Source organism: Geodermatophilus sp. SYSU D00815 (assembly GCF_054050035.1).
Map to the genome: position 1 here is coordinate 1 of NZ_JBJGYO010000007.1, position 113,028 is coordinate 113,028.

Below are 113,028 nucleotides of genomic sequence, written 5' to 3' on the forward strand. Positions count from 1 at the left end.
GCGTACACCCCCGCGCCCTGCGAGCCCTTCACGAACGTCCCGGCCGCCAACGACCCGTCCTCGGGCAACGCCGCCAGCACCGCCGCCGGCACCTCCGGCACCGACCCCGGCAGCATCGAGGCATCGGCCACCAGCACCCGGCCGCGCTGGCTGACGAGGTAGGCGGCCGATCCGCCGCGCTCCCGGAGCAGGGCGCCGGTCGCCGGCGTCGTCGGCAGCTGCCGCATGCCGGCGTCGTCCAGGGACCGCACCGGCCAGGACGACAGGGGCGTGGCGGCCCAGACCGCGTGCGAGAGGGCCGTGAAGGTGCCCTCGGCCGCGACCGTCACCGCCCCGGTCGACCGGTTGCGCAACACCACCCCGTCCCGGGTGATCGGCACCCCGTAGGGCAGGTGGCCCAGCCCCGACTCCAGCAGCCGCACCCCCGCCGTCGGCCACCCCGCCGCGGCCAACGCCGCGTCGTCGACCACCTCCCGCTTGACCCCACCGGAGACCACGAACGCCTTGCCCGACGTCGTCCGGTACACCGAGGTCATCACCGGCCCGGTCACGAACGCGTCGATCAACGGCTGCTCGAGCCGCACGATCGAGCCGCAGGCGGCCCCGTAGTCGGCGACCTGGGCGCACGAGGCGAACGGCAGCTTGATGCCGGCGTCGACGAACCAGACGCCGCCGCCGGGGTCGGTGACGACGCGCCCCAGGCGCGGTCCCTCCGGTATGCCGTCGAGGTAGCCCTGCGCGACGAACGTGACCGGACCGAGCGCCGAGTAGGCCGCCAGCGTCGTCAGGTCCGGGACGAGGTGGCGGGTGCCGCCGGAGACCAGGTAGACGGCGCCGTTCTCCGGGGTGCGCGCGAGCCTGGGCGGGTCGGCGGTCGCGATCCGCACCACGGCCCCGGTCGCCGTCGCGCTCTGCACGGTGACGGTGAAGTCGCCGCCGGCCACGCGCACGGCGGTGCCGACGGGCAGGGCGGTCCGCATGTCGCCGTCCCAGCCCGAGGAGGCCGACGGCGTCCCGTCGAGCAGCCACGAGGTGTCCGAGCCGCCCACGGCGCGGCGGAGGAGGACGCCGGTCTGCAGCCGCGGCCAGTTGGCCGAGGTGCCCAGCCACGCGTCCTGGCCGCCGGCCGTGCGGTGCTCCAGCCAGTAGACGGCGCCGTCGGCGGCCAGCAGGCGCACGGCCCGGGTGCCCGACGAGCCCGACAGCGGGGCGAGCGTGTAGGTGCCCCCGGCCGAGGAGGCGGTCACCGTCGTGGCCGCGTCGGCCGGGAGGAGCCCGAGCCGGGCCGAGTGCGCGGCGCTGAGCGAGCCGACCTGGTCCCAGGACATGCCCATGACGTCGTAGAAGTCGTAGTAGGCGCGGGTGCGGCAGGTCCCCGTCTCCAGCGCGGAGGAGCACTGCCGCGCCGAGGAGTGCCCGAGGCCGAAGTTGTGCCCCAGCTCGTGGGCGATCACCGACGTCGCGACGTCGGTGACGTACAGCCGCCCCCCGCCGGTGAGGCTGGTGCCGACCTCCGCCAGCCCGTAGGCGCAGCCCGGGGTCCCATACGGCAGGTAGACCAGCAGGTGCCGGCCGGGTCCCCGGCTCCAGCCGGCACGGGCCGCGGCCGCGTTCCACAGCGCGGCGGGGTTGGAGCAGTCGACCCCGGTGGGCTGCCACCAGTCGACGTTCGCGGCCGCCGCGCCGATCCGCACGGCGCCACCGCTCTGCGCCGACCAGAACGCCGCCACCGGCCCGTTCACCGCCTGGACCACCTCGGCCAGGGTGGCGTCCGGCGTGGCGCCCGGCAGCGCCGTCATGACGACGGTGACCTCGTCGGTCAGCGCCGTCGCCGGTGCGGTGGGCGCGGGCTCCTCGGCGGCGGCGAGCACCTCGGCGGCGAGCACCTCGCGGGCCGGTTCGAGCTCGTGGTCCCCGGCGGGGGCGTCGTCGACCTCGTCGCCGACCGTGACCTCGACGGTGGCGCCCGGGGCCACGTCGGGCAGCTCGTCGGCCAGGTCCTCGGTCGGCACCCGCACGGCGTCGCCGTCGTCGGTCTCGATCCAGGTCAGCAGCCCGTCGTCGGCGCGGGGCTCCTCCTCGGCGTGCGCCCCGTCCGGCTCCGCCCACGCCTGCACCAGCTCACCGACGACCGTGTCGGCCGGCGGCTCCGCGCGCGCAGGGCTCGGCACCGCGAGCACCGGTACGAGGACCGCGGCGGCCACCAGGGGCGCGGCGGACCAGGACCTGCGGCGGGCAGCGGGCACGGGGCGGACTCCAGGCAGACGACGACGTTCTCTCCATCGGCGGGTCCGGGCCGGACCGGGAAGGCCGGCCGGGACCGGGTCGCCTAGCTGCGGGTGCGGGCGCCGCGCCGGAGCCGGACGGCGACCGCCGCCAGCAGCAGCGCACCGGCGACCGCGCCGACCGCCGGCCCGGCGAGCGACCGGGCGCGCTCCGCGGAGCGCGCCACCGCGGCCTCCTCGACCGTCGCGGCCTCCGCCGCGCCCCCGGCGACCGCGTCCCCGGTGGCCGCGTCCCCGGTGGCGGCGGCCTCCGCGGCGGGGGCCGCCGGGTCCGCCGTCGTCGTCCCGGCCGTGGCCGGCTGCGGGCTCGCCGCCGCGGCGGCCGGGGCGCCGGGGGCGTCCCGTCCGGGGAGCACCGAGGGCGCCGGCGCGGCCGGCGGCGCGGTGGCCGAGGACGCGGGCCCCGGGACCACGCTCACGACCGCGCCGCTCGCGGTGAGCGCCTGCACGGTCACGGTGAACCCGCCGGCGTGCACGGGCACGCCCACGGGCAGCGCGGCCTGCAGGTCGACGTCCCACCCGCCGGCCCGCGCCGGCGTGCCGTCGAGCAGGAGCGAGGTGTCGGGGAACGTGCCCGCCCGGTGCAGCAGCACGCCGGCGTCGAGCCGGTACCGGTTGGCCGCGCCGGCCAGCCACGCGTCCCGGCCGGCGGCCGCCCGGTACTCGAGCCAGTAGTCGGTACCACCGGCCGACAGCCGCAGCGCGCGGGTGCCCGCCGGGCCGGCCAGCGGCGCGAGCGTCCAGGTGCCGGGGGCGTCACCGGCGCGGACCGCGGCCTGCGCCGTCGTCGGCAGCACGCCGAGCAGGTCGGCCTGCGCGGCGGTGAGCGCGCCCACCTGCGACCAGGAGGCGCCCATGACGTCGTAGTAGTCGCGGTAGCCGGCGGTGCGGCAGGAGCCGTCCTCCACGGCGCCGTCGCACTGCAGGCCCGAGGAGTGCCCCAGGCCGAAGTTGTGCCCGAGCTCGTGGGCGACGACCGACGGCAGCAGGTCGCGGACGTACAGCGAGCCCCCCGAGCCGAGACCGGAACCCACCTGGCCGAGGGCGTACGAGCAGCCGGGCAGGTCGCCCGGCCGGCTGCTGACGTAGAGCACGAGGTGGCGGCCCGGGCCGGGGACGAACCCCACCGAGCGGGCCACGTCGGCCCACAGCGCGTTGGGGTCCCGGCAGCCGACGCGCGCGGGCAGCCAGTCGTGGGCCGCCGTGACCCCGAGGCGGACGGCGCCACCGGTCTGCTCCGACCAGAAGCCGGCCACGGGACCGTCGACGGTGGCCACCACCTGGTCCAGCGTCACCCCGTCGGCGACCCCGCCCGGGGGGACGACGAGGGCGACGGTGACCTCGTTGGTCAGGGGGCCCGAGGCGGGCGCGACGGCGGCGGGCGCCGCCAGGACCTCGGCCTCCAGCACCTCCTGCGCCGGCTCGTACCCGTCGTCGGCGGCCTCGTCGTCGACCTGCTCCCCCACCTCGACCGCGACGGTGGCGCCCACGGGCACGGACGTGACGTCGTCCGTGGGGACGCGCACGGTCTCGCCCGCCGCGGTGCGGACCCAGCTGAGCGGCTCCTCGGAGGCGTGCCCGGCGGTGGGCCGGGCCTCCTCCGGCCAGGCCTGCACGAGCTCGCCGACGAGCGCGGTGGCGCCGGGCTCGTCCGCCGCGGCGGTCGCCGCCGGCAGCAGCACGCCGGCACCGACCGCGAGGGCGGCCAGCAGGCGGACGGCGGAGCGGCGCGGGGAAGCAGGCATCCCCTGGCTCATCGGCGGTCTCGGCCGCGGCCGGCACCGGCTCAAGCCGAATGCGCGACCCGTTCGTCACAGCCGCCCCGGCGTCCCCAGGGCTCCCGCAAGCGTGCTGGAACGGCCGCCTGCAGGGCCCCGCCGCGAGCTCGCGAGCGGTGGGGGCAGGCGGTCCTTGGTCAGATGAGGTCGTCGTCCAGACCCATGAGCCGCCGGCCGGCCTCGGTGATCGAGCCGGACAGCGACGGGTAGATGGCGAAGGTGTTCGCCAGGTCGGCGACGGTGAGGCCCTTCGTCACGGCCAGCGCGATCGGCAGGATCAGCTCCGAGGCCCCGGGGGCCACCACGACGCCGCCGACGACCACGCCGGTCGAGCGGCGGGCGTGGAGCTTGACGAACCCGTCGCGCAGGTCGCTCATCTTGGCCCGCGCGTTGGTGGCCAGCGGCAGCCGGACGGCCTCGACGTCGGGGTGGTCGGGCAGCGCCTTCTCCTGCAGGCCGACCGTGGCGATCTCGGGGTGGGTGAACACGTTGGCGGCGACCGTGCGCAGCCGGATCGGGGCGACGGCCTCGCCGAGGGCGTGCCACATGGCGATCCGGCCCTGCATCGCGGCGACGGAGGCCAGCTGGAAGACGCCGGTCACGTCGCCGGCGGCGTAGATCCCCGGCACCGTCGTGCGGGAGACCCGGTCGACGACCACGTGGCCCGACCCGGTGACCTGCACGCCGTGGGACTCCAGGTTCAGGCCCGCGGTGTTGGGCACGGTGCCGACCGTCATGAGCACGTGCGAGCCCTCGACGGTGCGCCCGTCGGTGAGCGCGACGGAGACGCCCTTCTCGGTGCGCTGCGCCCCGGCGGCCCGGCCGCGCTCGAGCCGCCCGCCGCGGGACTGGAAGACCTGCTCGAGCACCTCGGCGGCGTCGGAGTCCTCACCGGGCAGCACACGGTCGCGGGAGGAGACCAGCGTGACCGGGACGCCGGCCTCGAGGTAGCCGGAGGCGAACTCGGCGCCGGTGACGCCGGAGCCGACGACGACGAGGTGCTCGGGCAGCTCGTCGAGCTCGTAGACCTGCCGCCAGTCGAGGATCCGCTCGCCGTCGGGCTCGGCGCCCGGCAGCACGCGCGGGTCCGCGCCGGTGGCGATGAGGACCACGTCGCCCTCGATCTCGTCGACGACCGCGCCGCTCGCGTCGAGGATCTCCACCTCGTGCGCGGCCAGTCCCGGGACGTCGTCGGCGAGCCGGCCGCGGCCCGCGACGATGGTCACGCCCTCGGCGCTGAGGCGGGCGTGGATGTCGGCGGACTGCGCCATGGCCAGGTTCTTGACCCGCTTGTTGGCCGTGGCGAGGTCGAGCCCGATGGCGTCGGGCTCGGTGCCCATGAGCCCGAGGACGGCGGAGTCGCGCACCGACGTCATCGCACCGGCCGCGGCGATCAGCGTCTTGGAGGGGACGCAGTCGGTGAGCACGCTGGCCCCGCCCATGCCGTCCTTCTCGATGACGGTGACCTGCGCACCGAGCTGGGCGGCCACCAGCGCGGCCTCGTACCCGGCCGGGCCGCCGCCGATGATGACGATGCGGGTCATGGGTGGTTCTCCCCCGGAGCAGTGCGGACGTCGCCGCCATTGTCCCCGTCGGGGTGGTCCGGCGTCGGCACCGACCCGGTTACCCTCTCCGGCGATGGGCCTCTACGCCGCCTACGGGTCGAACATGGATCCGGAGCAGATGCTGCGGCGCTGCCCGTCCTCGCCGCACACCGGCACCGGCTGGATCCGCGGCTGGCGGCTGACCTTCGGCGCGGAGGAGTACGGCTGGGAGGGCGCCCTGGCCACCCTCGTGCCCGACGACGCCTCCCCCGGCGTCTACGTCGCCCTCTACGACCTCACCGAGGCCGACGAGCGCGCCCTCGACGCGTGGGAGGGCGCCGACCACGGCCTCTACCGCAAGCTGCACCTGCGCGTGCACACGCTCGCCGGCGACGTCGTCGCCTACGTCTACGCGCTCGACGCCTTCGAGGGCGGCCTGCCCTCGGCCCGGCACCTGGGCGCCATCGCCGACGCGGCCGAGGCCGCCGGCGCCCCCCACGACTACGTGACCGAGCTGCGCTCCCGCGACTGCCGCACCGCCTTCTGACCCGGCCGGTCCCCGATCCCCGCGATCATGGAGTCCGGGAAGCGACACGCCGCCGCGGGCCGGTGTGCCGCTTCCCGAACTCCATGATCACCACGAGCGGGGCGGGAGCCGCAGGGCACGGGCGGTGACGGCGAGCATCTGCCGGTGAGCGCGGTAGACGTCGTGCTTGGTGAAGTGCAGCAGGGGCCAGCTGTTCTCCGTCAGCCAGTTGTGCCTCCGCCGGTCGTCGCGGAGCTGCTCGGGCGTCATGTGCGCCTCCTGACCGTCGAACTCCGCTCCGACCCGCTCCTCGCGCCAGCCGAGGTCGAGCCACCGGGCGCGCCCCTCGGCCGGCACCTTCACCTGCAGGTCCGGGGCGGGAAGCCGGCATCGAGGAAGCGCCACCGCATCCGCGACTCCATCGGCGAGTCCACCCGGCGATCGGCCCAGGGCACCAGCCGGCGCAGCCGCACCACCTGCCGCAGGCCCGCCTGCGCCGCGGCCGCGACCACGAGGTCCTCCCTGCGGCAGAAGCCGGAGCAGGGCGGCGTCCAGCGTGGCCAGACCGTCGATGGGTGGGGTCAGCCGGACGACGTCGCAGGCGGTCCGGGCGGCGGGCGTGCACCAGATGCCGTCGACCAGGACGGCGTCCTCCGTGCCGAGGCTCGACGGGTGCACCCGGATGCCGGGGCGGGACCGGTTCACCAAGGACGGCGGTCCGAGGAAGTGCAGGGTGTCGTCGCCCAGGACGTCGAACTCCCAGAGGCGCGCCGCCGTCGCGTGGCAGGCGACCAGGTCGGAGCCGACCAGCAACGACGCCGCGCGCAGCTGGACCGCGAAGGAATCGGGGACGTCGCCGTCCACGAGCACGCCCCGCCACCGGGATCGGCGCCAGCGGCCGGACCTCACCGGCCGCCGCACCTCCGCGTCGCTGCAGCTGTCGAGGGCCTGGTCGACGGTGAACACGCCGCCTTGCCGGGCGATCGTGCGGTACAGGGCGAAGTCCACCCGGCGAGGCTGCGGCTCGTCCGCGCCCGTCGAGCGGCGGCTGCGAGGTCTGTGGACGGGGACCCCGGCTGGGGATCCGGCGGCGATCACGGCGGGTCAGGCTCGAGGAAGGTCTCCAGGAGCTGCCGGGCGGCGAGGGCGGGCGTGAGCTCGCCGCTGAGCACGGCCTTCTCCAGGTCCGGCGCCAGCGCCCTGACACCGGGGTGCGCGCGCAGCCGGTGCTCGAGCCCGTCGCGCACCAGCTGCCAGGTCCAGCGCACCTGCTGAGTGCGGCGCTTCTCCTCGAAGGCCCCGGAGGCGCGCCCCCGGTCCTGGTGCTCGACCAGCTTCGCCCACACCTCGTCCAGGCCGGCGCCGGTCAGCCCCGAGCAGGTGAGCACCGGCACGTCCCAGTCGTTCCCGCGTCCCCGCAGCAGCCGGATCGCCTGCAACAGCTCGCGCGCGGCCGAGCGGGCGTCCACCTCGCCCGGCCCGTCGGCCTTGTTCACCGCGATGACGTCGGCGATCTCCAGGATGCCGCGCTTGATGCCCTGCAGCTGGTCACCGGTGCGGGCCAGCGTGAGGAACAGGAACGAGTCGACCATCTCGGCGACGGCGATCTCCGACTGCCCGACCCCGACCGTCTCGACCAGGACGACGTCGTAGCCGGCCGCCTCCACCACGACCACCGACTCGCGGGTGGCCTGCGCGACGCCGCCGAGGGTGCCCGACGTCGGCGAGGGCCGGATGAACGCCTGCGGGTCCACCGAGAGCCGCGACATCCGGGTCTTGTCGCCCAGGATCGACCCACCGGAGCGGGCGGACGACGGGTCGACGGCGAGCACCGCCACCTTCGACCCGGCGCCGGTGAGGGTCACCCCGAGCTGGTCGATGAACGTCGACTTGCCCACCCCGGGCACCCCGCTGATGCCCACCCGGCGCGCTCCCCCGGCGTGCGGCAGCAGCTCCACCAGCAGCTCCTGCGCCCGCTCGCGGTGGTCGGCGCGGCGCGACTCGACCAGCGTGATCGCGCGCGACACCGACCGCCGGTCGCCGGCCCGCACCCCCTCGGCGAGGGCGGCGACGTCAGTGGCCATCCCGCTCAGTGACCGAGGCGGGACGACAGCGTGCGCAGCAGGTCCTGCGCCGCCTCGGCGATGACCGTGCCCGGCTGGTAGACCGCCGCCGCGCCCATCTCCTTCAGGGCCGGCACGTCGTCGGGCGGGATGACGCCGCCGACCACGATGAGCACGTCGTCGGCGCCGAGCTCGGCCAGCGCGTCGCGCAGCGCCGGCACCAGCGTGAGGTGGCCGGCCGCCAGCGAGTTGACGCCGACGACGTGCACGTCGGCCTCCACCGCCTGCCGGGCGACCTCCTCCGGCGTCTGGAACAGCGGGCCGACGTCGACGTCGAAGCCGAGGTCGGCGAAGGCGGTCGCGATCACCTTCTGGCCGCGGTCGTGGCCGTCCTGGCCCATCTTGGCGACCAGGATCCGCGGCCGGCGGCCCTCCGCCTCCTCGAACTCCGACGCCAGCCGCCGGGCGGCCTCGACCGGCTCGTTCGCGCCTGCCTCGTCCCGGTACACACCCGAGATGGTGCGCACCTGCGCGGCGTGCCGGCCGTACACCCGCTCCAGCGCGTCGGAGATCTCCCCCACCGTGGCGTGGGCGCGGGCCGCGTCGACGGCCAGCTTCAGCAGGTTGGCGTCGAGATCGCCGCCCCGCCGTCCCTCGGCGGCGGCCCGCGCCGCGTCGGTGAGCCGCCCCAGCGCCTCCTGGACGGCGTGGTCGTCGCGCTCGGCCCGCAAGCGCTCGAGCTTGGCCTTCTGCTCGGCGAGCACCTGCGCGTTGTCGACCCGCAGCACCTCGACCGGCTCGTCGGCGGCCACCCGGTACCTGTTGACGCCGATCACCGGCTGGATGCCGGCGTCGATGCGGGCCTGGGTGCGGGCGGCGGCCTCCTCGATGCGCAGCTTCGGGATGCCGTCGTCGATGGCCTGCGCCATGCCGCCGTGCTCGGCGACCTCCTCGATGTGCGCCCACGCGGCGCGGGCCAGGTCGTAGGTCAGCTTCTCCACGTACGCCGAGCCGCCCCACGGGTCGATGACCCGCGTCGTGCCCGACTCCTGCTGCAGCAGCAGCTGGGTGTTGCGGGCGATCCGGGCGGAGAAGTCGGTGGGCAGGGCCAGCGCCTCGTCGAGAGCGTTGGTGTGCAGCGACTGGGTGTGCCCCTGGGTGGCGGCCATCGCCTCCAGGCAGGTGCGGACGACGTTGTTGTAGACGTCCTGCGCGGTCAGCGACCAGCCCGAGGTCTGCGAGTGGGTGCGCAGCGACAGCGACTTCGGGTTCTGCGCGCCGGCGGACCTCATGAGCCTCGCCCACAGCAGCCGCGCGGCCCGCAGCTTGGCGACCTCCATGAAGAAGTTCATGCCGATGGCCCAGAAGAACGACAGCCGTGGGGCGAACGCGTCGACGTCCAGCCCGGCGTCCTTGCCCGCCTTCACGTACTCCACGCCGTCGGCCAGCGTGTACGCCAGCTCCAGGTCGGCCGTCGCCCCGGCCTCCTGGATGTGGTAGCCGGAGATGGAGATCGAGTTGAACCGCGGCATCCGCTGCGAGGTGAACGCGAAGATGTCGCTGACGATCTGCATCGACGGCTTCGGCGGGTAGATGTAGGTGTTGCGGACCATGAACTCCTTGAGGATGTCGTTCTGGATGGTCCCGGCCAGCTGCTCGGGTGCCACGCCCTGCTCCTCCGCGGCGAGCACGTAGAGCGCCATCACCGGCAGCACGGCGCCGTTCATCGTCATCGACACGGTCATCCGGTCCAGCGGGATGCCGTCGAAGAGCTGCCGCATGTCGAGGATCGAGTCGATCGCCACGCCCGCCATGCCGACGTCGCCCACCACCCGCGGGTGATCGGAGTCGTAGCCGCGGTGGGTGGGCAGGTCGAAGGCGATCGACAGGCCCTTCTGCCCGGCGGCGAGGTTGCGCCGGTAGAACGCGTTGGACTCCGCCGCGGTGGAGAAGCCCGCGTACTGGCGGACCGTCCACGGCTGGGTCGTGTACATGGTCGGGTACGGCCCGCGCAGGAACGGGGCGACGCCGGGGTAGGTGCCGAGGAAGTCCAGCCCCTCGAGGTCGGCCGGGGTGTACAGGGGCGGGACGGCGATGCCCTCCGGCGTCTCCCAGGTCGCCTCGGCCGCGCTCCGGCCGGTCGCCGCCTCGAACGCCTTGGCCCAGTCGTCGGCGGAGGTCCCGGAAGCCGGCCGGCCCAGCTCCAGGTCGCCGAAGTCGGGGATCGCGCTCATCGCGGCGCCTCCTTCCCACCGGAATGGCCATCTCGGTGGAGGTCGTGGACGGTGCGGAGGACCTCCAGGGCGTCGCACCCGGCGTACACGTACCCGTCGACGCCGTCCACCCCGAGCGACGGCTTCCCGGCGAGCCACACCGACGTCGCGCCGGCGGCCCTGAGCTCGCGGGCGAGGTCGGCGGCGGACGACGCGTAGTCGTCGTCGGTGCCGCAGACGCAGGCGACCGTGGTGCCCGCCTCGGCGAAGCCGGCGACGCCGTCGCCGGCGGGGGTGGCGATCCCGCCGGCCTGGAAGAGGTTGCCCGCGAAGGTGGCGCGGGCGGTGTGCCGGGCCACCGGGCCGATCGTGGCCAGGTAGACGGCCGGGCGGGTGGGCGCGGCGTCGGCGGCGTCGCGCAGGGCCTCGAACTCCTCCGCCGCGCGCACCCGGGGCAGCCCGCCGGTGGGGCGCAGGTCGGGGGCCGGCGGCCGCTCCGGCAGCTTCTCGGCGAGGTTCGGGAACTCGCTGACGCCGGTGATCGCGTCCGTGCGCCTCGCCAGCCGCCGCTGCCGCTGCGACCACGCCGCGGCGACCCGGTCGCGCACCAGCCCCGACGCCAGCGCCGCCGACAGCCCGCCGGCCCGCTCGATCTCGGTGAACCACGCCCAGGCGGCCTGCGCCAGGTCCTCTGTGAGCGACTCGACGTAGAAGGAGCCGCCGGCCGGGTCGAGCACGCGGGCCAGCGACCCCTCCTCGACGAGCAGGTTCTGGGTGTTGCGGGCGATCCGCCGGGAGAAGGCGTCGGGCAGCCCGAGCGCGGCGTCGAACGGCTGCACCGTGACGACGTCGGCGCCACCCACGCCGGCGGCGAAGCAGGCGACCGTCGTCCGCAGCATGTTCACCCACGGGTCGCGCCTGGTCGTCATCACCGACGAGGTGACGGCGTGCTGGCGCTGGGCGCGCACGTCGGGCGAGGCGCCGCTGGCCTCTCCCACCCGGTCCCACAGCCGCCGGGCGGCGCGCAGCGCGGCGATCGTCGTGAACTGGTCGGCGGTGGCCGCGTAGCGGAACTCGACGGCGGCGAACGCCTCGTCGACCGACCGGCCCCCCTCGGTGAGCGCCCGCAGGTAGGCGACCCCGGCCGCCAGCGAGCAGCCGAGCTCCTCCACCGCCGAGGCGCCGGCGTCGTGGAACACGGTCGCGTCGACGGTCACCGTGCGCAGGCCCAGCGGCGCCGCCCGGCGGGCGAGGTCGGCCAGCCCGGCGACGTCCTGCCGCTCCCCCGACGCCGCCTCGGCGCCGAGCGGGTCGAGCCCCAGCGAGCCGCCGGGCGCGAGGTCGGTGCGCCCCTCCACCAGGGACAGCAAGGCCTCGGCGGCCGGGAGGCCCCCCGAGACGCCCACCGGCGCGACGTCGAGCAGGACGTCGGAGAGCACCTCGGGCAGCGCGTCGACCGGGATCGCGCCCTCACCGAGCGCCAGCCACAGCGAGGTGCCGCCGTTCTCCAGGTCGGCGAGCACCGCCTCCCGGGTGACGGCGACGTCGGGGTGCGCGTGCCGCTGCCGCACGTCCCAGCCGGCGGGCACCTCGCTCGACCCGGCGCCGGCCCGGGCGCCGCGCACGAACGGCGCCATCCCCGGCACGCCCACCGCCGAGGGCAGGTCGCCGGCGTCGTCGGGGGTGTACAGCGGCGCGACGGTGACACCGGTGGCGACGGGACGGCGCAGCGCATCCTCGACCGGGTCGGGCAGCTCGGTGCGGCCGGCCCTGCGCAGCACGCCGGCCACCAGCTCGCGCCACTCGTCGCGGGTGGCCGCCGGGAACTCCCCGGCCAGCACGAGCTCGTCGGGGACCTCGTGCTCGGCGAGTCGCCCTTTATCGATCGACCCGGCGCCGGCCGAGTGCTGCAGGTCGGAACTCATCGTCGAATTCCCGCCTCTCGTCGACGGCACTCCCGGGAGCAGTGTGTCCGGGAATGGCAGTGTCGCCCGGAGATCTGCGTCACGTGCGCGCGGGGCGTCAGCCCGCCGCCCGGTCGGCGGAGCCGTCGTCGGCCCGCCGGGGCGGCGTGTCCCCGGGTGCGCGCTTGCCGGTGCGGGCCGGGCCCGAGTCGGCGACGAGCGCGTGCAGCGCGGTGCGCGCCAGCAGCCGGACGCCGACGCCGATCGCCCGCTCGTCGACGTCGAAGGTGCCCCGGTGGAGGTCCAGCGGCGGCCCGCCGCCGTGCGTGCCCAGCCGGGCGAGCGCGATCGGCAGCACGTCGGCGAACCAGCCGAAGTCCTCCCCGCCCATGCTCTGCGGGGAGGGCAGCACGCCGTCCTGGCCCACGGTCTCCAGCGCGGCGGCGCGCAGCAGGGCCACCGACCGCGGGTCGTTGACCACCGGGGGCACGCCGCGCACGTAGTCGACGTCGACCTGCGCACCGGTGGTCGCCGCGACCCGCTCGACGAGGGAGCGCAGCAGGTCCTCCGCGCCGGTCCAGGCGTCGCGGTCGAGGACGCGGACGGTGCCGCGCAGGTGCCCGCGCTGCGGGATGGCGTTGGCCGCGATGCCGGCGTTGACCGCGCCCCACACCAGCGACATGCCCGCTCGGGGGTCGACCTGGCGGGAGAGCAGCGACGGGACCTCGGTGATCAGCCGGCCGAGGGCGTCGACGAGGTCGACGGTGAGCTGGGGGCGCGCGGTGTGCCCGCCGGGCCCCATGAGCGAGACGTCCATGCGGTCGCACGCGGCGGTGATCGCGCCGGTGCGCAGCCCGATCCTGCCCGCGGGCACGGACGGGTCGCAGTGCAGGGCGAAGGCGCGGGACGCCCCGTCGAGCACGCCGGCCGCGACCACCTCGGTGGCGCCGCCGGGCACGGTCTCCTCGGCCGGCTGGAAGACGCAGCGGACCGCGCCGGGCAGCCCGTCGGCCTCGGCCAGCGCGAGGACCACGCCGAGGACGACGGTGGTGTGCACGTCGTGCCCGCAGGCGTGGCAGAGGCCCTCCTTGGTGGAGGCGTACGGCACGTCCTTGAGGTCGTGCAGCGGCAGCGCGTCGATGTCGGCGCGCAGCACCACCGTCGGCCCCCCGCCCGGGCCGACCTCCACCACCAGGCCCGTGCCGGTGGGCAGGCGCCGCGGGCTCAGCCCCGCCTGGCGCAGCCGCTGCTCCAGGAACGACGTCGTCTCGAACTCGGCGAACGCCAGCTCGGGGTGGGCGTGCAGGTGCCGCCGCGTGGCGACCAGCTGCGCGTGGCGGTCGCGCACCCAGTCGTCGACGCCCGCGCCCAGCTTCTCGACGACACCCTCCATCAGGCCATCCCGCTCGGTTGCCGAGCCGGCAGCCCGTCCCGCAGCTCGGCCACCAGGCTGTCGACGACGGCGGTGAGGTCACCGCCCGCGGCCGCCGCGACCGCCCGCTGGCGCTGGTAGGAGGCGCCCACCGCGAGCACCCGCTCGACGTCGGCGAGCTCGGCCGAGCAGCCCAGCCGCCGCGCCGTCGGGGCGAGGTCCTCCACCAGGTCGAGGATCGCCTGGCGGACCGGGCGGACGGTGCCCTTCTCGTCGACGACGATGTCGGCGTCGAGGCCGTAGCGGGCCGCCCGCCACTTGTTCTCCCGCAGCACCCACCCGGCCGGGGTGGGCAGCGTGTAGCCGCGGTCGAGCTGGGTGTCGAACTGCTCGACCAGGCACTGCGACAGCGCCGCCACGGCGCCGATCTCGTCGAGGGTGGGCAGGCCGTCGCAGATGCGCAGCTCCACGGTGCCGAAGTTGGGGTGCGGCCGGATGTCCCACCACACCTCGCGCACGCTCTCGATGGCGTGGGTGGAGATCAGCGTCTCCATGTAGGTCTCGAACTCGTCCCAGCCCGACAGCTGGTAGGGCAGCCCGGCGGTCGGCATGCTCTCGAACACCTTGCTGCGCGCCGAGGCCAGCCCGGTGTCGGCGCCCTTCCAGAACGGGGAGGACGCCGAGAGCGCCAGGAAGTGCGGCACGTACTGGGTGAGCGCGTTGACCATGGGGATGGCCTTCTCCGGCGCCCGGACGCCGACGTGCACGTGCACGCCGAAGATCTGCAGCCGGCGGGCCAGCCACTGCATGCGCTCGACCAGCTCGAGGTAGCGCTCCTTGGGCGAGATGCGCTGGGTCTGCCAGTCGGTGAACGGGTGGGTGCCCGCGCACATCAGGCCCAGCCCCCGGCGGTCGGCGGCGGCCACCACCTCGGTGAGGGTGCCGGCGAGGTCGGCCTTGGCCTCGGCCGCGGTGCCGCAGATGCCGGTGATGATCTCGATCGTCGACTGCAGCAGCTCGTGCTTGGCCTTGGGGTGCTCGCTCGCGCCCTCGGGCCGGATCTCCTCGAGGATCTCCACGGCGCCCGAGGTCAGCTCCCGCGTCCCGCGGTCGACGAGCTGCAGCTCCCACTCGACGCCCAGGCTGGCGCGCTCGGAGGACTCGAAGGGGATCTGCATCCCGGAAGTCTAAGGACGATCCCGGTCCCCCGGCCCGGTCAACGGACGGGCTCCGCCGTCCGGGCGACGTCGGCGGCGGCCACCGGCCGCACCCAGAGGTGCTCCGGCAGCCGCTCGCGGACCGCCGTCACGGCCCCGCGCCCCTGCACGGCCGGGTCCACGGGGATCACGCACATCTCGCGGGTGATCACCGAGAAGCCCTCGCCCCGGTCGGCGGGGACGACGGCCTCGATCCCGTCCCACGGCGTGAAGTGCACGTCGCCGTCGGCGTCGACGTCGGCCAGGCCGGCGTCGGACACGACCAGCCGGACCCGGGCCGCGCGGTCGCGCACCCGCCTGAACGCCGACGGCCGGAACTGCCGACCCTTCGGCGCCACGGGGACCACCCCGCAGAACGGGCGCTGCTCGATCCCGCCGACCGCGGTGCGCAGCACGGTGCCCTGCGGGACGACGAGCAGCGCGGTGGCGGCCGCGGCGCTCAGGGCCGCGGCGACCTGCGCCGGCGTGACCGCCCGCCAGGCGGCGAGGGCCTGCTCGGCGGGCAGGAAGGGCACCGGCCCGAGCTCGCCGAGCGCGGCCCCGCCCAGCTCACCGCAGACGAAGGCGTCCTCGTCGGCGTCGAACTCCTCGGCCAGACCGGTCACCACGTGCGCCAGCTCCTCGGCGGTGGGGCCGGTGCGGCACAGGGAGTCGAACTGCTCCCACAGGATGCGGCCGACCTCGGCGGCCCGTCCCTCGCGCGCGTCGACGTAGAGGGCGCTCTCCCGCCGGTCGGCGGTGACGTCGAGGACCTCGGTGCCCGTGGAGTAGCTCAGCCCCCGCTCGGTCCGGGCGACGTCGGTCAGCCGCCCCGAGAGCACGTGCAGCCCCACGTTGAGCGCGTGGTCCCGCGGCGCACCGGCCAGCAGCAGCCCGGCGCCCTCGCCCATCGGGGCCGGCGACCAGACCGGCCCGGCCTGGCGGCGGGGCTCGGGCACCGGCCGCTGCGGCCGGGGGCCGGGGGGCAGCGTCAGGGACAGCCCCGCGGGCAGGTCGCCGTGGCACCACAGCGTGGCGTTCTCGCGGACGAACCAGCGGCGGGCGTGCGCGCGCACGGTCGCCTCGGTGAGGAAGTCCGGCCCCGGGCCGGGGGCGACGGTGAGCCCGGGGCCCCGCAGGCCGTACCGGGCGCCGAGCAGCGCGGCCACGGTGGGGTGCGAGCCCGGGCAGTTCTCCGCCTGCAGCACGCCCACCTCCAGCGCCATCCGGTCGGTCGGCAGGTCGGAGATCGCCCGGCAGACCGACTCGAGGAAGGCGCGGACGGCGTCCGGGCGGCCGGTGGCGTAGAACGCGGTGAGGTCGGTGTCGACCAGCGCGTTGCACTGCAGGTGCGACTTGGGCAGCGTGCCCATCACCAGGTGCTCGACGAGGTGGGTGACCTCCACCGTCGCGAACGTCTCGTCCCGCAGGCCCACCCCGAACGTGAGGACGGCGGTGATGCGGTCCGGCCCCGGTGCGGTGAAGACCGGGACGCCGTCGATCTCGATGCGCTGCACGGGCGGAATGGTGCGGCGCACCGGGGCGGCACCGGCCGCGCACACGCCGGGAGGGGCAGCTGTGGCCCCTGTGCCGGGGCCGCCGCGTCGCCGCTGCGTTAGCGTCGCCCACCGTGGAACCCGCGCCCAGCACCGATCCCGCCGCGCTCGCCTCGACCGCGGCCGCCGACCTCACCACCGCCCTCGGGGAGGGCCACGACGTCGCCGTCGTCATGGGCTCGGGCTGGGCGCCCGCCGCCGACGCGTTCGGGCCCGCGCTGGCCTCCGTCGGCATCGCGGAGCTGCCGGGGTTCGCGGCGCCGACCGCCGTCGGTCACGGCGGCGAGATCCGCTCGGTCGCCGTGGGCGACCGGCGGGTGCTGCTCTTCCTCGGCCGCACCCACCTCTACGAGGGCCGGGGCGTGCAGGCGGTGGCCCACGGGGTGCGCACCGCCGCGGCGGCCGGGGTGCGGACCGTCGTCCTCACCAACGCCGCGGGCGGGCTGGCGCCCGAGCACCGGGTGGGCCAGGCGGTGCTCATCGCCGACCACCTCAACCTGACGGCGACCTCGCCGCTGGTGGGCGCGACCTTCGTCGACCTCACCGACCTCTACTCCTCCCGGCTGCGCGCGCTGGCCCGGGAGCTCGACCCGTCGCTGACCGAGGGCGTCTACGCGGCGCTGCCCGGCCCGCACTACGAGACGCCGGCCGAGATCCGCATGCTGCGCACCCTCGGCGCCGACCTGGTCGGCATGTCCACCGCGCTGGAGGCGATCGCGGCGCGGGCGGCCGGGCTGGAGGTGCTGGGGCTGTCGATGGTCACGAACGCGGCGGCCGGCATCACGGGCGAGAAGCTCGACCACGAGGAGGTGCTCGCCGCGGGCAAGGCCGCCGCGGGCCGGCTGGGCGAGTTCCTCGTGGAGTTCACCGGGCGGCTGGCGTGAGCGGACGGGGGCGTGAGCATCGCAGCGAGGAACGAGCGAGGAGCGGACCGCCCCGCGGGACCGAACGGGTGACGCCGTGAGCGGACCGGTGCTGGTGACCGGGGCGGCCGGGCGCATCGGCACGGTGCTGCGCGGCGGCCTGCCCGAGCGCGGCTGGGCGCTGCGCTGCCTCGACGTCGTCCCGATCGTCGAGACCCGGCCCGGGGAGGAGCACGTCGTCGCCGACGTCGCCGACCTCGCCGCGATGGTCGACGCCACCGGGGGCGCCTCGGCGGTGGTGCACCTGGCCGGCGTCGTCGGCGAGTCGACCTGGCCGGCGATCAGCCGGGCCAACATCGACGGCACGTGGGCCACGCTGGAGGCCGCGCGCCGGGCGGGCGTGACCCGCGTCGTGCTGGCCAGCAGCAACCACGCGACCGGCTTCACCCCGCGCCCGGCCGACGGCCTGCTGCGCGAGGAGGACGCCCCGCCCCGGCCCGACACCTACTACGGCGTGGCCAAGGTGACGATGGAGGCGCTGGGCTCGCTGTACCACGACCGGTACGGCATGGACGTCGTCTGCCTGCGCATCGGCAGCGCGTTCCCGGAGCCGACGAACACCCGCCACCTGGCCACCTGGCTCTCGCCCGACGACTGCGTCTCGCTGTTCGACGCGGCGCTGCGCGCCCCCTCCCCCGGCTTCGCCGTCGTGTGGGGCGTCTCGGCCAACACCCGCAACTGGTGGGACCTCTCGGCCGCCCGGGCGCTGGGCTACGAGCCGCAGGACGACGCCGAGGTCTACGCCGAGGCGCTGATCGAGACCCACGGCGAGCCCGACCCCGCCGACCCGGTGCACGCCCGCGTCGGCGGCGACTACACGCTGCCCGCCCTCAACGCCCCCCTCACCGACGACGTCGTGGTCGAGGCGCCGGGCACGGGGCGGGAGGAGCCGTGAGCGAGCTGCTCGCGGTCGCCCGGCAGTGGGCCGACGACGACCCGCACCCCGGCGACCGCGCCGAGATCGAGGCGCTGATCGAGGCCCAGGACCTGGCGGAGCTCGAGCGCCGGTTCGCCGGCCCGCTCACCTTCGGCACCGCCGGTCTGCGCGGGCCGCTGCGCGCCGGGCCGGCGGGCATGAACGCCGCCGTCGTCACCCGGGCGGCCGCCGGGCTGGCCGCGCACCTGACCGAGGAGGGGCACACCGGCGGGGGCGTGGTGGTCGGCTTCGACGCCCGCCGCCGCTCCGACGAGTTCGCCCGGATCACCGCCGAGGTGCTCGCCGCGGCCGGGTTCGCCGTCCAGGTGCTGCCCCGGGCGCTGCCCACGCCGGTGCTGTCGTTCGCCGTCCGGCACCTCGGCTGCGTGGCCGGCGTGATGGTGACCGCGAGCCACAACCCGCCCGACGACAACGGCTACAAGGTCTACCTCGGCGACGGCCGCCAGCTCGTGCCGCCGGCCGACGCGCGGATCGAGGCGGCGATCGCCGCGGCCGGCCCGGCCCGGGACGTGCCGCGCCGGGACGACTGGGTCACGCTGGGGGACGAGGTCGTCGACGACTACGTGGCCGCGGTGGTGGCCGCGCTGGAGCCCGAGCGGGTGCCGGGCCGCGGCTCCCTGGTGGTCGCCTGCACGGCGATGCACGGGGTGGGCGCCGACACGACCCGGGCGGTCTTCGCGGCGGCGGGGCTGGCCGAGCCGGTGAGCGTGCCCGAGCAGGACCGGCCCGACCCGGCGTTCCCGACGGTCGCCTTCCCCAACCCCGAGGAGCCCGGCGCGACGGACCTGCTGAAGGCGCTGGCCGAGCGGATCGGGGCCGACGTGGCGATCGCCGAGGACCCCGACGCCGACCGCTGCGCCGTCGTCTGCGGCGGCCGGCAGCTGACCGGCGACGAGACCGGGGCGCTGCTGGCCGACTGGCTGCTCCGCCGCGGGGTCCGCGGCACGTACGCGTCGTCGCTGGTGAGCGGATCGCTGCTGCACGCGCTGGCCGAGGCGCACGGCGTGCCGTCGGCCGAGACGCCGACCGGATTCAAGTGGATCATGCGGGCCGGCTCGGAGGCGGAGCCGCTGGTGTTCGGCTACGAGGAGGCGCTGGGCTACTCGGTGGCGCCGTCGGTGGCGCGGGACAAGGACGGCATCTCCGCGTCGCTCGCCGTGGCGCTGCTGGCCGCCGAGCTGAAGGCCGACGGCCGCACGCTGCTCGACCGGCTCGACGAGCTGGCGCGGGAGCACGGGTTGTTCGCCACCGGCCAGCTGTCGGTGCGCGTCGAGGACCTGTCGCTGATCGGGCAGGCGATGCAGCGGCTGCGGGCCGCGCCGCCCGCGACGCTGCTCGGCCGGCCGGTGGAGTTCGCCGACCTGCTCACCGAGCAGCCGCCGGTCGACGCCGTCCGGCTGCTCGGCGACGGCGTGCGGGTGGTCGTGCGGCCCAGCGGCACCGAGCCCAAGCTCAAGTGCTACCTGGAGACCGTCGTCCCGGTGCACGACGACGCCGGGATCATCGCCGCCCGCGGGCGCGGGGAGGACGAGCTCGACGAGCTGCGCGCGGAGATGTCGGCGGCGCTGGGCCTCTAGGCGCCGACGACGAACGCGAGCGCCAGCAGGCCGACGGTGAGGCAGCTGCCGGCGAGCGTCGCCATGGGCCAGCCGCCCTGCCGGAGGGCCGCGAGGTCGGCCCGGGAGGTCAGCGACCGGTGGGTGGCGCGGTACCGGCGCCGGGCGGCGAGGCTGACCGACACCGCCTGCAGGAGCCCCACGCCGGCCAGCGCCACGGCCAGCGCACCGATCACCGGCGCGGCCAGCCGCCCGGCGCCGACCGCCGCCACCGCCATCGCGAGGCCGGTCCGCCGCCAGGCCAGGGCCGTGCGCTCGGCCTGCAGCCCGGCGTCGAAGACGCGGTCCGCCGCACCGCTCACCGCAGGACGAACCCGAGGACCAGCAGCACACCCGCCACCAGCGTCCCGGCGGCGATCAGCGGGCTGAGGCGGGGGGACGGCAACGGCCGGCCCTCGCGCATCGCCCGCTCGGTCGCCGTCCAGCCGGTCCACGCCTGGACCGGCGCGAGGATCCCCAGGCCGACCAGCACCAGCGCGCACGCCAGGCGCAGCCCCGGGGCGATGGGCAGCTCGAGCCCCTCGAGCGCCACGCCGGCCGCCGCCAGCGCCAGCGACGTGCGGATCCACGCGAGGAAGGTCCGCTCGTTGGCCAGGCTGAACCGGGGGTCGGGCTCCTCCCCCACGCCGTAGACCGACCGCGGGAACCGCCTCGGTGCCGCCGTGTCGTCCGCGCTCATCGCCGCACAGTCTGCGGGACGCCGCCCCTTCCGGCGCGCGGTCAGTCGAGCTCGCGCCAGCGGCGGCGCAGCGCGAACGCGGCGGCCTTGGGCTGCCGGTCCCTGGTGAAGACACCCTTCCTGTTGCCGGCGACCCGACCGACGCTGGTCGCCGTCGCGAAGTCGGCGAAGTTCCAGACGTGCTCGCCGACGACGGCGTCCACGCGGTCGAAGACCCGGTGGTAGGTCTCGAGGAACTCGGCCTGGTACTCCTCGCTCCACGGCTCCGCGGTGAGCGAGTGCAGGCCGGCGAGGGTGTCGGCGCCGTACTCGGTCACCAGGACCGGCTTGCCCTCGCCAGCCCACGCCTCGAGCTCGGCCTGCAGGACCTTCTCGGCCGCTGCGAGGTCGCCGGTGTGGAGATACCAGCCGTAGTAGCGGTTGAGCATGATCGCGTCGCCCAGCGCCTGCAGCCGGTCCCGGCCGTGCGGCGCGAAGGCCATGTTGACCGTGCCCACCGGGCGGCTCGGGTCGAGCTCCCGGGTCAGCGCGACCAGCGGCTCGAAGTACGCGACCGACGCCTCGGTGTCCGACTCCGGCTCGTTGGCGATGCTCCACAGGACGACGCTCGGGTGGTTCTTGTCCCGGGCCACGAGCTCGCGGATCGCCTGGGCGTGCACCTCACGGCTCGCGTCGTCCAGCGCGTCCGGCGAGAACGTCGGCGGGAACTCCCGGCGCAGGATCCCGGCCATCATGCCGAGGTTCTGCCCCACCGCGGCGGTCTCGTCGATGACGACGATGCCGTGCCGGTCGGCGTGGTCGAGGACCTCCTCGGCGTAGGGGTAGTGCGACGTCCGGAACGAGTTGGCGCCGATCCAGTCCATCAGCGCGAAGTCGTGGACCATCAGCACGTCGTCGTGCGCCTTGCCGCGCACCGCGGCGTCCTCGTGCTTGCCGAAGCCGGTGAAGCGGAACGGCTCCCCGTTGATCAGGAACCGCGTCCCCCGCACCTCGACCGTGCGGATGCCCACGGGCAGCGTGTAGCTGTCCACCACGCCCGGGCCGTCGACGAGCTCGACCCGCAGCTCGTACAGGTAGCCCTCGCCCGGCCGCCACGGGTGGACGTCGTCGACGGCCAGCCGTCCGGCGGCACCGGTCGCGCGGGTCACCTCGGTGCCGGCGGCGTCGAGCAGGACCACCTGCACCCCGGCGTCCTCCCCCGCCGTCTCCACCCGGTAGTCGACGGTCCCGCGGGTGCCCTCCAGGCCGGGGACGACGGTGACGTCGGTGACGTGCGTGCGGGGAGTGCTGTGCAGCCACACCGAGCGGTGCAGGCCGGCGTAGTTGAAGAAGTCGTGGAAGTAGGTCTGCCTGCCGTTCTCCACGATGCCCGGCGGCACCGACCGCCAGGACAGGCGGTTGTCGACGACGGCGGTGATCCGCACCTCCTCGCCGGGGCGGACGTGCTCGGTGACGTCGGCCTCGAACGGCGTGTACCCGCCCTCGTGCCGGGCGACCTCGACGTCGCCGACCCACACGACCGCGCGGTGGGTGGCGGCGTCGAAGCGGAGCACCACCCGCTCGCCGGCCCAGCCGCGGGGCACGCGGGCCGTGGTCTGGTACCAGACGTCGCCGACGTGGTCGCGCACCGCGGTGTCGGCGAGGACGTCGTTGTAGCTGGCCGGAACGGGCATCTCGCGGGCGTCGCGCAGCGGTGCGCGCCACCAGCCATCGTCCCGGCCGACCCCGTCGCCGTCGAGGCGGAAGCGCCAGAGCCCGTTCAGGCTCTTGCGCTCGCGGGTGGGGCCGTCCTGGGGGCGCAGCACCCTCGCAGTACCGCACGGGACGTCCCTCGGGGGCAATCGGTTGCCACAGGTTGCCGCACACTGGGCGGTGTGGCCCGTTCCGTGACCATCTACGACGTGGCCCGGGCGGCGGGCGTCGCGCCGTCCACGGTGTCCCGCGCGTTCTCCCGACCCGGCCGGGTCAACGCCGCGACCGCCGAGCGCATCCGCCGGGTCGCGGAGGAGCTGGGCTACCGGGCCAACCCGCTCGCGCGGGCCCTGTCGACGGCGCGCACCCACATGATCGCGCTGGTGGTCTCCGACGTCGCCAACCCCTTCTACTCGGAGATCATCCGCGGCGCGCAGGGGGAGGCGGCCGAGGCCGGGTACACGGTCGTGCTGGCCGACGCCCAGGAGTCCGACCGGGTGGAGCGGGCGGCCCTCGAGCGCGCGCTGCCCTCGGTCGACGGCGTCGTCCTGGGCGGGTCCCGGATGTCCGACTCCGCCATCCGGATGATCGCCAAGCAGAAGCCGGTCGTCGTCCTCAACCGGGTCGTCGTCGACGTGCCGTGCGTCGTCCCGGACAACCCCGCCGGCATGCGCCGCGCGGTGGAGCACCTGCTCCGCCTCGGGCACGACTCGCTCACCTACGTGGCCGGCCCGGAGGCCTCCTGGGCCGACGGGATGCGCTGGCGGTCGCTCCGCGACGCCGCGTCCGACCTGCAGCTGCGCGTCCGCCGGATCGGCCCCTTCTCCCCCGACGTGCCCGGAGGGGTGCGCGCGGCCGAGGACCTGGCGGCCGCGTCGACCACGGCCGCGATCGCCTACAACGACCAGGTCGCCATCGGGCTCGTCCGCGGCCTGGCCGCCCGCGGGGTCCAGGTGCCGCGGGACGTCAGCGTGGTCGGCTTCGACAACATCGCGCCCGCCGAGCTGGTCACCCCGGGGCTGACCACCGTCGCCTCGCCGCTGCGGCTGCAGGGCGCGACGGCGACCAAGCACCTCCTGGCGATGATCGAGGGCGCGCAGAGCCGCACCGGTCAGCCGATGGTGCTGCCGGTGCGGCTGGTCGAGCGCGGCTCGACCGGTCAGCGCAGGCGGAAGAGGACCTCCCCCGCCTCGGGCACGACGAACGTCTCGCCGTCGGCCCGGAACGCCTCGACGTCGACGGCGGCCGGGTCGAGGTAGCCGAGGTTCGCCCGGCGGACGACGTCCTCCGGGATGCCGGTCGCGAGCGTGACGTCGACCCGGCACCGCTCGCCGTGCTCGTGGTCGAAGGTCCCCGCCCCGCGCAGGTGGGTGGAGTGCGCGAGCACGCCCCAGTGCAGGTGCCGGTAGCGGTCCCACTGCCGCACGAACCAGTCCCGGCAGTGGTAGCCGATCTCCTCGATCTCGGGGTGCATCTCGGAGATCCGGGTGATGTGCGGGGCGTGGAGGATGACCTCGCCGCCGTCGGCGACGACCGGTTCGAGCTTGTAGAAGCCCTTCGCGGCGGTCCAGATGTCGTCGTACTTCTCGGGGATGACCGACAGGACCCGCCGGACCGGGGCATCGAGGTAGCGCACGTGGGTCTCGGCCGAGACGTCGGCCGCCGCGGCCCAGGCCGCCCGCGGCTCCCCGAACGCGGCCGCGTGCAGCGCGCCGCTGCCCGACTGGGCGACGACGCACAGCGCGAGCTTCTCCGCGGGGATGAGCGCCGCGGCCTCGTCGATCAGGGCGCGCACGGGCGTGGTCCCCCGCGTGCCGATGATGTCGGCGCTGGTGATGAGCGCGCCGAGCCAGTGCGAGAGGTCGATGATCTCCTGGCCCGCCACCCCCGGGAAGAAGTACTTGTTGCCGCCGGAGAAGCCGACCACCTCGTGCGGGAAGACGGGCCCGACCACGAGCGCCACGTCGTGCTCGACGACCGCGCGGTTGAGCCGGACGTCGACGCCCTCGACCAGCCGCCCCTCCGAGAGCTCGGTGACCCGCTCCGCCGGGATCACGCCGAGGGAGACGAACGTGCCCGGGTCGGCCCACTCGTGGTTGCGCACCTCCAGGCCGGGATAGCGCGCGGCGACGTCCCCGGCCGGGTGGCCGAGGTGGCGGGCGAGCTGGGCCTCGGTCATCGGCGCGTGCGTGCCGAGCGCGATCAGCGCGGTCATGCGGGTGACCCGGCCGGCCAGCGCCCCGTGGACGGCGGAGAGCAGCAGCGGCAGCGGGCAGCTGCGGGTGGCGTCGGGGACGATCACGCACACGCTGCGGCCGTCGAGGTCGCGCCGCGCGAGCTGCTCGGCGACGAAGGCGGTCACCTCGTCCTCGGCCAGCACCTGGTCCGGTCCGCCGATCAGGGCCGCCGTCGCGGCGGGCGGGTGGAGCATCCGGGTCACCCCTGAACCATCCGGGGTGGCCGGCGTGCCGGGCAAGTGCCGCAGGCAACAGCTGGCAACCGATTGCCGCAACGGCGTGCGCGCCGTCACGATCCCGCCCATGGACGCCCCTGTTCCGCTGCACCGGCACCCCGACCGGTTGCTCCCCGCCGAGCCCGGCGTCCGCGCGACCGCCCGCCTCATCTACGAGGCCGTGCGGGAGCTGCCGATCCTGTCGCCGCACGGTCACGTCGACGCGCGGGTCCTCGCCGACGACGTCCCCTTCGCCGACCCGGCGACGCTGTTCGTGACCCCGGACCACTACCTGACCCGGCTGCTGCACGCCGGCGGCATCGCGCTGGACGACCTGGGCGTGGGCCGCACCGAGCTCGCCGAGGCCGAGTCCCGCCGCATCTGGCGGCTGCTGTGCGCCAACTGGCACCTGTTCCGCGGGACGCCGTCGCGGTACTGGCTGGAGTCGGAGCTGGGCGAGATCTTCGACGTGACCGTCGCCCCCTCGGCCGCCACCGCCGACGCGATCTACGACCAGGTGGCCGAGCGGCTGACCAAGGACGCCTACCGCCCGCGCGCGCTGTTCGAGCGGTTCGGCATCGAGGTGCTCGCCACCACCGACGACCCGTGCGACGACCTCGCCGCGCACGCCGCGCTGGCCGCCGACGCCACCTTCTCCGGCCGGGTGGTGCCGACCTTCCGGCCCGACCGCTACCTCGAGGTGGCGGCACCCGGCTGGGCCGGGGCGGTGCGCCGGCTGGGCGAGGTCAGCGGCGCCGACACCGGCAGCTGGGCCGGCTGGGTGGTCGCGATGCAGGAGCGCCGCGCCTGCTTCCGCGCGCACGGCGCGGTCTCGGCCGACCACAGCCACGAGGACGTCGGCACCGAGCCGCTGGACGACCCGGACCGGGTCTACCGGGCGGCCCTGGCCGGGACGGCGACCCGCGCCGAGGCGGTGGCGCTGCGCCGGCACATGCTGCTGGAGATGGCCCGCATGTCGTGCGACGACGGGCTGGTGATGACGCTGCACCCGGGCGTGCGGCGCAACCACCACGGGCCGACGCTGGCCGCGCACGGCCCCGACACCGGCCACGACATCCCGCTGCGCGGCGACTTCACCGACCCGCTGCGGCCCCTGCTGGAGCGCTTCGGCACCCACCCGAACCTGCACCTGGTGCTGTTCACGCTCGACGAGACCGCCTTCTCCCGCGAGCTCGCCCCGCTGGCCGGCTTCTACCCGGCCGTCTACGTGGGCGCGCCGTGGTGGTTCCTCGACGCCCCCGACGCCGTCCGCCGGTTCCGTGCCGCGGTGACCGAGACCGCCGGCTTCTCCCGCACGTCGGGCTTCATCGACGACACGCGGGCCTTCTGCTCCATCCCCGCGCGGCACGACATGGCTCGGCGCCTGGACGCCGGATACCTGGCGCGCCTGGTCGCCGAGCACCTGCTCGACGACGACGAGGCGCTGGAGACGGCGGTCGACCTGGTGGCCACCCGGCCGCGGGAGGTCTTCAAGCTGTGAGGCGCACGTCGGCCGCCCCGCCGGTGCGGGCCGTCCACCTCGGGCTGGGCAGCTTCTTCAGGGCGCACCAGGCCTGGTACACCGACCGCGCCGGCGACGGCTGGGGCATCGCGGCGTTCACCGGCCGCCGGCCCGACCTCGCCCGGGCCCTCGCCGCCCAGGACGGGCTGTACACGCTGGTCACCCGCGGCGCCGGCGGTGATGCGTTCGACGTCGTCCGGTCGGTGGCGCGGGCGCACGCGGCGGACGAGCACGACGCGTGGCTCGCCCACCTCGCCAGCCCGGACGTCCGGGTCGTCACCCTGACGGTCACCGAGGCGGGGTACCGCCGCGATGCCGCTCCGGCCCGGCTGCTGGCGGGACTGCAGGCCCGCCGCGCGGCCGACGCCGGGCCGATCACCCTGGTGCCCTGCGACAACCTGCCGGGCAACGGCGCGGTCCTGCGCACCGCGCTGCACGACCTGGCCGACCCGGCGACGAGGTCCTGGCTGGACGAGCAGGTGTCGGTCGCGACGACGATGGTCGACCGGATCACCCCCGAGCCGACCGACGCCGACCGGCGGGCGGTCCGCGCCGGCACGGGCGTCGACGACCGCTGCCCGGTGGCCACCGAGCCGTTCAGCGAGTGGGTCGTCGCCGGCGCGTTCCCCGGCGGCCGGCCGGCCTGGGAGACGGCCGGCGCCGTCCTCACCACGGACGTCACTCCGTTCGAGGACCGCAAGCTCTGGCTGCTCAACGGCGCGCACTCGCTGCTGGCCTACGCCGGGCCGCTGCGCGGGCGGGCCACGGTCGCCGAGGCGATCGCCGACCCGGCCTGCCGCGGCTGGGTGGAGGCGTGGTGGGACACCTGCGCGCCGCACCTCCAGCTGCCCGCGCACGACGTCGCCCGCTACCGCGCCGCGCTGCTCGACCGCTTCGCCAACCCCCGCATCCGGCACGCGCTGGCGCAGATCGCGGCCGACGGCTCGCAGAAGCTGCCGGTGCGGCTGTTCCCGGTGCTGCGCCGGGAGCGGGCGGCGGGCCGGCTGCCGCTCCCCGCCGTCCGGCTGCTGGCCGCCTGGCTGGTGCACCTGTCGGGGGCGGGCACCCCGGTGCGCGACGTGCGGGCCGACGAGCTGCGGCCGCTCGCCGGGTCGGTCCCGCGGGTGCTGGCGGCGCTGGACCCGGAGCTCGGCGAGGACCGCGACCTGGTCGCCGCCGTGGTCGAGCACGCCGCCGAGCTCCGCCCCCGGTGACCGCGGTCGTCATCGGCCTCGACGTCGGCACCACCGGCGTCAAGGCGGTCGCCTTCGGGGTGGACGGCGGCCGGCGGGCCCTCGTCGTCCGCGAGCACCCGCTGCTGCGGCCTGCCCCGGGCCACGCCGTCCAGGATCCCGACGCGGTGGTGACCGCGGCGGTGTCCGCGCTGGCCGAGTGCGTCGCCGCGGCCGGACGGCCGGTGCCGGGGATCGCGCTGGGCACCGCGATGCACGGCCTGCTCGCGCTCGACGCGGAGCGGCGCCCTATCACCCCCCTGCTCACCTGGGCCGACGCCCGGGCCGAGGAGGAGGCGCGGGAGCTGCACGCCACCGGCGAGGCGGCGGAGCTGCACCGGGTCAGCGGCACCCCGGTGCACCCGATGTCGCCGCTGGTGAAGCTGCTGTGGTTCCGCCGGCACGAGCCGGGGACGTGGTCCCGGGCGCGGTGGTGGATCGGCCTCAAGGACCACCTGCTGCTGCGGCTGACCGGGAGCCTGGCCACCGAGCTCTCCTCCGCCTCCGCCACCGGGCTGCTCGACCTGGCCACCGGCGGGTAGCCGGCCGGGTGGGGCTCGCCCGGGGCACCCCGGTGGTCACCGGCGCCGCCGACGGGCCGCTCGGCAACCTGGGCACGCGGGCGACCGCGCCGGGCGTGGTGAGCCTGTCGATCGGGACGAGCGCCGCGGCCCGGGTGGTGCTCCCCCGGCCGGCGCCCGATCCGGCGGGCGGGTTGTTCAGCTACGCGCTGACCGAGGACCGGTGGGTCGTCGGCGGCGCGGTCAGCAACGGCGCCGACGTGCTGCGCTGGGCGGGTGCCGCCCTCGACGCCGGGGCGTCGGACCAGGCGCTGCTCGCCCGGGCCGCCCGGGTGCCCGCCGGCAGCGGCGGGGTGGTCCTGCTGCCGTACCTGCTGCCCGAACGCGCGCCGCTGTGGAGCGCCGGCGCGGCCGGGGCCTACCTCGGGCTGCGGCGGGAGCACACCCGGGGCCACCTGCTGCGGGCCGCCGTCGAGGGCGTCTGCCTCGAGCTGGCCCGGGTGGTCGGCCGGCTGGCGGCGCTCTCCCCCGTGACCGACGTGCGCGCGACGGGCGGGGCCCTGCGGGCGCCGCTCTGGCGCGGCTCGCTGGCCGCCGCGCTGGCCCGCCCGCTGCGGGTCGGCGCCGACGCCGACGGGTGCGCCCTCGGCGCCGCGGCGCTGGGGCTGCACGCCCTCGGCGGCGCCGCGACGCCGGAGGAGGCGGTCGAGACCCTCGCCGGACCGCCCGGGACCGAGGAGGTCGTGGTCCCGCCGCCGGCCGACGTCGCGGCGCTCGCGGGAGTGCGCGCCCGCGCCGCGGACCTGCTCGCGGCGCTGGTCAGCGCAGGGTCGGCTGCTGCGCCGGCCGCGGCGCCGCGCTGAACCCGGAGACCGCCGGCGGGCCGTACCGGTTCGGGCCCGAGTCCCCGCGCAGGAAGCCGAGCTGCACCAGCAGCACGACCGCCCCGACGAGCGGCACCAGGCCCCACAGCAGGAACCAGCCGGACTTCCCCCTGTCGTGGCAGCGGGCCACGGCGGCGCTGATCGACGGCACGAGCAGCACCAGCGACGTGATGAGCGTGAGGGGGCCGCCGTAGAAGGTGGCCTCGACGCCGGCCGAGTAGCCGTAGTAGGGGTCGTAGGTGCTGTAGCTGCCGGCCGTGTACCAGGCCAGGTCGAGGCTGATGTCGGCCCACGCCGCGGCGACGTAGGCGAGCCAGACCGGCAGCGCGTAGTGGAGCCAGTAGACCTTGCGGCCGATCCGCCCGCGCCGCACGTACCAGGTGCCGTTCATGTGCTTCTCCCGTGTCCGCCCCTGCCGGGGCTCGTTCGCGTCGGGAGAGAGGTTCGCCGCGGCTGCTTGTGCCGCGCTTGGAGCCGAGTGGTGGCTCAGCTGGTGACGGGCTCGCGGCAGCCCGACTCCAGCGCCCGCTGGGCGGCGGCGAGGACGACGACGACCTCGCGGCCGAAGGCGACGTCGCACGGGTGCGCCCCGCCGGTGACCGCGGCCTGGGTGAGCTCCTCGACGGCGACCGAGTGCGCGGCGCGGGCGGCGCGCTCCTCGGGCAGCAGCGTGATCCGGCCGGCGTCGCCGTGCACGAAGAACTCGATGCCGCTGGACATGGGCGCGACGGTGTGCGAGAGCGTGACGGTGCTGGCGGCCCCGGACGCGTGGTGCAGCACCAGGTGGACGGTGTCCCCCAGCCCGGCGCCGGCCTGCACCGCGGTCACCGGCCCGAGCGCGGGCAGGAACAGCGACAGCGCGTGCGGGCCGATGTCCCACAGCGCGCCCTTCTCCTTGCGCCAGGCCGAGTCCTTGAAGGGGCTGTCCGGCTGGTAGTTGTTGCCCAGCCAGCTGCCGGCGCCGCCCATGAGCCTGGTCCGAGCGGCCTGGGCGAGCCAGGTCGCCGTCCCCTGCTGGAACCGGAAGGTGAAGAAGACGACCGAGGCCACCCCGTTGGCCCGCACGGCGGCGACGAGCCGGTCGGCGTCCTCGACGGTGAGCGCGACGGGCTTCTCGAGCAGCAGGTGCTTGCCGGCCTCGGCGGCGCGGACCGCGAGCGGCACCTGCACCTCGGGGGGCAGGGAGAAGGTGACGGCGTCGACGTCGGCCAGCAGGGCGTCGAGGTCGCCGTAGCCGGGCACCTCGAACTGCGCGCCGACCGCCTTCGCCTTGGCCAGGTCACGGCCCCACACGCCGACCAGCTCGGCGTCGGGGTGCTCGGCGAGGCTGGCCGCGTGGATCTCCCGGGCCCAGAAGCCGGTGCCGAGGACGCCGAACCGCATGTCAGACCGCGCCGAACTGGCGGTCGCCGGCGTCGCCGAGGCCGGGGACGATGTACGCCTTCTCGTTCAGGCCCTCGTCGACGCTGGCGGTGAAGACCCGCAGCGGCAGCCCGCTCTCCTCCAGCCGGCGCAGCCCCTGCGGTGCGGCGAGGGCGCACAGCACGGTGATGACCGGGGCGCCGCGCTCGGTGAGCAAGCCGCAGCAGTGCACCAGCGAGCCGCCGGTGGCCAGCATCGGGTCGAGGACGAAGACGTGCCGGCCGACGAGGGTCTCCGGCAGGGAGGCCATGTAGGCCTCGGGCTGGAAGGTGACCTCGTTGCGGGCGAGGCCGACGAAGCCCATCTGCGACTCGGGCAGCATGCGGTGCGCGGTGTCGGCCATGCCGAGACCGGCGCGCAGGACGGGGACGATCAGCGGCGGCGCGGCCAGCCGGTAGCCGACGGTCTCGGTGACCGGGGTGGTGATCGGCTCCCGGCGCAGCTCGAGGTCGCGGGTGGCCTCGTAGACCAGCATCTGGGTGAGGTCGCGCAGCGCCGCCCGGAAGTTGGCGTTGTCGGTGCGCTCGTCCCGCATGCGGGAGAGCCGGGCACGGGCGAGCGGGTGGTCCACGACGGTCAACTGCACGGGCGACACCGTAGCGGCCTGCGGTGTCACGGGTTGACCGCCAGGAAGGCGAAGGCCGCCAGCAGGACGAGGTGGACGACGCGCTGCAGGCGCGTGGCCCGACCGGGGACGACGGTGAGCATCCCGACCACGACGGTGACCGCCAGCAGCACCACCTGCGTCGGCCCCAGCCCGAGCAGCAGCGGTCCGTCGAGCCAGATGGAGGCGACCGCGATCGCCGGGATGGTGAGGCCGATGCCCGCCATCGCGGAGCCGAAGGCGAGGTTGCGGCTGATCTGCAGGCGGTCGCGGCGGGCGGCGCGGGCCGCGGCGAGGGTCTCGGGCAGCAGCACCAGCAGGGCGATCACCACGCCGACGACCGACTGGGGGTAGCCGACCGCGGCGACGGCCTCCTCGATGGCCGGCGACTCCACCTTGGCCAGGCCCACCACCGCGACCAGCAGACCCAGGCTGGTGAGCGCGGCCCGCGGGGTGGGCGGTGCGGCGTGCTCCTCCGCCGCGACGGCGAGGACCAGCAACCCGAACGGCTCCCCCACCCGGCGCGCGATGACCTCGGCGTGGTGGACGGCCGACAGCACCGCACCCACCAGCACCAGGGCGACGACCAGCTCGACCACGACGGGCAGCGAGCGACCCCAGGTGCCCACGAGCACGACCAGCGCGAGGACCGGGACGGCCGTGGTCCAGGTCAGCAGGGGGTGCCGGGTCGCGGTCGCCATGCGCCCACGCCGGCACAGCCGTGGTCCCCGCCTAGTGGATCAGCCGGCGCGGGCGAGTTCGGGGTCGTCGGCCGGTGGTCGGATCACGTGGATCCCGGTGCCGTCGGGGCGGTAGGTGTGCCAGCGGCCGGCGGTGTCGCGTTCGACGCGGAAGCCGTGGCGGACCTGGGTGTGGTGCCGCTCGCGGAGCAGCCCGCTGTTCGCCAGTGACGTCTCCCCGCCGAGCGCCCAGTGGAGGAGGTGGTGCACCTCCTCCACCAGTGCGGGGCGTCGTAGCCTGCGAATGGAAGGACCCCGCTGCCCCCCACGCCTCGCCCGCTCGGCGCGGGCCCCTGCAGCGGGGCCGCGGCCGAGGTCGAGGGGTTCGCCGTCGGGGCCGAGGACGATGCGGGTGAGGTCGGCGTCGCAGGCGGCCCAGCGGGCGCGGGCGGCGGAGAGCACGCCGCCGCAGCCGAGCTGCGCCGAGGCCGGGCCGGTGGCCGGGTCGACCAGGTCGGCGGCGTCGACCGTGACCACGGCGTGCGGCTTCACCCCGCGCAGCAGCGGCGGGGTGCCGCAGCCGAGGTGGATGTCGGCCAGCTGCACCAGAGCGTCGGCCGACTGCTGGGCGCGGGTGCGGGTGTCGCCGGCGGGGCGGTCGGCCTGTCGGAGCGACTCCAGCGCCGCGGTGACCTTCTCCGCGCCGAGCGGGTCGAGGTGGAACCGGCCGGTGGCCGACCCGTCGGCGTGCCGGGCGATCGACAGGAACCGTTGCTCGGTGGGGTCCGGTTCCGGGCCGTCGGCGTCGAGCCGGGCCAGGTAGGTGTGCACCAGCCGGGCGGTGTCGGTGTGCTCGTGCGCCGCGGCGAAGCCGGCCCGCACCGCGGCCCCGGCGGGCAGGTCCACCCCCTGGGCGGCGGCGAGCGCGGCCGGCCGGGGTGCGGTGATCTTGCCGATCAGGTCGGCCTGGTCGGCGGTGATCGCCCCGGCCGCGTGCGCGGCGGCGAGGGCGGGCAGCTGCTCCAGTGCCCGCCCGACCCGCACCAGATGGGACGCCGCCGAGGGCGAGAGCCGGCCGTGCCCGCGCAGCCACGACTGCGCCGTCCTCTGCCCGTCCCCGGCGAACGCCCGTTTGCTGTCGGCGGCGCGGACCCTGCGGGCCAGCTCGGCGTCGATGCGGTTGCGGGCCTCGACGAGATCGACGGTGTCCTCGAGCAGCTGCGGGCCGGTGCGCGCGTGCAGGTCGGCGCCGGCGAGCGCGTCGAGCACTGCGGCCAGCTGCTCCACGAGCACCTCCCGACCCCGAGTCGTACATGTGTTCGAAGTCTACCGCCGCCAGGGTAGAACGGCGACCCGGATCCCCAGTTCAGTGGCCTGTCCACAGATCGCGGACGGGTCTGGACACCAGGGAGTGACGGGTATCGAGGCGGCAGGACCGGGCAGGGGACAATGATCGGCATGACCCACGTGCTCGAGCCCGACGCGCTGTCGGCGCACGCACGGCCCATCGCCGGGCCGCTGCCGCCGTACGACGACGTCACCCGGTCCGATTCGGCGTTCCGCGCCTTCCTGCACGGGCTGCCCGGCGTCGACCAGGTCGGCGCCGAGGCCCGCGCCGCCCAGCTCGGCACCCGCTCGATCAAGACCACCGCCAAGGCGTGGGCCATCGACACGGCCATCTCGATGGTCGACCTGACCACGCTCGAGGGCGCCGACACCCCGGGCAAGGTGCGCAGCCTGGCGGCCAAGGCCCGCCGTCCCGACCCGACCGATCTCACCGCGCCGCAGGTGGCCGCCGTCTGCGTGTACGGCGACCTCGCCGGCGTCGCGAAGGAGGCGGTCGCGGGCACCGGCATCCACGTCGCCTCCGTCGCCACCGCCTTCCCCAGCGGCCGGGCCAGCCGCGCCGTCAAGCTGGCCGACGTGCAGGACGCGGTCTCCAACGGCGCCGACGAGATCGACATGGTCATCGACCGCGGCGCCTTCCTCGCCGGCCGCTACCTCGACGTCTACGAGGAGATCGTCGCGGTGAAGGAGGCCTGCGGCGACGCGCACCTGAAGGTCATCCTCGAGACCGGTGAGCTGGTCACCCTCGACAACGTCCGGCGGGCGAGCTGGCTGGCCATGCTGGCCGGCGGCGACTTCATCAAGACCTCGACCGGCAAGGTCTCCCCCGCCGCCACCCTGCCGGTGACCCTCGTGATGCTCGAGGCGGTGCGCGACTTCCGCGCCGCCACCGGCCGGCAGATCGGCGTCAAGCCCGCCGGCGGCATCCGGACGACGAAGGACGCGGTCAAGCACCTCGTCCTGGTGAACGAGACGGCCGGCGCCGACTGGCTGACCCCCGACTGGTTCCGCTTCGGCGCCTCCAGCCTCCTCAACGACCTGCTCCTGCAGCGGCAGAAGCTCCGCACCGGCCACTACTCCGGCCCCGACTACGTCAGCGTGGATTGATGAGCACCGTCTTCGAGTACGCCCCCGCCCCCGAGTCGCGGTCGATCGTCGACGTCGCGCCGTCCTACGGCCTGTTCATCGACGGCGAGTTCGTCGACGGCAGCGGCGAGGCGTTCAAGACCGTCAACCCGGCCACCGAGGAGGTCCTCTCCGAGGTCGCCAGCGGCACCGAGGCCGACGTCGACCGCGCGGTGAAGGCCGCCCGCCGCGCGTTCACCAAGACCTGGGGCCCGATGCGCCCGGCCGACCGGGGCAAGTACCTGTTCCGCATCGCCCGGTTGCTGCAGGAGCGCGCCCGCGAGTTCGCCGTCCTGGAGTCGCTGGACAACGGCAAGCCGATCCGGGAGTCCCGCGACGTCGACGTCCCCCTGGCCGCGGCGCACTTCTTCTACCACGCCGGCTGGGCCGACAAGCTCGAGCACGCGGGCCTCGGGCCGGCGCCGCGGCCGCTCGGCGTGGCCGGTCAGGTCATCCCGTGGAACTTCCCGCTGCTCATGCTGGCGTGGAAGGTGGCGCCGGCGCTGGCCACCGGCAACACCGTCGTCCTCAAGCCGGCCGAGACCACCCCGCTCTCCGCGCTGCTGTTCGCCGAGGTCTGCCGGCAGGCCGACCTCCCGCCCGGCGTGGTCAACATCGTCACCGGCGCCGGCGACACCGGCCGGGCCGTGGTCGAGCACGAGGACGTCGACAAGGTCGCGTTCACCGGCTCGACGGAGGTGGGCCGCTCGATCGCCCGCGCGGTCGCCGGCACCCGCAAGAAGCTGACGCTGGAGCTCGGCGGCAAGGCGGCGAACATCGTCTTCGACGACGCCCCGATCGACCAGGCGGTCGAGGGCATCGTCCAGGGGATCTTCTTCAACCAGGGCCACGTCTGCTGCGCGGGCTCCCGGCTGCTGGTGCAGGAGTCGATCCACGACGAGGTCATCGCCAGCCTGCAGCGGCGGATCGGCACGCTGCGCGTCGGCGACCCGCTGGACAAGAACACCGACATCGGCGCGATCAACTCCGCCGAGCAGCTCGCGCGCATCCGCGAGCTGTCCGAGGTCGGCGAGGCCGAGGGCGCCAACCGCTGGCAGCCCGCCTGCGAGCTGCCGGCGCGCGGCTACTGGTTCCCGCCGACCGTCTTCACCGACGTCTCCCCCGCCCACCGGATCGCCCGGGACGAGATCTTCGGCCCGGTGCTCTCCGTGCTCACCTTCCGCACGCCCGACGAGGCGGTGGCGAAGGCGAACAACTCCACCTACGGCCTCTCGGCCGGCATCTGGACCGAGAAGGGCTCGCGGATCCTCAAGATCGCCGACCAGCTCCGCGCCGGCGTGGTGTGGGCCAACACGTTCAACAAGTTCGACCCGACGTCGCCCTTCGGCGGCTACAAGCAGTCCGGCTACGGCCGCGAGGGCGGCCGGCACGGTCTCGCCGCGTACCTGAAGGGAGCTGACAGCGAGTGAGCAGCGCAGCGAGCGCCGGCGAGCGAGCAGCGGAGCGGGCGCGGAAGCGCCCCGCGGGCAAGGAGGGCGACCTGTGATCGGCAGCGAGCGCCTCGCCGTCCGCAAGACCTACAAGCTCTACGTCAACGGGGCCTTCCCGCGCTCGGAGTCGGGCCGCAGCTACGAGGTGACCGACGCCAAGGGGCACTTCCTCGCCAACGCCTCCTGGGCCAGCCGCAAGGACGCGCGGGACGCCGTCGTGGCCGCCCGCGCCGCCTTCGCCAAGTGGTCCGGCGCGACGGCCTACAACCGCGGCCAGGTGCTCTACCGCGTGGCCGAGGTGATGGAGGGCCGGCACGTCCAGTTCTGCGAGGAGGTCGCGGCCGGCGAGGGCCTGTCGGCGTCCAAGGCGCGGGCCGCCGTCGACGCGGCGATCGACCGCTGGGTCTGGTACGCCGGCTGGACCGACAAGCTGGCGTCGGTGCTCGGCGGGGCCAACCCCGTCGCCGGGCCGTACTTCGACTTCAGCCTGCCCGAGCCCACCGGCGTCGTCGCCGTCCTCGCCCCGCAGCAGTCGTCGCTGCTGGGCCTGGTGAGCGTGCTGGCGCCGGTGCTGGCCGGCGGCAACACCGCCGTCGTCGTCACGTCCAAGGAGCGGCCGCTCCCGGCGGTCACCCTCGGCGAGGTGCTGGCCACCAGCGACGTCCCGGCCGGCGTGGTCAACCTCCTCACCGGGGACGCCGCCGAGATCGGCCCCTGGCTCGCCGAGCACGCCGACGTCGACGCCGTCGACCTGACCGGCGCCCCCGCCGACCGGGCGATGGAGCTCGAGCGGCTGGCCGCCGGCACGATCAAGCGGGTGCTGCGGCCGCCGGCCACCGAGCCGGACTGGACCGCCGATCCCGGGCTGACCCGCATGCGCACCTTCCTGGAGACGAAGACCGTCTGGCACCCGATGGGTGTCTGAGGGGCCCACCCGGAGCGGTCCGGCCCGGCCTCGGTGCGCCCCGACGGCACCGAGGCCGGGCCCGGCCGGCTCGTGGCGGCACCGCCCGCGGCCGGCCGCCGGGGAACCGGGGCGCGCGCACCGGGGGTCGTTCGGCAGGATGGGCGGGTGGCCAGGCCCAGCATCGTCCCGATCGCCCTCACCCTCGACGACCGCACCGGCTACACGCTGTGGGCGCCGCCCTGGGAGGAGGACGGCGAGGAGTGGCAGGCCTTCCTCGGCACCACCGAGGGCGCCACGGCCAAGGTCCACCTCTTCCCCACGCCGCAGGCGCTCGCCGCGTTCTGCCGCAGCCGCACCGACCACGACCTGGCCGACCACCCGGTCTGGCCCGTCGTCGTGGGGCTCGGCGCGGCCGACCTGACCCCCGACGACGACCACCGCTACGACCTCGACGGCGTCTACGACATCGCCGCGGAGAACCCCGACCGCTGGGCGGTGGAGGAGCTGGCGGCGACGATCGACATCGTCGGCCGGCTGGCCGAGTGCCTCGACACCGGCGACGAGGACGAGGACGCCGACGAGGAGGACGAGGGCCAGTTCGAGGCGGTCGCCGAGCTGGTCGGCCGGCCGGAGATCGGCTCCCTGGGGCTGGGCGTCGAGGCCTTCGTCGGGCGCTCGGGCGAGGACGCCTGGGTCGGCGTCGGCAGCGCGCTCGACGAGCTGTGGGAGGACGTCGTCGAGGAGCTCTCCGAGCACCTGGACTGGACCGGCGGCGGCACCGTGTCGCTCGACGACTACCCGGCCGCCTCGGAGGCCGAGGAGGACGCCGACGTCGAGCCCGAGGAGGCCGCGGAGCGGGCCGACGAGGAGCCGGCGGCCGAGGCCGCCCCGGCCGCCGGCGTGAGCACCATCCGCGGGGGCAGCCGGATCACCGCCTCCCCCGCCGCCGTCGCCGCGGCCCAGGAGTTCTGGGAGGCCGTCGGCATCCTGCCGGTCGAGGTGGTCGTGCCCGGCGCGGCCGGCGTCACGCTGCGCTGCTACGTCGAGGACGTCGCCCGCTTCCTCGGCCGCGACCGCGAGATCTGGGTGTTCGACACCCCGACCGACCTGGCGAAGTTCCTCTCCACCAGCACCGAGGAGCACGACCTCACCGAGATCGCCTCCTGGCCGGAGGTGGCCGACACCGACACCCTGCCGCTGCCCGCCGAGCAGGACCGCTACGACCTCACCGAGCTCACGGAGGTGCTCGGCGAGGTCGCCGGGGGCGCGGCCGGGCTGGTCGACCACCGGGCGTTCGCCCAGCCGGTCGAGGGCGTGCGGGACATCGCCGAGTACGCCGGGCTGCGGCGCGTCGACGAGCTGCTGGCGCCGTCGGCGGCGCTGGGCCGGGCCGTGGCCCGCGGCGAGCGGGACCCCGGCGCCACCCTGCCGGCCGCCGACGCCGCCGCCATCAAGCGCGACTGGGACGAGGTCGTGGGCGCGGTGACCGCCGTCCTCGTCTGGCGCGACTGAGGAAGGGCCCCCCTGCCCCCCGCCACTCGCGGCGGGGGCAGGGGGGCCCTCAGTGACTACTCAGCAGCTACGGGCCGGGTCAGTAGCTACGGGCGGGGCGGTCGTTCGGGCGGCGGCCCTGGCCGCGGTAGCGGCTGGGACCGCGGTCGCCGTCCCGGGCGCCGCGCTCGCCGCGGTCGCCGTAGGGACGACGCGGCCGGTCGCCCTCGCGGCGCGGACGGCGCGGGCCGCCGCCCGTGCGCGGCCGGTGCTCGCGGACCGGTCGCTCGACCGGCTCCACGGGGACACCCGAGGCGACGAGCTCGCCGATCGCCTGGTCCCCCGGGCGGATGCGGCTGACCTGCGGGTCGACCTTGGCCTGGCGGAAGCGGCGCTTGGCCTGGCCCACCTGGTCGGGGAGCAGCAGCGACACGACGACGCCGCCGGCGCCGGCGCGGGCGGTGCGGCCCGAGCGGTGCAGGTAGGTCTTGGTGTCGGCCGGCGGGTCGTAGTGCAGCACCAGCGAGACGTCGTCGACGTGGATGCCGCGGGCGGCGACGTCAGTGGCGACGAGCACCGGCGACCGGGCGTCGGTGAACGCCTCGAGCGCGCGGCGGCGGGCACCCTGCGGCAGGCCGCCGTGGATGGCCTGCGCGCCGATGCCGACGGCCTGCAGGTTCTCGGCCAGCCGGTCGGCGCCGAGCTGGGTGCGGACGAAGACGATCGTCCGGCCCGGCCGCTGGGCCAGCTCCTGGGCCACCGCGAGCTTGTCGCGGAAGGCCAGGCTGTAGGCGAGGTGCTCGGCCGGCGGCGCGGCGTCGCCGGGGCGGACGACCTCGTGCCGCGCCGGGTCCTTGAGGTACCGGCGGACGAGGGTGTCGACCTCGCCGTCGAGGGTGGCCGAGAAGAGCAGCCGCTGGGCGCCGGGGTCGGTGGCGTCGAGCAGCTCGGTCACGTCGGGCAGGAAGCCGAGGTCGGCCATGAAGTCGGCCTCGTCGAGGACGGTCACCGAGATCTCGGAGAGGTCGGCCTCGCCCTGGCGCATCAGGTCGAGCAGCCGGCCCGGGGTCGCGATGAGGACGTCGACACCGCGGCGCAGCTGCTGGATCTGGCGGTGCATCGGAGCGCCGCCGTAGACGGTGGTGACGTAGACGCCCAGCGCGCGGCCGAGCGGCATCAGGTTGTCGTTGACCTGCTGCGCGAGCTCGCGGGTGGGCACGAGGACCAGACCGCGCGGGCGGCGGGGGCCGCGGCGCACGTCGGCGCCGAGGCGGGTCAGCAGCGGCAGGCCGAAGGCGAGCGTCTTGCCCGAGCCGGTGGCCGCCTTGCCCAGCACGTCGCGGCCGGCGAGGGCGTCCGGCAGCGCGGAGGCCTGGATGGCGAACGGTGTGGTGATCCCCCGCTGCTCCAGCGCGGCGACCAGCTGCGCGGGCAGGCCGAGCTCGGCGAAGGTGGGGGTGGTGCTCTCGATGGGGGCGTCGACAGTGTCGAACGAGGTCATGCGGGTGGGACTCCGATGTTCTCGGGCGCGTCCCGTGGCGATAGGCGGCCGCCGGTTCCGGCGTCCTCACTGGCGATCGCGGGCGTCGTCGGTGACGCCGGATCTGCACGGATGCGCTCATGCCGGACGGACCGTCCGGAGGATGACCGGCGAGTGCCGGTGCACCTACCGTAGCAGCGCAGGTGGGGCCGCCATTCCCGGCGTGATCAGGCTCGCAGCGCGGCGTACCCCGGGCGGACGAGGTCGTCGAGCAGCTGCGCCTTCTCGGCCGGGGCCGCGAAGGACGCCGCCACCGCCCGCTCGGTCACCGTCTGCACGTCGTCCCACGTCCAGCCGAACGTCGACGCGACGTCGGTGAGCTCGCTGGTCACCGACACCCCGCTCATCAGCCGGTTGTCGGTGTTGAGGGTGACCGCGAAGCCCAGCCGGTGCAGCCGGTCCACCGGGTGCTCGGCCAGCGACGGGTAGGCGCCGGTCTGCACGTTCGACGTCGGCGCCACCTCCAGCGGCACCTGCTGGTCGCGCACGCGCCGCGCCACCGGCCCCAGCGCGCCGTCCGCGGCGACCTCGTCGGCGACGCGGACGCCGTGGCCCAGCCGCTCGGCGCGGGCGCCGTCGAGCGCGGCCCGGATGGAGTCGATCCCGGCGGCCTCGCCGGCGTGCACGGTGCGGTGCGCGCCCTCGCGGTCGAGCAGCGCGATCGCCGCCGGGAGGCGGTCGGGCGGGAAGCCGTCCTCGGGGCCGGCCAGGTCGAAGCCCACGACGCCGGCGTCGCGGTAGCGGACGACGAGGCCGGCCACCTCCGCCCAGCGGTCCTCCTGCCGCATGGCGCACAGCAGCGTGCCCACGGTGATCGGGGTGCCGGCCGCGGCGGCCTCCTTCATGCCGACCGCGTAACCGTCGAGCATCGCCTCGACCGCCTCCTCGATCGGCATGGCCGGCGTCAGCAGCTCGGGCGCCATGCGCACCTCGGCGTACACGACGCCGTCCGCGGCGAGGTCGAGGGCGCACTCGCGGGCGACCCGGTGCACCGCGTCCGGCCGCTGCATCACCCCGACGGTGTGCGCGAACGTCTCCAGGTAGCGCACCAGCGAGCCGGAGTCGGCCGCCTCCCGGAACCACCGCCCCAGGGCGTCGGCGTCGTCCGCCGGCAGGTCGCGGTAGCCGAGCTCGTCGGCGAGCTCGAGCACCGTCTGCGGCCGGAGCCCGCCGTCGAGGTGGTCGTGGAGCAGGACCTTCGGGGCGCGGCGCAGCGAGTCGGCGTTCAGCGGGGAGGGCACCACGACATTGTGGTCCCACGGGACGACGCCGCCTCGGGCCCCTCCTCGGGACCGCGGGTCACCCCTTGTCCTGCCAGCGGAAGGTCAGGACGCACAGCGCGAGCCCGGCGGCGCACCACACCCCGAGGACCAGGGCGACGCGGCCGAGCTCCCACGTGCCGGCGGGCTCCTGCGCGGCCAGCGCGTCGGGCAGGAAGACCGACCGCAGGCCCTGCGCCATCCACTTGAGCGGGAAGAACGACGCCACCGTCTGCAGCCACGTGGGGACCTGGCTGAACTGGAAGAAGACGCCGGAGATGAACTGCAGCACCAGCGCGATCGGGGTGATCGTGGCCGAGGCGGAGCGGCCGTTCCTGGCGAGGCTGGAGACGGCGATGCCGAGCAGCGTGCAGGCCGCCGACCCGAGCAGCGCCACCCACGCGAAGGTGAACCACCTCGCGCCCGACGGCAGCGGGACGTCGTAGAACACCGCGCCCACGAGCAGCAGGATCGCGATGATCGCCACCGTCACGGCGAGCACCTGCACGACCTTGCCCACGAAGTAGGCGCTCTTCGGCATCGGCGTGCCGGCCAGCCCCTTGAGCGTGCCGTCGGAGCGCTCGGTGGCGATGCTGATCGCCATGTTCTGCAGGCCCGCGCCGAGGATGCCGGCGGCGATCACCCCGGCCATGAAGTACTGCACGAAGCCGACCCCGGAGCCGAGGTCGTAGTTCAGCACGGCGCCGAACACCAGCAGCAGGATCACCGGGAAGGCGAGCGTGAAGACGACGGACTCGCGCTGCCGGAAGAACTCCTTGAGCTCCACCCCGGCGCGGGTCCCCCAGACGCTGGTCACCGAGGGCAGCGGCCGCTCCACCGTCGTCACCGCGACACCCCCTCACTCGGCTCCTCGATCATCCGCAGGTACACGTCCTCGAGCGTGGGCCGGGCGACCGCCAGGTCGGGCACCTCGCCGGGGAAGCGGTCGGCCAGCTGCCGCACGAACGCCGTGGGGGTCCCGGTGGCCTGCGTGCGGCGGACGCCGTCCTCGGTCCAGCTGACCACCGCCGGCGCCGTCCCCCGACCGCCCAGGGTCGAGGGGACGGCGACCTCCACCAGCCGGCCGCGCGCGATGACACCCACCCGGTCGGCGAGCGCCTCCGCCTCCTCGAGGTAGTGGGTGGTGAGCAGCATCGTGGTGCCCAGCTCGCGCAGCGACCGGATCAGCGACCAGAACTGCCGGCGGGCCTCGGGGTCGAAGCCGGTCGTGGGCTCGTCGAGGAACAGCAGCGTGGGGCGGCCGACGATGCCGAGCGCGACGTCGAGCCGGCGCCGCTGCCCGCCGGAGAGCGACCGGCCGCGCGCGCGGGCCTTCTCCGACAGCCCGACCAGCTCCAGCACCTCGTCGGGGTCGCGCGGGTCGGGGTAGTACGACGCCTGGGCCCGCAGCAGCTCCCGGCAGGTGAGCTGGCTGTCACCGGCGCCCGACTGCAGCACGATGCCCAGCTGCGCCTTCCACGCCCGGTCGCCGCGCGCGGGGTCCTGCCCCAGCACCCGGACGTCCCCGCCGTCGCGGTCGCGGTAGCCCTCGCAGACCTCCACCGTCGTCGTCTTGCCGGCGCCGTTCGGGCCGAGCAGGGCGAAGATCTCGCCGCGCCGGATGTCGAGGTCGAGGCCGTCGACGGCGGTGGCGTCGCCGTAGCGCTTCACCAGCCCGCGGATGGAGATCGCGGCGTCGGGGTCGACCGGACCGACGTCCGCACCGACGACCTCGGCGGAGGGAGAACGGGTCACGGGAGGTCAGTGTCCTCCTGTGAGCTGGGTCCCTGTCACCAGCGCCCCGTCGCCGGGACCGGGCCGGGTCAGGCGGTGATGCGGTCGAGCACCAGGGGCAGCGGCTCGTCGCCGGTGTCGACGCCGATCGCGCCCGCCAGCGCCTCCAGCGCCCGCGGGATGCGGGCCGGGTCGTCGGTGTGCAGCTCGAGCAGCGGCTGCCCCGCGGTGACCCGCTCCCCCACCGTCGCCGTCCAGGTGACGCCGGCGGCGGCCGACACCGGGTCCTCCTTGCGCGCCCGTCCGGCGCCGAGCCGCCAGGCGGCCACGCCCAGCGAGTACGCGTCGAGCCGGGTGAGCGTGCCGGTGGCCGGCGCGGTGACCACGTGCTTCTCGGCCGGCTGCGGCAGCGGGGCGTCGGGGTCGCCACCCTGGGCGGCGACCATCCGCCGCCACACGTCCATGGCCCGGCCGTCGGCCAGCGCGTCCGCCGGGTCGACGTCGTCGCGCCCGGCGCCGGCCAGCATCTCCCGGGCCAGGGCCAGGGTCAGCTCGACGACGTCGGCCGGGCCGCCGCCGGCCAGCACCTCCACCGACTCGGCCACCTCGACGGCGTTGCCGGCGGCGCGGCCCAGCGGCCGGTCCATCGCCGTCACCAGGGCCACCGTGCGCACACCGGCCGCCTCGCCGAGGCCGACCATCGTGCGGGCCAGCTCCCGGGAGAGGTCGGGCTCCTTCATGAAGGCGCCCGAGCCGGTCTTCACGTCGAGCACCAGCGCGTCGGCGCCCTCGGCGATCTTCTTGCTCATGATCGAGCTGGCGATCAGCGGGATCGACTCGACGGTGCCGGTGACGTCGCGCAGCGCGTAGAGCTTCTTGTCGGCCGGGGCGAGGTCGTTGCCGGCCGCGCACACCACCGCGCCCACCTCGCGCAGCTGGCGCAGGTAGGCCTCCTCGTGCACGTCGGCCCGCCAGCCGGGGATCGCCTCCAGCTTGTCCAGCGTGCCGCCGGTGTGGCCCAGCCCGCGGCCGGACAGCTGCGGCACGGCGACCCCGCAGGCCGCGACCAGCGGCGCCAGCGGCAGGGTGGTCTTGTCGCCCACGCCGCCGGTGGAGTGCTTGTCGGCGGTGGGCCGGCCCAGCGAGGAGAGGTCCTTGCGCTCGCCGGAGTCGATCATCGCCTGGGTCCAGACGGCGAGCTCGTCGGGCGACATGCCGCGGAAGAACACCGCCATGAGCAGCGCGCTCATCTGCTCGTCGGGGACGACCCCGTCGGTGTAGGCGCCGATCACCCAGCGGATCTGGTCGGCGGTGAGCGCGACGCCGTCCCGCTTGGCCCGGATGACGTCGATCGCGTCGAAGCTCACGCCCGCCCCTCCCGCTCGGCCGCGGAGACCAGGTCGTCGGGGCCGAACGCGTCGGGCAGCACCTCGCGCATCGGCACGATCCCGAGCGAGACGGTCTCGATGAGCATGTCGGCACCGCCGTGCTCCCACAGCAGCTGCCGGCAGCGGCCGCACGGCATGAGCGGCTGCCCGTCCCCGCCCACGCAGGCGACGGCGACGAGCCGGCCACCGCCGGTGCGGGCCAGGTCGCTGACCATGCCGCACTCGGCGCACAGCCCGAGCCCGTACGAGGCGTTCTCGACGTTGCAGCCGGTGACGACCCGGCCGTCGTCGACCAGCCCGGCGACGCCCACCGGGAACTTCGAGTACGGCGCGTAGGCGTGCGTCATCGCCTCGCGGGCAGCGGCCCGCAAGGAGTCCCAGTCGACGTCCACTAGGACTCCCCGCGTCGGTAGACCAGGCCGTCGGCCTTGGGCATGCGCAATCGTTGCGAGGCCAGCGACAGCACCAGCAGCGTGATCAGGTGCGGGGTGAAGAAGACGATGCCCTCGGGCAGCTCGTCGATGGTGAGGAAGCCGACCAGGGCCCCGACGGCGAAGACGGCCGCGAGCACGGCCGCGAGGGACTGGTGGCGGGTCGCCTGGTGGACGGCGACCCCGGCGAGCAGCACCGCGACGACGAGGAGCAGCGCCACCACGGCCGTGCTGCTGCGCAGCTGGAGCGCGTCGGAGAAGCCGAAGAGCCCGGCGCCCGCGGCCAGCCCCCCGGGCCGCCAGTTGCCGAAGATCAGCGCGGCCAGGCCGATGAACCCGCGGCCGCCGGTCTGGCCCTCGCGGTAGATGTTGGCGACGAAGACCAGGAACACACCGCCGAGCCCGGCCAGCGCTCCCGAGATGAGCACGCCGATGTACTTCAACCGGTAGACCGGCACGCCGAGGGAGTCGGCGGCCGCGGGGTTCTCGCCGCAGGAGCGCAGCCGCAGCCCGAAGGCGGTGCGCCAGAGGACGAGGTAGGAGATCGGCACCAGCAGCACCGCGAGCAGCGTGAGCACGCCGACCCCGTTGGTCAGCCCGCGGAGCAGGCCGGCGAGGTCGCTGAGCAGGAACCACCCCTGCCGCTCCAGGTCCCCCAGCAGGTCCGGGCCGGAGGAGAGCACCGGGAGCGAGAAGTCCGGCGGCTGGCTGGACATCGGCGGCGACTGGCCGGCGCCGCCGCCGGCCGGGTTGTCGGTGTAGAGCAGCTCGGAGAGGAACCGCACCAGGCCGGCGGCCAGGATGTTGATGGCCACACCGGAGACGACGTGGTCGACGCCGAAGGTCACGGTGGCGACGGCGTGCAGCAGCCCGCCGACGGCACCGAACACCAGGCCGGCGGCCACGGCCGCGCCCCAGCCCCACTGGTAGCCGGCCCAACCCGCCCCCCAGGTGCCGAGGATCATCATCCCCTCGAGGCCGATGTTGACCACGCCGGCGCGCTCGGCGAACAGCCCACCGAGGGCCGCGAGCCCGATCGGCACGGCGAGCAGCAGCGCGGCGGCGAACGTCGCCGACGACGTGAGCTCCCGCTCGCCGGAGACCACCCGTGCGACCGAGAACAGCACGACGAGGCCGAGCGCGATCCAGAGCAGCCGGCCGCGTCGGCCGCCGCGAGCCAACAGGCCGGTGCGCGGCCCGCCGCCGGACCCGGTCTCGGGGACGCCGGGAACCCCCATGGTGGTGCTCACGCCTGCGCCCCTTCCGGCTCACCGGGCACGCCCGGGCGGGCACGGCCACCGCCGTCCGGCCCCGATCCCTCGGGGGTGGTGCCCCTGCCACGTCCCCCGTCCGGTGGCCGGCCGGGTGCCGACGCGCCCGCCCGCTCCGCCGAGCGCAGCGCCAGCCGGCGCGCGATCTCGTTGGCGATGACGACGGCGAGCACGATCGTGCCCTGGATGATCGTGACGACCGAGGACGGGATGTCGGCGAACTGCAGCGGCAGCCCCGCCCGGTCGAGGAACCCGAACAGCAGCGCCGCCAGGGCGATCCCCACCGGGGTGTTGCGGCCGAGCAGCGCCACCGCGATGCCGAGGAAGCCCAGGCCCGCGGTGAACTCGGTGTCGAACTGGTGCTTGTCGCCGAGCAGTTCGGGGAGCCCCACCAGACCGGCGATCGCCCCGGACAGCAGCATCGTCTTGAGGACCATGGCCCGGGTGTCGACCCCGCTCGCGGTGGCCGCCGAGGGCGACAGGCCGGTGGCGCGCAGGTCGTACCCGAAGCGGGTGCGCTTGAGCAGCACCGCGATCGCGACGCCGACCACCACCGCGACGATCAGGAACCCGTACAGCTCGCTGCGCGGCTCGGCCAGGCCGAGCCCGGTGAGCACACCGTTGAGACCCGGGAACCAGCCCGACTCCGAGATCTCGCGCGTGGTGACGATCGACTGGCCGGGCGCGCTGCCCCGCAGCGGGCCGGTGAGCAGGTACGACGCCGTCCCCAACGCGATGAAGTTGAGCATGATCGAGCTGATCACCTCGCTCACGCCGCGGGTGACCTTCAGCAGGCCGACGATGCCGGCCCAGAGCGCCCCGACGGCGGCGCCGACCAGGATGGTCAGCCCGACGTGCAGCGGGGCCGGCAGCACGACAGCGGCGCCGACCGCGGCGGCGACGATCGTGGCGAGCCGGTACTGCCCCTCGACCCCGATGTTGAACAGGCCCATGCGGAACGCGACCGAGACGGCCAGTCCGGCGAGGAACAGCGGGACCGCCCGGTTGATGATCACGACGATGCTCTGGACCTGCTGGGACGGCGAGTCGCCGAGGTCCACCATGATCTGGAAGGCGGCGAACGGGTCCTCGCCGATGAGGGCGATGACGATCGCCGAGATGACCAGGGCGACCAGCACCGCGAGCACGGGGCCGAGCAGTGCCAGGCCCACCCGGCGCAGGGCCGTCATGCCGCACCTGCCGCGGTCCGCGCCCCGGTCATGTAGCCGCCGAGCTCCTCCGGGGTGACGGTGGCGGGGTCGACCGTCGCCACCAGGGCGCCGCGGAGCATGACGTGGAGGGTGTCGGACAGCCCGATCAGCTCGTCGAGGTCGGCGGAGACCAGCACGATGCCCAGCCCCTCCGCACGGGCGTCCTTCAGCAGTTCCCAGATCACCGCCTGCGCACCGACGTCGACCCCGCGGGTGGGGTGCGCGGCGACGAGCAGCCGCGGCTGGGCGCTCATCTCCCGCCCGACGATGAGCTTTTGCTGGTTCCCCCCGGACAGGGCGACGGCCAGCGTGTCGGCACCGGGGGCCCGGACGTCGTACTCGCGCATGATCCGCTCGGTGTCCGACCGGGCGCTGCGCCGGTCGATGAACATGCCGCGCACGGCCGGCGGTCGGGTCTGGTGGCCGAGGATGCGGTTCTCCCAGAGCGGTGCGTCGAGCAGCAACCCCTGCCGGTGCCGGTCCTCGGGGATGAACCCCATGCCGCCCTCCCGCCGGGCCCGCGTGCTCCACGCGGTGACGTCGTCGCCGGAGAACTCGATCCGGCCACCGGCCAGCGGTCGCAGGCCCATGATGGCGTCGACGAGCTCGGCCTGGCCGTTGCCCTCGACACCGGCGATGCCGACGACCTCACCGGCCCGCACGGTCAGGTCGACCGAGTCGACGACCGGACGCCCGTCCGCCGCGGCCACCGTGACGTCGGTGAGCCGGAGCACGGCGGTCTCCCGCACGGTCGACGTCCGGGTCTCCGGGGTGGGCAGCTGCGAACCGACCATCATCTCGGCGAGCTGCTTGACCGACGTCGTCCGCGGGTCGGCGACGCCGACCGTCGTGCCCCGCCGGATCACCGTGATGGCGTCGGCGACCCGGCGCACCTCGTCGAGCTTGTGGGAGATGAAGATGACGGTCAGCCCCTCTCGCTTGAGCTCGGCGAGGTTGCCGAAGAGCTGGTCGACCTCCTGCGGCACGAGCACGGCGGTCGGCTCGTCGAGGATCAGCGTGGTGGCGCCGCGGAACAGCACCTTGGCGATCTCGACGCGCTGCCGGTCGCCGACGCCGAGGTCCTCGACCAGGGCGTCGGGCTCCAGGTCCAGCGAGTACCGGTCGGACAGCTCGACGATCCGCCGGCGCGCCTCGGCCCGGTCCAACCGGCCGGAGCGGGTGGGCTCGCTGCCCAGGATGATGTTCTCCAGCACGGTGAAGTTGTCCGCGAGCATGAAGTGCTGGTGGACCATGCCGATCCCCGCCTCGATCGCATCGGCGGGACTGCGGAAGTGGACCTCGTGGCCGTCGAGGAGGACCTGCCCCTCGTCGGGGCGGTGCATGCCGTAGAGGATCTTCATCAGCGTCGACTTGCCGGCGCCGTTCTCCCCGACGATGGCGTGCACCTCCCCACGGCGCACCTGCAGCTCGATGTCGCGGTTCGCGACCACGCCGGGGAAGCGCTTGGTGATACCCCGGAGCTCGACCGCGTACGGGACGCCCCCGGGCGGGGAGCCCGCTCCTGACGGTCCAGGGCCGGCACCGGCCGGGCGGTCAGTGGTGGCCATCGGGCTCTCCTCGCTCTCGCGGCCGCGGTTCGCGCGGCGCACACGTCCACTCTGCCTGCCCCGGCGGCACGGGATCGACCGTCTGCCTGGCGCGGACGGCCACGGGGACACCGGCCGCCCTGCGGCATGATCCCCCAGCGGCCGTCCGCGGTCGCGGGGCGCTCTCCCAGCGGCCCCGCGGACCACGGCGGCGGGCCCGGGAGCTCGCGCCCCTGGACCCGCCGCCGGGTGTGCCGTGTGGTCGGCGGGCCGGTGCCCGCCGCCGGGTCACGGAGTCGTCGGCACCTCGATCGTGCCGTCGACGATCTGCTGCTGGTACTCGTCGAGCTGCGTCTGGATGTCGTCGATGAAGCCGCCGGTGGTGGCCAGGCCGACACCCTCGTTGGACAGGTCGTACAGGACGTCGGTCCCGCCCTCGACGTTCCCGTCGAGGAAGTCGCCGGCGAAGGACTGCACGGCGACGTCGACCCGCTTGAGCATCGAAGTCATGATCACCGCCTGCAGGGCCGGGTCGTCGACGGTGTTGTACTGGTCGGAGTCGACACCGATGGCGCGACCGCCCGACGCGGCGGCGGCCTGGAAGACGCCCGTGCCGGAACCGCCGGCGACCTGGAAGACGATGTCCACCCCGGCGGCGTACATGCCGTCGGCCAGGATCTGGGCGCGGGCCGGGTCGTTGAAGCCGGTGAGGTCACCCGCCGGCGAGATGTACTGGCTGTTGATGACGATGTCGGGCCGGACCGCCCGGGCGCCGGCCTCGTAGCCGGCCTGGAAGGTCTGGATGAGGGGGACGTCCACGCCGCCGACGAAGCCGATCTGGCCGGTCGTCGTCTTCAGCGCGGCGGCGACACCGGCCAGGAACGACCCCTGCTCCGACGCGAAGATCAGCCCGGTGACGTTGTCACCCTTGCTGGTGCCGTCGGGCAGCTCGTGCGACCCGTCGACCTGGGCGAACGTGGTGTCCGGGAAATCGGCCGCGACGTCGGCGATGATGTCGTCGTAGGCGAAGCCCACGGCGATCACCGGGTTGTAGCCCTGCTCGGCCAGCTGGGCGAGCAGCTCCTCCCGGTCGGAGCCGTCCTCGTTCGGGGTGACCTCGCGGTACTCACCGCCGAACTCCTCGATGGCGGCCTCGGCGCCGGCGTACGCGGCGTCGTTGAACGAGCGGTCCCCGCGCCCGACGGCGTCGTAGGCCAGGCCGATCCGCAGTTCGCCGTCGCCACCCTCGGTGCCGCCACCGCCGCTGCCGCCGCCGTTCTCGTCGCTGGCGCAGGCCGCGAGGGCCATGCTCCCGGCCAGCAGCAGCGCCGCGGCCTTCATCCTCCGCGCTCGGCGCAAGACGATCTCCTCTCTCGGCAGGTCGCCGCGCCCGTCGGGCGGGGCGACCTGCGACTCCCTGTCCACCGTGCCGCCACCGCGACCGGCAGCCGCCGGCCGCGGTGGCGGCACGTCTGGGGCCGACGCTAACCGCGGCCGGGCCGGCTCCGGAGCGCTCGCGGCGGACCGAGACCCGATCGTTAAGCGCTGAGGGTTCCGGGTCGGGACCGGAGCGGAACCCGCACCGGCACCCGCGGGATAGCGTTCGGGGATGGTGCGCGGGGAGCGGGCGGCGCGGCCGCGGCCGGCCGTCGTGGCGCTGGTCACGGCCCTGTGCCTGCTCTGCGCCGCACCGCCCGCCGCCGCCGCTCCGGGCACCGAGCCGGCCCCGCGGCCCACCGTCGACCTGACGGCCCCCACGCCCACCTCACCGCCCGTGGGGCCGCCGCCGCAGGGCAGCGCCCCCGACGGCAGCACCGTCGGCGGCGAGCAGCTGGCCACCCGCGGCGTCGTCGTGGCCGAGGGCACCCCGCCGCTGCCCGACGGCGTGAGCGCGGCCGGGTGGCTGGTCGCCGACGCGCTCAGCGGGGAGGTGCTCGCGGCCCGCGACCCGCACGGCCGCTACTACCCGGCCAGCACGCTCAAGACGCTCACCCTGCTGACGCTGGCCCCGCTGCTGCCGCCGGACCGGGTGGTCGAGGGCACCCCGGAGGACGAGAACATCGAGGGCAGCCGGGTCGGCATCGTCACCGGCGGGCAGTACCGCGTCGACCTGCTGTTCCTCGCGCTGATCCTGCAGTCGGGCAACGACGCCGCCAACGCGCTGGCCCGCGCCGCCGGCGGCGTCCCGGCCACCGTGGCGGCGATGAACGCGACGGCGGAGCGGCTCGGCGCCTTCGACACGGTGGCGGGCACGCCGTCCGGGCTGGACGTCGCCGGCCAGTCGTCGTCCCCGTACGACCTGGCGCTGATCCTCCGGCAGCTGGTGGCCGACCCGGTCACGGCGGCGGTGCTCACGACGCCGACCGCCGACCTGCCGGCGGTCGGCGACCGGCCCGGCTTCCAGATCCAGAACGAGAACCGGCTGCTGGGCAGCTACCCCGGCAGCCTGGGCGGCAAGAGCGGGTTCACCGACGCCGCCCGGCACACCTTCGTCGCGGCGGCAGAGCGGGACGGCCGCCGGCTGGTGGTCAGCGTGATGCAGACCGAGCGGCGCCCGGTGCACGAGGCCGACCAGGCCGCGCGGCTGCTCGACTGGGGCTTCTCCGTGCCGGCCGGCACGGAGGGCGTCGGCCGGCTGGTCGAGCCCGGCGAGGTGGGGACGGCGACGGCGACCGCGACGACGAGCACGCCCGCGGAACCGGCCCCCGCCACCCCGGCCGCGGCCGCCCCCGACGCGTCGCCGTCCGGCTCCCTGTCGCCGGTGTGGCTGGGCGCGGGCGCCGCCCTGCTGGTCGCCCTCGCCGCGGGGACGGCGGTCACCGTCCGCCGGCGCGCGAGGAGCGGCGCGGCCGCCGGCGCAGCAGCCGGGCGCCGGCCACCCCCAGCAGCGTCCCCGCGCTCAGCACCGCCCCCACCACCCGGACCGCCGCCGGCGGCGCCGGACGGGCCTCCGGCGCCGCGGGCCGGCTGACCTCCCGCGTCCCGTCCGGCGCCGGCCCCGACGCCGGCTCGGTGGCGGTGGCGGTGGTCGTGGCGGCCTGCACCGCCGGCCGCGTCGCCGTCCACGCCGCGGTGAAGAAGGCGAACCGGGCGACGACGTTGATCCACACCAGGATGCCGACGGCGCCGCCGAAGGCCGAGGCGGTGACGCTGGCGGAGATCAGCGAGAGGTAGTAGCCGCCGATGAGCTTGAGCACCTCGAAGCCGACCGCGCCGAACAACGCGCCGGGCAGCAGCAGCCGCAGCGGGTGGTTGATCGAGGGCACCACGCGCAGCAGCCAGAGGAAGACGACGGTGTCCCCGGCCATCGCCAGCGCCAGGCCGAGCACCCAGGTCAGCACGCCGTAGCCCGGAGCGTCGTCCAGGCCCAGCACGTCCAGCACCCGGGAGGTGGCCTGGGTCACGAAGCCGGTCAGGCCCAGGCTGACCAGCCCCGCCGCGCCGAGGGCGACGAGCGCGAGGAGGTCCTGCAGGTTGTCGCGCAGGAACTCGGGCTCGTCGACCCGCCCCTTCCAGATGCGCTCCATGCCGAGCCGGAGCTTGTCCATGGTCCGCAGCCCGGCGTAGACGAAGCCGACCAGGCCGATCACGCCGACGAAGCCGGCGGCGTCGATGGCGCCGCGCAGCTGGCGGACCAGCTCCTCCCCCGTCTCCCCCGGTACCGCCTCGCGGATCGCGTCGAACAGCTCCCGCTGCAGCACCGCGTCGCCGGCCAGGACCAGGCCGATGATCGAGGCGACCAGGAGCAGCACCGGGAACAGCCCCAGGAACGCGAAGTACGTGACCCCGGCGGCCATGAGGTCGCCCTGGGTGCGCTGGTAGCGCCCGCCGGCGCGGGCCAGGTGGTCGAACCAGCCCCAGCGCCGCCGCACCCGTGTGATCGCGGCGTCGGCGGCGGCGGGGACGCCCGCGACCCGCTCGCGCAGGGAGCGCCGTGAGCGGTCCGGCGGACCGGTCGGGGCGGTGGTCACCCGGCCGAGTGTGGTGCCTCCCCCGACGCGGTGCGCGCCCGGACGGCGCGGGACCTCAGCGCGGCGGGCCGGTCAGCTCGTACTCGCGCGCCACCACCCAGGCGCCGTCCGGCGTCTGCTCGAACTCGGTGAACGAGGAGACGCGGAACTCCGCGCTCAGGTCGGCCAGGCCGCTGTAGGCGAGCTCGAGCATGTCGGGCGGGACGTCGTGGGCGACGGTCACGTGGGGGTGGTACGGGAACGACAGCGAGCGGGCCAGCGGGCCGCTGCGCACGTCGTTGGCGATCAGCTCGCAGTTGCCGATGCCGCGGGCCACCGCGACGAAGACGACGTCGGAGACCGGCGCGAAGGTGCCGGTGCCCGACAGGTGCATGTCGAACGGCGGGTGGCACCGGGCCACCTGGGCCAGGTGCGCGCTGATCTCCAGCCGGTCGGCGGCGGCCACCTGGGTGGGCGGCAGCAGCGTCACGTGCGGCGGCACGACGGCGGCCTGCGGGTCGCCGACCTTGGCCCGCCAGTCGGTGAGCAGCTGCGCCCACGGCTCGGGGATCCGGACGATCACGCCCAGGACGGCCGACTGCGGCGGGGTCCTCCGGCTGCGCGGGACGAAGGTGTCGTCGTTCACCGCAGACCAGCCGGGGGTAGGAAGCCGACCTTGCCGTAGGTGTCGGCGACGGTGCGCGACGCCACCTCGCGGGCGCGCGCGGCCCCGGCGGCGAGGACCTTCTCCAGCTCCGCCGGGTCGTCGAGCAGCTCCTGCGTGCGGCGCCGGATCGGCTCGAGCGCCTCGGTGACGACGTCGGCCAGCTCCTTCTTGAGGTCGCCGTAGCCGCTGCCGGCGAAGTGCTCCTCCAGCTCGGCGATCGACCGCCCCGACAGCGCGCTGTGGATGGTCAGCAGGTTGCTGACGCCCGCCTTGTTCTCGGGGTCGTGGACGACCTCGCGGCCGGTGTCGGTCACCGCCGAGCGGATCTTCTTCGCGGTGACCTTGGGGGCGTCGAGCAGGAAGACGCACCCGGCCGGCGGCAGGCTCTTGCTCATCTTCTTGTCGGGCTGCTGCAGGTCGAGGATCTTCGCCGCGCCCTGCGGGATGTAGGGGCTGGGCAGGGTGAAGGTGCGGCCGAAGCGGCTGTTGAACCGCGTGGCGAGGTCACGGGTCAGCTCCAGGTGCTGCCGCTGGTCCTCGCCGACCGGCACCTGGTCGGCCTGGTAGACGAGGATGTCGGCGGCCTGCAGCACCGGGTAGGTGAACAGCCCGACCGACGCGCCGGCGGTGCCCTCCCGCTGGCTCTTGTCCTTGAACTGGGTCATCCGGCTGGCCTCGCCGAAGCCGGTCAGGCACTCCAGCACCCACGACAGCTGCACGTGCTCCGGGACGTGGCTCTGCACGAACAGCGCGCTGCGGTCGGGGTCGACACCGAGGGCGAGCAGCTGGGCGGCGGAGACGAGGGTGTTGCGGCGCAGCTCCGCGGGGTCCTGCGGCAGCGTGATCGCGTGCAGGTCGACGACGCAGTAGAACGCCTCGGTCGACTCCTGCAGGCTCACCCACTGCCGCAGCGCCCCGAGGTAGTTGCCCAGGTGGAACGAACCCGCCGTCGGCTGGATCCCGGAGAGGACACGGGGAAGAGGCACGGAGGCCATCAAACCAGCCGCCCGCCCCGCAGCGGCCCGCACTCCCCCGACCGGGGGCGACGGACAGCCATGCGGGGGAGGCCTAGGCCACCCGTGCGCCCGCGCGCACGTCGTCGAGAGCGGCGAGGAAGAGGTCGTCCTCCTCGGGCGTGCCGACGGTGACCCGGACGCCCTCGCCGGCGAACGGCCGGGTGATCACCGCGCGCGCCTCCAGCGCGGCGGCGACCGCGGCGGTCCGGTCGCCGAGCGGCAGCCAGACGAAGTTGGCCTGGCTGTCGGCGACGTCGAACCCCCGCTCGCGCAGCGCCGCGGTGAGCCGCTCGCGCTCGGCGGTGACGGCGGCGCAGCGCCGGCGCACCTCCTCCTCGCTGGCGAGTGCGGCGACCGCGGCGGCCTGGGCGAGCACCGAGACGCTGAACGGCACGTGCGTCTTGCGCACCGCCTCGGCGACGGCCGGGTCCTCGGCCACCAGGTAGCCGACCCGCAGGCCGGCCAGCCCCCACGCCTTGGAGAAGGTGCGCAGCACGGCCACGTTGGGCCGGCCCCGCATCAGCTCCAGGCCGTCGGGGACGTCGGGGTCGGTGACGAACTCCCGGTAGGCCTCGTCGAGGACGACGAGCGTGTGCGCGGGCACCGCGTCGAGGAAGCGCTCCAGCTCGGCCCGGCGGACCGCCGTCCCGGTGGGGTTGTTCGGGTTGCACACGAACACGAGGCGGGTCGTGCCGTCGATCGCCGCCGCGAGCGCCGCCAGGTCGTGGGTGTCGGCCGGCCCGCCGGGACGGCCGGGGGCCAGCGGGACCTGGATGCTCCGCGCACCGGCCACCTGCGCGAGCAGCGGGTACATCTCGAACGACCGCCAGGCGAACGCGATGCTCGTGCCGGGGTCGTTGTAGGACTGCGCGAGCTGCTGGCAGAGCATGACCGCGCCGCAGCCCGTGACCACCTGGGCCGGGTCGACGCCGTAGCGCTCGGCCAGCGCCCGGGTGAGCACGACGGCGCCGTTGTCGGGGTAGCGGTTGGTCTCCCCCGCCGCCGCGGCCAGGGCCTGGACGACGGCCGGCAGCGGCGGGAACGCGACCTCGTTGCTGGCCAGCTTGACCGCCCGCTCGACGCCGATCTCGCGGGCGAGGTCGGCGGGGTTGCGGCCCGGCTTGTAGGCGGGCAGGGCCTGCACCGCGGGGCGTGCGCTGACCACGACGTCCGTCCTCCCTAGGGTTGCCCCATGCGCGTTCTCGTCACCGGCGGCGCCGGGTACATCGGCAGCGTAGTCACGGCCGCCCTGCTGCAGGGCGGTCACGAGGTGACCGTGCTCGACGACCTCTCCACCGGCCACGCCGACGCCGTCCCCACCGGGGCGCGGTTCGTCGAGGCCTCGCTGGACGACTCGGGCCCCGTGCTCGCCGACGTCCGGCCGGAAGCCGTGCTCCACTTCGCCGCCAAGAGCCTCGTGGGCGCCTCGCAGCAGGCGCCGCAGGACTACTGGCGGTACAACGTCGGCGGCACGCTGGCGCTGCTGGAGGCGATGCGGGCGGCCGACTGCCGGCGCATCGTCTTCTCCTCCACCGCGGCCACCTACGGCGAGCCCGAGCAGGTGCCGATCCGCGAGGACGCACCGACCCGGCCGACCAACACCTACGGCGCGAGCAAGCTCGCCGTCGACCACATGCTCACCTCGTACGCGGTGGCGCACGACTTCGCCGCGGTGAGCCTGCGCTACTTCAACGTGGCCGGGGCGGCGTTCGGGCTGGGCGAGCGGCACACCACGGAGACGCACCTCATCCCTCTCGCCCTGCAGGTGGCCGCCGGGCAGCGGGAGTCGCTCACCGTCTACGGCGAGGACTACCCGACGCCGGACGGCACCTGCATCCGCGACTACATCCACGTCGAGGACCTCTCCGACGCGCACCTGCTCGCGCTGCCGGCGCCGGCGGCCGGGGAGCACCGCATCTACAACCTCGGCAACGGCACCGGCTTCTCGGTGCAGCAGGTCGTCGACGCCGTCCGGGAGGTGACCGGGCACCCGGTGCCGGTGGAGGTCGGCCCGCGGCGGTCGGGCGACCCGGCGCAGCTGGTCGCCTCCAGCGAGCGGATCCGCGCGGACCTCGGCTGGACGCCGCGGCACACCGACCTGACCGGGATCGTGCGCGACGCCTGGGACGTCGCCCGGGCCCGGCGGTAGCGGTCCTGCGCGGCGGCCCTAGCCCGCCTGGGCGCCGCTGCGCACCGCGTCCTCCTCGCTGTCCGGGGCGGGCGGCCGGCTGACCGACAGCCGGGCGATCCGCCGCCCGTCGAGCTCGAGCACCGTGAAGGTGCGGCCGTCGTGCTCGACGGTGTCGCCGACCTCGGGCAGCCGCCCCAGCTCGGCCAGCACGTAGCCGGCGACGGTCTCGTACGGCCCCTCGGGCAGGCGGACCCCGGTCACCTCGGTGAAGTCGTCCAGGTTGAGCAGGCCGTCGACCTCCTGCGGGCCGTCGGGCCGGCCGGGCCCCTCGGGGGCGACGTCGGCGTCGTACTCGTCGTAGATCTCCCCGATGACCTCCTCGATGAGGTCCTCGAGGGTGACGATGCCGTCGGTGCCGCCGTACTCGTCGACGACGATCGCCAGGTGCTGGTTCTCGCGGCGCATCTCGCTGAGCGCGACGAGCACCCGCGCGGTGCCGGGCAGCCGCCGGACCTCGCGGGCCAGATCGCCCACGGTGGCGGCCCGGCCGGCCGGGTGCGAGGGCAGGAACAGGTCGCGGACGTGCACGAAGCCGACGACGTCGTCCTGGTCGCGGCCGACCACCGGGTAGCGCGACCAGTTGGAGTCGGCCACGAGCTTGGCCGCGCGGCTGGCGGTCATGCCGGCCTCGAGGAAGGTGACCTCGGTGCGCGGCGTCATGACCTCGCGGACCTCGCGGTCGCCGGCGCGGAAGACCTCGCCGATCAGCCGGCGCTCGTCGCTGCCCAGCGACTCGTGCGCGGCCACCAGGTCGCGCAGCTCCTCCTGGCTGATCGACTCACCGCTGACCCGCGGGTCGCCGCCGAGCAGGCGGACGAGCAGGTCGGTGGACTTCGACAGCAGCCACACGATGGGCCGGAACAGCTTCGCGATCGTGTTCAGCGGAGCGGCGACGGCCAGCGAGAAGCCTTCGGCCCGCTGCAGCGCCAGCCGCTTGGGGGTGAGCTCGCCGACGACCAGGGACAGGTAGCTGATCGCGATCGTGACCAGGACGAGCGCGAGCGTGCCGGCCAGGCCCTCCCCCATGCCGAAGCCCTCCAGCCAGTCGGCGACCGGGCGGGCCAGGGTGCTGGCGCCGAAGGCGGCGGAGAAGAACCCGGCCACGGTGACGCCCACCTGGACGGCGGCGAGGAACCGGTTCGGGTCGCCGAGCAGCCGCTGCAGGGCCTGACCGCGGCGTCCGCGCTCCGACAGGGCGCGGACCTGCGACTCCCGGAGAGAGACCAGGGCGATCTCCGCCCCGGCGAAGGCGCCGCCGATCAGGACGAAGACGACGACCATGACGATGTTGAGCCAGACGTCGCTCACCGGCGGCGTGCTCCTCGGGGTCGGGTGGTGCGGACCCCCTCCATGCTGCCCGCCCCCGGGGCCCGCGCGCACCAAGGGACCCGGTGACGCCACTCCCCAGGGGCGGAGGTGAGCTACCTCACATCTGACTGCCCGTAGCGCCACGCCTACGGGTAGTCTCGACTAGGTAACGATCCGTGATCTAGTGCCTCCCGAGGACCTTCCCGTGCACCACACCCCCACCGGCCCCTCCACCGCGGAGCGACTCCGGGCCGTGCGCACCTCCTGGTGGCAGCGCGGGGTCCGGCTCCGCGGCAAGATCGCCCCCGTCGTGCTCGTCTGCGGCATCGTGGCGGGGATCGCGCTGGTCCTGCCCGAGTACGCGCCGGCCGTCACCAGCGCCGAGGGCGGGCTGAGCGCCTCGGGCACCTCCGCCGGGACGGCGACGGCCACCGGCGAGGCCCGCACCGACGTCGTCCAGCTGGGCGTGGACGGCACGGACGCCCCGCCGCCGGCCGCGCCGGAGGCGACCCAGCCCGCCCCGTCCGCCCCCGTCGAGGAGCCGGCGCCGTCGACCGGGACCGCGCCCGGGACCGCGACCGAGGAGCAGCCCGCGCCGGAGACCACCGCGGAGACGACCGCCGCGGAGGAGACCACCGCCACCTCCCCCGCCCCGGCGCAGTCCGGCGGGTCGACGCCGGCCTCGGCGCCGGCGGCCGCGGCGGCCCCGGCCGACGCCGGCGCCGAGGGCCAGGTCCTGGCCCTGGTCAACCGGGAGCGCGCGGCGGCCGGCTGCGGCCCGGTGGTCGCCGACGAGGGGCTGGCGTCGGTGGCCCGCGCGTTCAGCGCCGACATGCGCGACCGCGGCTTCTTCTCCCACACCGACCCCGACGGCCTCTCCCCGTTCGACCGCGGGGACCGCGCCGGCGTCACCGTCCTCGCCGAGAACATCGCCTACGGCCAGCCAGACGCCGCCGCGGTGATGGCGGACTGGATGGACAGCGCCGGCCACCGCGCCAACATCCTCAACTGCTCGCTGACCCGCCTCGGCGTCGGCGTCGCCCAGGGCCCCGGTGGCCCCTGGTGGACCCAGAACTTCGCCTGACCGACCCCCGGCCGGTGCGCGCTCGACCTCGCGGACCAGCTCCGCCGGACGGCGCATGTCCTGGCTGGTCACGAACCGCACGCGCCAGTCCACGTCCGAGAGCCGGTTGAGCCGGTTGAGCCGACGACGGTCCTTCGGGAACTGCTCCGGGTCGCCGTGCCACACCCCGTCGTGCTCCAAGGCGAGCTCGCGGTCCGGCCAGGCGAAGTCGACCCTTCGCGATGAACCGCCCGCCGTCCCGAACCACGTGCTGGGCGACCGGGACGGGCAGACCCGAGCGGTGCAGCAGCAGCCGCAGGCGGGTCTCCGGCGGCGACCCCGCCAGCCCCCACAGGCCCCGGATCACTTCGGGCCCACCGTTGCCTCAGGAGTGCTGAGGCAACGGTGGGCCCGAAGTGATCGTGGAACGGCGCTACCGCGTCAGGCCATCACGTCAGGCCATGGCCTTCTGCAGGTTGCTGTCGATCGCGGCGAGGAAGTCCTGGGTGTTGAGCCAGGCCTGGTCCTTGCTGATCAGCAGCGCGAGGTCCTTGGTCATCTGGCCGCCCTCGACGGTGTCGATGCAGACCTTCTCCAGGGTCTCGGCGAACCGGGTGACCTCGGGGGTGCCGTCGAGCTTGCCGCGGTGGGCCAGGCCCCGGGTCCAGGCGAAGATCGACGCGATCGGGTTGGTCGAGGTCTGCTCGCCGCGCTGGTGCTGGCGGAAGTGCCGGGTGACCGTGCCGTGCGCGGCCTCGGCCTCGACGGTGCGGCCGTCGGGGCTCATCAGCACCGAGGTCATCAGGCCCAGCGAGCCGAAGCCCTGCGCCACGGTGTCGCTCTGGACGTCGCCGTCGTAGTTCTTGCAGGCCCAGACGTAGCCGCCCTCCCACTTGAGCGACGCGGCCACCATGTCGTCGATGAGCCGGTGCTCGTAGGTGATGCCGGCGGACTCGAACTTGTCTTTGAACTCGGTCTCGAAGATCTCCTGGAACAGGTCCTTGAACCGGCCGTCGTAGGCCTTGAGGATCGTGTTCTTGGTGGAGAGGTAGACCGGGTAGCCGCGCTGCAGGCCGTAGTTCATCGAGGCCCGGGCGAAGTCCTTGATGGACTCGTCGAGGTTGTACATGGCCAGCGCCACGCCCGCGCCCGGCGCCTGGAACACCTCGTGCTCGATCGGCTCGGAGCCGTCGGCCGGGGTGAAGGTCACCGTCAGCGTCCCCTCGCCGGGGAAGCGGAAGTCGGTGGCGCGGTACTGGTCACCGAACGCGTGGCGGCCGACGACGATCGGCTTGGTCCAGCCGGGCACCAGCCGCGGCACGTTGGACATGATGATCGGCTCGCGGAAGATGACGCCGCCGAGGATGTTGCGGATCGTCCCGTTCGGGGACCGCCACATCTTCTTCAGGCCGAACTCCTCGACCCGCGCCTCGTCCGGGGTGATGGTGGCGCACTTGACGCCGACGCCGTGCTCCTTGATCGCGTTGGCGGCGTCGATCGTGATCTGGTCGTCGGTCTCGTCGCGCTTCTCGATGCCCAGGTCGTAGTACTCGAGGTTCACGTCGAGGTACGGGAGGATCAGCTGGTCCTTGATGAACTGCCAGATGATCCGGGTCATCTCGTCGCCGTCGAGCTCGACGACGGTGCCCTCGACCTTGATCTTGCTCACGTTCGTGCTCTCTTTCTGCAGGCTCCGAGCCGGGGACGGCTCAGAGGTCGGCTACGTCGGCCTGCTTGGCCCGCACGGCCTCGGCCGCCTCGCGCAGCCCGGCCAGTTCGCTCTCGGACAGGTCGCCCTCGACGACCCGCCGCACGCCCTCGCGCCCGATCTCGGCCTCCACCCCCAGGTAGACCCCGGAGATGCCGTACTCGCCGTCCACCCAGGCGCAGACCGGCATGACCGCACCGGAGTCCTCCATGACCGCGCGCGCCATGCGAGCGGCCGCGGCCGACGGGGCGTAGTACGCCGAGCCGGTCTTGAGCAGGGCGACGACCTCGGCGCCGCCGTTGCGGGTGCGGTCGACCAGGTGGTCGATGCGGTCCTGCGGCAGGACGTCGGACAGCGGCTTGCCGTCGACGGTGCACCGCGAGGGCACCGGCACCATCGTGTCGCCGTGCGAGCCCAGCGTCAGGGTCTGCACGGAGGCGACCGGGACGCCGAGCTCCTCGGCCACGTTGTTGCTGAAGCGGGCGGTGTCGAGCATGCCCGCCTGGCCCATCACCCGGTTCTTCGGGAAGCCGGTGGCCAGCTGCGCGAGCGCGGTCATCTCGTCGAGCGGGTTCGACACCACGATGACGACCGCCTCGGGCGAGGTGCGGGCGACGTTCTCGGAGACCTCGCGGACGATCTTGGCGTTCGTCTCGATGAGGTCCATGCGGCTCATCCCGGGCTTGCGGGGCAGGCCGGCGGTGATGACGACGACGTCGGAGCCCTCGGTGCCCTCGTAGGAGCCGCCGCCGACACCGACCACCTTGGTCTCGAAGCCCTCGATGGGCCGCGACTGGTTCATGTCCAGGGCGAGGCCTTCCGGCTTGCCCTCCACGATGTCGGTCAGCACGACGGTCTCGAAGATGTCGTACTCCGCCAGCCGCAGGGCGGTGGTGGACCCGTAGAAACCGGCGCCGACGACGGTGACCTTGCCCGACCGGGACTTCTCAGCCATGGCCGTCAACCTATCGCCGGAGCCCCGTGCGCGCCCGAGGGGGTCACGAGCCGGGGACGGCCAGCGCGATGACCGCCAGCGCCAGCCCCGCGCCGCCCATCAGCAGGACGTCGACCGTCCGGCTGCGCACCGCGAGGAACCCGGCCAGCCGCACCGGCAGCAGCAGGCGCAGCACCGCGCCGCCGACCACGGCCAGCCCGGTCACCAGCAGCCCGGCCCGCCAGTGCTCCAGCGCGACCATCAGCAGGCCGACCCCCACGCCCAGGAGCACCGCCGCCAGCGGCAGCTGGCGGAGGAGGCCGGCGAGGAAGGGCCGGCGGACGTAGAGCGGCGGGCGGGTCATCAGGCGGAGAGGACGTCCACCGCCGCGGCCTGCTCGGCCGCCGACACCACGTTGGCCAGCAGCATCGCGCGGGTCATGGGGCCCACGCCGCCGGGGTTGGGCGCGACGAAGCCGGCCACGTCGACGACGTCGAGGGCGACGTCCCCGGCGATCTTCCCGTCCACCCGGCTGACGCCGACGTCGAGGACGGCGGCCCCGGGCTTGACGATCTCCCGGGTGATGAGGCCGGGGACCCCGGCGGCGGCCACGACGACGTCGGCGGCGCGCACGTGCGCGGCGAGGTCGCGGGTGCCGGTGTGGCAGAGGGTCACGGTGGCGTTCTCGCTGCGCCGGGTGAGCAGCAGGCCCAGCGGGCGGCCGACGGTGATGCCGCGGCCGACGACCACGACCTCCGCGCCGGCGATCGGCACGTCGTAGCGGCGCAGCAGCTCGACGATGCCGACCGGCGTGCACGGCAGGGCGCCGGGCACGCCCAGCACCAGCCGGCCGAGGCTGACCGGGTGCAGGCCGTCGGCGTCCTTGGCCGGGTCCATCGCCTCGAGGACGGCGTACTCGTCGACCTGGTCGGGCAGCGGCAGCTGCACGATGTAGCCGGTGCAGGCGGGGTCGGCGTTGAGCTCGGCGACGACCTCGAGCACGTCGGACTGGGTCGCCGTCGCCGGGAGCTCGCGCTGGATGCTCGCGATGCCGACCTCGGCGCAGTCCTTGTGCTTGGCGTTGACGTACCAGCGGCTGCCCGGGTCGTCGCCGACGAGCAGCGTGCCCAGGCCGGGCCGGCGCCCCGCTGCGGTCAGCGCCGCGACGCGCGCGGTGAGCTCGGTGCGGATCGCCGCAGCGGTGGCCTTGCCGTCGAGGATCGTCGCGGGCACGACCGACAGTGTGCCGGAGACCCCTCCGGCGGAGCGCTCGCGGTCCTAGGCTCGGCGGTGCGGAGGCCCACAGGCAGCCGCGGACCCGCCGGAGGAGCCCCATGAGCGAGCGCGAACAGACCCCCTACCCGTCCGGGAGCCGGTCCGCGCACGACCCCACCTACCGCGACGACGACTGGCGGGAGCACACCACTCCCGGCATCCGGCCGGTCAGCGGGCCGACGACGGCCGGCCCCGCGGGCTACGGCCAGGCCGGCGAGGGCTCCGCCACGACCCCGCAGTACTCGACCCAGCCGGTCGCGGTGCGCAAGGGCGACGCCCTCGCGGGCCTGCTGCTCATCCTGGCCGGCATCGCCGCCGGGGTGAGCCTGCTGCTGTCCTGGCTGCCGGGTGACGAGACCCGCGGCTGGGACATCCTGCGGATGGCCTTCGACACGCTCGGCGAGGGCGTCGGCGAGCTGTTCAGCTCCGGCTTCTGGCAGCCGATGGCGATCCTCCTCGGTGGCGGCGTCCTCTTCGTGCTGGGCTTGCTGCTGCTGGTCCCGGCCAAGGCGCACCGCTTCCTCGGGCTCCTGGCGCTGCTCGTCAGCCTCGCCGTCGCCGCCGGCGTGCTGGTGCCGCTGGCCGACAACGGGTGGGCGCTCGGCGAGTTCCGGCTCGGCTTCTGGTTCGCCATCGCCGTCGCCGGCCTCGGGCTGCTCGGCTCGCTCAAGGCGCTGCTCTCGTCGCCGAAGTACCGCTCGGCCTGAGCGGACCCCCTCCCGCGACCCGCGCCGCCCGCCTCAGTGCGCGAAGTGCCGGGTGCCGGTCAGGTACATCGGGACGCCCGCCGCCGTCGCCGCGGCGATGACCTCCTCGTCGCGCACCGAGCCACCCGGCTGGACGACGGCGCGCACCCCGGCGTCGAGCAGCACCTGCAGGCCGTCGGCGAACGGGAAGAACGCGTCGGAGGCGGCGACCGCGCCGGCCGCCCGCTCCCCCGCCCGGGCCACGGCCAGCCGGGCGCTGTCCACCCGGTTGACCTGCCCCATGCCGACGCCCACGGTCGCCTTGTCGTGCGCCAGCAGGATCGCGTTGCTCTTCACCGCCCGCACCGACCGCCAGGCGAAGACGAGGTTGTCCAGCTCGGCGGCGTCGAGCGGCTCGCCGGCGACCAGCGTCCACGTCGTCGGGTCGTCCCCCGGTGCGTCCACGCGGTCGGCGACCTGCAGCAGCAGCCCACCGCTCACCGGCCGCATCTCCGCGCCGGCCCCGGGCACGTGCGGCAGCCGCAGCAGCCGGATGTTCTTCTTCGCCGTCAGCACCCCGAGCGCGTCGTCGGTGAACGACGGCGCGACCACCACCTCGGTGAACACCTCGGAGACCTGCTCGGCCATGGTCAGGTCGACCTCGCGGTTGGCCGCGATCACCCCGCCGAAGGCCGACACCGGGTCGCAGGCGTGCGCCTTGCGGTGCGCCGAGGCGATGTCCGCGCCGACGGCGATGCCGCACGGGTTGGCGTGCTTGATGATCGCCACGCAGGGGTCGTTGTGGTCGTGCGCGGCCCGCCAGGCGGCGTCGGTGTCGACGTAGTTGTTGTAGGACATCGCCTTGCCGTGCAGCTGCTCGGCGTGCGCCAGCCCCGGCGTCAGCCCCCGGTAGAGGGCGGCCCCCTGGTGCGGGTTCTCGCCGTACCGCAGGACGTCGGCCCGCTCCCACGTGGCGCCGACCCAGGCCGGGAAGCCCGAGTCGTCGTCGGGCGCCAGCACGTTGCCCATCCAGGAGGCGACGGCGATGTCGTAGGTGGCGGTGTGCCGGAACGCGGCGGCGGCCAGCCGCTGCCGCTCGGCCAGCGTGAACCCGCCGGCGGCCACCGCGGCCAGGACGTCGTCGTAGCGGGCGGGATCGACGACGACCGCCACCGACGGGTGGTTCTTCGCCGCGGCCCGCACCATGGCCGGCCCGCCGATGTCGATCTGCTCGACGCACTCGTCGGGCGCCGCCCCCGAGGCGACGGTCTCGGTGAACGGGTAGAGGTTGACGACGACCAGGTCGAACGGCGCGATGCCGAGCTCGTCGAGCTGGGCGCTGTGCTCGGCCCGGCGCCGGTCGGCCAGGATGCCGGCGTGCACCGCCGGGTGCAGCGTCTTCACCCGCCCGTCGAGGCACTCGGGGAACCCGGTCACCTTCTCCACCGGCGTGACCGGGACGCCGGCCTCGGCGATCCGCCGCGCGGTGGCACCGGTGCTGACCAGCTCCACCCCGGCGGCGGCCAGGCCGCGGGCCAGGTCCTCGATGCCGGACTTGTCGTAGACGCCCAGCAGCGCGCGCCGGATCGGGGTGCGGTCGGTCATCGAAGGGTCTCCCTCGCCACGTCGCCGGTGACCAGTCCCGCCACCGTCTCCACCAGGAGCTCGCGCTCCACCGTCTTGATGCGTTCGTGCAGGCTCGCCTCGTCGTCCCCCGGCTCGACGGGCACCTCCCGCTGGGCGAGCACCGGGCCGGTGTCGACGCCGGCGTCGACCAGGTGCACCGTCGACCCGGTCACCGCCACCCCCGCGGCCAGCGCGTCGCGCACCGCGTGGGCGCCGGGGAAGGCCGGCAGCAGCGCGGGGTGGGTGTTGACCAGCCGCCCGCCGAACGCCTCGAGCACGGCGGGGCCGACGATCTTCATGAAGCCGGCGGAGACGACCAGGTCGGGCGCGTGGGCGGCGATCGCGGCGGCCAGCGCGCGGTCCCAGGCGGACCGGTCGGGGTGGTCGCGCAGCGCGCACACGAACGTCGGCAGGCCGCGCCGGCGGGCGTGCTCCAGGCCCGCCGCCTCCCGGTCGGCGCCGACGGCGACGACGGTGGCCGGGTAGGCCGGGTCGTCGGTGGCGGCGAGCAGCGCGGCGCACAGCGAGCCGGTGCCGGAGATCAGGACCACGACCCGCGCCCGCGGGCGGAACTCTGGTGCGGGCACGACGACGACCCTATAAGGACCCCGTCCTCCTCCCGCCTCGCAGGCTCGGCGCGAGCCTCTGGACGGGGCCGGCAGGGCGGGCCGCTCCAGCACCTCACCGGGCTCGGCGCGAGCCCCTCGCCGGGCGGGTCAGCGACGGGCCCGCCACCGGGCCACCGCCGCCGCGAGGGCCGCGGCGATGCCGGCCTGCGCGGCCACCGCCAGCCCCGTGGCCAGCGCGGGGGCGCCCACCTCGGCGAGCGCGGCGTCACCGAGCGCGCCCCCGGCCAGCGCCACGGCCAGCCCGCTGACGGCGCCCAGCAGGACGCCGGCGAGCACCCCCCACAGACCCGCCGCCACCGGCCCGCCGTCGCCGGGGCTCATCCGGCGGGCCAGCACGGCGCCGGTGACCAGGCCGCCGAGCGCCGGGACCGCCTGGGAGAGGAACGCGAGCAGCGGGACCGCCTGCGTGTCCGGCAGGGCGGCCAGCAGCGGCAGCGCGGGCACGGGCCCGAGGGTCACCCCGTGGACCGACACCACCGTGCCGGCGCCGATGACGAAACCGGGGCCTGCGGCCATGCCGAGCACGGCCGCCGCCGCGTTCGGCAGCAGCAGCACGGCCAGCGCCAGCAGACCGACGGCGCCGGCGCCCGCGCCGCCGAGCTCTCGGGAGAGGGCGGCGTACCCGCCGGCGTCGTTGGCGAGCGCGACGCCGACCACCGCGGTGCACAGGGCGAGCAGCGTCAGGCCACCGGCCAGCACCGCCCGGGGAACGGGGCGCGCCGCCGCGGGCAGCCGGTCGAGAGCGTCCTCGAGCCTGCCCGACTCCCGCAGCACCCCCCAGCCCCCGGCGGCGAGCGACAGGACCAGGGCGCCGAGCCCGGTGCGCAGCAGGTCGACGCCGGCATCCGGGTCGTCGAGGAGCACGCCCAGCAGCAGGGTGAGGGCGGTGTGGACGACCACCAGCGCCCCGGTCGTCGCGGCGGCCGCGGCGGCCGACGTCGCGCCGGCGAGGTGGACGGCGAGCCGTCCCGCGCGCGCCAGCCCCCAGGCGATGCCGAGGGTCAGCAGCAGCGGTGCCAGCCGCAGCGGTCCACCGGGCAGCGCGAGCTCGGCCCCCTGCGCCAGCAGCCACAGCCGGCCGGCGAGCGCGGCCGAGCCGCCGGCCGCGAGCCCGCCGGCCGGGTCGAGCGTGGAGACCACGACGACGGCCACGCCCAGCCCGACGAGCCCGACCAGCGACACGGCCGCCGCGGCGAGCGCGGCCCAGACCGGGCCGCGGGTCCTCCCCGGGTCGTCCGCTGCGCCCGCACGGCGGTCGACGGCCGGGACCCGTGGGCTGGAGGAGGCCATGCCCCCACTCTCCCAAGCCCGCCCGCCGGAGGTCGGCGCACGCGCCGTCCCGGCCCGGAACGCGCCGACCGCCGGCGGCCCGGAGGCCGCCGGCGGTCGGCGTCGAAGGGGAGGCGGGGCTCAGGCGGTCGAGGGACCGCCCGGGCCCTGCGCCGGGCCGGAACCCGAGGCGGTGGAGCCACCGGAGCCCTGCGGGCCGCCGGGACCGCCGTACGGCGGCGGAGGCGGGGTGCCGGGCCCCGACGCCGGGCCGCCGGGCACCGGACCGGTGTGCGACGGCGGCGGCCCGTAGGCCGGCTGCTGCGCCTGACCGTAGGACGGAGGCGGGGCCGGCTGCCCGTACTGCTGCGCCGGGGCCCCGCCCTGCGGCGCGCCGCCGAACTGACCCGGCAGGTTCGGGGCCTGCTGGTTGGCCCACTGGGCGGCGCCGGCCAGGTTGCCCGGAAGCGCGGGACGGTTCTTCAGCTCCGGCAGCAGGGCCAGGAACGCGAACAGCAGGATCGCCAGGGAGACGAGGAACCCGAGCAGCGGGAAGATCGAGAAGCCGGCCTCGAAGGTGTCGATCCAGGCGAAGAGCACCAGCAGCGTGGCCAGGGCGGCCAGGCCGACGGTGATCCAGCCGCGCGGGAAGCCGAGCTTCACCTCGTAGAACGCCGGCAGCACCGCCCAGACCGCGGCCAGGAGGAACAGCACGAACGCCGAGCTCACCAGCCCCGAGCTGAAGCCGGAGAACGAGACGTCGGTGAAGTAGATGTCCCCGTAGTCCCACCACGGGAACAGCGCGAGCACCAGGAACAGCAGCGTCCCGCCGGCGATGACGTAGTCCGCCATCTTCAGCTTCCCGGCGTCGAACGAGAACCCGCCCGTGCCCGCGGGCTGGGCGTAGGGGTTGTACCCCGGCTGGCCGGGCTGCGGCGGGTAGCCGGGCGGCGGCCCGTACGGCGGCTGGCCGGGCTGCGGCTGGCCGGGCTGGGGCTGCCCCGGCTGACCGTACGACGGCTGCCCCGGCGCGGGCGGCGGGAACCCGGGCTGCTGCCCGTACCCGGGCTGCCCGCCCTGGGGCGGCGGCCCGTACCCGCCCGGCGGCTGCGGGGGCTGGCTGGAGGTCATGACGGGGCTCTCCTCGGTAGGAACAGGCGTTGCGGAGCGCATGGTGTCGGCCCAGGTCGCCCGGCGCAACTGTGCCGCGCCAGCCGTCCCGGGTCCGTGACCGGCACCGCCCCGGGTGCACCCTGGGGACGGCGCCGGCGGTCAGTCGAAGCGCTCGGCGCAGTCGCCGGCGTACTCGGTGCCGGTGCGGCCGCCGCAGGTGCTGCCGTACTCCTCGTACTCGCTGAACAGGTCCGACTCGAGGTAGAGCCGGTCGCAGCTGCCGAGGTCACCCCCGGCGCACTCGCGGGCCAGCTGGTCGAGCGCCGGCTCGTACTCGACGTCCCCCCGGGCGACCGGGATCGGGGCCGCGCCGTCCACCGGGACGACGGCGGCCTCCTGCGCCCCGGCCACGTCGGGGGCGAGGGCCGAGGTCGTGAGGACCCCGGCGAGCACCACGCCGACCACCAGGACGAGGGACGCCACGAGGGAGGCGGCACCGCGGGCGGGCAGCGGGACGGCGCGGGGACCGGTCAGGCGGCCGATCGCCCGCTCGGCCGAACGCCGCTCCGCCGCCGCGGTCCAGGCGGCCGTCGAGGGCGCCGCGGTCAGCCCGGCCGCGCCGGCCGCGACGGCGGTGACCACGAGGCCGAACACCAGCGCGGGCACGTCCACCCGCCCCTGCACGATCGCCGCCGCGACGACGGCGAGCACGGCGAGCACCGCGACCGCGACGCCGGCGGCGCGCAGCAGGCCGCTCCCCCGTCCGGACAGCACCGAAGCGGCGCCGGCCAGCAGGCCCGCGGCGGCGAGCGTGCCGAGCAGCCCGCCGAGCACCGACGCGTCCTCGCGCGCGAGGTTGGCCGCGGCGAGGACGTCGGTCACCGATCCGACGGCCAGCAGCACGACGAGCAGGACGGCGCCGGCGACGGCCAGCGCTCCGGCCGCCCACACGGCGGCGGGCGGCAGCGGCCAGACCGGGCGCGGCGCGGCGGGCGGGGGCGGCACGGCGGCGGGCGGCGCGGAGGGGGCCGGCCACGGCGCGGGCGGCGGCCCGGCGTGCCACTGCGGCTGCGCGTCGTCCGGCGGCTGCCAGGCGCTCATCGTGCCCCTCCCCACGTGTCGGTCTCGGTGGCCCAGTCGGGCGGCCCGGCGACCGGCGCGGCGGCCGCCCAGGGCGGCGGGGGCGCGGGTGCCGGGGGAACGGCCGGCCGGCGCAGGCCGGCGGCCTCGGCGGCGCCGAGAGCGGCGAGGGCGAGCAGCGCGACCACCGTCCCGGCCAGCAGCAGCCAGTAGCCGGCCCCGCGGGAGGCGCTGAACCCGTCCAGGTCCGCCTCGCGGGCCACGTCCAGCGCGTCGGAGAGGTACGAGCCGGCCGTCCAGAACTCCGCGGTGACCAGGGCGGCGGCGCCGACGGTGACGGCCAGCGCCACGGCGCGCAGGCCCGGCCGCCAGACCGAGGCGAGGACCAGGGCCGCCGCGGCCAGCAGGCCGACGGCGCCCACGGTCAGCGGGATGCCGAGGAGCAGGGTGTCGGCGGTCGGGTCGCCCGCGTGCTCCACGGACCAGCCCGACTGCCGGTACTCCAGGCCGTTGTCGTCGATGGACAGCAGGGTGGGGAACGTCCCGCCGAGGACGAGCGCCCCGGCGAGCCCGGTGAGGCCTCCGGCGAGCAGCCGCGCCAGCGCCGCCAGCGGCAGGGCGGGGCGGGGCGACGGCGTCCACCCGACGCCGCCGGCGGACGTGGCGGCGGGCGACGTCCAGGACACGGGGTTGGAGGTCATGCCCGCACCTCCACGGTGGCGAGGACGTCGGCGCGGCCGCGGCGCGCGGTCGCCGCCGCGGCGCCGGCGAGGACGACGGCTACCCCGAGCACGCCCATCAGCGGACCCCACTGGGTCGTCACGCGCGTTCCCTCGACCGCGTACTCGGCCACCGACACGTCGGTCCGGCCGAAGACCCAGAGGGTGGCGAACACCCCGGCGGTGACGGCGCCGCCGGCGACCGCGAGCAGCTGGGCGAGCCTCGCCCACGGACCGCGGTCACCCACCCGGGCCGTCACCAGCGCCGCGGCGGCCGCCGCGGTCAGCAGCACGACCGCCAGCACGAGCGGGCCGCCCCAGCTGACGGTCTGGTAGAGGAACTCCTCGGTGCCGGCACCGGTCACCCGCTCGCCCCAGGCGAGCCGGCTGATCGTCAGGCCGGTCGTGAACTCGTCGCTGTACTCGACCGTGTCCAGGCTGAGCGCCAGCCCGCTGCCGGTCACCAGCGCGGCGACCGCCGCCAGCCCGGCAGCGAGCTGCCGCACCGCGATCGGCCGGGTGACCGGCACGACCGTGCCCGCGGGCATCCCCGGCGAGCCCCCCATGTCCCACGTCCCGTCGCTTCCGGCCGTGCGCGTTCCGCACGGTCCGGGGGGATTCCTACGGCATGCCGGCCGCGACGGGCCGCCGGACACGCCTGGGCGGCACCCCAGGGGGTGAGGACGCCGCTGCCCGGCACCCCGTGGCCGGGGTGCCGGGCAGCGGCCGTGCCGAGGCGGGACGCGCCGGTCCCCGGGAGAGGGGCGTCCTCCCTCAGCCGACGATGTCGCGCATGAGGCGGGCGGTCTCCGACGGCGTCTTGCCGACGCGGACGCCGGCCGCCTCGAGGGCCTCCTTCTTGGCCTGCGCGGTGCCGGCGGAGCCGGACACGATGGCGCCGGCGTGGCCCATCGTCTTGCCCTCGGGGGCGGTGAAGCCGGCGACGTAGCCGACGACCGGCTTGGTCACGTTGGCCTTGATGAAGTCGGCCGCGCGCTCCTCGGCGTCCCCACCGATCTCACCGATCATCACGATCGCCTCGGTCTCCGGGTCGTCCTGGAAGGCCTGGAGGCAGTCGATGTGGGTGGTGCCGATGACCGGGTCGCCGCCGATGCCCACGCAGGTGGAGAAGCCGATGTCGCGCAGCTCGAACATCATCTGGTAGGTCAGCGTGCCCGACTTGCTGACCAGGCCGATCTTGCCCTGCTTGGTGATGTTGGCCGGGATGATGCCGGCGTTCGACCGCCCCGGGCTGATCAGGCCGGGGCAGTTCGGGCCGATGATCCGGGTGGATCCGCCCTGGGCGTGCGCCCAGAGGTAGGTCGAGTCGTGCACCGGGATGCCCTCGGTGATGACCACGGCCAGCCCGATCTGGGCGTCCACGGCCTCGATGACGGCGCCCTTCGCGCCGGCCGGCGGCACGAAGATGACGCTGACGTCGGCGCCGGTCTCCTTCATCGCCTCGGCGACGGAGCCGAACACCGGCACGGTGGCGCCGTCGAACTCGACGCTCTCGCCGGCCTTCTTCGGGTTGACGCCGCCGACGATCGCGGTGCCGGAGGCGAGCATGCGCTGGGTGTGCTTGCGCCCCTCGGAGCCGGTCATGCCCTGGACGATGACCTTGCTGTTCTCGTTGAGGAAGATCGACATCTCTCTATCAGTCCATTTCGGAGAAGGGCGGTGGGGCCGGCCCCTCTGCGGGGACCCGCGCCGAGCCTGCGAGGCGTGGGGGCAGAGGGTCCTGTTTCAGGCGGCGGCGAGCTCGGCGGCCCGGCGCGCGGCGCCGTCCATCGTGTCGACCAGGGTCACGAGCGGGTGGTTGGCCTCGGCGAGGATCCGCCGGCCCTCCTCCACGTTGTTGCCGTCGAGCCGGACGACCAGCGGCTTGGTCGCCTCGTCGCCGAGCAGCTGCAGCGCGTGCACGATGCCGTTGGCCACGGCGTCGCAGGCGGTGATGCCCCCGAAGACGTTGACGAACACGCTCTTCACGGCGGGGTCGGACAGGATGATGTGCAGCCCGTTGGCCATCACCTCGGCCGAGGCGCCGCCGCCGATGTCGAGGAAGTTGGCCGGCTTGACGCCGCCGAACTCCTCGCCGGCGTACGCGACGACGTCCAGGGTGCTCATGACCAGGCCGGCGCCGTTGCCGATGATGCCGACCTCGCCGTCGAGCTTGACGTAGTTGAGGTCCTTCTCCTTGGCCGCGGCCTCGAGCGGGTCGGCGGAGGCGGTGTCCTCCAGCGCGGCCCGGTTGTCGTGCCGGAAGGCGGCGTTGTCGTCGAGGGTCACCTTCGCGTCGAGCGCCAGGACGGTGCCGTCGGGCGCCTTGGCCAGCGGGTTGACCTCGACCAGCGTGGCGTCCTCCTTGCTGAAGACCTCCCACAGCCGCTGCGCGATGGCGATGACCTGGTCGCGGACCTCGGCGGGGAAGTTCGCCGCGTCGACGATCTCGGCGGCCTTGGCCTCGTCCACGCCCCGCGTGGCGTCCACGGGGATGCGGGCCAGGGCCTCGGGGCGCTCGACGGCGAGCTGCTCGATCTCCATGCCGCCCTCGCGCGAGGCCATCGCCAGGAAGGTGCGGTTGGCCCGGTCGAGCAGGTAGGAGAAGTAGTACTCCTCGGCGATGTCGCTGGCCTGCGCGACCATCACGCGGTGGGTGATGTGGCCCTTGATGTCCAGGCCGAGGATGTCCTGCGCCCGCGCCTTCGCCTCCTCGGCGTCGTCGGCCAGCTTGACGCCGCCGGCCTTGCCGCGGCCACCCACCTTGACCTGCGCCTTGACGACGACGGTCTGCCCGATCTCGCGGGCGATGGCCTCCGCCTGCTCCGGCGTCTCGGCCACGCCACCGGGGAGCACGGGCACGCCGTGCGATGCCAACAGGTCACGCGCCTGGTACTCGAAGAGATCCACGAACGAGCACCGTAGCCCGCCCGAAACCGGCCCGCCGCACCGGCGGGGGCGCGGGTGGGCGGGGTCACAGCCGGGTCCGGCGGTGACCTGCGCACTCAGGTGCCGGCCGGCGCCCCGACGTGCTCGCGGACCCAGTCGACGATCTCGGTGGTGGTCGCGCCGGGGGTGAAGATGCGGGCCACCCCCATCCGCTCGAGCTCGGGGATGTCCTCGTCCGGGATGATCCCGCCGCCGAAGACGACGACGTCGTCGATCCCGCGCTCCCGCATCAGCTCGGTGAGGCGCTCGAACAGCGTCATGTGCGCGCCCGAGAGGACCGACAGGCCGACGGCGTCGGCGTCCTCCTGGACGACGGTCTCGACGATCTGCTCCGGCGTCTGGTGCAGGCCGGTGTAGACGACCTCCATGCCGGCGTCGCGCAGCGCGCGGGCCACCACCTTGGCCCCGCGGTCGTGCCCGTCGAGGCCGGGCTTGGCGACGACCACGCGGATGCGTTCCTCAGCCACGGGGGGCACTGTAGGTCCGGAGGTGGTCCCGGTCACCCTCCGGCCGCGGCCGGGGCACGCCGCAGCCGCCAGGCCAGGACGGTGAGCAGCACGTACCCGAGGCCGGCGACGACCAGCCCGGCGCCGGGCACGGTCCACTGCAGCTCGTCGGAGATGGCCGCGTCGCGGGCGCCGGTCAGCCCGGCCGCGAGCACCGAGACGGCCAGCGCCAGCAGCCCGCCCACGGCCGCCAGCCGCGGGCGCAGGGACGGCGACACGACCGAGCACAGCACCACCGCGCCGGCCAGCAGCAGGCCGCCCAGCAGCGCCAGGCCGGGCCGCTCCAGCAGCGCCTGTGGGCCCTCCTGGGTCACCACCGTCTCCAGGCCGGTCGTCGGATCGGTGACGATGCGGTCCGGGACCTCGGCGGCGGGCAGCGTCATGCACAGCACGGTCAGCACACCCAGCAGCACCGCGCCGCCGGCCAGCGCGGAGCGGACGGGGTCGAGGGTCCCGCTGTCCTCCATGACCGTGCGCCCCCACGCCACCGCGGCGAGGATCCCGGCGAGCACGGTCAGCCCCAGCGCGACGACGCCGAGCACCCAGCCGGCGCCGATCTCGACGGTGCTCGTGAGCACCCGCTCACCGGCGAGCACCTCCACGCCCGGGCGGCTGGTGGAGCTGCTGCCCCGGTACAGCTCGATGAGGAGCTGCCCGAGAGCCAGCGCCGCGGCGACCCCGGCGTAGGCCAGGCCGAACTTGGGGACGGCGCCGCGCACCAGCAGCCCGCCGACCACCAGGTGGGCCACCGGGACGACGAGGGCCACCAGCGCGCTGCCGAACCCGGTGACGAGCGAGACCTCGGTGCCGCCGACGACGAGGTAGGTCGGGACCAGGGCGGCGACGCCGACCAGCCCGGCCAGGACCAGCAGCGCGCCGGTGACGCGGGCGAGCAGGGGGACGGCGCCGACGACCACCGCGTCGGGCGGCGGCGCCGCGGCGTCCCGGCCGGAGCGGCGCGCCGACGGGCGGTCCGGCACGCGCCCCGGTCGGGGCCGGCCGCTCCCGGGCCGGCCGACCGCACGGCCCCCGTCCTTCCCCGAGGCAGCGCGGTCGCGGGCGGGTCCGCTGCGGGCGTCGCGGGCGGGCACGGCTCCCCTTTCGGCTGGACGGTCACGAACAGGCCTCGAACCGCCGATGACCAGCGACGCCTGTGTGACGACGAGCACACACGGGCATTACCGTCGGGTGAACGGAGCACCCCACGGGTGCCCCGCCACCGGCGGGTCCGCGTCCCGGCACGCAGCGGTGGCAACTGACGGAGGTAGCTGGCCATGCGCCCCACGAGCGATCCGGACTCCGGTCCAGAGTCGCACATCGGCGCCGTCCCCCCGGGGACGACGCGAGGTGGGCTGCGCGCGCTCTGCACCCCCGCGACGCTGACCGGCGGGCTCACCGAGCTGGCCTGGGTCGGCGCCCACGCGCTGCTCTACCCGCTGGGCACCCGCACCGAGCAGCTGCGCCCCGACGCCCGGTTCCGGCCGGGCGCCCAGCCGCCGTCGGTCCGCGCGCTGTTCGCCGCCGACCCGCTGGCCGCCCGCACCCCGGTGCTGCTCGTCCACGGGCTCGTCGACAACCGCTCGGTGTTCGCGGTGATGCGCCGCAGCCTCCGCCGGCGCGGGTTCGCCTCGGTCTGCTCCTGGAACTACAGCCCGCTGCTGCGCGACGTGGCGCAGGGCGCCGAGGACCTCGCCGAGCAGGTCGAGCGGATCTGCGCGGAGACCGGGCACGACCGCGTGCACGTGGTCGGCCACAGCCTCGGCGGGCTGATCGCCCGCTACCTCGTGCAGCGGCTCGACGGCGACCGGCGGATCGAGTCGCTGGTCACCCTGGGCACGCCGCACCAGGGCTCGCTGTGGGCGCAGGTCGTGCCCACGCCGCTGATCCGCCAGCTGCGCCCGGGCTCGGCGCTGCTGCAGGAGCTGGCGGAGCCCGTGCCCGCCCGCCGCACGGGGATCACCGCCGTCTACAGCGACATCGACCAGGTCGTGGTGCCCACCAGCTCGGGTCGCTGCGACCACCCCGACCTGCGGGCCCGCAACGTCCTGGTGCGCGGGGTGGGGCACATGTCGCTGCCCATCCACCGCGGCGTCGTCGACGAGGTGGCTGCCACCCTGGCCGGCCTGCGCCGGGCCCCGGCGGGCACCGCGCACCTGCCTGCCGCCGTCGCCTGAGCCCCACCCGTCACACGCTCCTCGGCATCCGTCGCGCACGACCCGACACGTGCCGTGAGGTGCTTTGTCGACTCCTGACGCATCGTTACGGTCCGATCACGTTCCCGGTACCAGCCGGGCTCGTCGATCCACCGGAAGGTGCTCCCGTGACCCTGGCTCTTCCCCGGCCCGGGATCCGCCGCCCGTCCCGTCCCACGACGGAGGGCGCCGCGGAGTCCGAGCGGACCGAGGGCACGCGGAGCCGCCGGCTGCCCCACCCGCCCGTCAGGCGGGCGCACCTCTGGCTGGCCGCCCTCGTCGCCGGCGCGGTGATCGCCGGGGTCCCGTCCTTCGCCGGCGACGACGTCACCGACGTCGCGGCCACCGCCGCCGACTACGGCCTGGGGGCGTCGACCGACATCGGCATGACCGGCGGCATGGACGACGCCGCCGCCCGGCAGAGCATCACCGAGGCCGAGGCCCAGGCACGCCTGAGCGAGCTGGCCGCCTCGCGGGCGGCCCGCGAGCCGAAGACCGTGCTGCCGGTCCAGGGCCGGATGACCACCTGCTACTGCATGCGGTGGGGCCAGATGCACTGGGGCATCGACCTCGCCGCGCCGCTGGGCACCCCCATCTACGCCGCCTCGGACGGCGTCGTCGTCCGGGCCGGCGCCGCCTCCGGGTACGGCAACGCCGTCTACATCCAGGACGCCGACGGCAACGTGCAGATCTACGGCCACATGCGCTACTACGACGTGGAGGCCGGCGACGTCGTCCACGCCGGCGACCAGATCGCCAAGGTGGGTAGCGAGGGCTACTCGACCGGGCCGCACCTGCACTTCGAGATCCACCGCGGCGGCATGAACGGCCGGCCGATCGACACCGAGGAGTGGCTCGCCGACCGCGGCGTCGCAATCTGACGCACGCTCCCGCTGCTCCCGAGACCTACCGCCGCCGGGGGCGGTTCCCGTCGACGGCCGCCCTCGCGCGCTCCGGCCGGTCCCGGGGTCCACCTCGCGCTCCCGGGGCCCCGCAGGACTCCCCGGGCACGAGTTCGACCCCAGGAGCGGCGGCGACCGCCTACAGCTTGACGAGCGGGGCGTAGCGCAGGACGAGGCGCTTGGTGCCGCCCGAGCCGAAGTCGACGGTGGCCTGCGCCTTGTCGCCGACGCCGTTGACCTCGACGACGGTGCCCAGGCCGAACGCGTCGTGGCTGACCCGGTCGCCGACCTCGACCGAGATGACCTCGCGGTTGCCGCGCCCGCCCCGCAGCCCCCCGGTCGACAGGCCGGTGGCCGCCACCCGCGCCTGCGCGGAGGAGGAGTAGGTCGAGACCGTGGGCACGGGCTCGGTGCGGGCCCAGTGCACGGTGTCGGCCGGCAGCTCGTCGAGGAAGCGGGACGGCGGGTTGTAGGCCGGCTGCCCCCAGCTGGTGCGCACCTGCGCCCGGGAGAGGAACAGCCGCTTCTGCGCGCGGGTGATGCCGACGTAGGCCAGCCGGCGCTCCTCCTCCAGCTCGCGCGGGTCGCCCAGCGCCCGCAGGTGCGGGAAGACGCCGTCCTCCAGCCCGGTGAGGAAGACGACCGGGAACTCGAGCCCCTTGGCGGTGTGCAGGGTCATCAGCGTGACCACGCCGGCCTCGTCCCCCGCAACGGGCACCTGGTCGGCGTCGGCCACCAGCGACACCTGCTCGAGGAAGTCGGGGATGGAGCCGCCCGGGTTGGCCGCCTCGAACTCGGCGGCCACCGAGATGAGCTCGTTGAGGTTGTCGACCCGGCCCTCGTCCTGCGGGTCGGTGGACGCCGACAGCTCCGCGAGGTAGCCGGTGCGGTCGAGGATGCTCTCCAGCAGCGCCGCCGGCCCGGAGCCGGTCTCGGCGAGCTGCTCGAACTCCTCGAGCAGCGCCACGAACTCCTGGATCGCCTTGAGCGACCGCGGGGCCAGCGAGGTGATCTCCGAGCACCGGCGCAGCGCGGTGGCGAAGGCGATCCGCTCCCGGTCGGCGAATTGCTCGACGCACGCCTCGGCCCGCTCGCCGATGCCGCGCTTCGGGGTGTTGATCACCCGGCGCAGGCTGACGACGTCGGCCGGGTTGGCCACCACCTTCAGGTAGGCCAGCGCGTCGCGGACCTCCTTGCGCTCGTAGAAGCGCACGCCGCCGACGACCTTGTAGGGCATGCCGACCCGGATGAACACCTCCTCGAACACACGGGAGGCGTTGTTGGTGCGGTAGAAGACCGCGATCTCCTTCGGCTGGGCGGTGCCCTCGTCGACCAGCGCGTCGATCTGCTCGGCCACCCAGGCGGCCTCGTCGTGCTCGTTGTCGGCGACGTAGCCCTCGATCAGCTCGCCGTCGCCGGCCTCGGTCCACAGGTTCTTCGGCCGGCGGCCGGTGTTCTTCGCGATGACGGTGTTGGCCGCCCGCAGGATGCGCTGGGTGGAGCGGTAGTTCTGCTCCAGCAGGATCGTGGTCGCCTCGGGGTAGTCGCGCTCGAACTCGTCGATGTTGCGGATCGTGGCGCCGCGGAAGGCGTAGATCGACTGGTCGGCGTCACCGACGACGCACAGCTCGGCCGGCGGCACCGGCCCGCCGGGCGGTCCCACGAGCTCGCGGACGAGCACGTACTGGGCGTGGTTGGTGTCCTGGTACTCGTCGACCAGGACGTGCCGGAAGCGGCGGCGGTAGTGCTCGGCGACGTCGGGGAACGCCTGCAGCAGGTGCGTCGTCGTCATGATCAGGTCGTCGAAGTCCAGCGCGTGCGCCTGGCGCAGCCGCTGCTGGTAGAGCTTGTACGCCTCGGCGAGCACCTTCTCCGGCGCCGTCTGCGGGACGTAGCTCTCCTCGTCGACGAGCTCGTTCTTCAGGTTGGAGACCTGCGCGGCCAGGCTGCGGCCCGGGTAGCGCTTGGCGTCGAGGTCGAGGTCGCGGGCGACCATCGTCATGAGCCGGACGGAGTCGCCCTGGTCGTAGATGGTGAACGACGACTTCAGGCCGATCTTGGCCGCCTCGGCGCGCAGGATGCGCACGCACATGGAGTGGAACGTCGACACCCACATGGCGCGGGCGCGGGGCCCGACGAGCTGGGCGACGCGCTCCTTCATCTCGCCGGCGGCCTTGTTGGTGAAGGTGATCGCCAGGATCTCCCCCGGCTGCACCCCGCGCGCGCCGAGCAGGTAGGCGATCCGGTGGGTGAGCACGCGGGTCTTGCCGGAGCCCGCGCCGGCGACGATGAGCAGCGGGCCGCCCTCGTGGACGACGGCGTCGCGCTGCGGACCGTTGAGCCCGGCGAGCAGCCGGTCGAGGTCCCGCCCCGCCGGGCCCCGCGCGGTGCGCTGGAGGGTGGCGGTACCGGGGAGGGGCTGGGCGCTGCTCATGACCACATCACTGTAAGCCGGACGGGTGACGGCCCCCGGGGCGCGGGACCCGCCCGTCCCACCCGTCACGGGGGGAGCTGGTGGCGCGCCCCGCGGCGGCTGTGGCAGACTGCGCGCCGTGCAGCTCCGCAGCTACAGCTTTTACTACGGGCATCGGGATCCGGTGTCCGTCACTGCTGGCTGAGCGACCACAGCAACCGACGCCCCGGGCCCGACGAGCCCGGGGCGTTTCTCGTTCCCGGGGTCCGACGGCCCAGACCGCCCCTGAGGAGCAGTTCCGATGAGCACCACCACCGCCGACGCCCCCGCCACCGACCCCGCCGTCCGCATCGGCGAGCTGCGCACGGAGATCGACGCCTGCGACGCCGGGATCATCGAGCTCGTCCAGCGCCGGCTGGCGATCTCGAAGGAGATCGGCGCGCTGCGCGCCGCCGCCGGGGGCACCCGCCTGTCGCTCGCCCGCGAGCAGCAGATCGTGGCCCGGTTCCAGGACGCGCTCGGCCCGGACGGCGCCACGCTCGCCCTGATGCTGCTCCGCCAGGGCCGCGGCCGGCTCTGACCCCTCAGCCGGTGAGGACGGCGGAGCGGCCCAGCAGCTCCGGCACCGCCGTCGGCGGGACCGGCCGGGCCAGCAGGAAGCCCTGTACGCGGGGGCACCCCATCCGCCGCAGGGCGGTGAGCTGGCCGGGGCGCTCGACGCCCTCGGCCACCACCGGCAGCGCGAGGTCGCGGGCCAGCCGGAACACCGCGCCGAGCAGCGTCGCCTCGCGCTCGTCGCTGTCGATCCGGGCCAGGAACGACCGGTCGATCTTGACCGACTCGAGCGTGAGCGCGCCCAGCCGGGCCAGCGACGACTGCCCGACCCCGAAGTCGTCCAGCGCCACGCCGACCCCCACGGCCCGCAGCTCCCGGATGACCCGCTCGGCCGCCTCCTCGTGGGCCAGCAGGCCGGTCTCGGTCAGCTCCAGCACCAGCTGGCCCGGCGCCAGGTCGTACCGCGCGACGAGCTCGCGCACCCGCGGGACCAGTCCGCTCCACGCCAGCGAGGCGGGCGCGACGTTGACGTGCACCGACAGGGCGGCGTCGCACCGGGCCGACCAGCCGGCCACGCGGTCGCACGCCTGGTCGAGCAGCTGGGCGGTCAACCGGTCGAGCAGGCCGGCGCGCTCGGCCAGGGGGACGAACACCGACGGCGGCACCTCGCGGCCGTCCGGCCGCCACCGGGCCAGCGCCTCCAGGGCGATGATCCGGCCGGTGCCGAGCTCGACGATGGGCTGGTAGGCCAGCGACACCTCCCCCTCGGCCAGCCCCCGGCAGAGGCGGTCCGCCCGCGTGAACTCCTCCACCTCCTCCAGGTGCAGGCCGGGCGTGTAGGTGACGATCTGGTCCTTGCCGGAGCGCTTGGCGGCGTACATCGCGGTGTCCGAGCGGACCAGCAGCGCGTCGGGGCGGGCGGGCGGGTCGTCGGGGCCGAGGACGCAGACCCCGACGCTGGCGCGCACCGTCACCGGCCGCCCGCCGAGCACCACCGGCGCGCGCAGCGCCTCCAGGGCCCGGCTGGTCGCCGCCTGCACGTCGGCGCCGCTCTCCAGCAGGACGGCGAACTCGTCACCGCCGAGCCGGGCCACGGTGTCCACCGCCCGGGTCGCGTCCCGCAGCCGCGCGGCCACCTGCACCAGCAGCTCGTCACCGGCGGCGTGCCCGAGCGTGTCGTTGACGACCTTGAAGTCGTCGAGGTCGAGGAAGACCAGGGCGACCGGGCTCTGCCTGCGGCGGTGGCCGTTGAGCGCCTGCTCCAGCCGGTCGAGGAAGAGGGCGCGGTTGGCCAGCCCGGTCAGCCCGTCGTGGAAGGCCTGGTGCCGCAGCATCGCCTCGCGCCGGGCCAGCCGGCCGCCGAGCCGCACGTTGTCGCGCAGCACGAGGTACTGGCGCACCAGGATGAGCGTGATCACGACGGTGGCGAGCACGACCTCGGCGACGCCGAGCCGGCCGCCGCCCAGCACGAAGGCGACGGTCGCCACGAGCGCGACGGCCACCGGCACGTAGGGCAGCAGGTCCGCGCGCAGCTCGGCGGCCGGGTCGCACACCCCCAGGTCGACGGCCGCCGGGGCGTCGTCGTCGGCGGCGGCGTCCGTCGCCGCGGACCGGGCCACCCCCGCCAGGGCCAGCAGGAGGAAGCCGACGATCCAGCCGAGGTCGGCCGACCCGCCGTCGTACGCCGCCGTGGCCTGGAGGTAGGCGAAGGCGCTGTCGGCGACGCTGAGCGCGACCACCCCGGCGCAGACCAGCCGCAGGGGCAGGCGCGGTCCTCGCGTGCGGGCCGCGGTGAGCACGGCCAGCACGATGAGCACGACGTCGAGGACGGGGTAGGCGAGAAACAGCACCCAGGCCAGCCGGCTGAGTCCGGCCGACCGGTCGGAGACGGCGCTGAGCACGGTCTCCCAGCTCACCAGCCCGACGGCGGCGGAGGTCATCACGGCGTCGGACGTGCTGCGCCAGCGCCCGCGCGCGCCTCCGTCGGTCGGGTGCACCAGCAGCGCCGCGGCGGCCAGCAGCGGGAACAGCAGGAAGCCGACGTCGGCGACGGACGGGAACGGGATCCCCGCGCCGACGATCTCCTCGTGCGCCCACCACGACTGCCCGGCCGCCCAGGCGGCGCAGCCGGCGGCCAGCAGCGCCCAGCTCCAGCGGAACCGGCCGGCCGACCGCCGGGCGCGCCAGGCGAGCGCGACCGCCGCACCCGCCGGCGCGGCGAGCTGGGCCAGGTTGGAGACGTAGCGGGACCAGACGTCCTCCGGCAGGACGAGCATCGCGGCCAGGCAGCCGCCCACGAGCGCGACGGCGGCGCCCACGGCGGCGGTCGGCAGCGCCGCCCGGCCGACCGCGACCACGGGGCGTGCCTGAACCACCACGGTCGGAGAGCATGGCGGATGCGCAGGTCAGCGGCCAGGGGTTCGGGCGGCCGATCTCGGATCGGAAAGGACCGGGATGTCACGTCCGCGCCGGCCGTCCCGTCTGCATGGACGACCCACCGCACCGGAGAGGACGGCGACCATGGCCCTGCCCCCGCTCGACCCGCCCGAGCTCCCTGACCGCCGCGAGGTGCCCGCGCCCGTGACCGATCCCCTCCCCGCCTTCGCCCTGCACCGGCGGCTGCTGTTCACCGTCGCCTACGAGATGCTCGGCAGCGTCGCCGACGCCGAGGACACCGTGCAGGACGCGTGGCTGCGCTGGTCGGCGGCCGACCGCGGCGACGTCGCCGACCCGCGGGCCTTCCTGGTCCGGATCACCACCCGGCTGGCGCTGGACCGGCTGCGGTCGGCACGGGCGCAGCGGGAGACCTACGTCGGCCCGTGGCTGCCCGAGCCCCTGCTCACCGGCGACGACGGCCAGGACCCGGCGGAGGCGGCCGAGCTCGGCGAGGACGTGTCGCTGGCCGTGCTCGTCGTCCTCGAGACCCTCTCCCCCGTCGAGCGCGCCGTCTTCGTGCTGCGCGAGGTGTTCGGGATGCCCTGGGCCGAGGTGGCCGACGCCCTCGACCGCTCGGAGGCCGCCGTCCGCCAGCTGGGGCACCGCGCCCGCGAGCACGTGCAGGCGCGACGGCCGCGGTTCGACACCGACCGCCGGTCGGCGCGGGAGGTGACCGAGCGCTTCCTCGCGGCGGCGGTCGGCGGCGACGTCGACGCGCTGCTGGCCGCGATGTCGCCGGGGGTGGTCCTGGTCGCCGACAGCGGGGGCCGCGTCAAGGCGCCGCCGCGCCCCATCGTCGGCGCCGACAAGGTGGCCCGCTTCGTCGCCGCCGTGGCCCCGCAGGGCGGCGGGCTGCCCGGCTGGCGGGTCGAGGAGGCGGAGCTCAACGGGGCGCCGGCGGTCGTGGTCTGGACCGACGAGGGGCCGTACATGGCCCTGCAGCTGGTGCTCGTCGACGGGCTGGTGGAGCAGGTCCTGCTCATGGGCAACCCCGACAAGCTCGCCGGGATCGCCGCCGCGTCCGGGTAGGGGGCCTCCCGCCGCGAGCCCGTGAGCGGCGGGAGCCAGGAGGGTCCTGTCACTAGGCTCCGCCGGGTGACGAATCCGTTCGCCCGCCCCAGCCGGCCCGCGGAGCACGTGGAGCGCGCGCTCTGCGTGCTCGCCCACCCCGACGACGTCGACTTCGGCAGCGCCGGCACGGTGGCGATCTGGGTGGCCGCGGGCACCGAGGTCACCTACTGCATCGTCACCGACGGCGACGCCGGCGGCTTCGACGAGACGCCGCGGCACGAGATGGGCCCGCTGCGCCGCGCCGAGCAGCAGGCGGCGGCCGCCGCCGTGGGCGTGGTGGACGTGCGCTTCCTCGGCTACCCCGACGGCCGGCTGGAGCTGTCGCTGGACCTGCGCCGCGACATCAGCCGGGTGATCCGGCAGGTGCGGCCGCAGCGGGTGCTGACCAGCTCGCCGGAGCGCTTCTACGAGCGCCTCGGGGCCAGCCACCCCGACCACATGACGGTCGGCGAGTCGACCCTGCGGGCGGTCTACCCCGACGCCCGCAACCCGTTCGCCTGGCCCGAGCTGCTCGCCGACGAGGGGCTGGAGGCGTGGACGGTCTCGGAGGTGTGGCTCGGCGCCAGCCCCCGCGCCGACCACGCCGTCGACGTCACCGCCGTCGTCGACCGCAAGCTCGAGGCGCTGCGCTGCCACAAGAGCCAGGTGGGCCACCTCGACGACCTGGACGCGTTCGTGACCGGCTGGATGGCCCAGACGGCGCAGCGGTTCGACCTGCCCGACGGCCGGCTGGCCGAGGCCTTCCACGTGGTGTTCACGGGGTGAGCGCGGCCTGGGAGGAGCTCGTCGAGGGCGCCGTGGGCGGCGACGTCGCCCGCGGGCAGATGTTCGGCTCGCAGGGGCTGCGGACCGGGAGGAAGTTCTTCGCGATCTGGTGGCACGAGCGGCTGGTGCTCAAGCTGCCCGCCGACCGGCAGCACGAGCTCGTGGCCGCCGGCCGGGCGGAGCCGTTCGAGCCGATGGACGGCCGGCCGATGCACGGCTGGGTGGTGGTCGCCCCGTCGGCGGACCGCCCGCACCTGCTCGAGGAGGCCCGCGCCTTCGTCGCGGGGCTCGGCGGCGGGGGCTAGGCCGCCTGCGGCCGCCCGTCGGCGCGCGGGGCCGGGACGGCCGGCGCCGGCACCGCGGCCGGCCGGTCGGCGCCCCGCTCGGCCATCGCCCACTTCGTGAGCACGAACGCGATCGGCGTCGTGACGACGACCGCCACCGGCGGCGCCAGCGACTCGGCCAGCCCCAGCAGGTCGACGGCCACCCACACCACCGCCATCCGCAGCAGGATCGTCGTCCCGTTGGTCAGCGCGTACAGCACCAGGGAGCGCCGCGACGTGCCGACGCGGAACGCGTAGCGGGCGTTGGCCACGTAGGCGACCAGGACGGCGACGACCAGCGCCACCGCGTTGGCGGCGAAGTAGGGCATCAGCGGGAGCAGGAGCAGGTACAGCCCCCAGTACAGCCCCGTGTTCAGCGCGTTGACCAGCACGAAGCGCAGGAAGACGCCGAGCTGGCCGCCGCCGGGCCGGCCGGTCACGACCGGCGCGGCTTCGGGTCGTACCCGCCCACCGCCGCCCGGGCGAGGATCTTCACCAGCTCGAACTGGGCACGGCGGCCGTGGATCTTGGTCGGCACCGAGCCGGCCGCCGGGTACGCCCGCGTCACCGGCACCTCGGTGCAGGTGTAGCCGAGCCGGGCGGCGCGGATGGGCAGGTAGGCCAACAGCTCGTAGGTGTCGAAGACCGCCCGCAGGGGCGCGACGCGCGGGTCGGTGAGCAGCGCCCGCGAGTGCCCGCGGAAGCCGTTGGTGGTGTCGGTGTAGCGCGTGCGGGCCGCCAGCGAGGTGAGCGGCGCGTGGAACAGCTTGATCGCGAGGTGCCGCTCGCGCGGGGTGTTGATCGCCTGCCCGCCGGGGACGTAGCGCGAGCCCTGGACGAAGTCGGCGCCGGCGTCGAGCGCCGCGACGAACGACGGGAGCGCGGCGACGTCGTCCTTGCCGTTGCCGTCGACGGTGATGACGCCCTCGTACCCCTCCCGCAGCGCGAAGGCCATGCCCATCCGCAGCTGCGCGCTGAGCTTGCCGGTGTCCCGCTTCACCAGGACGGCCCGGACGCCGAGGCCGCGCAGCACCTCGGGGTCGTTCGAGCCGTCGGTGCTGCCGCCGTCGGCCACCACGACGTCGAGGCCGAAGCCGTGGTCGCGCAGCCGGCGCAGCTGGCCGAGGAGCCGCTCGCCCTCGTTGATGACGGGGATGAGGACGCAGTACCGGCTCGTGCGCTCGGCCAGGACGTGGACCTCGCCCTGGGGCACGTGCTCGCCGGCGGCGGCGGGGGTGGGCAGCAGGTCGGTCACGAGTAGGTGCTCCTCACGAAGTCTGCGGTGCGCCAGAGGGCACCGGTCGGCTGCTCGCCCGGGGGCAGCATCTCCACCGAGACGTGGCCGTCGTAGTCCGCGGCGCGCAGCGCTGCGGCCACCGCCGCGTGGTCGACCGGCCCGTCGGGGCCGACCGCGCCGAGCTGCGGCGCCGACAGGTGCACGTGGGCCAGCACGTCGGCGCCGGCGGTGATCCGCTCGACGGCGTCGTCACCGGCCAGGGCCATGCACGCGGTGTCCAGGTGCAGCCGCACGCCCGGCGAGTCGACCGCCCGGACGAACGCGGTGGAGGCCACCGCGTCGGTCAGGTAGTCGCACGCGTAGGCCTCGGGGTTGGCCTCGATGCAGAAGCACACGCCGAGCTCGGCGGCCTCGGCGCCGAGGTGGGCGAAGAGCTCCACCGCGATCTCGTCGGCCCGCTCCACGGGGAGGTCGCCCCGGCGGCGGTTGCCGGGCGAGCCGAAGACCAGGCGGGTGGCCCCCAGCCCGGCGGCCAGCCGCGCCATGCCGAGCAGGTGGTCGTACAGCCCGCGCCGGGCGTCGTCGTCGCCGAACAGCTGCAGCTCCGGCCGCTGGAACAGCAGCGACTGCAGGGCCACGACCCGCAGGCCTGCCGCCTCGATCGCCGCCCGGGCCGCGGCGACCTCGGCCGCGTCCTGGGCCAGCGGGTCGGCCCACAGCCGGGTCGGGGCCACCTCCAGGGAGCCGAAGCCGTGCCGGGGCAGCTCGGGCAGGACGTCGCCGTCGAGCTCGGCGGGCCAGGCCAGGTTGGAGAAGGCCAGCTTCACGCGGTGGCCCCGGCGAGCTCGCGGGCGCCCCAGGCGCGGATGCCGGCCAGCACCTCGTCGGCCGAGCGCAGGTACGGGCCCTCGCGGCCGGCGAGCTCGGCGGCGTGCCGGGTGCGCAGGTCGTAGGCCACCTGCGGCCGGTCGTCGCACGCGTACTCGACGCCGAAGCACTCCCGCGCCACCTGGGCCGAGGACACCGGCTCGGTGGCGAGGTTGACCACCCGCAGGCCGGCGTCGCGGGCGAGCAGCACGTGCCCCCACAGGTCGCGGACGTCGTAGAACTGGAAGGTGGAGCCGGCGTGCGCGAACCGGGCCTCGGGCTGGTGGATGAGGTCGAAGACCAGGTTCTTCTTCAGGCCCGGCCCGTACATGCCGGGCAGCCGGACCACCAGGGCGTCGTCGAAGCGACCCGTCACGAACTCCTCGAGCAGCGCGCGGTTGCGGCCGTAGGCCTGCTCCTGCCCGGTGGACGCCGGGGCGCCCTCGTCGGCGCCGCGGGAGTCGGCGTAGACGTCGACGGTGGAGATCAGCACGCAGGAGGTGGCGCGGCTGGAGTCCAGCGCGTCGATCAGCCGGGTGATGCCGGCCAGGTCGGCGTCGGGGTCGCTGTTGGCCCGCCACTTCTCCGCCGGCGCCCCGGCGCAGACCACCTCGTCCACGTCGGCGTCGCGCAGCTGCTCGACGTCGGTGCTGCGGAACCGGGCCACGGGCCGGATCCGCTGGTCCAGCGAGCCCCCGACGAACCCGGTCCAGCCGATGAGCGCCCGGCGGCGCGGCGCGGTCACGGGGCGACCTGCGCGTCGTCGCGGACGACCTGGACGGCCGTGGCCTCGGCCTCGACGTTGAGCGCGTCGCGGGCCTCGAGCACCGAGCTGGTGGCCTCGAACGCCACCCGGTAGATGGGCTGCTCGTTGGCCGTCTCGTTCGACTGGAACATGAACTCGGCCATGATCGCGATGACCACGCTGAGCAGGAAGAACATCAGGCTGTTCTGGAGGCTCATCGACGTCCAGCCCTCGACGGCGCCGTCGAAGATGCCGACGGCGACGACGTAGAGCGCGTAGAGCAGGTTGACCGCGCTGGCCAGCAGGGCGATGAACACCGCCGCCCGCAGCGGGCGGCCGCTGGCGTAGAACAGCGAGCGCACGACCTGCCGGAAGCTGCTGGCCTGCCGGGACCGCGCGTGCTCGCCGGAGGCGTACTCCATGACGGCGCTCGGGTAGCCGGAGATCGACGGCAGCAGGCGCAGGACGCGGTCGCGGTCGCGGCGGGGCAGCCAGGCGTCGAGGGCCGCGCGGCTGTAGGCGCGCAGGCCCAGGCTGACGGTCGCGATGTCCTGCCCGAGGCTGCGGGTGGCCAGCGAGCGGCTCAGGCGCAGCGCCAGCCGGCGCCCGCCGGCGGCCGCGGTGTCGACGCCGACGACGACGGCCGTCTCGTCGTTGACCATGCCCGCGCAGCGGACGATGTCCTCCGGCGAGTCGACGCCCAGGCGGGCGGTGACCACGACGTCGCCCAGGGCGCCGTCGAGCCCGGCGGTGAAGGCCACCTCGTCGCGCACCTGGCGCACCAGACCGAGCACCTGCAGGTTCGCCTGCCGGTCGGCCAGCGCGCGGGCCCACGGCAGCCGGCCCCGGGAGCCGGAGAGCACCAGCACGATCTCGTGCACGGGGTAGGCCTGGGTCAGCGCGGCGTCCAGGGCGGTCAGGTCGCGCTCGACCTGGTCCTCCGAGCCGCGGGCGACCACGACCACGCTCACGAAGGTGCCCGAGCGGGCCGCCGGGGCCGCCGTGCGGACCACGACGTCGGAACGGGCCTCCCCCGGACGGCCCGCGTCAGGCCCGGCCGACTGGGTGTCAAACAGCGTCACGGAGGTGCTCCTCTGCCACTCGAAGTGCGTCACCGATGTTGTCGATCTTGCTGCCGAGCAGGGACAGGACGCGGCCCCCGCCGGATCTGCGCATGACGATGGGTCGCCCGTCGTCGCCGTCGCGCCGGGCGGGCACCGTCTTGACCCCCCAGATCGACTCCTTGTGGACGGCGCCGGCCAGCGCCGGGACGAAACGGCTGGAGTCGCGCACCATGCGGTCGGCGCGGGTGGTCAGGCCCGCCCGCAGCGCGGCGACGGCCTGCTCGTAGCTCGGGTAGGAGCCGTGCGGGGTGTACCGCACGTGGCTCAGGGTGTGCCACGGCGTGGACGGGAACGGCATGAGCGAGAAGAAGGGGCCGTCCATGACGGTGATCCCCTTCCCGCGCAGGGGCTCCGGCAGGTCGACCAGGGCCATCTCGCAGGGCTCGCAGTGCAGCCCGGAGTAGCCGGCGCCCTGTGGCAGCGTCTCGATCGTCTCGCCGTAGGTGCACACGACCACGCGGTCGGCGGCGAGCGTCTCACCGCTCTCGAGGGTGACCACGGTGCCGGTGGGCTCCTCGGCCACGCCGGCGACCGGGGCGGCCAGCCGCACGGTGACCCCGGCGTCGGCGAGCTCCTGGCGCACCATCTCGCGCAGCTTGACCGCGTCGAAGACCGACTCCCGGGTGACCCAGGAGGCCTCGACCAGGGCGGGGTTGAACAGCCGGCGCACCGAGGCGGGCGCGTCCATGAGCGGGGCGCCGATGTAGTCGCACACCCGCCGGAACTTGCGCGCGTTGGTCAGCCCGCCGCGCGCGATCGCGTAGATGCACAGGAAGTCGTCGACGACGCAGCCCTCGTAGCGGGCCATGAAGGAGGTGTAGCTGGCCTGGCTGCGCCCGGCGGTGCGCAGCGAGCGCGGGTAGTGGTAGCCGCCGTGCACGCGGGCCTGGTTGAAGTAGCTGGCGCCGCCGAGCAGGTCCGCGCGGGCCTCCAGCAGCGTGACCCGCGAACCCTCGCGCGCCAGGTGGGCCGCGAGCGAGGAGCCGTAGAAGCCGCCACCGATGACGACGACGCCGGCGGAGCCGTCGGTCGCGCTCATCGGGCGGCACCGCCGGCGCGGCACGAGGTCACCGCGGCGCGGACCCCTGGGAGACAGGAAGATCGGAACACCAGATCGCTTTCGTCAGGTCTGGAAGAGGCGGGCCCCCCGTGGAATCACCGCCTTGTGATTCACACGGTACGGGCACCAGCACGCTGGGTGACAGTTCCGCCAGGCCCCTTCCGAGACTCATCCGGCCCATCGGCTCCCTGTCGTCACACCGAGCACAGTCGTTGCGGATTTCCGGTAGGGACGGGTCCGTCCGGGCTCTCCCGGGACGCCCACGCGTCCCCCGGCGGCACGGCTCAGGCGACGCGGCCGGCCAGCTCCACCACGGCGCCGACCAGCTCGGGTCCGTCGAGCAGGACGGCGTCGTTGTGGTCGGCTCCGGGCACCTCGACGAGACGGTGCAGGTCGCCGGCCGCGTCGGCCACCGCGCGGCTCTGGGCGGGCGGGACGATCGAGTCGGCGGTGCCGAGGACGACGACGGTGGGCACGTCGACGCGGGCGATCCGCTCCGCCACGGGGAAGCGGTCGCGCAGCAGCAGGCGGACGGGCAGGAACGGGTAGTGGTGGCTGCCGACGGCGGCCAGGTCGGTGAACGGCGAGCGCAGCACCAGCCCCGCCGGCGGGTGCTCGCCGGCCAGCTCGGTGACCACCGCCGCGCCGAGGCTCTCGCCGAGGTAGAGCAGCCGCCGCGGTGGCAGCGCGGCCTCCTCGAGCAGGAACGCCCGTGCCGCGCGGACGTCGCGCGCCAGCCCCTCCTCGGAGGGGCTGCCGGGGTTGCCGCCGTAGCCGCGGTAGTCGAAGAGCAGCACCGACAGGCCGGCGTCCTGCAGCGCCTCGGCCAGCGGCGCGCGCAGCCCCCGGTGCCCGCCGTTGCCGCTGGCGAGGAGCACCGCCGGGGCGGCGGCGTCGTCCGCGGGGAAGAACCACGCGCCCAGGCGGAGGCCGTCGGAGGTGGTCAGCGGCACCTCGCGGGCACCGGCCGGGACCGGCCCGGGGGACCCCTGCGGCAGGTAGACCAACCGGCGCTGGAGGGCCCAGAGCAGCCCGGTCACGACGACCAGCACGAGGACGAGGACGCCGCCACCGACGAGCGCCCGCTTCACAGCAGCCGGTTCGTCGCCGCCCAGCGCGTCAGCTCGTTGCGGTTCGACAGCTGGAGCTTGCGCAGCACGTTGGAGGCGTGCGACTCGACCGTCTTCACCGAGATGAACAGCCGCGAGCCGATCTCGCGGTAGGTGTAGCCGCGGGCGAGCAGCTGCATGACCTCGCGCTCGCGGGCCGAGAGCAGGTCCAGCCCCGGGTCGGTCGCCGGGTCCTCCGCCGGCGCGGGCGCGGCCGGGCCGGAGGCGGCGAAGGCGTCGAGGACGAACCCGGCCAGGCGGGGGCTGAACACGACGTCGCCGTCGGCGACCCGGCGGACGGCGGCCAGCAGGTCGGGCCCGGAGATCGTCTTGGTGACGTACCCCCGGGCGCCGGCCCGGATGACCGCGATGACGTCCTCGGCGGCGTCCGACACCGACAGCGCCAGCCAGCGCACCGAGGGCAGTTCGGCGCGCAGCGTCTCGAGCACCGTGCGCCCGCCGCCTCCGGGCAGATGCACGTCGAGCAGCACGACGTCCGGCGCCGTCGCCCGGATGCCCTCGACCGCGCTCGGGACGTCGGCGGCCTCGCCGACGAACTCGACGTCGTCCCCCAGCTCGGCGCGAACCCCGGCGCGGACCATGGCGTGGTCGTCGACGACGAACACCCGCACCCGGTCGCTCACGCGGCGCCCCCGGGCTCGCTGCCGCGGGGGGCGCCGCTGCCCGCTCGCTCCTCGCCGCGGTGCTCACGCCCCTGCGCGCCCGCGGTCACCTGCCTCGGCAGCACGAGTTCCACTTCCGTCCCTTCCCCCACCGCCGACCGGATCTCCGCCGTCCCCCCGAGCCGGTCGAGCCGGCCGCGGACCGAGTCCTTCAGCCCCCGCCGGTCGTCGGGCACCGTGTCGAGGTCGAAGCCCTTCCCGCGGTCGCGGACGAACACCGACACCCCGCCGGCGCCGACCTCGGTGTACAGGTCGGCCGTGGGAGCTCCGGAGTGCTTGGCCACGTTGACCAGCGCCTCGCGGGTCGCGGCCCCGAGCGCGGCCAGCGCGTCGTCCACCGGGGCGTCGCCGACGACCACGGAGTCGACGGTGAGCGCGTGGTCGGCCTCGACCTCGGCCACCACCCGGGCGACCAGCCCGGCCCAGGTGCCGCCGGCGGCGACCTGCGGCTCGTAGAGCCACGTGCGCAGCTCGCGCTCCTGGCCGCGGGCCAGCCGGCTGACCGCCTCCGCGTCGTCGGCGTTGCGCTGGATCAGCGCCAGGGTCTGCAGCACCGAGTCGTGCAGGTGCGCGGCGACGGCGGCCCGCTCCTCCGACCGGATGCGCGCCGCCCGCTCCGCGTCGCGGGAGTCCAGCAGCCGCCGCCACAGCGGCGCGGTGGCCAGCACGATGCCGACGAGGATCACCAGGGTCGCGGCGAAGCCGTTGCGCGCGTTGGCCAGCTGCCCGGTGGTGGCCAGCAGCAGCACGAGGCCGAGAGCGCCCAGCGCGACGCCTCCGGCCAGCAGCCACTTGACGCCCGGGAGGGCCAGCGTGCGGTCGGTGTCCAGCTGCCGCCAGATGACCGCCAGGCCCGCCGCCACCAGGACCAGCGGCAGGACGACGTTGCCGTTGCCGAGCGAGATCACCTGCCCGAACAGCGTAACGCCGAGGATGGCCAGCACCGCCAGGCCGACGAGCTGGCCCTTGCTGCGCTGCTTGCCCGGCGCGAGCGCGACGACCGGCTCGGCCCCGGGCTCGGCGACCGGCATGGTCAGCCACAGCAGGCCGTACAGGACGACGCCGATGCCGAGCGCGGCCAGCACGACGAACGCCGCGCGCACCAGCAGCGGGTCCTGGCGCAGGTGGGCGGCCGTCCCGGCGGCGACGCCGGCCAGCACACGGCCCGAGCGCGGGCGCGCCAGCGGCGGGCGGGGCGGCGCCCCGACGGCCGGGGTCCCCGCGACAGGGGTGTTCACGCTTCCGATCGTCGCACCGCCGACCCCGCCGGAACACCGGTGATCACCCGGGTCGACGACGCCGTCCCGGACCAGGGTCGGATGGGGGCGTTCCCCGATGGTCAGGGGCGCCCCCGGGGGCGGAGGCTTCCGGCATGACATCCGCACCGCCCCCCGCTCCCCCGGTGGAACCGCCGGCGGCCGAGCCCCCGCCGCCGCCGGAACCGCCCGTCCGCACCTCGCTGCGCCGCAGCGGCACCGACAAGATGGTCGGCGGCGTCGCCGGCGGCCTCGCCGAGTACAGCGGGATCGACCCGCTGCTGTGGCGGGTCGGTTTCGTCGCGCTCGCCTTCGCCGGCGGCTCCGGCGTCCTCGTCTACCTGCTGCTGTGGCTGCTCATGCCGACCGGCTCGGCCGCGGGCGGCCCCGGTCGGCGCGAGCGGGCCCTGGAGCGCCGGCAGGCCGCCGGCCCCCGCTCCCCGGTCCCGGGGATGACCATCGCCGGGCTGCTCATCGTCGTCGGCGCGCTCGTGCTCGTCACCCGGTTCACCGCCTGGGACATCAGCCCGGTCCGCTTCCTCGCCGCCGCGCTGCTCGTCGTCGGCCTGGGCCTGGTGGCCGCCGCGTTCAGCCGCGGCCGGCGCGCCCGCGGCGGGCTCATCGCCCTCGGCAGCGTCCTCTCGCTGGCCACGATCGCCGCCTCCACCGCGCCGTGGGACTACGGCGGCGGCGTCGGCGAGCGCACCTACCGGCCCGCGGTCGCCGACGGTGTCCGGCCGCTCTACGAGCTCGGCGCCGGCGACCTCACCGTCGACCTGTCCGAGGTCGACCTGTCCGACGTCGACTCCCCGATCCGCACCCGCATCGAGCACGGCGTGGGTGACCTGGACGTGCTCGTCCCCGGCTCGGCCGACGTGATCGTCCGCGTCGACCAGGGCATCGGCGACGTGCGCGTCCTCGACGGCGAGGGCGGCCTCGACGAGCTCGTGCCCGGCCGCGGCGCCGAGTGGAGCGACGACGGGCGGGCCGAGTTCATCATCACCATCGAGTCCGGCGTCGGAGACGTGGAGGTGTCCCGTGCCTGAGCCCGACTACAGCGAGTTCCCGACGACGCCCACCGCGTGGCAGGAGCGGGCCTGGCAGGAGGTCATGCCCCTGGCGCTGGAGGACCCGCCGCCGCCCCCGCCGCAGAAGCGCAAGGTCGACTACGTCGCCCTGGTCCCGGGTCTGCTGTTCACCGTCCTCGCGCTCGTCGCCCTGGCCGGCGCCTCGGTGCCGCTCTCGGTGTTCGAGGACGGCGGGCTGCTCTGGGTCGTGCTGATCGGCGCCGGCGTCCTGCTCCTCGCCCGCGAGCTGCGCAGGTCGCGCGGGCGGCGCTGAGACCGCGGGGCGGACGTCACCAGGGCCCGGGGAGCTTCGGCTCCCCGGGCCCTGCCGCTTGCGCGGGGGCGGCCTCCCCGCGACGCTGCACGCCGTGGCGCGGACGGCGGTGCTCCTGGTCGCGGGCCTGCTGGTGCTCACCGCCTGCGCCGGGTCGCCGGCCGCACCGCAGCCGGACGTGCTCGGCGCCTGGGAGCTGGCCTCCGGCAGCGCGGGGGGCTCGCCCCTCCCCCGGCCGGCCGGCGGCACCGCGACGCTGGTGTTCGAGGAGGGCCAGGTGTCGGGGCGGTCGTTCTGCAACCACTACTCCGGCAGCTACGCGCTGGACCGCGGCGCGCTGACGATCGAGGACCTCGGCGGCACCGAGATGGGCTGCGACCCCGACGTCATGGCGGCGGAGACCGCCTTCATCCGCGCCCTCGCTGCGGTCGACCGGGCCGTGCTCGAGGGGGCCGAGCTGGTGCTCACGGGCGCCGACGTGGCGCTGCGCTTCCGGGCGCTGGCGTCGGTGCCCGACCGCCAGCCGGCCGGGACGACGTGGGTGCTCGACACCCTGGTGGACGGGCCGACGGCGTCGTCCACGGTGTCGACCGCCGAGCCCGGGACGCTCCTGCTGGCGCCGGACGGCTCGGTGACCGGCTCCACCGGCTGCAAGCCGTTCCTCGGCACGTGGTCCGTGGCCGGCGACGTCCTGACCCTGGTGGTGGACCGCGACGACATCGGGTGCCCGGCGGAGCTGGGCCGCCAGGACGAGCACGTGCTCGCGGTGCTCGACAGCGGTCCGCGGTGGGCGATCGACGGCGACCGGCTGACCCTCACCGCCCCCGACGGCCGCGCCCTGGGCTACGGGGCCGGCTGATGCGGAGTGCCACGGGCGCGGGAACCGCGCCCTGGCACTCCGCTCACTCCCACTCGATGGTGCCGGGGGGCTTGCTGGTCACGTCGAGGACGACGCGGTTGACGTCGGGGACCTCGTTGGTGATCCGCGTGGAGATCCTCGCCAGCAGGTCGTAGGGCAGGCGGGTCCAGTCGGCGGTCATCGCGTCCTCGCTGGACACCGGGCGCAGCACCACCGGGTGCCCGTAGGTGCGCCCGTCGCCCTGCACGCCCACCGAGCGGACGTCGGCCAGCAGCACCACCGGGCACTGCCAGATCTCGCGGTCCAGCCCGGCGGCGGTGAGCTCGGCGCGGACGATCGCGTCGGCCCGGCGCAGCACGTCGAGCCGCTCCTGGGTCACCTCGCCGACGATGCGGATGCCCAGCCCCGGGCCGGGGAACGGCTGGCGCCACACCATCGACTCCGGCAGGCCCAGCTGCAGGCCGACCTCGCGCACCTCGTCCTTGAACAGCGTGCGCAGGGGCTCGACCAGCGTGAAGGTGAGGTCCTCGGGCAGCCCGCCCACGTTGTGGTGGCTCTTGATGTTCGCCGTCCCGGTGCCGCCGCCGGACTCGACGACGTCGGGGTACAGCGTGCCCTGCACGAGGAAGTCGACGGTGTCGCCGTGGGCCTTGGCGTCGCCGACGACGTCGAGCGCCGCCTGCTCGAAGACCCGGATGAACTCCCGGCCGATGATCTTGCGCTTCTGCTCCGGGTCGCTGACGCCGGCCAGCGCGCCGAGGAACTGCTCGCGGGCGTCGACGACCCGCAGGTCGACGCCGGTGACGGCGACGAAGTCGCGCTCGATCTGCTCGGTCTCGCCCTCGCGCATGAGCCCGTGGTCGACGTAGACGCAGGTGAGCCGGTCGCCGATGGCCCGCTGCACCAGCGCGGCCGCGACCGCGGAGTCGACGCCGCCGGAGAGCGCGCACAGCGCCCGGCCCTCGCCGACCTGGGCGCGGATCCGCTCCACCTGCTCCTCGACGACGTTGGCCATCGTCCAGGTGGGCTGGAGGCCGGCGATGTCGAACAGGAAGTGCTCGAGCACCGACTGACCGTGCGAGGTGTGCCGCACCTCGGGGTGGAACTGGACGCCGGCGAGCCTGCGGTCGACGTCCTCGAAGGCGGCGACCGGCGCCCCGGTCGAGGTGGCGGTGACGGTGAACCCGGGCGGGGCCGCGGCGACGGCGTCGCCGTGGCTCATCCACACCGACTGCTGCACCGGCAGGTCGCCGAAGAGCGCGCCGTTGGTGGTGACGGTCAGCGGGGTGCCGCCGTACTCGCGGTCGCCGGTGCGCGCCACCGTGCCGCCCAGCGTCTGCGCCATCGCCTGGAAGCCGTAGCAGATGCCGAACGCCGGGGTGCCGGCCTCGAACAGCGCCGGGTCGACCTGCGGGGCGCCCGGCTCGTAGACGCTCGACGGCCCGCCGGAGAGCACGATCGCGGCCGGCTTGCGGCCCAGGATCTCCTCGGCCGGCGTCGTCGACGGGACGATCTCGGAGTAGACCCCGGCCTCGCGGATCCGCCGGGCGATCAGCTGGGCGTACTGCGCACCGAAGTCGACGACCAGGACGGTCGGGAAGTCCACCCGTTCAGCCTCCGATGACGAGGTCGACCCGCTGGAACTCCTTGAGGTCCCGGTAGCCGGTCTTGGCCATGGTGCGGCGCAGCGCGCCGAACAGGTTGGTGCGGCCGTCGGCCTCCTCGGCCGGGCCGAGCAGCACCTGGTGCAGCGAGCCGGCCGGCGGCAGCGGCGCCGACGCGCCACCGCGGGGCAGGCGCGGGTGCGCGGCCACCGAGTCCCACCACACGCCGCCGCCGGGCACCTCGCGGGCGATCCGCAGCGGCTCCCCCAGCTGGACGGCGTCGGCCCCGCAGGCCAGCGCCCGCGCGATCGCGCCGCTGGTCTCGATCCGGCCGTTGGCGATGACGTGCACGTACCGGCCGCCGGTCTCGTCCAGGTAGTCGCGGCGGGCAGCCGCGGCGTCGGCGATCGCGCTGGCCAGCGGCACCCGGATGCCCATGACCAGGTCGGTGGTGGAGAAGCTGTCGGCGCCGACGCCGACGATCACCCCGGCCGCGCCGGTGCGCATCAGGTGCAGCGCCGTCCGGTAGTCGGCGGCCCCGCCGACGATGACGGGGACGTCGAGGTCGGCGATGAACTCCTTGAGGTTGAGCGCGTCGCCCTGGGTGGTGACGTGCTCGGCCGAGACGACGGTGCCCTGGATGACCAGCAGGTCGACGCCGGCCGAGAGCGCCGCGGGCGCGAGCTGCTCGGTGTGCTGCGGCGAGACGCGCACCGCCGCCGTGGTGCCGGCGTCGCGCATCTCCTTGATCCGCGCGGTGATCAGCTCGGGCTTGACCGGCTCGCAGTAGACCTCCTGCAGCAGCGCCACCGGCGGCCCGGCCTGGCCGGCCGCCTCGCGCAGCTTGCGGTACACCGGCAGCGGGTCCTCGTAGCGGGTCCACAGGCCCTCGGCGTTGAGCACGCCGAGCCCGCCGGCCTGCCCGACGGCGATCGCGGTCTCGGGGCTGACCACGGCGTCCGAGGGGCTGGTGACCAGCGGGATGTCGAAGCGGAAGGCGTCGATCTGCCAGGCGGTCGAGACGTCGTCGACGTCGCGGGTGCGCCGGGACGGCACGATCGAGACCTCGTCGAGGTCGTAGCCGCGCCGGGCGAAGCGGTTGAGGCCGATCTCCACGGTCTCGCGCACGGGCATCGTCACCGCCCCCGGTAGTTGGGCGCTTCGACGGTCATCTGGATGTCGTGCGGGTGGCTCTCGACCAGCCCGGCGGAGGTGATCCGGGTGAGCCGGCCGTGCTCGCGCAGGTGCTCGACGGTCGGGGCGCCCGCGTAGCCCATGGACGCCCGCAGGCCGCCGACGAGCTGGTGGGCGACCCCGGCGAGCGGCCCGCGGTAGGGCACCTGCCCCTCGATGCCCTCGGGGACGAGCTTGTCGTCGGAGAGGACGTCGTCGGCGAAGTACCGGTCGCGGCTGTAGGACTGGTTGCCGCGCTTCTGCATCGCGCCGAGCGACCCCATGCCGCGGTAGGTCTTGAACTGCTTGCCGTTGACGAAGATCAGCTCGCCCGGCGCCTCCTCGACGCCGGCGAACAGCCCGCCGATCATCACCGTCGAGGCGCCGGCGACCAGCGCCTTGGCGATGTCGCCGGAGTACTGCAGGCCGCCGTCGGCGATCACCGGCACGCCGGCCGGCCCCGCCGCCAGCGACGCCTCGTAGACCGCGGTGATCTGCGGGACGCCGACCCCGGCGACCACGCGGGTGGTGCAGATCGACCCCGGCCCGACACCGACCTTGACCGCGTCGGCGCCGGCGTCGACCAGCGCCTGCGCGCCGTCGCGGGTGGCGACGTTGCCGCCGACGACGTCGATGCCGTTCTCCCCGCCGAAGTCCTGCTTGACCCGGGCGACCATGTCGAGGACGGCGCGCTGGTGGCCGTGCGCGGTGTCGACGACGAGCAGGTCGACGCCGGCGTCCACCAGCAGGCCGGCCCGCTTGTAGGCGTCCTCCCCCACGCCCAGCGCGGCGCCGACCACGAGGCGGCCGTCGGCGTCCTTGGTGGAGTTGGGGTACTGGTCGCGCTTGACGAAGTCCTTGACCGTGATCAGCCCGCGCAGCCGGCCGCCGTCGTCGACCAGGGGCAGCTTCTCCACCTTGTGCCGGCTGAGCAGCTGCAGCGCGGTGTCGGGGTCGACGCCGACCGGGGCGGTGACGAGCGGCATCGGCGTCATCACGTCGCGGACGAGCCGGTTCTTGTCGGTCTCGAACCGCATGTCGCGGTTGGTGCAGATGCCGACCAGCACGCCGTCGGCGTCGACGACGGGCGCGCCGGAGATGCGGTACCGGGCGGAGAGCGCGTCGAGCTCGGCGAGGGTGTTGTCCGGGGAGGCGGTCACCGGGTTGGTGACCATGCCGGCCTCGGAGCGCTTGACCAGGTCGACCTGGCCGGCCTGCTCCTCGGCGGCCAGGTTGCGGTGCAGGATGCCGACCCCGCCGACGCGGGCCATGGCGATCGCCATGCGGGCCTCGGTGACGGTGTCCATCGCGCTGGAGACCAGCGGGACGGCGAGCCGGATCCGGCGGGTCAGCCGGCTGCTGGTGTCGACCTCGTTGGGGACGACGTCCGAGGGGCCCGGGATGAGCAGGACGTCGTCGTAGGTCAGGCCGAGCGGGGCGAACTTCGCCGGCAGCTCCGTCGCCAGTCCCCTGGGCATGTCGTCGTCGGGCTGCATCGTCGGCGGCCACCCCTTCGGTTCGAGGTCCCGTGGCGGCGGGCGCCCCTGGCCGGGCGCGGGAGGGACCGACCACGATCGTAGGCGGCGGCGGTGAGGGGGCGGTCTTTCCCCTCTCCGCTCGCTACCGTGGAGGCCGTGAACAGCTGGGACGACGCATCGGGGCCGGACTTCGGGCGCGACGACCGGCCGGGGCCGCCGCCGCTCACGATGGAGGAGCGCGCCGGCGTCCTCGACGACCTCGCCGAGCTGGAGGTGTTCCGGACCCTGCTGGAGCCGACCGGCATCAAGGGGATCGTCGTCGACTGCCCCGACTGCGAGGAGGAGCACCACGTCGACTGGGCCCTCATGCAGGCGAACCTGCGGCAGCTGCTCGAGGAGGGGCAGACCGGGCGGCACGAGCCGCCGTTCGACCCGAACCCCGACGACTACGTGAGCTGGGACTACGCCAGCGGCTACGCCGACGGCGTCGCGGCCGCCGCCGAGCACGAGGAGAACGGCCAGCCCCGCGGCCGCCACGCCCGCGACGACTGAAGAAGGGCCCCGCTGCCCCCCACCCCTCGCACGCTCGGGGCGGGACCCTGCAGCGGGGCCCTTCCAGTGATCTGTTGCGCGACTACTGCATCATGCCGCGGCGGAAGCCGGTCGCGACGGCCTCGGCGCGGTCCTTGGCGCCGAGCTTGCGGAACAGCCGCCGGGCGTGGGTCTTGATGGTGTCCTCGGACAGGTAGAGCTCGCGGCCGATCTGGGCGTTGCTCTTGCCCTGGCTCATGCCGGTGAGCACCTGCATCTCCCGCATGGACAGCTGGACCGGGGCCAGCTCCCGCACGGTGGAGCGGACGGTGGTCGGCTGCGAGCCGGCCAGCGGGGCGGCGCCGTTCCACGCCGGCGCCGGGGAGGCGCCGATGGAGGAGAGCTCGCGCGGCGGACCGGCCGGCGCCGGGATGCGCCCGTCGGCGCGCAGGCCGACCCGCGACAGGCCCAGGCCCATCTCGATCGGCGTCGCGTCCCAGCGCAGGTACCCGCGGGCGCCGAAGGCGACGGCCGCCCGCACCGTCTCGGCGTCGTCGGGCGCGCCGAGCACCAGGACCGGCAGGTTCGGGTGGGCCCTCAGCGCCTGGGTGGCCGCGGTCAGCCCCGAGTCGACCGCCCGCTGGGTGCCGACCAGCAGCACGTCGGGCGTGCGGGTGGCCAGCCGCGACAGCAGCGACTGGGCGTCGCCGACGACCTCGACCCGGCCCACGAAGGGCAGGGCGACCAGGCGCGACGCGATGTCGTCGCGCACCCGGCGCCGCTCGTCGTACACCCAGACGGTCGTGGCCCCGTGGCCCGGACCGCGCATCCGATCGTCGATCACGCCTGCTCCTCGTTCCCCCGGACGGGTGGCCGGCCGGTGTCGCCTCCCTGCCGGGGAGTCCCCGGCCGGGTGTCGCTCGGACGGGGCGCTCCCGCCGGGGAGACCGCCGTCCGCTGCGCTCGGCCGCGCCGCACCGGGTTCCCCCACCCGGTCGTCGGCGCGTCCTGCGACCACCTTGATCGACTTCGGGGAGCGGCGACAGCCGCCCTCACTCCCGGGGGTGAGGTCGCGCGATCGGGGAAACGGGGCGAAAATGCGGCGCCCGGGCGTGTTTGACCGTCCGGACCCTCGGGCACCGGGCCCCTTGCAGCCGGACGCGCCCCCCGCCGGCTCGCCGACCCGAGCCCTGGAGGACGACATGGCCGACATCCGCCGACTCCCGACGCCCGTCGCCGAGGTGTGGGACTGGCAGCTGCACGGCGCCTGCCGTGGCGAGAGCACGTCCCTGTTCTTCCACCCCGACGGCGAGCGGGGTCCGGCGCGGGCCCGGCGGCAGGCCGCGGCCAAGGCCGTGTGCGCCAAGTGCCCGGTGATCGACGCGTGCCTGAAGCACGCGCTGTCCGTCCGCGAGCCCTACGGGGTGTGGGGCGGCATGAGCGAGGAGGAGCGGGCGCGGGTGATCGCGGCGGAGCCCGCCGCCGTCGCCGCGGGGGTGTAGGCGCTCCCCTCCCAGAACGCCGAGAGGGCGGGTCCAGCAGCTGCTGGACCGGCCCTCTGCGCGTTCTCAGGCCGTCCTGGTGGCCCCGCTGCGGGGTCCCGCCGCGAGCGTGCGAGCGGTGGGGGGCAGCGGGGGCCTCCTCCCAGGTCACCCGATCATGGCCGCGACGGGCTCAGTGGCTGTGGCCGTGCCCGTGCGAGTGGCCGTGGGTGTGGTGGCCGCCGGCGTGCTCGTGCTCCTCCTCCGGCGCCTCGACGACGGCGGAGTCGGTGGTCAGGACCATCGACGCGATCGACACGGCGTTGCCCAGCGCGGCCTTGGTGACCTTGACCGGGTCGATGACGCCCTGCTCGGCCAGGTCGCCGTACTCGCCGGTGGCCGCGTTGAAGCCCTTGCCCTCGCCGAGGTCGCGGACCCGGCTGACGACGACGGGACCCTCGAAGCCGGCGTTGGCCGCGATGCGGGCCAGCGGGGCGTCGAGCGCGCGGCGGACGATGCCGGCGCCGGTGGCCTCGTCACCGGTGAGGTCGAGGCCGTCGATCGCCGCGGTGGCGTGCACCAGGGCGGAGCCGCCGCCGGGGACGACGCCCTCCTCCACCGCGGCCTTGGTCGCGGCGATGGCGTCCTCGATGCGGTGCTTCTTCTCCTTCATCTCGACCTCGGTGGCCGCGCCGACGCGGATCACGCCGATGCCGCCGGCGAGCTTGGCGAGCCGCTCCTGCAGCTTCTCGCGGTCCCAGTCGGAGTCGGTCGCCTCGATCTCGCGGCGGATCTGCGCCACGCGGTCGGCGATGGCGTCAGCGGTGCCGCCGCCGTCGACGATCGTGGTGGTGTCCTTGGAGACCGTGACCCGCCGGGCGGTGCCGAGCACCTCGAGGCCGACCGTGTCGAGCTTGAGGCCGACGTCCTCGCTGACCACCTGGCCGCCGGTGACGACGGCGAGGTCCTGCATGAACGCCTTGCGCCGGTCGCCGAAGTAGGGCGACTTGACCGCGACGACCTTGATCGTCTTGCGGATCGAGTTGACGACGAGGGTGGACAGCGCCTCGCCCTCGACGTCCTCGGCGACGATCAGCAGCGGGGAGTTGCCGCGACCGAGCACCTTCTCCAGCAGCGGCAGGAGGTCGGCCAGCGCGCTGATCTTGCCGCTGACCAGCAGCACGAGGGCGTCGTCGAGGACGGCCTCCTGCGCGTCGGCGTCGGTGATGAAGTACGGCGACAGGAAGCCCTTGTCGAACTGGACGCCCTCGGTGACGTCGAGGTCGGTGTCCATGGTGCTGGACTCCTCGACGGTGATCACGCCGTCCTTGCCCACCTTGTCCATCGCCTCGGCGATCAGGTCGCCGACCGTGGCGTCCTGCGCGGAGACGGTGGCGACGCCGGCGATCGCGGCGCGGTCGTCGACCGGGATGGCGACCTTGTCCAGAGCCTGGTGGACGGCGTCGACGGCGGCGCGCATGCCGCGGCCGAGGGCGATCGGGTTGGCGCCGGCGGCCACGTTGCGCAGCCCCTCGTGCACCAGCGCCTGGGCCAGCACCGTCGCGGTGGTGGTGCCGTCGCCGGCGACGTCGTTGGTCTTGGTGGCGACGTTCTTCGCCAGCTGCGCGCCGAGGTTCTCGTACGGGTCCTCGAGCTCGACCTCGCGGGCGATCGTGACGCCGTCGTTGGTGATCGTCGGGGCGCCGAACTTCTTGTCGAGGACGACGTTGCGCCCGCGCGGGCCGAGGGTCACCTTGACCGCGTCGGCCAGCTTGTCGACGCCGCGCTCGAGCGAGCGCCGGGCGTCCTCGTTGAACTTGATGATCTTGGCCATGCCAGACCTCTCGATGTCAGGGGGTCGTACGACGACCGCCCCGGGACCCGGAGTTCGGGTCGCCGGGGCGGTCAGGTCACGCGCCGGAACGGCCCCGTCCAGAGGCTCGTCCCGAGCGTGCGCGTGATGAGGAGGACGGGGTCCTTCTACTTCTCCACGACGGCGAGCAGGTCGCGCGCCGAGAGCACCAGGTACTCCTCGCCGCCGTACTTGACCTCGGTGCCGCCGTACTTCGAGTAGATGACCACGTCGCCGACCGCGACGTCGAGCGGGACGCGGTTGCCGTTGTCGTCGATGCGACCGGGGCCCACGGCGATGACCGTGCCCTCCTGCGGCTTCTCCTTGGCGGTGTCCGGGATGACCAGGCCGGAGGCGGTGGTGGTCTCGGCCTCGTTGGCCTGGACCACGACCCGGTCCTCCAGCGGCTTGATGCTGACCTTGGTAGCGGTCGTCACGTCGGTGACGCCCCCTTCGGGATCGCAGGGCTGGTAGTTGTGCTGATGCTGTGGCACGGAACCGGGCCTGCCGTCGCGGGGATCAGGCGCCTGTGCCCGTGTCGATTGGCACTCTACCCATGAGAGTGCCAGCCGCTCAACCGGGTCCCCCGACCCGGCGGGCACCGGGTGGGCGAGGCTGGCACCGTGACCGAGGACGTCGTCGCCCGGCTCGGGCGGCTGCGCACACCGGAGGGGGCGGCCGCGGTCGCGCTGGCCGCCCGGCTCCAGGACGACGGCGTCGACGTGCTGGCGGGCGTCGCCCGGCTGCGCGCCCGGGTGGGCGCCGAGCTCGCCGGTCCGGCGTGGGAGCTGGCCCGGCTGCGCGCCCGCGCCCGCCCGGTGTTCGGCGCCGACGCCGACGTGCTGTTCCTCACTGCGGACACCCTCGAGCAGGCCGGGCGGCCGGAGCTCGCCGCGCGGCGCGCGCGCCGGATGGTCGCCGGCGGCGCCGATCCGGTGGCCGACCTGGGCTGCGCCGCGGGCACCGACACGGTGGCGCTGGCCCGCGCCGGCGCGCACGTCGTCGCCGTCGACCGCGACCCGGTCGCGCGCGAGCTCACCGCGGCCAACGTCGCGGCACTCGGCCTCGCCGACCGCGTGCGGGTCGTGGCCGGCGACGCCGTCGACCTGGTCGCCGCCGCACCCGGTGGCGAGGTGGCCGGCTGCCGCGCCGCCGTCCTCGACCCGGCCCGGAGGGCCGGCGGGCGGCGGCAGCTCGACCCGGACCGCTGGTCGCCGCCGTGGTCGACGGTGGCCGCGCTGCTCGACCGGCTGCCCACCTCGGTGGTCAAGGTGGCGCCGGGCCTGGACCACGGGCGGGTGCCCGCGGGGATCGAGGCGGAGTGGGTGTCGGTGGGCGGCTCGATCGCCGAGGCGCTGCTGTGGGGCCGCGGGCTCTCGGCGACCTGGCGGCGGGTCACCCGGGCGCACGACGGCGGGTTCCTCGAGCTGACCGCCGACGAGGACCCGGGGCCGGCGCCGGTGGGGCCGGTGCGGGGGTGGCTGCACGAACCCGATCCGGCGGTCATCCGCTCGGGCCTGGTCGCCCTGGTCGCCCACGCGCTGGGCGCCACGCTGGTCGACCCGACGATCGCCTACCTGACCTCCGACGCCGACCCCGGCTCGGCGTGGGTGAGCTCCTACCGCGTCGACGCGGTGCTGCCGTTCAACCTCAAGAAGCTGCGGGCGCTGCTGCGGACCCGCGGCGTGGGCCGGGTGGTGGTCAAGAAGCGCGGCTCGGCGATCGAGCCGGAGACGTTGGTGCGGCAGCTGCGCGGACCGGGCGCGGGGTCGGCCGTCGTCGTCGTCACCCGGGTGGCCGGCGCGCCCACCGCGCTCGTCTGCGACGTCACCGGAGGCTGAGCGCGCGGGAAACCCGCGCCGTCGGCCTCCGGTCAGCGGGAGACGACGTCGATCGGCAGCGAGCTGTCGGCGCCCAGGTCGGGCTCCGACGGGGTCACCCCGGCCACGACCAGCCGCGAGCCGAGCGCGGCCACCATCGCGCCGTTGTCGGTGCACAGCCGGGGGCTGGGCACCCGCAGGACGATCCCGGCCGCCGCGCAGCGCTCCTCGGCCAGCGCCCGCAGCCGCGAGTTGGCCGCCACCCCGCCGCCGAGCACCAGGTGGTCGACGCCGTGGTCGCGGCAGGCGCGCACCGCCTTGGCGGTGAGGACGTCGGCCACCGCCTCCTGGAACGAGGCGGCGACGTCGGCCACCGGCACCGGCTCCCCCGCCCGCTGCCGGGCCTCGACCCAGCGCGCGACCGCGGTCTTCAGCCCCGAGAAGGAGAAGTCGTACACCGGGTCGCGGGGGCCGGTGAGCCCGCGCGGGAAGTCGATCGCGCCCGGGTCGCCCTCGCGCGCGGCCTTGTCGATCGGCGGCCCGCCGGGGAACGGCAGGCCCAGCAGGCGGGCCACCTTGTCGAAGGCCTCCCCCGCCGCGTCGTCGATGGTGCGGCCGAGGGACTGCACGTCGCGGGCGAGATCGGGCACCAGCAGCAGCGAGCTGTGGCCGCCCGAGACCAGCAGCGCGATCGACGGCTCGGCCAGCCGGCCGTGCTGCAGCTCGTCGACGGCGACGTGCGCGGCGAGGTGGTTGACGCCGTAGAGGGGCTTGTCCAGCGCCAGCGCGTACGCCTTGGCCGCGGCGACCCCCACCAGCAGCGCGCCGGTCAGCCCCGGCCCCGAGGTCACCGCGATCGCGTCGACGTCGTCCACGGTCGCGCCGGCGTCGGCGAGGGCCCGGTGCACGGTCGGCACCATCGCCTCCAGGTGCGCCCGCGAGGCGATCTCCGGGACGACGCCGCCGAACCGCTCGTGCTCCCCCACCGAGGTGGCCAGGGCGTCGGCGAGCAGCGTGTGCCCTCTGACGAGGCCGACGCCGGTCTCGTCGCAGGACGTCTCGAACCCGAGCACCAGCGGCTCAGCCACGGACCCTCTCCCTCTTCATCACGACCGCGTCGGTCCCGCTCGGCTGGTAGTAGCCGCGGCGCCGGCCGATCTCGGCGAAACCGCGGCGCCGGTAGAGCCCCTGCGCCACCTTGTTGTCGGCGCGGACCTCGAGCAGCACGACGGGGCTGCGGCGGTCGGCCTCGGCGAGCAGCGCGTCGAGCAGGAGCGCGCCGATCCCCTCGCCCTGCCGGGCGGTCGCCACCCCGATCGTCGCCACGTGCGCCTCGTCGGGGTAGGCGATGAGCCCGGCGTAGCCGACCACCTGCTCGCCGTCCCCGGCCGCGTCCACGGCGACGAGGTAGTGCCGGGTGTCGGTGCGCGCGAGCTCGTCGCGGTACATGGCGGCCGTCCAGGTGTCGGGGGCGAACAGCTCGTCCTCGAGCACCATGACCGCCGGCAGGTCGGCCGAGCGCATCGGCCGCAGCCGGACCGTCACGGCCGGGACACCGGCTTGACCGACGTCGGCGGGGTGGCGTCGGGGCGGCGGAGGTAGAGCGGCACCAGCGGCGCGGCGGACGACGGATCGGCCAGCTGCCGCGCCGCGGCGCGGAGCAGCCCGGCGGTGGTGACGTCGGCCGGGCTGACCGGCGTGCCGAGACGCTCGGCGAACCGCTCGTCCCCGACGACGGGACCGTCCGGGTCGAGCTCCTCCGGCCGGTCCACGCCCGGCCCGGCGGTCCGGGCGCCGTCGCCGCCGTAGGCGGCCCAGTAGACCTCCTTGCGGCGGGCGTCGGTCACCACGGTGCGGGGGCCGGCGCCGATCGCGTCCAGCGAGCAGACGCCGATCGCCGGCAGCCCGCGGGCGTCGGCCAGCGTCGCCGCCGTGACGACGCCGACGCGCAGGCCGGTGAACGGCCCCGGACCGAGCCCGACGACGACCGCCTGCAGGTCGCCGGTGCGCACGCCGGCGTCGGCCAGGGCGGCGCGGATCGCGGGGGTGAGCAGCTCGGCGTGCCGGTTGCCGGAGGGCACCGCCTGCTCGGCCAGCACCTCGACCGCGCCGTCGGACCAGCGCGCCACCCCGGCGACGAGGGTCGGCGTGGCGGTGTCGAGGGCGAGGACCAGCACGAGCGCCCAGCGTAGGCGGGCGGCCGGCTCCCCCGGACAGGGAGTTGTCGCCCACCACCGCGCGGGGCTGTACTTCGCGGTAGCTGTCGGGAGGAGACCGCCGTGACGGAGTTCCGCACCCCGCTCCAGGAGCTGCGCCGCGCCGGCCACTCCCCCGGCGCGGTCCGCGCCCCCGACCTCCTGCGCACGTGGGCCGCCGCCGAGCGGCTCCGGGCCCTGGAGCTGCGCGAGGACGCGCGGCGGCGGCGCGGACCGGCCCGGCCGCCCGCCGACGCGGCGCCCGACTGGTCGCGGGTGTGGCCGCTGCGGCACTTCCTCGCCGAGCGCACCGCGGAGATCGCGCGCGCCGCGCAGGAGGGCCGGGCGAGCGACCGCTTCGCCGACACCGGGGCCGCCCTGGCCAACTGCGACGCGGTCCAGCGCCTGCTCGACACCTGGGAGGTGCTGGCCGGCTGGGCCGAGGACCCGGACGCCGAGCCGGCCGACGCCTACCGGATCGCCGCCGACGGCCTGCACCGGGCGATGTGGCGCCTGGCCCTGCACTTCGCCGACCACCCGGGGTTCGACCCGGCCTGGCGTCCGGGGTCCGCCTACCGGTAGCCGGTGACGTCGGCCGGCTTGCCGGCGTCCTGCACCTCGACCAGGTACCGCCAGCAGTCCGGCGCCGACCCGTCGAGGTCGGTGAACCCGTACTCCTTCGCCAGCTCGCCGCTGGAGGTGGACCGGCCGTTGTGCCGCTTACGCTCGGGGTCGGCGGCCAGCGCGGCCACCGCGCGGCCGACGAACCGCGGCGACTCGGAGATGGCGAAGTGCGGCACGCGCTCGAGGGCGTCGCGCCAGGTGTCCTCGGTCACCCCGAAGTGCTCGAGCATCATCTCCGACCGCAGCCAGCCGGGCGTGAGCGCGACGGCGGTGGCGCCGTGCGGGGCCAGCTCCTTCGACTGCGCGAACGCCAGCCGGAGCACCGAGGCCTTCGCCAGGTCGTAGAAGGCGTTCACCCGGTAGGTCTGCGCGTTGTAGGCCGCCGTGCCGTCGGTCATCTCGACCACCAGCCCGCCCGGCCGCCGGATCAGCAGCGGCAGCGCCGCGTGGCTGGTGACCAGGTGGGTCTCGACCGCCAGGCGCAGCAGCCGCAGGCCGTTGGCGAGGTCGTGCTCCCACAGCGGGGTGTCCCACTCGAAGAGCAGCTCGCCGCCCCACACGTCGTTGACCAGCACGTCGAGCCGCCCCTGCTCGGCGTCGATGCGGCGCACCAGGTCGCCGACCTGCGCCGGGTCCAGGTGGTCGACGCGGACGGCGATGCCCGTGCCCCCGGCCGCGGTGACCAGCTCCGCGGTCTCCTCGATCGTCTCCGGCCGGTCGTACTCCGACCGCTGCTCCCGCGTCGTGCGGCCGGTGCAGTAGACGGTCGCGCCCGCCTCGCCGAGCGCCACCGCCGTCCCCCGGCCCGCGCCCCGCGTGGCGCCGGCGACCAGCGCGACCTTCCCCTCCAGCGACATGCGCCGGACGGTAGGCCCGGGCACCGACAGGACCGCTCAGCCCAGCCGGTCGGCCCACCCGGCGCCGTGCGGGACGAGGACGGCGGTGCGGACGTCGTCGTCCCGGCGCTCGAGCCGCACCTCGAGGTGCTCGTCGGCCAGCTGCTCGACCAGCCCCTGCCCCCACTCGACGACGGTCACCGACTCCTCGGTCGACGCGTCGAGGTCGAGGTCGTCGACGTCGGCCACGCCGCCCAGCCGGTAGGCGTCGACGTGCACCAGGGGCAGCCGGCCGCCGGTGTGCACCCGGGCGATGACGAAGGTCGGCGAGGTCACCGGCTCCCGCACGCCCAGGCCCTCCCCGATCCCCTGGGTGAACGCGGTCTTGCCGGCGCCCAGCGGGCCGACCAGCACGACGAGGTCGCCGGGGCGCAGCACGCCGGCCAGCTCGGCGCCCAGCGCGCGCGTGTCGTCGGGCGTGGGCAGGGTGTGCTCGAGCTTCACGGCAGGCTCCTGGCGACGGCGGCGAGGTCGGCGGCCAGGCCCGCGCGCGGTGCGCCGTTCGGGCCGAACCGGATCGCCGCCGAGGGGTGGTAGGTGGCCCAGACGGCCCGGCCGTCGACGTCGTGCGGGGCGCCGCGGACGGCGGCGAGCACGGTGCGCGGGCCGAGGAACCACTTGGCCGCCGACAGCCCCAGCGCGATCACGACCGGCGGATCGAGCAGCTCCAGCTGGCGGCGCAGCCAGCCGCTGCAGCGGGCGACCTCGGGGGCCTTCGGCGTCCGGTTGCCCGGCGGGCGGCACTTCACCACGTTGAGGACGGCGCCCTGCTCCCGGTCGAGGCCGGCCTCGGCGAGCAGCTGGTCGAGCAGCGCGCCGGACCTCCCGACGAAGGGCCGGCCGGTGGCGTCCTCCTGCGCCCCCGGGGCCTCGCCGACGATCGCGAACCGCGTCCGCCCGGCGACCGGCACGTCGCCGACGACGACGTGCTGCCGGCTCGCCACCAGCTCCGGGCAGGCGAGGCAGGGGCGGGCGGCGGCGGCCAGCGCCTCCCAGTCGGCCGCGGCGGCCGCGGTCCGCGCGACCTCCTCGGCGGCCGCGTCGAGGCGGGGCGGACGGGGGGCGGCGGCCACGCGTTGCACCCTAGGCGGCGGGGCTCAGAGCGCCGCCAGGGCCCGGCGGATCGCCGTCCGGGACTCGTCGGGGTCCAGCGCCGTCTCGCTGATCAGCTCGAAGGCCCGGGTGTAGCGGTGCACCTCGCCCTCGGCGTCGAGGAAGAAGATGCGGGTCTTGTTCTCCAGGTAGACGACGTCGGCCGCGCCGGTCGCCCGCGACTCCAGGACCGAGAACGAGCCCGAGGTGACCGGCGGCAGGCCCGCGGTGAACGGCAGTACCTGCACGGTGACGTTCGGCTGGGCGGAGACGTCGAGCAGCCGCCGCAGCTGCCCGCGCAGCACGGCGGGGTCGGCGGTGCGGCGGTGCAGCACCGCCTCGTCGACGACGGCCGCGAGCTCCAGCGGCCCGCCCGGCCGGTCGGGCTCGAGCACCTCCTGCCGGCGGCGGCAGACCTGGACCCGCCGGTCGACCTCGGCCTGCGGCGGCCGCTCCCAGGTGGCGAGCACGACCTCGCGCACGTAGTCCGGCGCCTGGAGCAGCGCGTGCGGGACGACGGCGGCGTAGCAGCGCAGCGCCCGCGAGCCCGCCTCCAGCCGGATGAGGTTGGCGTAGCCGGCCGAGAGGGTGTCGGCGTAGGCGTCCCACCAGCCCTTGGGCCGCGCCGAGGGGGCCAGCCGGCGGAGGAAGGCGGCCTGCTGCTCGGGGACCCGGTACAGCTCGAGCAGCCGCTCGAGGTCCTCGGGGCTGATCCCGATCCGGCCGTTCTCGATGCGCGACACCTTCGACGCCGACCAGCCGAGCCGCTCGGCGACGTCCTTGCCGTGCAGCTGCCCGACCTCGCGCAGCAGCCGCAGCTCGGCGGCGAGCCGGCGCTCGCGCACCGACGGGGTGTCGATCACCGGGTGATCCTCGCCGCCGTCCATGCAATCTTGCAAGCCAGCTTTCGCCCGACCGCGGTGGCGTGCCACCGTCGGGGCGCGGCCGCAGCACCCGGTTCCTCCGACCGAAGGACGGACGACGATGACCGCAGTTCCCCGGCTCCTCGACCTGTACGAGATCGCCTGGCTCACCGGCGGGCCGGCCCGCGTCGTGGACACCGCGCTGGCCGCGCTCGCCGAGAGCGGCCGGGTGACCGCGACGCCCACCGGCGAGCTGGCCGCGACCGACCTGCGCCGCCGGTCCCCCGTCGAGGCCGCCGTCCTCGACCAGCTGGGTGCCCGGCCCCGCCGGTCGGCGGCCACGCTGCGGTGGCGGGTGGCCGAGGACGAGCGGATCACCGCGCTCGGCGCCCGGCTGGCCGCCGAGGGGCTGGTGGTTCCCGGTCGCGGCCGCCCCTTCGGCCGCGGCCGGCCCGTGCTGACCCGGCAGGGCCGCCGCCTGCTGCGGCAGCTCCGCCAGGACCCGCCGGTCGACGTCGTCGCGCCGGGGACGAGCGCGCTGCTCGTGGCCCTCACCGGTGTCCGCGCGATGCCCGACGCAGAGCTGCGGGCGCGGCTGTTCGCCCCTCCCCAGCAGGCCCGCCGTCCCCGGTGGGTCGACGGCGGCTCCGCGCGATCGCACACCCCGGTCCTCTGGGGCGGCGGGGACTCCGGCGGCTGGGGCGGGTTCGGCGGCGACTGCGGCGGCGGGGGCGGGGACGGCGGCGGCTGCTGACCGCCGTCCTCAGTGCCGGGCGACCGGGACGCCGGCCTCGGCGGCGGCCCGGCGCAGGAGGTCGCCGAGCGCCGCGGTGACCTCCTCGTGCCGCTCCAGGAGCACCATGTGCCCGGCGCCCGGGACGACCACGTACGTGGCCTCCGGGAGCCGCTCGACGATGAGCTCGCTGTGCGCCATGGGGATCATCCGGTCCTGGTCGCCGGTGAGCACGAGCGTCGGGACGCGGCGCAGCGGCTCCAGCGCGCCGGTCTCGTCCATGCCGGCCAGCGCCGGGTAGAACTCCGCGATCACGTCGACCGGCGTGCCGGCGATCATGGCGTCGACGTAGCGACCCAGCCGCGGGTCGACGTCGGTGGACGAGAACGACAGCGACCAGGTGATCGCCGAGACGAGGTCGGCGGCCCACCGCCGCGTGCGCTCGGCGAAGGCGGGCCGGCGGCGCATCGTCCACGCCGCGACCGGGAACACCGCGGCCCGCACCCGGGTGAGCAGCTCCGGCAGCCCGAAGGTGAGGTCGGCGAGGTTGCCGCTCGACGTCGACAGCAGCGCGGCCGCGACCACCCGGTCGCCGAACAGCTCGGGGTGGAGCTCGGCCAGGCCCATGATCGTCATCCCGCCCATCGAGTGGCCGACGAGGACGACGGGGCCGCGCGGCGCCCGGCGCCGGAGCACCGCGGCCAGGTCGCGGGCCAGCTGGTCGATGGTGGCGTGCTCGGCCGGCCCGCGGCCGGAGGAGCCGTGCCCGCGTTGGTCGTAGAAGACCAGCCGGGCGGTCGGGCGGGACCCGTTGGCCGTGGCCAGCTCGGCGCCCAGGGACCGGCGCTGGAACGCCCACGAGGCCATGGACAGCGTGTAGCCGTGCACGAAGACGACGGTGAGCGGGGCGTCGAGCGGGCCGACCTCCTCGACCGCGAGCAGCACGCCGTCGTCGGCCTGCACCAGGGCGGTGCGGTCGGCCCGCCGTCCGGCCGCGCCGAGCGGGTCGTCCTCGCGCAGCTCCGCCTCGTCGGCCGCCGACTCGGGCAGCTGCGGCGGTGCGGACCGGCGGCGGGTGGCCACCTTGGCGACGGCGACGCCGACCGCGGTGCCCGCGGCCGCGAGGCCGAGCGCCGCGCCGGCGATCCCGGCGACCTGCCCCCTGGAGACGGCGTGGGTGGTCCGCCTCGAGCGGTGCGCCATCAGACGGCCCCCGCCGAGCCCACGTAGCGGCGGGTGAAGCGGCCGCCGATCCGGGTGACGAGCTCGTAGTGGATCGTGTCGAGGACGTCGGCCCAGTCCTGCGCCGTGGGCTCCCCGTCGGCGCCCGTCCCCCACAGCACCACCCGGTCGCCGGGGCGGACCGGGTCGTCGCCGACGTCGAGCACGAACTGGTCCATGCACACCCGCCCGGCGATCGTGCGCCGCGCGCCGGCGGCGAGGACGGGCGCGCGGTTGCCCGCGGCGCGGGGCACGCCGTCGGCGTAGCCGACGGGCACCAGCGCCAGGGTCGTCTCGGCCGCCGTCGAGTAGGCGTGGCCGTAGGAGACGCCGACCCCGGCGGGGACCCGCTTGGTGAGCGCCACCTGCGCCTGCACGGTCATCGCCGGGCGCAGCCCGTGGTCGGCGGGGTCGCCGCCGAGCGGGTCGAGGCCGTAGAGGGCGATGCCCGGGCGCACCACGTCGTACCAGGTCTCGGGCAGCGCGACGGTGGCCGCGGAGTTGGCCAGGTGCCGCCGGGCCTCGGTCAGGCCGGCGGCCCGGGCGACGGCCACCGCCTCCTCGAAGACGACGACCTGGCGGCCGATCGTCGGGTGCAGCGGGGCGTCGGCGTAGGCCATGTGGCTCCACAGGCCCACGACCTCGACCTCGCCGTCGGCCTGGGCCCGCGCGGCGGCGGCGACCAGGCCCGGCCACTCCTGCACGGTCGCGCCCTCGCGGGAGAGGCCGGTGTCGACGAACAGGTGCAGCCGCGCGGTGCGGCCGGTCGCCCGGGCCGCGGCGACCACCTCGTCGAGGCTCCACGTGGCGTTGACGGAGACCTCGACGTCCGCGGCGAGCGCCGCGGCGAAGTCGGCCCCCGGCCCGTTGAGCCAGGCCAGCACCGGGGTGGTGACGCCGGCGGCCCGCAGCGCGAGCGCCTCCTCGATCACCGCGACGCCGAGCATGTCGGCGCCGCCGGCCAGCGCCGCGCGGGCCGCGGGCAGCATGCCGTGGCCGTAGCCGTCGGCCTTGACCACCGCCATCAGCGGCCGGTCGACCTTCTCGCGCAGCACCGCGGTGTTGGCCGCGATGGCGTCGAGGTCGACCACCACCTCGGCCCGTGCGTCGCTCACGCCCCCCAGTCTCCCAGGCGGCGTGCCGGGACCCCGTGCAGCCGGGTCACCGCGTCGGGCAGCCGCCGGACGAGGTCGCCGGCCAGCAGGGGGCCGCGCTCGGCGGCCAGCTGGGCGGTCCGGCCGTGCAGGTGGGCGCCGGCCGCCGCCGCCTCGGCGGCGGGCAGGCCGGTGGCCAGCAGCGCGCCGACGATCCCGGAGAGGACGTCGCCGGTGCCGGCGGTGGCCAGCCAGGGGGTGCCGGTCGCGTTGACGAAGGCGGCGCCGTCCGGGGCGGCCACCACGGTGGCGTCGCCCTTGAGCAGGACGACCGCGCCGAGGTCCGCGGCCAGCGCGCGCGCCGAGCCGACGCGGTCCGCCGAGACCGCCGTGCCGAACCGGGCGAACTCGCGGTCGTGCGGGGTGAGCACGGTGGGCGCG

At 75.5% G+C, this 113,028-nt stretch carries 106 protein-coding genes and 1 pseudogene (1 of these 107 only partly in view); 31 read left to right on the top strand and 76 right to left on the bottom strand.

All coding sequences use genetic code 11. The annotated features are described in order from the left end of the window. The 3 genes from ACI78S_RS10095 to ACI78S_RS10105 all read right to left on the bottom strand — a co-directional run. The coding region (locus ACI78S_RS10095; protein ID WP_456972772.1) for a reprolysin-like metallopeptidase at positions 1-2,246 on the bottom strand (2,246 nt) is incomplete at its 3' end. Positions 2,247-2,329: 83 nt separating this feature from the next. Then, positions 2,330-4,030, bottom strand: coding sequence for a reprolysin-like metallopeptidase (locus ACI78S_RS10100; protein WP_456972774.1), 1,701 nt, complete (start codon positions 4,028-4,030; stop codon positions 2,330-2,332). Positions 4,031-4,200: 170 nt separating this feature from the next. After that, on the bottom strand, positions 4,201-5,607 hold the full coding sequence (locus ACI78S_RS10105) for an NAD(P)H-quinone dehydrogenase (protein ID WP_456972776.1): 1,407 nt from the start codon (positions 5,605-5,607) through the stop codon (positions 4,201-4,203). Positions 5,608-5,701: 94 nt separating this feature from the next. Between ACI78S_RS10105 and ACI78S_RS10110 the strand changes: the two genes are divergently transcribed. Then, positions 5,702-6,154, top strand: a complete 453-nt coding sequence (locus ACI78S_RS10110; RefSeq protein ID WP_456972778.1) for a gamma-glutamylcyclotransferase family protein — start codon at positions 5,702-5,704, stop codon at positions 6,152-6,154. Between the two features lie 87 nt (positions 6,155-6,241). Here the strand turns inward: ACI78S_RS10110 and ACI78S_RS10115 are convergent, their stop codons facing one another. The 7 genes from ACI78S_RS10115 to ACI78S_RS10145 all read right to left on the bottom strand — a co-directional run bounded on the left by ACI78S_RS10115 (position 6,242) and on the right by ACI78S_RS10145 (position 16,398). After that, positions 6,242-7,141, bottom strand: a complete 900-nt coding sequence (locus ACI78S_RS10115; RefSeq protein ID WP_456972779.1) for a hypothetical protein — start codon at positions 7,139-7,141, stop codon at positions 6,242-6,244. Between the two features lie 86 nt (positions 7,142-7,227). Then, a complete protein-coding gene (gene meaB / locus ACI78S_RS10120; protein WP_456972781.1) occupies positions 7,228-8,217 on the bottom strand; it encodes a methylmalonyl Co-A mutase-associated GTPase MeaB in 990 nt (329 codons plus the stop codon). A 5-nt stretch (positions 8,218-8,222) separates the two neighbouring features. After that, positions 8,223-10,430: a methylmalonyl-CoA mutase gene (gene scpA, locus ACI78S_RS10125; protein ID WP_456972783.1), complete on the bottom strand. Its 2,208-nt coding sequence runs from the start codon at positions 10,428-10,430 to the stop codon at positions 8,223-8,225. Beyond that, on the bottom strand, positions 10,427-12,334 hold the full coding sequence (locus ACI78S_RS10130) for a methylmalonyl-CoA mutase family protein (RefSeq protein WP_456972785.1): 1,908 nt from the start codon (positions 12,332-12,334) through the stop codon (positions 10,427-10,429). Before ACI78S_RS10130 ends, scpA begins: the two co-directional genes overlap by 4 nt. A 97-nt stretch (positions 12,335-12,431) precedes the next feature. After that, complete coding sequence (locus ACI78S_RS10135; RefSeq protein ID WP_456972787.1) at positions 12,432-13,706, bottom strand: amidohydrolase; 1,275 nt, start codon at positions 13,704-13,706, stop codon at positions 12,432-12,434. Beyond that, a complete protein-coding gene (locus ACI78S_RS10140; RefSeq protein WP_456972789.1) occupies positions 13,706-14,863 on the bottom strand; it encodes a glutamate--cysteine ligase in 1,158 nt (385 codons plus the stop codon). The genes ACI78S_RS10135 and ACI78S_RS10140 overlap by 1 nt, the downstream gene beginning before the upstream one ends. A 38-nt stretch (positions 14,864-14,901) precedes the next feature. Next, positions 14,902-16,398 carry an insulinase family protein gene (locus ACI78S_RS10145; RefSeq protein WP_456972791.1) on the bottom strand — a complete coding sequence of 499 codons (1,497 nt, stop codon included), beginning with the start codon at positions 16,396-16,398 and terminating at the stop codon, positions 14,902-14,904. Between the two features lie 113 nt (positions 16,399-16,511). Between ACI78S_RS10145 and ACI78S_RS10150 the strand changes: the two genes are divergently transcribed. The 3 genes from ACI78S_RS10150 (at position 16,512) to ACI78S_RS10160 (ending at position 19,874) form a co-directional block, all read left to right on the top strand. Further along, the gene (locus tag ACI78S_RS10150; RefSeq protein ID WP_456972793.1) at positions 16,512-17,321 is read left to right on the top strand and encodes a purine-nucleoside phosphorylase; all 810 of its coding nucleotides are present in this window, start codon (positions 16,512-16,514) and stop codon (positions 17,319-17,321) included. A gap of 76 nt (positions 17,322-17,397) precedes the next feature. Then, on the top strand, positions 17,398-18,255 hold the full coding sequence (locus ACI78S_RS10155; protein WP_456972795.1) for an NAD-dependent epimerase/dehydratase family protein: 858 nt from the start codon (positions 17,398-17,400) through the stop codon (positions 18,253-18,255). After that, positions 18,252-19,874 carry a phospho-sugar mutase gene (locus ACI78S_RS10160; RefSeq protein ID WP_456972797.1) on the top strand — a complete coding sequence of 541 codons (1,623 nt, stop codon included), beginning with the start codon at positions 18,252-18,254 and terminating at the stop codon, positions 19,872-19,874. The genes ACI78S_RS10155 and ACI78S_RS10160 overlap by 4 nt, the downstream gene beginning before the upstream one ends. Here ACI78S_RS10160 and ACI78S_RS10165 read toward each other — a convergent pair. Genes ACI78S_RS10165 through uidA form a run of 3 tightly spaced genes read right to left on the bottom strand, consistent with a single transcriptional unit; the run spans position 19,871 to position 22,397 of the window. Further along, positions 19,871-20,215 carry a DUF202 domain-containing protein gene (locus tag ACI78S_RS10165; RefSeq protein ID WP_456972799.1) on the bottom strand — a complete coding sequence of 115 codons (345 nt, stop codon included), beginning with the start codon at positions 20,213-20,215 and terminating at the stop codon, positions 19,871-19,873. The two genes, ACI78S_RS10160 and ACI78S_RS10165, sit on opposite strands and share 4 nt — an antisense overlap. Then, the gene (locus tag ACI78S_RS10170; protein WP_456972801.1) at positions 20,212-20,592 is read right to left on the bottom strand and encodes a YidH family protein; all 381 of its coding nucleotides are present in this window, start codon (positions 20,590-20,592) and stop codon (positions 20,212-20,214) included. The genes ACI78S_RS10165 and ACI78S_RS10170 overlap by 4 nt, the downstream gene beginning before the upstream one ends. A gap of 41 nt (positions 20,593-20,633) precedes the next feature. Further along, the gene (gene uidA / locus ACI78S_RS10175; RefSeq protein WP_456972803.1) at positions 20,634-22,397 is read right to left on the bottom strand and encodes a beta-glucuronidase; all 1,764 of its coding nucleotides are present in this window, start codon (positions 22,395-22,397) and stop codon (positions 20,634-20,636) included. Positions 22,398-22,466: 69 nt separating this feature from the next. On the opposite strand from uidA, the gene ACI78S_RS10180 reads away from it, so the two are divergent. Next, positions 22,467-23,543, top strand: a complete 1,077-nt coding sequence (locus ACI78S_RS10180) for a LacI family DNA-binding transcriptional regulator (protein ID WP_456972805.1) — start codon at positions 22,467-22,469, stop codon at positions 23,541-23,543. Here ACI78S_RS10180 and ACI78S_RS10185 read toward each other — a convergent pair. Next, entirely contained in the window at positions 23,444-24,715 is a 1,272-nt protein-coding gene (locus ACI78S_RS10185; protein ID WP_456973234.1) for a lactate racemase domain-containing protein, read from the bottom strand. The genes ACI78S_RS10180 and ACI78S_RS10185 overlap by 100 nt on opposite strands. Positions 24,716-24,824: 109 nt before the next feature. On the opposite strand from ACI78S_RS10185, the gene uxaC reads away from it, so the two are divergent. Genes uxaC through ACI78S_RS10205 form a run of 4 tightly spaced genes read left to right on the top strand, consistent with a single transcriptional unit; the run spans position 24,825 to position 28,874 of the window. After that, positions 24,825-26,237, top strand: coding sequence for a glucuronate isomerase (gene uxaC / locus ACI78S_RS10190; RefSeq protein WP_456972807.1), 1,413 nt, complete (start codon positions 24,825-24,827; stop codon positions 26,235-26,237). Next, a complete protein-coding gene (locus tag ACI78S_RS10195) occupies positions 26,234-27,472 on the top strand; it encodes a mannitol dehydrogenase family protein (protein WP_456972809.1) in 1,239 nt (412 codons plus the stop codon). The genes uxaC and ACI78S_RS10195 overlap by 4 nt, the downstream gene beginning before the upstream one ends. Then, entirely contained in the window at positions 27,469-28,032 is a 564-nt protein-coding gene (locus ACI78S_RS10200; RefSeq protein ID WP_456972811.1) for an FGGY family carbohydrate kinase, read from the top strand. The genes ACI78S_RS10195 and ACI78S_RS10200 overlap by 4 nt, the downstream gene beginning before the upstream one ends. Positions 28,033-28,040: 8 nt before the next feature. Further along, positions 28,041-28,874 carry an FGGY-family carbohydrate kinase gene (locus ACI78S_RS10205; RefSeq protein WP_456972813.1) on the top strand — a complete coding sequence of 278 codons (834 nt, stop codon included), beginning with the start codon at positions 28,041-28,043 and terminating at the stop codon, positions 28,872-28,874. Here ACI78S_RS10205 and ACI78S_RS10210 read toward each other — a convergent pair. The 5 genes from ACI78S_RS10210 to ACI78S_RS10230 all read right to left on the bottom strand — a co-directional run bounded on the left by ACI78S_RS10210 (position 28,831) and on the right by ACI78S_RS10230 (position 32,894). Continuing rightward, on the bottom strand, positions 28,831-29,286 hold the full coding sequence (locus ACI78S_RS10210) for a DUF805 domain-containing protein (RefSeq protein WP_456972815.1): 456 nt from the start codon (positions 29,284-29,286) through the stop codon (positions 28,831-28,833). The genes ACI78S_RS10205 and ACI78S_RS10210 overlap by 44 nt on opposite strands. 95 nt (positions 29,287-29,381) lie before the next feature. Further along, the gene (locus ACI78S_RS10215) at positions 29,382-30,278 is read right to left on the bottom strand and encodes a Gfo/Idh/MocA family protein (protein WP_456972817.1); all 897 of its coding nucleotides are present in this window, start codon (positions 30,276-30,278) and stop codon (positions 29,382-29,384) included. A 1-nt stretch (position 30,279) separates the two neighbouring features. Beyond that, positions 30,280-30,903 (bottom strand): uracil phosphoribosyltransferase, encoded by a 624-nt coding sequence (gene upp, locus ACI78S_RS10220; RefSeq protein ID WP_456972819.1) that lies wholly within the window; start codon positions 30,901-30,903, stop codon positions 30,280-30,282. A 26-nt stretch (positions 30,904-30,929) separates the two neighbouring features. After that, entirely contained in the window at positions 30,930-31,622 is a 693-nt protein-coding gene (locus ACI78S_RS10225; RefSeq protein ID WP_456972821.1) for a hypothetical protein, read from the bottom strand. A gap of 39 nt (positions 31,623-31,661) precedes the next feature. Next, positions 31,662-32,894: a DUF222 domain-containing protein gene (locus tag ACI78S_RS10230; protein ID WP_456972823.1), complete on the bottom strand. Its 1,233-nt coding sequence runs from the start codon at positions 32,892-32,894 to the stop codon at positions 31,662-31,664. Positions 32,895-33,059: 165 nt separating this feature from the next. Between ACI78S_RS10230 and deoC the strand changes: the two genes are divergently transcribed. The 4 genes from deoC (at position 33,060) to ACI78S_RS10250 (ending at position 37,943) form a co-directional block, all read left to right on the top strand. Beyond that, positions 33,060-34,055 carry a deoxyribose-phosphate aldolase gene (gene deoC / locus ACI78S_RS10235; protein ID WP_456972825.1) on the top strand — a complete coding sequence of 332 codons (996 nt, stop codon included), beginning with the start codon at positions 33,060-33,062 and terminating at the stop codon, positions 34,053-34,055. Then, complete coding sequence (locus ACI78S_RS10240) at positions 34,055-35,503, top strand: aldehyde dehydrogenase family protein (RefSeq protein ID WP_456972827.1); 1,449 nt, start codon at positions 34,055-34,057, stop codon at positions 35,501-35,503. The genes deoC and ACI78S_RS10240 overlap by 1 nt, the downstream gene beginning before the upstream one ends. A gap of 73 nt (positions 35,504-35,576) precedes the next feature. Next, positions 35,577-36,449 carry an aldehyde dehydrogenase family protein gene (locus tag ACI78S_RS10245; RefSeq protein ID WP_456972829.1) on the top strand — a complete coding sequence of 291 codons (873 nt, stop codon included), beginning with the start codon at positions 35,577-35,579 and terminating at the stop codon, positions 36,447-36,449. Between the two features lie 147 nt (positions 36,450-36,596). Beyond that, positions 36,597-37,943 carry a hypothetical protein gene (locus ACI78S_RS10250; protein WP_456972830.1) on the top strand — a complete coding sequence of 449 codons (1,347 nt, stop codon included), beginning with the start codon at positions 36,597-36,599 and terminating at the stop codon, positions 37,941-37,943. Between the two features lie 79 nt (positions 37,944-38,022). On the opposite strand, the gene ACI78S_RS10255 is transcribed toward ACI78S_RS10250, so the two are convergent. The 10 genes from ACI78S_RS10255 to ACI78S_RS10300 form a co-directional block, all read right to left on the bottom strand. After that, positions 38,023-39,423 (bottom strand): DEAD/DEAH box helicase, encoded by a 1,401-nt coding sequence (locus tag ACI78S_RS10255; RefSeq protein WP_456972832.1) that lies wholly within the window; start codon positions 39,421-39,423, stop codon positions 38,023-38,025. A gap of 206 nt (positions 39,424-39,629) precedes the next feature. Then, a complete protein-coding gene (locus ACI78S_RS10260) occupies positions 39,630-40,703 on the bottom strand; it encodes an adenosine deaminase (RefSeq protein WP_456972834.1) in 1,074 nt (357 codons plus the stop codon). A 58-nt stretch (positions 40,704-40,761) separates the two neighbouring features. Then, positions 40,762-41,568 carry an ABC transporter permease gene (locus tag ACI78S_RS10265; RefSeq protein WP_456972836.1) on the bottom strand — a complete coding sequence of 269 codons (807 nt, stop codon included), beginning with the start codon at positions 41,566-41,568 and terminating at the stop codon, positions 40,762-40,764. Next, complete coding sequence (locus ACI78S_RS10270; RefSeq protein ID WP_456972838.1) at positions 41,565-42,476, bottom strand: ABC transporter ATP-binding protein; 912 nt, start codon at positions 42,474-42,476, stop codon at positions 41,565-41,567. The genes ACI78S_RS10265 and ACI78S_RS10270 overlap by 4 nt, the downstream gene beginning before the upstream one ends. Positions 42,477-42,544: 68 nt before the next feature. Next, positions 42,545-43,822, bottom strand: coding sequence for a thymidine phosphorylase (locus tag ACI78S_RS10275; RefSeq protein ID WP_456972840.1), 1,278 nt, complete (start codon positions 43,820-43,822; stop codon positions 42,545-42,547). Continuing rightward, positions 43,819-44,235: a cytidine deaminase gene (locus ACI78S_RS10280; RefSeq protein ID WP_456972842.1), complete on the bottom strand. Its 417-nt coding sequence runs from the start codon at positions 44,233-44,235 to the stop codon at positions 43,819-43,821. The genes ACI78S_RS10275 and ACI78S_RS10280 overlap by 4 nt, the downstream gene beginning before the upstream one ends. After that, a complete protein-coding gene (locus tag ACI78S_RS10285) occupies positions 44,235-45,524 on the bottom strand; it encodes an ABC transporter permease (RefSeq protein ID WP_456972844.1) in 1,290 nt (429 codons plus the stop codon). The genes ACI78S_RS10280 and ACI78S_RS10285 overlap by 1 nt, the downstream gene beginning before the upstream one ends. Further along, on the bottom strand, positions 45,521-46,735 hold the full coding sequence (locus ACI78S_RS10290; protein WP_456972846.1) for an ABC transporter permease: 1,215 nt from the start codon (positions 46,733-46,735) through the stop codon (positions 45,521-45,523). The genes ACI78S_RS10285 and ACI78S_RS10290 overlap by 4 nt, the downstream gene beginning before the upstream one ends. After that, complete coding sequence (locus tag ACI78S_RS10295; protein WP_456972847.1) at positions 46,732-48,324, bottom strand: ABC transporter ATP-binding protein; 1,593 nt, start codon at positions 48,322-48,324, stop codon at positions 46,732-46,734. The genes ACI78S_RS10290 and ACI78S_RS10295 overlap by 4 nt, the downstream gene beginning before the upstream one ends. A gap of 267 nt (positions 48,325-48,591) precedes the next feature. After that, complete coding sequence (locus tag ACI78S_RS10300; protein WP_456972849.1) at positions 48,592-49,662, bottom strand: BMP family lipoprotein; 1,071 nt, start codon at positions 49,660-49,662, stop codon at positions 48,592-48,594. A gap of 250 nt (positions 49,663-49,912) precedes the next feature. Between ACI78S_RS10300 and ACI78S_RS10305 the strand changes: the two genes are divergently transcribed. Beyond that, on the top strand, positions 49,913-51,274 hold the full coding sequence (locus ACI78S_RS10305) for a D-alanyl-D-alanine carboxypeptidase family protein (protein WP_456972851.1): 1,362 nt from the start codon (positions 49,913-49,915) through the stop codon (positions 51,272-51,274). Between the two features lie 91 nt (positions 51,275-51,365). Here the strand turns inward: ACI78S_RS10305 and ACI78S_RS10310 are convergent. From ACI78S_RS10310 to hisC, 4 genes and pseudogenes are all read right to left on the bottom strand, one after another. Then, positions 51,366-52,274 (bottom strand): annotated as a pseudogene (locus ACI78S_RS10310) (YihY/virulence factor BrkB family protein); the annotation flags it as partial. A gap of 55 nt (positions 52,275-52,329) precedes the next feature. Next, on the bottom strand, positions 52,330-52,899 hold the full coding sequence (locus ACI78S_RS10315; RefSeq protein WP_456972853.1) for a 2'-5' RNA ligase family protein: 570 nt from the start codon (positions 52,897-52,899) through the stop codon (positions 52,330-52,332). Then, positions 52,896-53,915 carry a tryptophan--tRNA ligase gene (gene trpS, locus ACI78S_RS10320; RefSeq protein ID WP_456972855.1) on the bottom strand — a complete coding sequence of 340 codons (1,020 nt, stop codon included), beginning with the start codon at positions 53,913-53,915 and terminating at the stop codon, positions 52,896-52,898. Before trpS ends, ACI78S_RS10315 begins: the two co-directional genes overlap by 4 nt. Positions 53,916-53,988: 73 nt before the next feature. After that, complete coding sequence (gene hisC / locus ACI78S_RS10325) at positions 53,989-55,101, bottom strand: histidinol-phosphate transaminase (RefSeq protein ID WP_456972857.1); 1,113 nt, start codon at positions 55,099-55,101, stop codon at positions 53,989-53,991. 27 nt (positions 55,102-55,128) lie between these two features. On the opposite strand from hisC, the gene galE reads away from it, so the two are divergent. Further along, complete coding sequence (galE, locus tag ACI78S_RS10330; protein ID WP_456972858.1) at positions 55,129-56,085, top strand: UDP-glucose 4-epimerase GalE; 957 nt, start codon at positions 55,129-55,131, stop codon at positions 56,083-56,085. An 18-nt stretch (positions 56,086-56,103) separates the two neighbouring features. Here galE and ACI78S_RS10335 read toward each other — a convergent pair whose 3' ends face one another. Continuing rightward, entirely contained in the window at positions 56,104-57,435 is a 1,332-nt protein-coding gene (locus ACI78S_RS10335; RefSeq protein WP_456972859.1) for a hemolysin family protein, read from the bottom strand. A gap of 205 nt (positions 57,436-57,640) precedes the next feature. On the opposite strand from ACI78S_RS10335, the gene ACI78S_RS10340 reads away from it, so the two are divergent. After that, positions 57,641-58,519 carry a CAP domain-containing protein gene (locus tag ACI78S_RS10340; protein ID WP_456972861.1) on the top strand — a complete coding sequence of 293 codons (879 nt, stop codon included), beginning with the start codon at positions 57,641-57,643 and terminating at the stop codon, positions 58,517-58,519. Between the two features lie 433 nt (positions 58,520-58,952). On the opposite strand, the gene ACI78S_RS10345 is transcribed toward ACI78S_RS10340, so the two are convergent. From ACI78S_RS10345 to ACI78S_RS10360, 4 genes are read right to left on the bottom strand one after another with little or no spacing between them, the layout of a single operon-like run. Beyond that, entirely contained in the window at positions 58,953-60,167 is a 1,215-nt protein-coding gene (locus tag ACI78S_RS10345; protein WP_456972863.1) for an NADP-dependent isocitrate dehydrogenase, read from the bottom strand. A gap of 40 nt (positions 60,168-60,207) precedes the next feature. Continuing rightward, the gene (mdh, locus tag ACI78S_RS10350; RefSeq protein WP_456972865.1) at positions 60,208-61,161 is read right to left on the bottom strand and encodes a malate dehydrogenase; all 954 of its coding nucleotides are present in this window, start codon (positions 61,159-61,161) and stop codon (positions 60,208-60,210) included. 43 nt (positions 61,162-61,204) lie between these two features. After that, positions 61,205-61,504: a DUF3017 domain-containing protein gene (locus tag ACI78S_RS10355; RefSeq protein ID WP_456972867.1), complete on the bottom strand. Its 300-nt coding sequence runs from the start codon at positions 61,502-61,504 to the stop codon at positions 61,205-61,207. After that, on the bottom strand, positions 61,504-62,373 hold the full coding sequence (locus ACI78S_RS10360) for a bifunctional methylenetetrahydrofolate dehydrogenase/methenyltetrahydrofolate cyclohydrolase (RefSeq protein ID WP_456972869.1): 870 nt from the start codon (positions 62,371-62,373) through the stop codon (positions 61,504-61,506). The genes ACI78S_RS10355 and ACI78S_RS10360 overlap by 1 nt, the downstream gene beginning before the upstream one ends. A gap of 101 nt (positions 62,374-62,474) precedes the next feature. On the opposite strand from ACI78S_RS10360, the gene ACI78S_RS10365 reads away from it, so the two are divergent. Then, positions 62,475-63,122, top strand: coding sequence for a hypothetical protein (locus ACI78S_RS10365; protein ID WP_456972871.1), 648 nt, complete (start codon positions 62,475-62,477; stop codon positions 63,120-63,122). 33 nt (positions 63,123-63,155) lie between these two features. Here the strand turns inward: ACI78S_RS10365 and purH are convergent, their stop codons facing one another. The 11 genes from purH to ACI78S_RS10420 all read right to left on the bottom strand — a co-directional run bounded on the left by purH (position 63,156) and on the right by ACI78S_RS10420 (position 73,972). Continuing rightward, the gene (gene purH, locus ACI78S_RS10370; RefSeq protein WP_456972873.1) at positions 63,156-64,706 is read right to left on the bottom strand and encodes a bifunctional phosphoribosylaminoimidazolecarboxamide formyltransferase/IMP cyclohydrolase; all 1,551 of its coding nucleotides are present in this window, start codon (positions 64,704-64,706) and stop codon (positions 63,156-63,158) included. Further along, the gene (gene purN, locus ACI78S_RS10375) at positions 64,703-65,314 is read right to left on the bottom strand and encodes a phosphoribosylglycinamide formyltransferase (protein ID WP_456972875.1); all 612 of its coding nucleotides are present in this window, start codon (positions 65,312-65,314) and stop codon (positions 64,703-64,705) included. Before purN ends, purH begins: the two co-directional genes overlap by 4 nt. 129 nt (positions 65,315-65,443) lie before the next feature. Further along, positions 65,444-66,646 carry a cell division protein PerM gene (locus ACI78S_RS10380; protein ID WP_456972877.1) on the bottom strand — a complete coding sequence of 401 codons (1,203 nt, stop codon included), beginning with the start codon at positions 66,644-66,646 and terminating at the stop codon, positions 65,444-65,446. 120 nt (positions 66,647-66,766) lie between these two features. Further along, on the bottom strand, positions 66,767-67,756 hold the full coding sequence (locus ACI78S_RS10385) for a hypothetical protein (protein WP_456972879.1): 990 nt from the start codon (positions 67,754-67,756) through the stop codon (positions 66,767-66,769). A 141-nt stretch (positions 67,757-67,897) separates the two neighbouring features. Next, a complete protein-coding gene (locus tag ACI78S_RS10390) occupies positions 67,898-68,839 on the bottom strand; it encodes a hypothetical protein (RefSeq protein ID WP_456972881.1) in 942 nt (313 codons plus the stop codon). Further along, positions 68,836-69,519: a hypothetical protein gene (locus ACI78S_RS10395; RefSeq protein ID WP_456972883.1), complete on the bottom strand. Its 684-nt coding sequence runs from the start codon at positions 69,517-69,519 to the stop codon at positions 68,836-68,838. Before ACI78S_RS10395 ends, ACI78S_RS10390 begins: the two co-directional genes overlap by 4 nt. Beyond that, the gene (locus ACI78S_RS10400) at positions 69,516-70,103 is read right to left on the bottom strand and encodes a hypothetical protein (RefSeq protein WP_456972885.1); all 588 of its coding nucleotides are present in this window, start codon (positions 70,101-70,103) and stop codon (positions 69,516-69,518) included. The genes ACI78S_RS10395 and ACI78S_RS10400 overlap by 4 nt, the downstream gene beginning before the upstream one ends. A gap of 208 nt (positions 70,104-70,311) precedes the next feature. Next, positions 70,312-71,187, bottom strand: a complete 876-nt coding sequence (sucD, locus tag ACI78S_RS10405) for a succinate--CoA ligase subunit alpha (protein ID WP_456972887.1) — start codon at positions 71,185-71,187, stop codon at positions 70,312-70,314. 96 nt (positions 71,188-71,283) lie between these two features. Further along, a complete protein-coding gene (gene sucC, locus ACI78S_RS10410) occupies positions 71,284-72,447 on the bottom strand; it encodes an ADP-forming succinate--CoA ligase subunit beta (protein ID WP_456972889.1) in 1,164 nt (387 codons plus the stop codon). A 95-nt stretch (positions 72,448-72,542) separates the two neighbouring features. Next, the gene (locus ACI78S_RS10415) at positions 72,543-72,953 is read right to left on the bottom strand and encodes a cobalamin B12-binding domain-containing protein (RefSeq protein WP_456972891.1); all 411 of its coding nucleotides are present in this window, start codon (positions 72,951-72,953) and stop codon (positions 72,543-72,545) included. Between the two features lie 32 nt (positions 72,954-72,985). Beyond that, complete coding sequence (locus ACI78S_RS10420) at positions 72,986-73,972, bottom strand: hypothetical protein (RefSeq protein WP_456972893.1); 987 nt, start codon at positions 73,970-73,972, stop codon at positions 72,986-72,988. A 294-nt stretch (positions 73,973-74,266) separates the two neighbouring features. Between ACI78S_RS10420 and ACI78S_RS10425 the strand changes: the two genes are divergently transcribed. Both ACI78S_RS10425 and ACI78S_RS10430 read left to right on the top strand, forming a co-directional pair. Further along, complete coding sequence (locus ACI78S_RS10425) at positions 74,267-75,166, top strand: esterase/lipase family protein (RefSeq protein ID WP_456972895.1); 900 nt, start codon at positions 74,267-74,269, stop codon at positions 75,164-75,166. 146 nt (positions 75,167-75,312) lie between these two features. Continuing rightward, positions 75,313-76,065 carry a M23 family metallopeptidase gene (locus ACI78S_RS10430; protein ID WP_456972897.1) on the top strand — a complete coding sequence of 251 codons (753 nt, stop codon included), beginning with the start codon at positions 75,313-75,315 and terminating at the stop codon, positions 76,063-76,065. A gap of 160 nt (positions 76,066-76,225) precedes the next feature. On the opposite strand, the gene pcrA is transcribed toward ACI78S_RS10430, so the two are convergent. Next, positions 76,226-78,520, bottom strand: a complete 2,295-nt coding sequence (gene pcrA / locus ACI78S_RS10435) for a DNA helicase PcrA (protein ID WP_456972899.1) — start codon at positions 78,518-78,520, stop codon at positions 76,226-76,228. A 280-nt stretch (positions 78,521-78,800) separates the two neighbouring features. On the opposite strand from pcrA, the gene ACI78S_RS10440 reads away from it, so the two are divergent. Then, on the top strand, positions 78,801-79,079 hold the full coding sequence (locus ACI78S_RS10440) for a chorismate mutase (RefSeq protein ID WP_456972901.1): 279 nt from the start codon (positions 78,801-78,803) through the stop codon (positions 79,077-79,079). Between the two features lie 4 nt (positions 79,080-79,083). On the opposite strand, the gene ACI78S_RS10445 is transcribed toward ACI78S_RS10440, so the two are convergent. Further along, a complete protein-coding gene (locus tag ACI78S_RS10445) occupies positions 79,084-81,432 on the bottom strand; it encodes a putative bifunctional diguanylate cyclase/phosphodiesterase (protein ID WP_456972903.1) in 2,349 nt (782 codons plus the stop codon). Between the two features lie 202 nt (positions 81,433-81,634). Here ACI78S_RS10445 and ACI78S_RS10450 point away from each other — a divergent pair, with 202 nt between their 5' ends. The 3 genes from ACI78S_RS10450 (at position 81,635) to ACI78S_RS10460 (ending at position 83,631) form a co-directional block, all read left to right on the top strand. After that, positions 81,635-82,519: an RNA polymerase sigma-70 factor gene (locus ACI78S_RS10450; protein WP_456972905.1), complete on the top strand. Its 885-nt coding sequence runs from the start codon at positions 81,635-81,637 to the stop codon at positions 82,517-82,519. Between the two features lie 66 nt (positions 82,520-82,585). Continuing rightward, on the top strand, positions 82,586-83,326 hold the full coding sequence (locus ACI78S_RS10455; RefSeq protein WP_456972907.1) for a PIG-L deacetylase family protein: 741 nt from the start codon (positions 82,586-82,588) through the stop codon (positions 83,324-83,326). After that, complete coding sequence (locus tag ACI78S_RS10460; protein WP_456972909.1) at positions 83,323-83,631, top strand: TfoX/Sxy family protein; 309 nt, start codon at positions 83,323-83,325, stop codon at positions 83,629-83,631. The genes ACI78S_RS10455 and ACI78S_RS10460 overlap by 4 nt, the downstream gene beginning before the upstream one ends. Here ACI78S_RS10460 and ACI78S_RS10465 read toward each other — a convergent pair. The 9 genes from ACI78S_RS10465 to ACI78S_RS10505 form a co-directional block, all read right to left on the bottom strand. Further along, complete coding sequence (locus tag ACI78S_RS10465) at positions 83,628-84,089, bottom strand: GtrA family protein (RefSeq protein ID WP_456972911.1); 462 nt, start codon at positions 84,087-84,089, stop codon at positions 83,628-83,630. The genes ACI78S_RS10460 and ACI78S_RS10465 overlap by 4 nt on opposite strands. Further along, the gene (locus ACI78S_RS10470) at positions 84,086-84,904 is read right to left on the bottom strand and encodes a glycosyltransferase family 2 protein (protein WP_456972913.1); all 819 of its coding nucleotides are present in this window, start codon (positions 84,902-84,904) and stop codon (positions 84,086-84,088) included. The genes ACI78S_RS10465 and ACI78S_RS10470 overlap by 4 nt, the downstream gene beginning before the upstream one ends. Continuing rightward, positions 84,901-85,713, bottom strand: a complete 813-nt coding sequence (locus ACI78S_RS10475) for a sugar phosphate isomerase/epimerase family protein (protein WP_456972915.1) — start codon at positions 85,711-85,713, stop codon at positions 84,901-84,903. The genes ACI78S_RS10470 and ACI78S_RS10475 overlap by 4 nt, the downstream gene beginning before the upstream one ends. Continuing rightward, positions 85,710-86,498, bottom strand: a complete 789-nt coding sequence (locus ACI78S_RS10480) for an NAD-dependent epimerase/dehydratase family protein (RefSeq protein WP_456972917.1) — start codon at positions 86,496-86,498, stop codon at positions 85,710-85,712. Before ACI78S_RS10480 ends, ACI78S_RS10475 begins: the two co-directional genes overlap by 4 nt. Then, complete coding sequence (locus ACI78S_RS10485; RefSeq protein ID WP_456972919.1) at positions 86,495-87,580, bottom strand: glycosyltransferase family 2 protein; 1,086 nt, start codon at positions 87,578-87,580, stop codon at positions 86,495-86,497. Before ACI78S_RS10485 ends, ACI78S_RS10480 begins: the two co-directional genes overlap by 4 nt. Beyond that, positions 87,567-88,661 (bottom strand): FAD-dependent oxidoreductase, encoded by a 1,095-nt coding sequence (locus ACI78S_RS10490; RefSeq protein ID WP_456972921.1) that lies wholly within the window; start codon positions 88,659-88,661, stop codon positions 87,567-87,569. Before ACI78S_RS10490 ends, ACI78S_RS10485 begins: the two co-directional genes overlap by 14 nt. Positions 88,662-88,966: 305 nt before the next feature. After that, positions 88,967-89,773 carry an alpha/beta hydrolase gene (locus ACI78S_RS10495; protein WP_456972923.1) on the bottom strand — a complete coding sequence of 269 codons (807 nt, stop codon included), beginning with the start codon at positions 89,771-89,773 and terminating at the stop codon, positions 88,967-88,969. Then, entirely contained in the window at positions 89,770-90,435 is a 666-nt protein-coding gene (locus ACI78S_RS10500; protein WP_456972925.1) for a response regulator, read from the bottom strand. Before ACI78S_RS10500 ends, ACI78S_RS10495 begins: the two co-directional genes overlap by 4 nt. Beyond that, the gene (locus ACI78S_RS10505) at positions 90,432-91,712 is read right to left on the bottom strand and encodes an ATP-binding protein (protein ID WP_456972927.1); all 1,281 of its coding nucleotides are present in this window, start codon (positions 91,710-91,712) and stop codon (positions 90,432-90,434) included. The genes ACI78S_RS10500 and ACI78S_RS10505 overlap by 4 nt, the downstream gene beginning before the upstream one ends. A gap of 134 nt (positions 91,713-91,846) precedes the next feature. On the opposite strand from ACI78S_RS10505, the gene ACI78S_RS10510 reads away from it, so the two are divergent. The 3 genes from ACI78S_RS10510 (at position 91,847) to ACI78S_RS10520 (ending at position 93,930) form a co-directional block, all read left to right on the top strand. Beyond that, positions 91,847-92,776, top strand: a complete 930-nt coding sequence (locus ACI78S_RS10510; RefSeq protein WP_456972929.1) for a PspC domain-containing protein — start codon at positions 91,847-91,849, stop codon at positions 92,774-92,776. After that, positions 92,769-93,071, top strand: a complete 303-nt coding sequence (locus tag ACI78S_RS10515; RefSeq protein ID WP_456972931.1) for a hypothetical protein — start codon at positions 92,769-92,771, stop codon at positions 93,069-93,071. The genes ACI78S_RS10510 and ACI78S_RS10515 overlap by 8 nt, the downstream gene beginning before the upstream one ends. Positions 93,072-93,165: 94 nt before the next feature. Further along, positions 93,166-93,930 (top strand): META domain-containing protein, encoded by a 765-nt coding sequence (locus ACI78S_RS10520; RefSeq protein ID WP_456972935.1) that lies wholly within the window; start codon positions 93,166-93,168, stop codon positions 93,928-93,930. A gap of 43 nt (positions 93,931-93,973) precedes the next feature. On the opposite strand, the gene guaA is transcribed toward ACI78S_RS10520, so the two are convergent. The 3 genes from guaA to guaB are packed head-to-tail and all read right to left on the bottom strand — an operon-like array spanning position 93,974 to position 98,203. After that, positions 93,974-95,536, bottom strand: a complete 1,563-nt coding sequence (gene guaA / locus ACI78S_RS10525) for a glutamine-hydrolyzing GMP synthase (protein WP_456972937.1) — start codon at positions 95,534-95,536, stop codon at positions 93,974-93,976. Between the two features lie 4 nt (positions 95,537-95,540). Continuing rightward, on the bottom strand, positions 95,541-96,668 hold the full coding sequence (locus ACI78S_RS10530; RefSeq protein WP_456972939.1) for a GuaB3 family IMP dehydrogenase-related protein: 1,128 nt from the start codon (positions 96,666-96,668) through the stop codon (positions 95,541-95,543). A 2-nt stretch (positions 96,669-96,670) separates the two neighbouring features. Further along, on the bottom strand, positions 96,671-98,203 hold the full coding sequence (gene guaB, locus ACI78S_RS10535) for an IMP dehydrogenase (RefSeq protein ID WP_456972941.1): 1,533 nt from the start codon (positions 98,201-98,203) through the stop codon (positions 96,671-96,673). 138 nt (positions 98,204-98,341) lie between these two features. Here guaB and ACI78S_RS10540 point away from each other — a divergent pair, with 138 nt between their 5' ends. Then, positions 98,342-98,737 carry a DUF5319 family protein gene (locus tag ACI78S_RS10540; RefSeq protein ID WP_456972943.1) on the top strand — a complete coding sequence of 132 codons (396 nt, stop codon included), beginning with the start codon at positions 98,342-98,344 and terminating at the stop codon, positions 98,735-98,737. 82 nt (positions 98,738-98,819) lie between these two features. Here the strand turns inward: ACI78S_RS10540 and ACI78S_RS10545 are convergent, their stop codons facing one another. Further along, the gene (locus ACI78S_RS10545) at positions 98,820-99,560 is read right to left on the bottom strand and encodes a response regulator transcription factor (protein WP_456972945.1); all 741 of its coding nucleotides are present in this window, start codon (positions 99,558-99,560) and stop codon (positions 98,820-98,822) included. 358 nt (positions 99,561-99,918) lie between these two features. On the opposite strand from ACI78S_RS10545, the gene ACI78S_RS10550 reads away from it, so the two are divergent. Next, the gene (locus ACI78S_RS10550; protein WP_456972947.1) at positions 99,919-100,218 is read left to right on the top strand and encodes a WhiB family transcriptional regulator; all 300 of its coding nucleotides are present in this window, start codon (positions 99,919-99,921) and stop codon (positions 100,216-100,218) included. Between the two features lie 172 nt (positions 100,219-100,390). Here the strand turns inward: ACI78S_RS10550 and groL are convergent, their stop codons facing one another. Together groL and groES are read right to left on the bottom strand one after the other, a co-directional pair. Further along, positions 100,391-102,031, bottom strand: coding sequence for a chaperonin GroEL (groL, locus tag ACI78S_RS10555; RefSeq protein WP_456972949.1), 1,641 nt, complete (start codon positions 102,029-102,031; stop codon positions 100,391-100,393). A gap of 146 nt (positions 102,032-102,177) precedes the next feature. Continuing rightward, entirely contained in the window at positions 102,178-102,543 is a 366-nt protein-coding gene (gene groES, locus ACI78S_RS10560) for a co-chaperone GroES (protein WP_456972951.1), read from the bottom strand. Between the two features lie 129 nt (positions 102,544-102,672). Here groES and ACI78S_RS10565 point away from each other — a divergent pair, with 129 nt between their 5' ends. Continuing rightward, positions 102,673-103,890 (top strand): class I SAM-dependent methyltransferase, encoded by a 1,218-nt coding sequence (locus ACI78S_RS10565; protein ID WP_456972953.1) that lies wholly within the window; start codon positions 102,673-102,675, stop codon positions 103,888-103,890. A 32-nt stretch (positions 103,891-103,922) separates the two neighbouring features. Here the strand turns inward: ACI78S_RS10565 and tsaD are convergent, their stop codons facing one another. Genes tsaD through tsaB form a run of 3 tightly spaced genes read right to left on the bottom strand, consistent with a single transcriptional unit; the run spans position 103,923 to position 106,046 of the window. Continuing rightward, entirely contained in the window at positions 103,923-104,957 is a 1,035-nt protein-coding gene (gene tsaD / locus ACI78S_RS10570; RefSeq protein WP_456972955.1) for a tRNA (adenosine(37)-N6)-threonylcarbamoyltransferase complex transferase subunit TsaD, read from the bottom strand. Then, positions 104,950-105,414 (bottom strand): ribosomal protein S18-alanine N-acetyltransferase, encoded by a 465-nt coding sequence (gene rimI, locus ACI78S_RS10575; protein ID WP_456972957.1) that lies wholly within the window; start codon positions 105,412-105,414, stop codon positions 104,950-104,952. Before rimI ends, tsaD begins: the two co-directional genes overlap by 8 nt. Continuing rightward, positions 105,411-106,046 carry a tRNA (adenosine(37)-N6)-threonylcarbamoyltransferase complex dimerization subunit type 1 TsaB gene (tsaB, locus tag ACI78S_RS10580; protein WP_456972959.1) on the bottom strand — a complete coding sequence of 212 codons (636 nt, stop codon included), beginning with the start codon at positions 106,044-106,046 and terminating at the stop codon, positions 105,411-105,413. The genes rimI and tsaB overlap by 4 nt, the downstream gene beginning before the upstream one ends. A 102-nt stretch (positions 106,047-106,148) precedes the next feature. Between tsaB and ACI78S_RS10585 the strand changes: the two genes are divergently transcribed. Further along, the gene (locus ACI78S_RS10585; RefSeq protein WP_456972961.1) at positions 106,149-106,646 is read left to right on the top strand and encodes a hypothetical protein; all 498 of its coding nucleotides are present in this window, start codon (positions 106,149-106,151) and stop codon (positions 106,644-106,646) included. On the opposite strand, the gene ACI78S_RS10590 is transcribed toward ACI78S_RS10585, so the two are convergent. Genes ACI78S_RS10590 through ACI78S_RS10605 form a run of 4 tightly spaced genes read right to left on the bottom strand, consistent with a single transcriptional unit; the run spans position 106,637 to position 109,539 of the window. Next, entirely contained in the window at positions 106,637-107,545 is a 909-nt protein-coding gene (locus tag ACI78S_RS10590) for an SDR family oxidoreductase (protein ID WP_456972963.1), read from the bottom strand. The two genes, ACI78S_RS10585 and ACI78S_RS10590, sit on opposite strands and share 10 nt — an antisense overlap. Before the next feature lie 36 nt (positions 107,546-107,581). Beyond that, positions 107,582-108,028 (bottom strand): tRNA (adenosine(37)-N6)-threonylcarbamoyltransferase complex ATPase subunit type 1 TsaE, encoded by a 447-nt coding sequence (gene tsaE, locus ACI78S_RS10595; protein WP_456972965.1) that lies wholly within the window; start codon positions 108,026-108,028, stop codon positions 107,582-107,584. Next, positions 108,025-108,657 (bottom strand): uracil-DNA glycosylase, encoded by a 633-nt coding sequence (locus ACI78S_RS10600; protein WP_456972967.1) that lies wholly within the window; start codon positions 108,655-108,657, stop codon positions 108,025-108,027. Before ACI78S_RS10600 ends, tsaE begins: the two co-directional genes overlap by 4 nt. Before the next feature lie 24 nt (positions 108,658-108,681). Then, entirely contained in the window at positions 108,682-109,539 is an 858-nt protein-coding gene (locus ACI78S_RS10605) for a helix-turn-helix domain-containing protein (protein ID WP_456972969.1), read from the bottom strand. A 22-nt stretch (positions 109,540-109,561) separates the two neighbouring features. On the opposite strand from ACI78S_RS10605, the gene ACI78S_RS10610 reads away from it, so the two are divergent. Further along, a complete protein-coding gene (locus ACI78S_RS10610; protein ID WP_456972971.1) occupies positions 109,562-110,293 on the top strand; it encodes a TIGR04222 domain-containing membrane protein in 732 nt (243 codons plus the stop codon). 9 nt (positions 110,294-110,302) lie between these two features. On the opposite strand, the gene ACI78S_RS10615 is transcribed toward ACI78S_RS10610, so the two are convergent. The 3 genes in view from ACI78S_RS10615 to ACI78S_RS10625 are tightly spaced (each overlapping or abutting the next) and all read right to left on the bottom strand, a layout consistent with a single transcriptional unit that may run on beyond the window. Then, positions 110,303-111,475 (bottom strand): alpha/beta fold hydrolase, encoded by a 1,173-nt coding sequence (locus tag ACI78S_RS10615; protein WP_456972973.1) that lies wholly within the window; start codon positions 111,473-111,475, stop codon positions 110,303-110,305. Beyond that, positions 111,475-112,608: an alanine racemase gene (gene alr / locus ACI78S_RS10620; RefSeq protein WP_456972975.1), complete on the bottom strand. Its 1,134-nt coding sequence runs from the start codon at positions 112,606-112,608 to the stop codon at positions 111,475-111,477. The genes ACI78S_RS10615 and alr overlap by 1 nt, the downstream gene beginning before the upstream one ends. Continuing rightward, positions 112,605-113,028, bottom strand: partial view of an NAD(P)H-hydrate dehydratase gene (locus tag ACI78S_RS10625; RefSeq protein WP_456972977.1) — the 3' portion only. 1,031 nt of this gene lie beyond the right edge of the window; only the last 424 of its 1,455 coding nucleotides appear in the window; its start codon lies off the right edge, out of view — the gene reads right to left on this strand; it ends in the stop codon at positions 112,605-112,607. The genes alr and ACI78S_RS10625 overlap by 4 nt, the downstream gene beginning before the upstream one ends.

What these genes read in the sequence shown, in the direction of transcription:
- ACI78S_RS10100 (WP_456972774.1), bottom strand. Translation starts at nt 4,030, where the DNA reads ATGCCTGCTTCCCCGCGCCGCTCCGCCGTCCGCCTGCTGGCCGCCCTC.
- ACI78S_RS10105 (WP_456972776.1), bottom strand. Translation starts at nt 5,607, where the DNA reads ATGACCCGCATCGTCATCATCGGCGGCGGCCCGGCCGGGTACGAGGCC.
- ACI78S_RS10110 (WP_456972778.1), top strand. Translation starts at nt 5,702, where the DNA reads ATGGGCCTCTACGCCGCCTACGGGTCGAACATGGATCCGGAGCAGATG.
- meaB (WP_456972781.1), bottom strand. Translation starts at nt 8,217, where the DNA reads ATGGCCACTGACGTCGCCGCCCTCGCCGAGGGGGTGCGGGCCGGCGAC.
- scpA (WP_456972783.1), bottom strand. Translation starts at nt 10,430, where the DNA reads ATGAGCGCGATCCCCGACTTCGGCGACCTGGAGCTGGGCCGGCCGGCT.
- ACI78S_RS10130 (WP_456972785.1), bottom strand. Translation starts at nt 12,334, where the DNA reads ATGAGTTCCGACCTGCAGCACTCGGCCGGCGCCGGGTCGATCGATAAA.
- ACI78S_RS10135 (WP_456972787.1), bottom strand. Translation starts at nt 13,706, where the DNA reads ATGGAGGGTGTCGTCGAGAAGCTGGGCGCGGGCGTCGACGACTGGGTG.
- ACI78S_RS10140 (WP_456972789.1), bottom strand. Translation starts at nt 14,863, where the DNA reads ATGCAGATCCCCTTCGAGTCCTCCGAGCGCGCCAGCCTGGGCGTCGAG.
- ACI78S_RS10170 (WP_456972801.1), bottom strand. Translation starts at nt 20,592, where the DNA reads ATGAGCGCGGACGACACGGCGGCACCGAGGCGGTTCCCGCGGTCGGTC.
- ACI78S_RS10185 (WP_456973234.1), bottom strand. Translation starts at nt 24,715, where the DNA reads ATGCTCCACCCGCCCGCCGCGACGGCGGCCCTGATCGGCGGACCGGAC.
- uxaC (WP_456972807.1), top strand. Translation starts at nt 24,825, where the DNA reads ATGGACGCCCCTGTTCCGCTGCACCGGCACCCCGACCGGTTGCTCCCC.
- ACI78S_RS10210 (WP_456972815.1), bottom strand. Translation starts at nt 29,286, where the DNA reads ATGAACGGCACCTGGTACGTGCGGCGCGGGCGGATCGGCCGCAAGGTC.
- ACI78S_RS10215 (WP_456972817.1), bottom strand. Translation starts at nt 30,278, where the DNA reads ATGCGGTTCGGCGTCCTCGGCACCGGCTTCTGGGCCCGGGAGATCCAC.
- ACI78S_RS10225 (WP_456972821.1), bottom strand. Translation starts at nt 31,622, where the DNA reads ATGGCGACCGCGACCCGGCACCCCCTGCTGACCTGGACCACGGCCGTC.
- deoC (WP_456972825.1), top strand. Translation starts at nt 33,060, where the DNA reads ATGACCCACGTGCTCGAGCCCGACGCGCTGTCGGCGCACGCACGGCCC.
- ACI78S_RS10240 (WP_456972827.1), top strand. Translation starts at nt 34,055, where the DNA reads ATGAGCACCGTCTTCGAGTACGCCCCCGCCCCCGAGTCGCGGTCGATC.
- ACI78S_RS10255 (WP_456972832.1), bottom strand. Translation starts at nt 39,423, where the DNA reads ATGACCTCGTTCGACACTGTCGACGCCCCCATCGAGAGCACCACCCCC.
- ACI78S_RS10290 (WP_456972846.1), bottom strand. Translation starts at nt 46,735, where the DNA reads ATGACGGCCCTGCGCCGGGTGGGCCTGGCACTGCTCGGCCCCGTGCTC.
- ACI78S_RS10295 (WP_456972847.1), bottom strand. Translation starts at nt 48,324, where the DNA reads ATGGCCACCACTGACCGCCCGGCCGGTGCCGGCCCTGGACCGTCAGGA.
- ACI78S_RS10305 (WP_456972851.1), top strand. Translation starts at nt 49,913, where the DNA reads ATGGTGCGCGGGGAGCGGGCGGCGCGGCCGCGGCCGGCCGTCGTGGCG.
- trpS (WP_456972855.1), bottom strand. Translation starts at nt 53,915, where the DNA reads ATGGCCTCCGTGCCTCTTCCCCGTGTCCTCTCCGGGATCCAGCCGACG.
- galE (WP_456972858.1), top strand. Translation starts at nt 55,129, where the DNA reads ATGCGCGTTCTCGTCACCGGCGGCGCCGGGTACATCGGCAGCGTAGTC.
- mdh (WP_456972865.1), bottom strand. Translation starts at nt 61,161, where the DNA reads ATGGCTGAGAAGTCCCGGTCGGGCAAGGTCACCGTCGTCGGCGCCGGT.
- ACI78S_RS10355 (WP_456972867.1), bottom strand. Translation starts at nt 61,504, where the DNA reads ATGACCCGCCCGCCGCTCTACGTCCGCCGGCCCTTCCTCGCCGGCCTC.
- ACI78S_RS10365 (WP_456972871.1), top strand. Translation starts at nt 62,475, where the DNA reads ATGAGCGAGCGCGAACAGACCCCCTACCCGTCCGGGAGCCGGTCCGCG.
- purH (WP_456972873.1), bottom strand. Translation starts at nt 64,706, where the DNA reads ATGACCGACCGCACCCCGATCCGGCGCGCGCTGCTGGGCGTCTACGAC.
- ACI78S_RS10380 (WP_456972877.1), bottom strand. Translation starts at nt 66,646, where the DNA reads ATGGCCTCCTCCAGCCCACGGGTCCCGGCCGTCGACCGCCGTGCGGGC.
- ACI78S_RS10385 (WP_456972879.1), bottom strand. Translation starts at nt 67,756, where the DNA reads ATGACCTCCAGCCAGCCCCCGCAGCCGCCGGGCGGGTACGGGCCGCCG.
- ACI78S_RS10390 (WP_456972881.1), bottom strand. Translation starts at nt 68,839, where the DNA reads ATGAGCGCCTGGCAGCCGCCGGACGACGCGCAGCCGCAGTGGCACGCC.
- ACI78S_RS10395 (WP_456972883.1), bottom strand. Translation starts at nt 69,519, where the DNA reads ATGACCTCCAACCCCGTGTCCTGGACGTCGCCCGCCGCCACGTCCGCC.
- ACI78S_RS10400 (WP_456972885.1), bottom strand. Translation starts at nt 70,103, where the DNA reads ATGGGGGGCTCGCCGGGGATGCCCGCGGGCACGGTCGTGCCGGTCACC.
- sucD (WP_456972887.1), bottom strand. Translation starts at nt 71,187, where the DNA reads ATGTCGATCTTCCTCAACGAGAACAGCAAGGTCATCGTCCAGGGCATG.
- ACI78S_RS10425 (WP_456972895.1), top strand. Translation starts at nt 74,267, where the DNA reads ATGCGCCCCACGAGCGATCCGGACTCCGGTCCAGAGTCGCACATCGGC.
- pcrA (WP_456972899.1), bottom strand. Translation starts at nt 78,520, where the DNA reads ATGAGCAGCGCCCAGCCCCTCCCCGGTACCGCCACCCTCCAGCGCACC.
- ACI78S_RS10440 (WP_456972901.1), top strand. Translation starts at nt 78,801, where the DNA reads ATGAGCACCACCACCGCCGACGCCCCCGCCACCGACCCCGCCGTCCGC.
- ACI78S_RS10490 (WP_456972921.1), bottom strand. Translation starts at nt 88,661, where the DNA reads ATGAGCGCGACCGACGGCTCCGCCGGCGTCGTCGTCATCGGTGGCGGC.
- ACI78S_RS10510 (WP_456972929.1), top strand. Translation starts at nt 91,847, where the DNA reads ATGACATCCGCACCGCCCCCCGCTCCCCCGGTGGAACCGCCGGCGGCC.
- ACI78S_RS10530 (WP_456972939.1), bottom strand. Translation starts at nt 96,668, where the DNA reads ATGCCCGTGCGCGAGACCGTGGAGATCGGCCTCAACCGCTTCGCCCGG.
- guaB (WP_456972941.1), bottom strand. Translation starts at nt 98,203, where the DNA reads ATGCAGCCCGACGACGACATGCCCAGGGGACTGGCGACGGAGCTGCCG.
- ACI78S_RS10550 (WP_456972947.1), top strand. Translation starts at nt 99,919, where the DNA reads ATGGCCGACATCCGCCGACTCCCGACGCCCGTCGCCGAGGTGTGGGAC.
- groL (WP_456972949.1), bottom strand. Translation starts at nt 102,031, where the DNA reads ATGGCCAAGATCATCAAGTTCAACGAGGACGCCCGGCGCTCGCTCGAG.
- ACI78S_RS10590 (WP_456972963.1), bottom strand. Translation starts at nt 107,545, where the DNA reads ATGTCGCTGGAGGGGAAGGTCGCGCTGGTCGCCGGCGCCACGCGGGGC.
- ACI78S_RS10610 (WP_456972971.1), top strand. Translation starts at nt 109,562, where the DNA reads ATGCAATCTTGCAAGCCAGCTTTCGCCCGACCGCGGTGGCGTGCCACC.
- ACI78S_RS10615 (WP_456972973.1), bottom strand. Translation starts at nt 111,475, where the DNA reads ATGGCGCACCGCTCGAGGCGGACCACCCACGCCGTCTCCAGGGGGCAG.